Source organism: Paenibacillus filicis, from assembly GCF_038070315.1.
Taxonomy (GTDB): domain Bacteria; phylum Bacillota; class Bacilli; order Paenibacillales; family NBRC-103111; genus Paenibacillus_G; species Paenibacillus_G filicis.
The window spans coordinates 57,672-173,014 of record NZ_JBBPCC010000017.1 but is presented as its reverse complement, the minus strand read 5'-3'; the positions used below and the strand labels follow the sequence as shown (position 1 = coordinate 173,014).

Genomic DNA, 115,343 nt, shown 5'->3' with positions numbered 1-115,343 from the left:
GGGCGTTTTTTCATGAATAGAGCATATAGCTCATCAAGCAGCCGCCCGGAATCGAAGGGTGCAAACGGAGGTTATCATGTCAGTGCAAGTTGGTGTCATTATGGGAAGCCAGTCCGATTGGGACACGATGAAGCATGCGTGCGACATACTGGACGAACTCGGCATCGCCTATGAGAAGCGGGTTGTATCCGCTCACCGTACGCCCGATCTGATGTTTGAATATGCGGAATCCGCCATCGGTCGCGGATTAAAGCTGATTATCGCCGGAGCCGGCGGTGCCGCTCATTTGCCGGGTATGGTTGCGGCGAAGACGGTACTGCCGGTCATTGGCGTGCCTGTAAAGTCTTCTACAATGAGTGGGCTTGATTCACTCTATTCCATTGTACAGATGCCGGGCGGCGTGCCGGTGGGCACGATGTCGATCGGTCAGGCCGGAGCGACCAATGCGGGGCTGTACGCCGCTCAGGTGCTGGCAGCCTTCGATCCCGAGCTGCAGCAGAAGCTCGTGAAGCGCCGTGAGAAGCTCGCGCAAACCGTTATAGAGAAGAGCGTGCTGGAATGAGACCGGATACGCAGCGGGAAGCAAGGGCTTACGATCCCTCCAAAGTGATCGCGCCCGGCGGAACGATCGGTGTGCTGGGCGGCGGCCAGCTCGGCCGGATGCTGGCCTTGGCCGGACGGGCTATGGGCTACCGCTTTGCCACACTCGATCCGACGCCGGACTCGCCCTGCGGTCAGGTAGCCGACCGCCAGGTGACAGCGCCTTATCACGATGCGGCGGCGGCACGGGAGCTGGCAGAGCTGTCGGATGTCATTACGTATGAGTTCGAGAACGTCGATGCGGACGTGACGGAGCTTCTAATGAAGGAATCGTATGTGCCGCAGGGCAGCAAGCTGCTCTACACGACCCAGCACCGGCTGCGGGAGAAGCGGGCCATCGAGGCCGCAGGCGTCAAGGTAGCGCCTTACGCGGAGATCGGCAGCGTAGAGGAGCTGCGCGAGGCGGTAGGTCGCTTCGGCCTGCCATGCGTACTGAAGACGGCGATGGGCGGCTATGACGGCAAGGGACAATGGGTGATCCGTCATGAGGACGAGATCGCAGAAGCGTACGAGACGCTGGCCCGTGCCGGAACGGAACTCGTGCTGGAGCAGTTCATCCGCTTCGAGAAGGAGCTGTCCGTCATCGCAGCGCGCAGCCCGCGCGGTGAAGTCAAGACGTTCCCAGCAGCCGAAAACGAGCATGTGAACAACATTCTGCACTTGTCCATCGTACCGGCACGTGTGCCTGCGGATGTCGTCGAGCGCGCCGAGAAGATGGCGGCGGCTATCGCCGAGGGGCTGGATGTGGTCGGCCTGATCGCTGTCGAGCTGTTCCTGACAGCGGACGGTGAGCTATTCGTCAACGAGCTCGCGCCGCGGCCGCATAACTCGGGACATTATACGATGGAAGCGTGTAGGACCTCGCAGTTCGAGCAGCATGTGCGGGCGATCTGTAACCTGCCGCTCGGGGACCCTAGCCTGATGCAGCCGGTCGTCATGGTCAACGTGCTCGGCGAGCATGTGCAGCCGCTGCTCGACTGGGTCGTGAAGCCCGAATCGGAAAGCCTGGAGCCGGGCGTAACCGCTAAGATTCATCTGTATGGCAAGGCAGAGGCGAAGAACGGACGGAAGATGGGCCATGTGAATGTGCTGGCGGACACGCCGGAAGCGGCATTCCGCTGGATAGAGGCTTCCCGGATATGGGAGCCTAACAATAAATAGCAAGCTTGCAAGCGAAGAGACAAGCAAACGGAGGCAGACAAACAAATGATCGATCGTTATACAAGACCCGAGATGGGCGCTATCTGGACCGAAGAGAATAAATTCAAGGCTTGGTTGGAGGTCGAAATTTTATCCTGTGAAGCTTGGGCAGAGCTCGGCGTTATCCCGAAGGAAGATGTGGCAGAGCTGCGGAAGAACGCAGCGTTCGATATCGACCGTATCTATGAAATCGAGCAGGAGACACGCCATGACGTGATCGCCTTCACCCGTGCCGTATCGGAGAAGGTCGGACCGGAGCGGAAATGGGTGCATTACGGTCTGACCTCGACGGATGTCGTCGATACGGCACTCGGCTACTTGATCAAGCAGGCCAATGAAATTCTGGAGCGCGACATTGTGAACTTCGTCGAGATCGTCCGCAATCAGGCGATCGCTTACAAGGATACGCCGATGATGGGACGTACGCATGGCGTTCATGCCGAGCCGACCACCTTTGGCTTGAAGATGGCTCTGTGGTACGAGGAAATGAAGCGCAACCTGGAGCGCTTCCGCTTCGCAGCGGACGGCGTGCAGTACGGTAAAATCTCGGGCGCGGTCGGCACGTATGCCAACATCGATCCGTTTGTAGAAGAATATGTTTGTGGCAAGCTTGGTACGAAGCCTGCGCCAATCTCCACCCAAACGCTGCAGCGCGACCGTCATGCGGAATATATGGCGACGCTGGCACTGATCGCGACGTCGCTTGATAAGTTTGCCACGGAAATCCGCGGCCTGCAGAAGAGTGAATTCCGCGAGGTGGAGGAGCCGTTCGCCAAGGGGCAGAAGGGCTCGTCGGCGATGCCACACAAGCGCAACCCGATCGGCTGCGAAAGCATCTCCGGTCTGGCGCGCGTCATCCGCGGCCATATGGTGTCCGCTTATGAGAACGTGACACTGTGGCATGAGCGCGATATCTCGCACTCCTCGGTGGAGCGGATCATTCTGCCGGACGCGACGATTCTGCTCAACTACATGCTGAACCGTCTGGGCAATATCGTGAAGAACCTGACGGTGTTCCCAGAGAATATGAAGCGCAACATGCAGAGCACGTACGGCGTACCGTTCTCCGGCCGCGTAATGACGAAGCTGATCGACAAGGGCTTCAGCCGCGAGCAGGCGTACGATACGGTGCAGCCGCGCGCGATGCAGGCGTGGGAGGAGCAGCGTTCGTTCCGCGAGATCGTGCTGGCTACACCGGCTATCACGGAAGCGCTGAGCACGGATGAGATCGAGGATGCATTCAATCCGAGCTGGCATCTGAAGCATGTCGATACCATTTTCAAACGTCTGGGCTTGAGCTAAGCCCAGGCTCCAAGGGGAGGCCGACTCGGTCATGGGAGAGAAGCAAGCGAAGGCGATATCTAGCGCGCAGGAGTATGTCAAGGCGCCGCTGCTGTATAAAGGCAAGGTCCGGGAGCTGTACGATCTCGGCGAGCATTACCTGATTGCGGTTACCGACCGCATCTCGGCGTTCGACTGGGTGCTTAGCCCGGCGGTTCCTTACAAGGGCGATGTGCTGAACTCGCTCAGCAAGTTCTGGTTCGAGCAGACGGCAGCGATTCAGCCAAACCATGTGGTTCACGCCGATGTGGAGCGGATTGCAGATCTGATCACCGATGCAGATGTGATGAAGGACCGCTTCATGGTCACCAAGAAGGCGGAGCGGATCGACATTGAGTGTGTCGTACGCGGCTACATCACCGGCGGCGGCTGGCGCCAGTACCAGGCGACAGGCGAAGTGAACGGACATAAGCTGCCCGCAGGTCTGCGCAAGAACGAGCGCTTCCCTGAGCCGATCTTCACGCCTGCGGCGAAGAACGACGTCGGCCATGATGAGGACATCTCCATCGAGCGGATGAAGGAGCTGGTCGGCGCCGAGCTGACCGAGCAACTGCAGGAGAAGAGCATCAGGCTGTACGAGTTCGCCCGCGCCCTGTGCGAGGAGCGGGGGATCATCCTGGCCGATACGAAGTTCGAATTCGGTCTGATCGACGGCGAGATCATCCTGATCGACGAGATTTTCACGCCGGATTCGTCCCGCTTCTGGGATAAGAACAAGTACGAGCTCGATATCGAGATCGACGGCATGGACAAGGAGCCGGTACGTACGTACCTCGCTTCGACGGATTGGGACAAGAACAGCGAGCCGGCCCCTCTGCCTGCACAGGTCGTAGAGGAAACAAGCCGCCGCTATCGCGATATTTATAACCGTTTGACATCCAACTAACCATTTCCCGGGAGGAATCATTCCTAATGTTCAAAGCAACCGTGTATGTAACGATTAAGCAAAGCGTACTTGACGTACAAGGAACGGCCGTGCAAGGCGCGCTCCATTCGATGGGCTTCGACGAGGTCGGACAAGTGCGGATCGGCAAATATCTGGAAGTTGACTTGAATACGGCAGACCGCGCAGCGGCGGAAGAGCGTGTGAAGGCGATGTGTGAGAAGCTGCTGGCGAACACTGTGATTGAAGACTACCGGTTTGAATTGGTGCAGGCTTAAGCCAAAGGAGGAGCGAGAGCGATGAATTTCGCGGTATTGGTATTTCCCGGCTCCAACTGTGATATCGACTGCTTCAAAGCCGTCGAGGACACGATCGGACAGCCTGTAGAATATGTATGGCATACGGAAAGCGACTTGTCCAAATACGATGCAATCCTGGTCCCTGGAGGCTTCTCGTACGGCGACTACCTCCGCTGTGGAGCGATTGCACGCTTCGCGCCGGTGATGAATGCGCTGGTGGAAGCGGCTGCTCAAGGCAAATACGTGCTGGGCATCTGTAACGGCTTCCAGATCCTGACCGAAGCCGGCCTGCTCCCGGGCGCGCTGCTTCGCAACAATTCCCTGAAATTCCGCTGTCACCAGTCGGTGCTGTCGGTTGAGAGCACTGACAACCCGTTCACGCGCGAATACGCGCAAGGTGAGCTGATCAACATCCCGATCGCGCACGGCGAAGGCAACTACTACTGTGATGACGCGACGCTGGCTGAGCTTAAGGCGAACAACCAGATCGTGTTCCGCTATCAGGAAGGCAATAATCCGAACGGCTCCGTGGACAATATCGCGGGTATCAGCAACAAAGCGGGCAACGTGGTCGGCATGATGCCGCACCCGGAGCGCGCGATCGACGAAATTCTCGGCTCGGCGGACGGCCGCCGGATGTTTACATCGATTTTGAGCACCTGGAGGGAAAAGCATGGCGCAGCAGTTATCGGCTAAGGAACCAACAGCCCAGCAAATCGAAGAACAGAAGATCTACAAGCAATTCGGCGTGTCCGATTCCGAATATGAGAAAATTTGCGGGTTCCTCGGCCGCAAGCCGAACTACGTCGAGATCGGCGTATTCAGCGTCATGTGGTCCGAGCACTGCTCCTATAAAAACTCCAAGGTCGTGCTGAAGAAGTTCCCGGTGACGGGACCGCGCGTTCTGATGGGTCCGGGCGAAGGCGCGGGTATCGTTGACATCGGCGATAACCAAGCGGTCGTCTTCAAGATCGAAAGCCATAACCACCCGTCGGCAGTTGAGCCTTACCAAGGCGCAGCAACAGGCGTAGGCGGTATTATCCGCGATATTTTCTCCATGGGCGCACGTCCGGTAGCGGTGCTGAACTCACTGCGTTTCGGACGTCTGACCAACGACCGCGTCAAATATTTGTTCGAGCATGTCGTCTCCGGGATTGCGGGCTACGGCAACTGCATCGGCATCCCGACAGTCGGCGGCGAGATCATGTTCGATGAGAGCTATGAAGGCAACCCGCTCGTCAACGCGATGTGCGTGGGGATCATCGACCACGACAAGATTCAGAAGGGTGTCGCCAAGGGCGTCGGCAACCCGGTGTTCTACGTTGGTCCGGCTACCGGCCGCGACGGTATCCACGGTGCGACATTCGCATCCGAGGACTTGACGGCTGAATCCGAGTCCAAGCGCTCCGCGGTTCAAGTTGGGGACCCGTTCATGGAGAAGCTGGTACTGGAGGCTTGTCTCGAGCTGATCAACTCCGGCATCGTCGTCGGCATCCAGGATATGGGCGCAGCGGGCTTAACCTGCTCCAGCTCCGAGATGGCGAGCAAGGCCGGCAATGGTATGGAGCTGTACCTCGACGCGGTCCCGCAGCGTGAAGCGGGCATGACACCTTACGAGATGATGCTGTCCGAGTCCCAGGAGCGCATGCTGTTCGTCGTGAAGCCTGAGCATGAGGAGCAAGCCCGCGCGATCTTCGCGCGCTGGGGTCTGGATTGCCCGAAGGTCGGCAAAGTAACCGACGACGGCAACCTGAAGCTGTTCCACAACGGCGAGCTGGTCGCTGACATGCCGGTTACGGCGCTTGTCGACGAGTGCCCGATGTACCACAAGCCATCGGCGGTTCCGGCGTACTACGAAGCGAATGCTTCTGTGGACACGGCCGCTTACCCGGAAATCACGGATTTGAATGATGCTCTCCTGAAAGTGCTGGCATCCCCAACGGTTGCGAGCAAGGAGTGGGTATATAACCAATACGATTACATGGTCCGTACGAGCACAGCTGTTCAACCGGGCTCTGACGCGGCGGTCGTTACGATCCGCGGCTCCCGCAAGGCGCTGTCGATGTCGACGGATTGCAACGGACGCTTCGTTTACCTGGACCCTGAAGTGGGCGGACGCATCGCGGTAGCGGAAGCGGCGCGCAATAACGTTTGTACGGGCGCTGAGCCGCTCGCGATCACGGACAACCTGAACTTCGGCAGCCCGGAGAAGCCGGAAATCTTCTGGCAGCTGGAGAAGGCCACCGACGGTATGGCGGAAGCCTGCCGCAAGCTGAACGCGCCGGTTATCGGCGGTAACGTCAGCTTGTACAACGAGAATGCTAAGGGCGCGATCTACCCGACGCCGGTCGTCGGCATGGTCGGTCTGGTGCATGACCTGGATCACATCACGACGCAAGGCTTCAAGTCCGAGGGCGATGTCGTGCTGCTGCTCGGCGATACGAAGGCGGAGCTGGGCGGAAGCGAGTTCCAATACGTGATCCATGGCGTCACCGAAGGCCGTCCTCCGGCTATCGACCTCGATGTGGAGAAGGTTCTGCTTGATTCCGTGCTGGCTGCGATCCAGAACGGTCTGGTCGCTTCGGCGCATGACTTGTCTGACGGCGGTCTGGCGGTAGCGCTGGCCGAGAGCTGCATCAGCGGCGGCATCGGCGCCAAGGTCAACTTCGATTCCGCCTTGCGTGCGGATTTGGCCTTGTTCAGCGAGAGCCAATCCCGTATCCTGCTCAGCGCGTCGCCGGAGAAGGCAGCGGAGCTGGAGCAATTCCTGTCCTCCCGCGGTGTGCCGGTGCAAGCGCTCGGTACGGTCGGCGGTGAGAAGCTGCAAGTTTCGGTTAACGCGGTCTCTGCGATTGATGCATCTGTTACTCAACTAGAAAAGGTTTGGAAGGATGCGATTCCATGTCTGATGAACTGATCGTCGGCGGACAAGGACTTGAATTACAGCCAGAGCTTGGGCAAGCGCTGAAAGTACAGTTGGATCAACAAGGGCAAGCGGGAGCAAGAAGCGCGGCGGGCTTGAAGTTTGTACCTGAACATCGTCTCGAGACGGAAGGCGCGGCTTCGCCGCGCCTCTGGACGGGCGAGTTTTACAATGAAGGTGTACAGGGGCACGGAGAATATTTCGACAAGCTGCGCGAGGAGTGCGGAGTGTTCGGCGTATTCGGTCATGCCGAGGCGGCTTCGCTGTCGTATTACGGACTTCATGCGCTGCAGCACCGGGGCCAGGAAAGCGCAGGCATCTGTGTGGCAGGCGGCGATAGCTTTAATTACCACCGCGGCATGGGGCTTGTGAAGGAGGTATTCGACAACGATACGCTGGGCACGCTGGTCGGCAATTGCTCGATTTCGCATGTGCGGTATTCGACCTCGGGCGAGAGCAAGCTGGCGAATGCCCAGCCGCTCGTGTTCAAGTACCGGGAAGGGGATCTCGCGATCGCCACGAACGGCAACCTGACCAATGCCCCGGAGATCAAGAAGCGTCTGGAGCGCGAGGGCTCGATCTTCCAGACGACGAGCGACACGGAGGTTGTGGCGCATCTGATCGCCCGCTCCAAGCATGATGATATCGTGCTGGCGGTGAAGGAAGCGCTGCTGCAGGTCGAAGGCGCCTTCGCCTTCATGTTCCTGACGCGCGACAAACTGATCATAGCGCGTGACCCTCATGGGCTTCGTCCGCTGGTGGCAGGACGGCTAGGGACAGCGAGACTGTTCTCCTCCGAGTCCTGTGCGTTCGACGCGGTCGGCGCCAAGTACGAGCGGGATGTCGAGCCGGGTGAGCTGCTCGTGCTCGATCAGCGGACAGGCGGGGTCACGCATGATCGCTTCTCGCCAATCAAGCAGCGCGCGATCTGCGCGATGGAGTATATTTACTTCGCACGTCCGGACAGCGACATCGACTCGACCAATATCCACTCCGCACGCAAGCGGATGGGACGTCAGCTGGCGATGGAATCGTTTGTGGATGCCGACATCGTCACAGGCGTACCGGATTCGTCCATCTCCGCTGCGATCGGTTACGCGGAGCAGACGGGCATTCCATATGAGCTCGGTCTGATCAAGAACCGGTACACGGGCCGGACATTCATCCAGCCGAGCCAGGAGCTGCGCGAGCAGGGCGTGAAGATGAAGCTGTCCGCGGTGCGCAGCATCGTGGAGGGCAAGCGCGTCGTCATGATCGACGACTCGATCGTGCGCGGCACGACGAGCCTGCGGATCGTGAACCTGCTTCGCGAAGCGGGAGCGGCCGAGGTGCATGTGCGCATCAGCTCGCCGCCGTTCGCGAATCCGTGCTTCTATGGCATCGATACGCCGAGCCGGGAAGAGCTGATCGCTGCGGTGAAATCCGTCGAGGAAATCCGCCAAGCGATCAATGCCGATTCGCTGCACTTCCTGACCAAGGACGGCCTGCTGACGGCAATTGGCCGTCCTGCCGGCGAGTACAACCGCGGGCATTGCACCGCATGCTTCGATAACAAATACCCGACGCCGGTGCCGGACGAGGCCGCTCTAGGCTGCGGCTGCGACTAAGCCGGAATTTCATATACGCTGTACCTGATGGGAGCAGTCCAGTATCTGTGCAGTCTTAGACTTAAGAGACGGGCTGTCAGCCTGCGTTTGTCAGGCAGATCTATTATTTCACCGGGGGATCTGCGGAGTTGCGGAGTCCAGCGGCAGGCTGCGGCTTCCTGTTCCCAGCACCCCCAATTCTAGAGGAGGAAATCTCAAGTGTCCGATGCATATAAACAAGCCGGGGTCGACATTGCCGCCGGTAATGAAGCGGTAGAGCGCATGAAGAAGCACGTCAAGACGACGTTCCGTCCGGAAGTATTGACAGAGCTCGGAGGCTTTGGCGGTTTGTTCGGCTTGAACAAGGACAAATACGATGAGCCAGTGCTCGTATCCGGAACCGACGGTGTCGGTACGAAGCTGAAGATTGCGTTCGCCATGGATAAGCACGACACGATCGGCATCGACGCTGTCGCCATGTGCGTGAACGATATTATCGTACAGGGCGCGGAGCCGTTGTTCTTCCTCGACTATCTGGCTTGCGACAAGGTCATCCCGGAGAAGATCGAAGCGATCGTCAAGGGGATCAGCGATGGATGTGTGCAATCGGGCGCAGCGCTGATCGGCGGCGAGACGGCCGAGATGCCGGGCATGTACAGCGAAGGCGAATACGATATCGCCGGGTTCACTGTAGGCATCGTGGATAAGAAGAAAATCATCGACGGCAGCACGATCCAGCCAGGCGATGTGGTGCTGGGTCTGGCGTCCAGCGGCGTGCACAGCAATGGCTTCTCGCTCGTGCGCAAGCTGCTGCTGGAGCAGAAGGGCTACTCGCTGCACGATACGATCGACGAGCTCGGCGGCAAGCTGGGCGATACGCTGCTCGCACCGACGAAGATCTATGTGAAGCCGGTGCTGGCTGCGTTGCAGGAAGTGCCGATCAAGGGCATGGCCCATATTACGGGCGGCGGCTTCCTGGAGAACATTCCGCGCGTGCTGCCAGAAGGCGTCAATGTAGAGATCGACTACGGCTCCTGGCCGATTCTGCCGATCTTCCAGCTGATGCAGCGCGAGGGCGGCATCAGCAACAACGATATGTTCCGTACCTTCAACATGGGTATCGGTATGGTCGTGATCGTCGCTGAGGAATACGCGGCCCGTGCAGCGGAGCTGTTCGCGCAGAACGGCGAGACGGCTTACACGCTCGGACGTGTAACGGCAGGCGAGAAGATCGTGACTTTCCAAGGTGCTGAAGTATGAGTAAGGCCCCATTCCGCATCGCCGTATTCGCATCGGGGAGCGGGAGCAATTTTCAAGCGATAGCGGATGCGGTGAAGGCAGGCCGGCTCGATGCGACCATCGAGCTTTTGGTCTGCGACCGGCCGAAGGCCAAGGTCGTGGAGCGGGCGACGAAGGCGGGTATTCCCGTCTACACGTTCACGCCCAAGGAATATGCCTCGCGTCAGGCCTACGAGCAGGATATTCTGGCTGAGCTGCGGGACAGGAAGGTTGACCTCGTCATTCTCGCTGGCTATATGCGTATTCTGACGGAGGTGCTCGTCGAGGCCTATTGGGGACGGATGCTCAATATCCATCCTTCTCTGCTGCCGTCGTTTCCGGGGCTTCACGCGGTTCGTCAAGCGCTGGCGCACGGCGTGAAGGTGACCGGCGTGACGGTGCATCTGGTGGACGGAGGACTGGACAGCGGTCCGATCCTGGCGCAGTGCGCGCTGGCGATTGAGGACGGAGATACGGAGGAATCCCTGGAGAGGCGCATACATCCGATCGAGCATGCGTTGTACCCGCAAGTGATTCAGGACATCGTGCAAGGCGCCATCGATCTGGACCGGGTCGTTCAGGCGAACAATTCTATAACAGATGGGATGAATAACCAATGAGCCAGACTGTCAATACGAGCAATACGCTCGAACTGCGTTACGGCATGAACCCGCATCAGAAGCAAGCCAAGCTGTTCACAGACGGTGCTCTCCCGATCCGTATCCTGAGCGGAGATCCGGGCTTCATCAATCTGCTGGATGCGCTCAACGGCTTCCAGCTCGCCCGCGAGCTGCGCAGCGCTACAGGACTGCCGGCAGCCGCTTCGTTCAAGCACGTCAGCCCGGCAGGAGCTGCCGTAGCCGCTCCGCTGACGCCTGAGCTAGCGAAAGCGTACTTCGTCGAAGGCCTGGAGCTGTCTCCGCTGGCGACGGCTTATGCGCGTGCCCGCGGCGCGGACCGCATGTCGTCCTTCGGCGATGCGGCAGCGCTCAGCGACGTGGTGGACGCATCCACCGCTCAGCTGCTGAAGCGCGAGGTGTCCGATCTGGTCGTGGCACCGGGCTATACGGAGGAAGCGCTGGAGATTCTTAAGGCGAAGAAGGGCGGCAAGTACCTGATCATCGAGATCGATCCGGATTACGTGCCGGATCCGGTCGAGCTGCGTACGCTGTTTGGACTCAAGCTGCAGCAGGAGCGCAACAACGCGGCGATCGAAGCGAGTGCGCTGGAGCATATCGTGACCGAGAACAAAGACTTGCCGGATAACGCGAAGCGGGATCTGCTGATCGCGCTCGTGACGCTCAAGTACACGCAGTCCAACTCCATCTGCTACACCCTGGACGGGCAGACGATCGGTATCGGTGCCGGTCAGCAATCCCGGATTCACTGTACCCGTCTGGCTGGAGATAAGGCTGACCGCTGGTTCCTGCGTCAGCATCCGACGGCGCTGAACATGAAGTTCCGTCAAGGGCTGTCCCGCGCGGAGCAGAACAATGCGATCGATCTGTGGCTGGAGGAAGAGTTGACGCCTGTCGAGCAAGCGGCTTGGGAAGCGGCATTTGACGAAATTCCTGCCCGTCTGTCGCGCGAAGAGAAGCGCGAATGGTTGGGCAAGCTGCAGGGCGTATCGTACGGCTCGGATGCCTTCCTGCCGTTCCGGGACAACCTGGACCGTGCCAGCCGCAGCGGCGTGAAGTATGTCGTACAGGCCGGCAGCTCCATGCGCGATGAGGAAGTTGTCCAGGCTGCCAATGATTACGGCATGGTCATGTCCTATTCGGGCGTGCGTTTGTTCCACCACTAATCGAACTCATTTCCGGGAGGCATGGAAAAGCCGTGACAAGTACAAGAGCCGCACAAGCGGAAGCCTACGCAGCAGGACTACAAGAGAATGTTTATCCGGGACGGGGGATCGTCATTGGTCTGACACCGGACGGTACCCGCCTGGTACAAGTATATTGGATCATGGGACGGAGCGAGAACAGCCGCAACCGCGTCTTTATCGAGGAAGCGAACGGCTTCCTGCGCACTGAAGCGAAGGACCCGGCCAAGCTGACTGATCCTTCGCTGATTATTTACTACCCGGTGAAGCATACGAACGGCGCGCATATCGTGACCAACGGCGATCAGACCGACACGATCTACGACGCGCTGCAAGCCGGAGGCTCCTTCGAGTCGGCGCTGGCTACCCGGACCTATGAGCCGGATGCGCCTAACTTCACCCCGCGGATCAGCGGGATCGTCGACCTGAACGACAAGCAATTTGCTTATAAGCTGTCGATCCTGAAGTCGGCAGGCAATACCGAGGACCAGACGCTGCGCCATACGTATGCGTACGAGAAGGCTTTGCCGGGCTTCGGACACTGCATTCATACGTATGCAGGCGACGGCAATCCGCTGCCTTCGTTCCAGGGTGAGCCTGCGCTCGTGCCGCTGGCGGGCGATGCACAAGAGATTGCAGATCTGTACTGGAATGCCTTGAACGAAGAGAACAAAATCTCGCTGCTCGTCAAAACGATCCGGATCGAAGACGGAGCGAGTGAACTGCTGGTGCGCAACAAGGAATAGCCCGGCTGGGGGAATATGCCGGTCGTAAAGGCTGCTTATCAGAAGCATGCATGAATGAGGCCCGTGATGACTGGACTCCTTCGGTTGGAGAGAGCCGGAGGAGACGGAGCATGGGCCTCTTGTGTCAGGACGGTTAGGCAGCGTGAACAATTCGAATGGGGGCGTGTGACAGGTGCGAGTATTGGTAGTAGGCGGCGGAGGCCGTGAGCATGCGATATGCTGGGCGCTGAAGAAAAGCCCGAAGATCGGGGAGCTGTACTGTGCTCCGGGCAATGGCGGGATCGCCGCTGTAGCGGAATGTGTACCCATTGCTGTGGACAAGTTCGAAGAGATCGCCCAGTTTGCACGGGATCAATCCATTGATCTGGTCGTCATCGGTCCGGATGATCCGCTGGCTGCAGGCATTGTCGATTACTTGGAAGGCAAGGGCCTGACGGTCTATGGACCGCGGCAGAATGCGGCCATTATCGAGGGCAGCAAAGTATTTACGAAGCAGCTGCTCAAAAAATATAATATTCCGACGGCCGCTTACGAGTCGTTCGATGCCTATGAACCGGCCCGTGCTTATCTGGACCAGCTTCGCGCGCCTTATGTCATCAAGGCGGATGGCCTGGCTGCAGGTAAGGGCGTCATCATCGCTCATTCCTTGGAGGAAGCGGACAAGGCGCTGCAGGAAATTATGGTCGCCAAAGTATTCGGGGAATCCGGCAATCAGGTCGTGATTGAGGAGTTCCTGACCGGTCAAGAGATGTCGATACTCGCGTTCGTGGACGGCGAAGTGGTTCGTCCGATGTCTCCGGCACAGGATCACAAGGCTGTGTATGACGGCGATCAAGGGCCGAATACAGGCGGCATGGGTACGTATTCTCCGCTGCCGCATATCCCGCAGGAGGTCATCGACGAGGCGATCCGGACGATCGTAAAGCCAACGGCCCAAGCGATGGTCGCCGAAGGACGCCCGTTCCGCGGCGTCTTGTTCGCCGGGCTAATGCTGACGCCGGACGGTCCTAAGACGATCGAGTTCAACGCGCGCTTCGGCGATCCAGAGACGCAGGTTGTGCTGCCTCGTCTGAAGACGGACCTGCTTGATATTTTCCTGGCGAGCATCAACGGACGTCTGGATCAGATGGAGATCGAGTGGAGCGACGAGGCTGCGGTCTGCGTGATTCTGGCTTCGCCGGGTTATCCGGCTTCTTATCCGAAGGGTCTGGCCATCGAAGGCCTCGACCGGGTAGAAGACGCCCTGGTATTCCACGCCGGGACGGCGATCGGTCAGGACGGCCAACTGGTGACCAGCGGGGGCCGAGTCATTGGAGTAACCGGACTTGGTGCGAATATCGCCGAGGCGCGTCAGAAGGCATACGCGGCCGCTGACCACATTCACTTTGAAGGCAAGCATATGCGAACGGATATCGCGAATCGGGCGCTCGTGTAGGTAGGCGGTCAGTACGCTTGTGACCACGGAAGAAAGAGAAGTTGTACCTGGAGTGTCGCTTATCCAGGTACGGCTTCTTTGCTTTGCGCGGGTATCCTAATTTATGTATGACTTTGAGAATCATTATCAGATTTTCGTTGACTTTGGGCCGGACAGCGAGTACGATATATAGGCGTTAGTGATAATGGTTATCACTAAGAGTGCTAAGTTACATACAGGGGGAACATGTACATCATGATGTTTATGCGCAATATGAAATCAACAGCTGCCCTTGCGATCATTCTGGCGACCGGTCTTGTGATGACGGCTTGCGGAACCAAGGATACAGCTCCTGCAGGCTCTGCGTCATCCGCTGGAGGCAAGTCTGAGACGACTGCAGCAGCCGCACCTCATAAAGTGAAGCATGCGATGGGAGAGACGGATGTCCCTGCTGCGCCTAAGCGCGTCGTCATTCTCACGAACGAAGGAACTGAAGCCTTGCTGGCGATGGGCGTCAAGCCGGTAGGCGCCGTCAAATCCTTCACAGGAAATCCGTGGTATGATCATATCAAGTCGGATATGGAAGGCGTCGTGGTCGTCGGCGAAGAAGGCCAGCCGAATCTGGAGCAGATCGCAGCGCTCAAGCCGGACCTGATCCTGGGCAACAAGATGCGCCAGGAGAAGATCTATGAGCAGCTCAAGGCGATTGCCCCGACCGTGTTCTCGGAGACGCTGCGCGGCGAATGGAAGAATAACTTCAACTTGTATGCGGAAGCGCTCGGCAAGACAGAGGAAGGAAACAAGGTGATTGCGGCGTTCGATAAGCGTGTTGAGGATTTCAAAGGCAAAGCGGGCGACAAGCTGAACCAGAAGGTATCCGTAGTCCGGTTTATGGCTGGCAAGACTAGAATTTACTTGTCCGAGACCTTCACCGGTATCATCTTCAAGCAGATTGGGATTGCCCGTCCGACCGTGAAGTCTAAGGATAACTTCGCTGAGGAAATTACGAAGGAACGTCTGCCTGAGGCAGATGGCGATATGATCATCTATTTCACTTATGAAACCGGTGACGGTAAAGCCAATCAGCAAGAGCAGGAGTGGACGAAAGATCCGCTGTGGAAAAACCTGAACGCCGTGAAGAACAATAAGACGTACCGGGTAAACGATGTGATCTGGAACCTGGCCGGCGGTGTCAAAGCAGCGAACCTGATGATGGATGAGCTTTACAAAATTTATGACGTCAAACCTTAATCCCCTTAATGCTAGAAGGCAATCAGCAAAGGCCGCTTCTCCCCTTCGGAGATTGCGGTCTTTGTTTCATCTTCTAGCGAATAAGGTTTGCCGCATATCACATGCAGTATCTGCATCAAGTGTAGTTTCCGGTCGTGGTGCTGCCGTTTATTCGGACTATGCTGATTCGTTCGGAGGGGTTAAACTGGATATTGAAGCAAGGAGCGCTAGGGAAGCAGTTGAAGCGTGAGGCAGCACTCCGAGTTCAAGAAGTTGACGATAATGAAGAAAAGGGTGACGTTCGAATGAGATTACCGATTGAGGAAGAACTGTGGTACTCTTACCCCGGCATGGTCGCGGTCGTAACCGCACGTTACAAGGGGAAGCAGAATATTATGGCATCCGGCTGGCATACGTACATCGGCTCATCGCCTGGCATTTACGGGATATCCCTCCGCAAAGAAACCTATACCTATTCGCTGATCGAACAAAGCGGCGAATTTGGCGTTCATTTTCTCCCTGCCAGATGCTCGGAGATGATTCAAGCGGTCGGAACCTTTAGCGGCAGAGATATGGACAAGTTCGAGAAGCTCGGCATTCCTTACGAAGAGGGCCTTCGGACGGATATTCCGGTGCTGACCGATGCATATTTCGCTTATGAATGCAAAACAATGAACATAACGACGTATGGCGATCATGAATGGATCGCAGGTGAAATTGTGCAGCGTTATCAGGACCGTGATTATTTCCTAGAGGATGGCCTGCCTGACTTCAGCCGGCTGGAAATCCCGCTCTATGTGGGCCGCTCCACCTACCGGACGCTGAATCAGCAGTCTACGGAGAAGAAACATCCGTTGTATCTTAATCGCTAAGCAGTGGGGACGATAAGGTTGTTGATAGAGGATATCGGATTGACAACCTTATCTGTAACATTTATAATAACAGTAAGACATCGTCAGGAAAGGATGATTCGTGTGAACAGTGAATTCACCATAGCGGTTCATAGTTTGGTGCTGCTTGCCTATCGTCCGGACCGAACGGCTACGAGCGAGATGATCGCGGCCAATGTCTGTACGCACCCTGCACGCGTACGCAAGGTATTGAGCTGTCTGAAGAAGACTGGTTATGTGGCAACCCGAGAAGGAAGCGGAGGGGGCTATACGCTCGCCTGTGACCCTCAAGAGGTGACACTGGCCGAGGTGTACCGGGTTACTTCAATCGGGTCCATCAAGCCTTCCTGGTGCTCGGGCGATGAGGATGAGGATTGTCTCGTAGCCTGCAATATGGCGGAGGTCATGGATGGTATTTTCTCTGAGGCGGAGAACCGGATGCTGACTTTTCTTGAGCAGGTCAAGGTCACGGACGTGCTGGATAGGTTAAGGTTGGTGCATGCCGCGAAGCCGTAGGTTGTGGCTGAATGGCATGAGATTCGTTTTTCATATGTTTCATCTGTTACTGAAATGGTGACAGTTAATATAAGAATTATATTTTATCCCCGAAGGAGAGATCGATCATGGCTATTGTGAATGTAAAAGACAGTGAGTTTGGACAAACGGTCAAAGAAGGCGTTGTACTGGTAGATTTTTGGGCTCCGTGGTGCGGACCGTGCAAAATGATCGCGCCTGTGCTGGAAGAGCTGAACGGCAAAGTAGGAGACGCGATCACGATCGCGAAAGTCAACGTGGATGACAATCCGGAAACAGCCGGCCAGTATGGCGTCATGAGTATCCCTACGCTGAAGCTGTTCAAAGACGGCGTAGAGGTAGGCACTCAAGTAGGCTTCAAGCCGCTGCCCGAGCTGGAAGCTTGGGTTCAAGCGCAGCTGTAAGCCGGGTTGGCTTGCAGGGGAAACCGTGCAGGTAAACAGGCGGATTACGCCGACGATATAAGGGTTAGAGGAGAGGCCGGAAGCGCTGGAATAGCGCTCTCCGGTCTCTTTGTTTTCTTTAATTAACAGTTGTTAGTGGAGTGTGATCTTCCAGATGATGTATAATGGCACAAAAGGAGTACAGTCTAGACGTACAAATGCGGTGACTGGAGCATTGCCATGCTGCCTGACCAGATGTCTCTTCACTTCAATAGTGCGGGAGAAGCGGATGGCTGGGGAGGCAAGGCGGTGCTGGGAATGCTTCCGGGTATCGGAGCTGCGGCTTGGGCAGACCTGACACTGTTGGAGAACATTCCGCATACGTTTACTTACATAGGCTTAACGGAAGAGAAAGCCCATCGTCAATACCGGAATGTCCATCCGCCGAGATTGAAGGGACTCCCTACAGCGGATTTCAGAAAAGGAGCTGTTGTCGTATACTTCCTTCGCTGTTTGTCGCACACGGCTTGCCCACACTTGCTACGGAGCCGCACAGGTACGGCCGGTTCCTGGGAGTACTCGCCTCCAGGCTGCCGAAGCCGCGGGCTATCGTTGTATTCAGCTCACATTGGGAGGCAGCGCCGCAGCGTATCGGCTCGGCCGTCTTCTATGAGACGATTCACGATTTCTTCGGCTATCAGGACGAGCTCTATGAGGTACGCTATCCGGCTCAGGGAGATATTGCTCTGGCGCTGCAGATTCGGCGTCAGCTGGAGGAGCAGGGAATCGCCTGCGAGCTGGACGACCGCCGTGGACTTGATCATGGAGCTTGGATCGTCCTGAAGCTGATGTATGCGCACGCTGATATTCCCGTCGTCTCGATGTCTGTCAATCCCGGGCTGGTACCGGAGGAGCAATACCGGATCGGCCGCGCGCTGGCTGGACTGCGTGATCAGCGGGTGCTGATCGTAGGAAGCGGCGGCACTGTGCATAATCTGGGCAAGCTGGCCTGGCAGGAGAATGAAGCGGATGATTGGGCGATAGCCTTCGACGAGTGGCTGTCCGAGTGTCTGGAGACGTGGGATATGGACCGGCTATTCCGGTATGATCTTGAAGCTCCATTTGCCAGGGAAGCCGTACCCCGGGGGGAGCATCTGGCTCCCCTGCTCATCGCGATGGGGGCTGCCCACCAGGGGAAGAAGGCGAAGCTCCTGCATCGTCAATATCAGTATGGATCGTTGTCGTTAAGCTGCTGGATGTTTGGTTAATCCATATTCTCGAAAGAGGTGATCGGTATGAACCTGAACAGACGCGGAATAAGACGTTCTGCCTGGGCCTTGCTTGCCTGTCTTATGGCATGGCCGGTAACGGGCTGCTCTCCCGACAAAGCTCCGGTATTCGCTCCTGTCACTCCAGAGTCCGGAGAACCTGTGGTAGCGCCCGAGAAGCCGCCTGTACCTGTGCAGCCTCTCTATGTGTCTCCGCTGACCGGGATGCCGGCCGCGGAAAAGCAGGAAGCCAGACCCGTTATGGTCGTCATCAATAATGCTCCGCAGGCAAGACCCCAGAGCGGCTTGTCTCAGGCGGATCTGCTGTTCGAGGTGCTGGCGGAAGGAGAGATTACGAGGCTGATCGCTTTCTTCCAGAGCAAGTCTTCCCCAGACCCTGTAGGTCCGGTGCGCAGTATCCGCCCTTATTTTATCAGCTTGGGTAAAGGCTACGGCGCCATTCAGGTGCACGCGGGCGGAAGTCCGGACGGCTACGAGACCATCAAGAAGCAAAGCATCGAGAACCTGGATGAAATTACGAACGCCGGTCCTTACTTCTGGAGGGAAAAGACCCGGAAGGCGCCTCATAACCTGTACACAAGTCTGGAGCAGGTCAGACAGGGCGCAGCTCAGCGGAGGCTGGGTGAGAAGGGGCCGGAGGCGCCCGTGTATACATTCGCAGCGTCCAAGCCGGGAGATCCGGCAAAGGAGACGGTCGCCCCGGGCAGTCGCGAAGCGCTGAAGCTGGAGGTTACCTTTCTGCTGCAATCATACCGGGTAGCCTATGCATATGATCAGACCACCGGTGTATACGAGAGGTCGATCAACGGGAGTCCGCATATCGATCTGAACAATGAGGAACCGCTAAAGGCCGTCAATGTCGTGGTGATGGGGGCGCCGCACAAGGTGCTGGATCAGGAGGGGCGCCGGGAGGTCAAGCTGACCGGCAGTGGCCATGCGCTGTTGTTCCAGCAGGGAGCTGTTCGGCCGGTCGAATGGCGCCGGGAACGCGAAGAAAGCCCCATTCGCTGGTACGAGCAGGGCCGGGAGGTGCAATTGCAGCCGGGTCAGACGCATGTGATGATCGTGCCGGATGGGCCGGACTTCGAAGAGCATGTCGTTTATTGAGCCAGTAGGGTTGAAACCTTCTTCTTCCATGGATCGATATACGGATCAATCGCCCAGTGAGCCATGATGACGGATTCCTGGGGCTGCAGCTCGACGGTCAGCAGCGGACTCGAAAGCAAAGCCCCCTGGTAAGGATATACGATCAGATGACGGTCAGTCACGACCAGCACGACATCCTGATTTGGCGACGAATAGGCATCTACGGCAGCAGGCTGCACGCGCTTGATGTCCGCCCAGTCGGTGACGAGCTGGTCATGCGAGACGACTTCAACAGGCAGGTCTAAGGGGAAATTCTTTAACTTATAGCGAGCCCCCTCGTCGGCAGCGACAGTCTCATAGGAGGCGACCTGCGCTACCCAGCGTCCCTGCTGCCGGACGACCGTCCAGCTCTCCCCGGCTGTATCCAGGGTGGCCTTCGGGTTCGTCCGATCAGCAGCGGGCAGGACGGGCGTGATGGACCGGAGAGCCGGCTCCACGCCTGTTTTGTACAGATCCTGCAGCTTGACATGCGGCTGCTGCAGCGGAGAGCTTGCCACCGCGGAGGCAGGCGTCGTGGCCTTAGCACTCAATTGGGGCACATCCTTGACCCAGACATAATTCGAATTCCGCAGTCCCCCCTTCACATCCTTGGCCAGAACACTCTGCTCCATAGCCACATAGCGGTTGCCGACGAACACCAGCTTCTCGCTCTGCAAGGCTATAAGGAGATCGGATTTCGTGACAGCGTTGCGGGACGGCACAGGAAGCTGCCGGGCGGGCTCTGCGAGCTTAGCGGTCACACGGGCCACCGAACCGCCCTCTGCCGTCGGGATGTACTCTTCGCCCAAGCGCCAGAAATCCATCTTATACGGCATCAGGATGCCGCTGCCTTCGGCTGTCACCTGAAGCCGGCTGGCCTCGGGAGCGATCAGCAGCGTGCGGTATTCGCTTTTGTATCCGGGTGAGCCGGCTATCGTCACATCGGTCCGGAGTCCGACCAGGACGGCGGAGCGTACGCCCGCTTCATAGTCGTTGACCACCGCGGAGGCGGAATGCGGCACTTTCTTCTGATCCATGACGGCCAGCTTGTCAGGAGCGAGGAGGCGTTCGCCGGCAAAGCCCAGTACGAACAGACCCAGGAACAAGGCCGCACCGGCTGCCGCTATCCAAGGGCGTTTCCATACCGAAGTGGAAGGTGAAGGCGTATGTTGCTCCAACCGGGTTTCGATGCGCTGGCGCAAGGCATCCGTGAAGCCATCCTGATCGAACGGGCCGTTTATCAATTGTTGTTTCCACTTACTGTCGATCGGGTCCATGGTCAAGACTCTCCTTCAACCTCGAAATTTTGCTGCGCGCATGAAACAGTCTCGATTTGACCGTTCCCTCGCTCACACCCAGTACATCGGCGATCTCTTTCATGGATAGCTGATGGTGGGCGAACAGAATCAGCACCTCGCGATACTTGACAGGCAGCTTCAGGACCAGGTCCCACATCTCATTCAGGGTCATCCGGGCCATGACCTCATGCTCGGCAGAAGTGGCGGCAGCCTGCTCCTCCCTGGCGGCAAAAGCATCCACCAGCGTGACCTTGCGAAGAAAGGCCGACTTGCGGTAATCGAGTGTCATATTCCTCGTAATCGCGAGGAGCCACGTTTTTACCGAGGATTCGCAGCGAAATGTATACAGGTTGCGGTACACCTTGATAAATACTTCTTGCGTAATATCGTCAGCCTGATCCCACTTGCGTGTGATGCTGTAGGCATAATTCCAAACATCCTTGCCGTAAGCGGTCATCAACTCGTGCAAGATGGCTTTTTTGTCCGTACTGTCGGACAAGTATTTTAAATAATCGAAATTTACTTCCGAATCCAAAACGGACACCTCTAATCTTTGGACGATCAGTCCCTGGCAAAAGTTCAGTCTCTTTACCAGTGTACTTGGATCGCCGTTATTAATCAAAGAGGTTTTATGCAGAGTCCCGGAATCGGGGTTCACGGCCCGGCAAGCTCAGGAACCGTCACGAGTGAATAGCCCTGTGCCTTCAAATATTCAATCGCTTGAGGCAGCGCAGTGACCGTATTGCTGAGATCGCCCTTCTTCCCTCCGAAGCTGTGCATCAGAATGATGCCGCCGGGTTTGATCTGCTTGCGGATGATCCCCATCATGTCCGCGGGTGACAGTCCACTCCAGTCCCGGGTGTCCACGGTCCAGCCGATCAGAGGCCGGTCCAGAGCCTTCAGATGCTTCTTCAAGATATCCGGGGCTGCACCGTACGGGGCACGGAATAGCGGAGTCGTTGTCCCGGTAGCCTGACGGATCAGCTTATCCGTTTCCTCAATCTCCCGGTCGATGCGCTCGGTGGAGAGCTTGGTGAAGTTGGCATGAGTCATAGAATGATTGCCGATGGCATGACCTTCATCCAAGATGCGCTTCAACATATCGGGATGCTTGCTGACTTGCGTACCGACTACGAAGAAGGTAGCTTTTACCTGATATTTCTTCAAGATATCGAGAATCTCAGGCGTAAACTTGGTGTCAGGTCCGTCATCGAAGGTCAAAGCGACTTGCTTGGCGGCGTGGGGGACATCTGCAGCATGACCCGAACTAGCTGTCGTTGTCTCGGCATGACCGGGACGTGAGACGGCATGGGCAGCTTCGCCGGAGGGCGGCTTGACGTTCATAGACAGCTGCTGAGGTACCGGAGGGCCTTCCACCGGACCCAGATCTGCGGCGGACTCCTGGGCGCTCTCCCACATGGAGGGAACCGAACCGGGAGCCGGAAGCTTAATGAATTGCGTCCAAATCAGCGTGGAGATCAGGATGGTGGTGGCCCCCAGCACGGTGGCGCCCGTCCAGATCCATTTCCGTTCTACTTCTGCTCGTATTGCCATATCCGTTTCCTCTTTCGTAGGCTACATCAGTTGCGTTTTCGGACAGGCGCGAAGCGCATCGGATGATTACCTATTTTGACGAAACGTAGCGAATTTTAGTTCACGCTTTGGACAGCTTTTGCATAAAAAAAATATAGCCGGGAGGGAATAAAAAATCCAAAAAAGTAATCGCTTTCAAATGAATTCGGTTTCATCCTTCGAGGGAGTCTCGTTAGGCCTCGGAGCAGCAGTAAAAAGCCGGCGCATTCCTGGCTGAGCCAGGTGCGTCGGCTGGATTGGACGGCCTCAGTAAGCCGCAGAATCCGATTAATAAATACCGCCTACAGGGGGAACGAGTACCTCCTCGCGCCGGTCGCGGCGCAGCCGGGCTTCCTCCTCATCGCGTAGATGGTTATTGTCGTCATGCCAGACCAAGACGAGCACCCGGCCCTTATCCAGCTCCGCTTCGAGTCTGCCGGCTTCTGCCTCCGAGATTCCGAGCGACTCCATCTTGGCCCTTAGCTGATCGCCTCGTGACCGGAACAGGTTGGCGAATGCCGTCGCTACGCCTTCCTCCATCATACCGATCGTATTCGTATCGGTCAGCTTGCTCAGTTCCTCTGTTCGGTTGCTTTCATGAGCCAATACGTAAATTTCACTTAGCGGATGCCCTTGCTCGCGAAACTCCCGAATGGCGCGAATGGCTTGATCCGTATGGTCGACCAGCTTGATTTTCGTATTCATGAAATGTCCCTCCCGAGAATGTATTGCCGCTTAACACACCTCTGCCGCCAGGGTAGGTAGGGCGGAGATGCAGTCTGCGGCGCGGTCATGTTGTTGACCGGCTTGTCCCTTACTTACCCGTGTTCTCCCGCGCCGAATCAGGCTTTACCTGTTTCAAACAGCCCTCTGCGCGGTTACATAATGGTAGAAAGTCCGCTATAATATTTAAATATGGGAGATTGCGGAGGTGCGCGGGACGTGCCGGCTGCCGCTGCAAGATAGATTCGGCATTGAATCAAGTTAGGAGCGACGCGGAATGAACATCGCGATTGTGGACGACAATCCGGTCAATATTATCGTCATCGAGAAGATTTTGAAGAGTGCCGGGTATGGATCTTTCTGGAAAGAATCGTCGGCGATCGATTTGCTTGCACGGCTGAATACACACGCGGAGGAAGGCAAGATTCCGGTAGATCTGATTCTGATGGATATGATGATGCCGGAGATGGACGGCATTGAAGCATGCCGTCTGATTCAGGGCGACGAGCGGATGAAGGATATTCCCGTTATTATCGTCACGGCGCTGGGAGATTCCAATAAGCTGGCGGAGGCGCTTGGGGCAGGGGCCATCGATTACGTGATGAAGCCGGTCAACAAGGTCGAGCTAATCGCCCGGATCCGGGTGGCTCTCCGGTTGAAGTTCGAGAAGGACTGGCACAAGGAGAATGAGGCGCGCATCCGCAGCGAGCTGGAATTGGCTCGCCAGGTACAGGGCAGCGTGCTCAGTCTGCCGCTCGTGAAGGAGAAGCTCGCCATCGGCGCGGCCTATTATCCCTCATCGGAGCTGGCTGGGGACTTCTACGCCTGGTACCGTATCGATGAGCACCGGTATGGCGTCATTATTCTGGACATCATGGGGCACGGCATTTCGTCCTCCCTGGTGTGCATGTTTATATCCTCCGTGATGCAGGACACGATTACGCGGTTTGTTTCTCCTGAGTTCGTCGTGTCGGAGCTGAACCGCTATATGAATCAATTGAATCAGAAAAGCGCCAGCGTCAGCTACTATTTCACGGCTATCTATCTGCTAATCGATACGAATCGGCAGATGATCGAGTATGTCAATGCCGGCCATCCGCCCGGTTTTTTGTTCGAGGACGGGAAAGCGCCGGTTGCGCTGGATCAGGGGAGCTGTGCGGTCGGTTTTTTCGACCAGATGGATATCGTCAAATGCACCTATGCCTATGAGCAGCCGATCCGTATCGCGCTGTACACCGACGGGCTGCTTGAGGCGCTGCCTCTGCCACCCGATTACCCGCCGGAAGAACCGGAATCCGATGTGCTGCGCGACCGTCTCCACGACCACATCCGGGAAGGCCAATGCCCCGAGCATCTCGTGCAGCAGGTGCTGCCTGCGGAGATCCTGGAAGCGCGCAAGGATGACATTTGCCTGGTGCTGATTAACGCGTTTTAGCATAAGCCGGCTTTGTATCCGGGGGGAGTCCGTAGAAGCCGAGATTTAGTGATGGGGATGGGTACCGGGGAATGAAAATGAAATCGAAGCTGATGCTGGGATTTGGGATTGTGCTTGTCATCTTATTTACATTGGCGGGCATAAGCATTAATCGCTTGAGCAGCACGGATAGCAGCATCCGGGAAATCTACGAGAACCGCTATGCCAAAGTAAAATTGAGCACGCAGATGCGCAAGGATACGTATGAGCTGTCCCAGGCGCTCGGCAACTTGCTGCTGGTGGACGAGGAAACCTCCAACCGGTTCACGATGGAACGGATGCGCGTGCTGGGCAGTACGATGAAAAAGAAATTAAAAGAAATAGATGCGCTGCCGCTAGATGCCGCCGAGAGATCGCTAGTCGATAACCTGCAGGCCAGGTCGGATGCGTATCTCGTCTATATCGATCAGCTTATCCGGTTATACCAGGAAGGCAAGAAGGAGCAGGCACTGGAGCTGCGTAACGGCAACGGCAGCAAGCTGCGCGATGAGCTGACCCAGGCGATGGGCGATATGAACCAGCTTGAGGAACAGTACATGGATAACGAAGTCACCACGGCTCTTGCCGATAATAAAAAAACCTATACGCTGACGGGTATTCTGACCTTGCTGGGACTGATCATCGGAGCAGGTATCCTGTATTGGAACCTGCATAGCGTAAGCAAGGGAATCTCCATCTTATCGGCGATGATCTCCAATTTCTCAGGCGGCAAGCGGGGAGACCGGTCCTACCGCGTCCAGGTCGAGTCGAGCGACGAGTTCGGCCAGGTAGCTCTGATGTTCAACCGGCTGGCGGACGATCTGGAGGAGGCGGCAACCAAGGAGCGGGAGCTAGCCCGCATCAATGGGGAGATGCTGTGGCTTCGGACAGAAGCGGGCCTGCTGTACAGCGAGCTGCAGGAAAGCGATAAGGTGGAGAAGCTGGCGGAAGGCTTCATCAAGCGGATCGCCCGAGTTCTGGATGCTTACAGTGGAGCCTTCTACATCGTGCAGACGGGCCTTATGAAAGACAATAAGCTCGAACTGGCCGGCGCATATGCGACAGGCAAGGATGAGGCACTCCGCGAGCTTTCCGTCGGAGAGGGTCTTATCGGGCAAGCGGCCAAGGATGGTCAGGCCGTCCGGATCACCGGGCATGCGGGTGAATACGGGTCGATCCGTTCCTCCTACGGCGGAATGGAGCCGATGAACGTCACCATCCAGCCGGTGAAATACGAGGACGAAGTGATAGCGGTCTTCGAGCTGGTAGGGTTCAGGGAACATACGGAGATCGAGCTGAAGCTGCTTGAGGAAACGGCGGACCGGGTAGGGGTGCTGCTCAATATGCTGCAGGGCCGTCTGAAGATCGAGGAGCTGCTGCGTATCCATCAGGCGCTGACCGATGAGCTGCAAACCCAGTCGGAGGAGCTGCTCTCCCAGCAGGATGAGCTTAAGGCCTCTAACGAGAGGCTGGAGGAGCAGACGAAGGCGCTTCAGGCGTCTGAGGAGCTGCTGCAGCGTCAGCAGGAGGAGCTGGAACAGAGCAATGAGGCGCTCGTGCGCAAGTCGGCCGAGCTCGAGGAGCAGGTGACGGCGACGGAGGAGGTCAATCGGCAGGTCGAGCTGGCGAACCATTCACTGGAAGAGCAGGCGCTGGAGCTGGCTCTCGCTTCGCGCTACAAGACCGAATTTCTGGCCAATATGTCGCATGAGCTGCGCACACCGCTGAACAGCCTGCTTATTCTCTCTCAGCTGCTCAAGGAGAACAAGGAGCGCAATCTGAGCGATAAGCAGGTGGAATATGCGGAGACGATCTATTCGTCCGGCTGTGATCTGCTCAAGCTGATCGACGATGTGCTCGATCTGGCCAAGGTGGAGTCCGGTCGGATGGACGTTCACACGGAGTCTATCCTGATCCGGGATATTGTGGAATCCATCGATAAGGCTTTCAAGCCGCTCGCCCGCACGAAGGGCTTGGAATTCGAAATTCATGTGAAGAAGGACGTCCCGGAGAGGATCGACACCGACTATGGCAGGCTGCAGCAAATTCTCAAGAATTTGCTGTCCAACGCCTTGAAGTTCACCCAGAAGGGCGGCGTGACCGTCACGATCCATCGCCAGACGGAGCAAGCGAGCGGCAGGGGACCGATGCTGGCCTTCGAGGTGGAGGATACGGGGATCGGCATCTCCAAGGATAAGCAGGACCTGATCTTTGAGGCCTTCCAGCAGGCCGATGGCACGACCAGCCGCAAGTACGGCGGCACGGGACTGGGGCTGTCGATCAGCAGGCAGCTCGCCGGTCTGCTCTCGGGCGGTATTGAGCTCGTCAGCGAGGAAGGCAAGGGCAGTTGCTTTACGCTATATCTTCCTGTGGAACCAGCACAGGCGACTGCCGTTGCGGAAGCGGCGCCGGCATCGGATATGCGGATCCTGCCGCCTGGTTATTCCGCTTCCTCGCAGAAGGAGGACGCCGGGCAGCTGCTTTACCCGGGTGCCCACAAGCTGCTCGACAGCCCGCTGCTGGGCTCGCTGACGGACGACCGGGACCGGATCGAGACCGGGGATCGGGTACTGCTGATTATCGAGGACGATGTGCAATTCGCCACGATATTGCTGGATATGGCCCGCAGCCGCGGGTTCAAGACGATCGTGGCGCTGCAGGGGGACACCGGACTGAATCTGGCCAGAAAGTATAAGCCGGATGCGATTCTGCTGGACATTCAGCTGCCGGTCATCGACGGCTGGTCGGTGCTGGTGCAATTGAAGGGAGATTCGGCCACCCGGCATATTCCCGTCCATGTGATCTCGGTCGTAGACGAGATTCAACAGGGGCTGGCGATGGGAGCCATCGCCTGGCTGCGCAAGCCGTCCGGCCGGGAGCAGCTGGAGGCGGCGTTCGCCCATATCCAGTCCTTCCTGAACCGTGACCTGCGCAAGCTGCTGATCCTCCAGTCCGAGGAGATGAAGAGCAACGGGGTCATCGAGCTGATCTCGCATGACGATGTGAGCATCACAGCTACATCGGAGGAGAGTGAAGCACTCCGCGAGCTGAAGTCCCAGCCTTACGACTGCATGGTGATTGACTATGGACATACGGATCTGGCACTGTACGAACTGCTCGACCGGATCAAGGCCGATGAGGCACTGCGCCGGATTCCGATCATCCTGTATACAGGCAAGACCTTGGATAAGCGCGACCAGATGCGGCTCAAGAAATATGCCGAATCAATCATCATTAAGGACGTCAAGTCCCCCGAGCGGCTGCTGGACGAAACCTCGCTCTTCCTGCACCGGATCGAGACGCGGCTTCCGGAGGAGAAGCAGCGGGTGCTGCAAAAGCTGCATAACATCGAAGCGCTTTTCTCCGGCAAAAAGGTGCTGCTGGTCGACGACGATATCCGCAACGTGTTCGCGCTTTCCAATCTGCTCGAAGGACTCGATATGGAAGTGGCTTTCGCCGAAACCGGGAAGCAGGCACTCGCCCAATTGGAGCGCGAGCCGGATTTTGACCTGGTCCTGATGGACATCATGATGCCCGAGATGGACGGCTATGAAGCCATGCGGACGATTCGTGCCGACGAGCGGTTCGACCGGCTTCCGATCATTGCTTTGACCGCTAAGGCGATGAAGGACGACCGTGAGAAGTGCATCCAGGCCGGAGCCTCCGATTATATTACGAAGCCGATTCATACAGAGCAGCTTCTGTCCCTAATGAGAGTGTGGTTATGTAAATGAAAGACACGGAGAAACGCAAACGCATAAGCGAGCTGGCTTCTCTGCAGCGTCTGGGCGATGTGTACATCCGCGGCGGTGACAAGAGCCTGAGCAAGGAAGCCGACGAGCGGGAGAAGATCGAGATCTACCTGCTGCTGGAAGGCCTGTACCGTATGTACGGCTACGACTTCCGCAATTATGCCTTTGCTTCCGTCCGCAGGCGGATCTGGCACCGGATCTACGCCGAGAAGCTGCCGACGGTATCGGCTCTTCAGGAGCGGGTGCTGCATGACCGGGCCTGTATGGAGCGGCTGCTCGGCGACCTCGTCATTCATGTGACGGAAATGTTCCGGGACCCGACGCTGTTCGCGGCATTCCGGGAACGGGTGGTTCCGCTGCTGAGGCAGCTTCCGTCCATCCGCATCTGGCATGCCGGATGCTCGACAGGCGAGGAGGTATACTCTACCGCCATTCTGATGATTGAGGAAGGCTTATATGATAAGGTCCGTGTCTATGCGACCGACATCAATGAAGAAGTGCTGCAGGTGGCTGAGCGAGGCGCTTATCCGCTGAAGAAGATGCAGGATTATACGAAAAACTACATGCTTGCCGGAGGGAAGGATGCGTTCTCCCGGTATTATTCGGCCGAGGGGGAGCTGGCTACCTTTCACCCGCTCTTGCGGGAGAAAATCGTATTTGCCCAGCATAACCTGGTCACGGACCGGTCGTTCAATGAGTTTCACGTTATTTTCTGCCGGAATGTACTAATTTATTTCGATAATACGCTGCAAAATCAGGTACATGATCTGTTCTACGAAAGTCTGAGCGATTCGGGTATTCTGGTGCTGGGGCATAAGGAATCCATCGCCTTCACCGGTCGTGCCGACGGGTATGAAGCGGTTGACCTTCAGGAAAAAATTTATCGGAAGCATAAATGAGGTGGATTCACATGGACGAGGCGATCCGCATATTGCTCGTAGACGATCAGCCTGAGAACCTGCTCGCGCTTGAAGCCGTTCTGGAGGACCATCATTATGATTTGGTGAAGGCGACTTCCGGGGAAGAGGCGCTCCGGTGTCTGCTGAGGCATGAGTTTGCCGTCATCGTACTCGATGTTCAGATGCCGGGCATGGATGGATTTGAGACGGCGCAGTGGATTAAGTCGCGGGAGAGGACCAAGACGGTCCCGATTATCTTCATTACGGCTGCGCCCGACGAGCAGGATCTGGCGTTCACCGCTTACTCGGTAGGAGCTATCGATTATATCGTGAAGCCGTTCGTCCCGCGGACGCTGAAGTCCAAGATCGAAGGCTTCGTCAGTATGTATCTGGCGCAGAAGAAGCTGCAGCAGCAGACGGAGCTGCTCAACGAGCGGACGCGCGAGCTGGAGCGGGCCAAGGAAGAGGCCGAACAGGCCGCGCAGGCCAAGTCGAGCTTTCTGGCTATGATGAGCCACGAGATCCGCACGCCGCTCAATGGGGTCATCGCAATGGCCGACCTGCTAGGTGAGACGGATCTCACCGCCGAGCAGCGCGAGTACACGGATACGATCTGCCGCAGCGGCGCTGCGCTGCTCCATATCATCAATGATATTCTGGACTTGACGAAGATCGAGTCAGGTAAGATGGAGCTGAAGGAAAACTCGGTACATCTGCGCAATTGCCTGATGGAGACCTTCGAGATGTTCCATGCGGACTGCAAGAGCAAGTCGCTGGAGCTGTCGTATGACATCGACGGGAGCATTCCGGAGGTGCTGCTAGCCGATGAATCAAGACTGAGGCAGGTGCTGATCAATCTGATCGGCAATGCGGTGAAGTTTACGGACCGTGGAGGCGTCCATGTATCCGTCAGCAGCGCGGGGCGCCGCGGCGAGCTGTTGGAGCTGGAGTTTCGCGTAGCGGATACCGGCATCGGCATTCCCCCGGAGAAGCAGGCCCTGCTGTTCCAGCCGTTCACTCAGGTGGATTCCTCCCTGACACGCAAATACGGCGGTACCGGTCTGGGCCTCGCGATCTGCAAAAATCTGGTACAGCTCATGGGCGGCACGATTGCGCTAGCTCCCTCCGAGCGGCAGGGGGCGGAATTTGTCTTCACGATCCAGACCAAGGAGCTGGAGGAGCATGATTACTTCGCTGTAGCGAAATAATATAGAGGCATACCGGGAGTCCCGCCAGGAGGCGGGGCTTTTTGTATATAGCGGAGAAAAGGGACGCTTGAGGCTTGCTCCATTTCGTATTCCTTGATTCATTTGAGGGGGTTACGGTTAAAAATAACTATCGAACAAGATGATGAACATGAACCTCATTTATAAATAGAAAGGCGAAGGTGATCCTATGCAATCCCCATGCATTGCCATGCTGTTGGCCGGTGGAGAGGGCCGCAGGCTGGGTGTCCTGACCCGGAGTAAAGCGAAGCCTGCGGTTCACTTTGGCGGAGAATACCGAATCATAGATTTCGCATTAAGCAACTGCGCAAATTCCGGAATCCCGGCAGTCGGGGTCGTAACGCAGTATCAAGCGGCCTCTCTGCACAGGCATATCGGAGGGGGCAGAAGCTGGACAAGCCGGATCACGCTGCTGCCTCCCCGGAGCGGCGAATATGAGGGAACCGCGGATGCCGTGTACAAGAACTTCACCTATCTCCGTGAGCAGAACCCTGAGGACGTACTCGTGCTCTCCGGTGATCATATTTACCAGATGGACTACCGGGAGCTGCTGAAGCGTCACCGCGACTCGGGAGCCGATGCGACGATCGCCGTTACTCCGGTTGCTTGGGAGGAAGCCCACCGCTTCGGCATTATGAGGACGGATGCCGATGGGCAGGTGGTGGAGTTCACGGAGAAGCCGTCCACACCGGCCAGCAACCTGGCTTCCATGGGCATCTACGTATTCAAGTGGTCGTACTTGAAGCGGATGCTGGAGCAGGATGCTGCCTCGATCCAATCCAGCCACGACTTTGGCAAAGACGTGATTCCAGCCATGCTGGCCGCGGGAGACCGGCTTCAGACCTATGCGTATAAGGGCTATTGGCGTGATGTCGGAACCGTGGAGAGCTTATGGGAGGCTCATATGGATCTGGTCGGCGAGCAGCCGAAATTCCGCTGCCATACGCAGACCTGGCCAATGCCTGGTCATACGTCAAGCCCTGTGCCGGTCATGGGGAAACGGATTCCAGGTGAAGCCCGGCTGCATCAGGCGCTTGTAGCGAGTGAAGCAGCGGTCTTCGGTCAAGTCGAACGTTCCGTCGTATCCCAGGGCGCTTTCGTGGGACATGGCAGCGTACTGCGCAATTGCGTGGTGATGCCGACGGCGCGCATCGGCTCCAATGTCTTCATCCGCAATGCCATCATCGGCGAAGGGGCAGTCATCGAAGACGGAGCAACCGTAGGCAGCTTATCCGGCAGCGCGATTGAAGTCGTCGGGGACGGGGAGAGGGTAGCACGGAAAGCGGATAAAATGTCAAAAATCTATCTGCCGGTGGGACAATTCCAGCTGGAGCATATCCGATAAGCCGATAGCCGCGGCGGTGCGAGTACCGGCCCGGCCTATACCGAGGAGGCGATTCCGATGTTTCATTCCATTATTGTAGCCAAGGGCGAGCAGGAAGTGAACAAGGCTGTGCACGACTTGCGTCAGGCCGGCCGAGAGGTCGATGAGATTCAAATTCTGGCTCATGAGCAGATCAGCGACACGGACTTGAACCGGCCTCAATACTGCAGCCGGATCGGCTTTGTCGGGGAAACGATGGCGCATACTGCTACTCCGCTGTACAGATGCAAAGGGATGGAGCTTCGGGAGAAGCTGACCGGGCTTGGCCTGTCTGCGTCTGCTGTGGATTATTATGCGGAGGAGATGGAGCGGGGCCATATTGTCATCGCGGTGGACGAGCAGGCTCTGCTGCACCGGAATCTGCCGAGGAGCAGCTCTCGGATTACGGCAATACGCTAACGCATCCTGGAGGGAGAGGGAAGGCATGAGCATGCGAACCATGGGATGGATCTCAGGCACGCTGGCAATCGGCATATCCGGTGCCTGCTGGGGATTAGGCGGAGCAGTCCCAAGGCTGCCTGCTATCGGGCCGCCCGCCGTGGCTCAAGCGGCTGACAGCGAAGCAGGCGTGGCAGGGTTTTCCCGCTTGGACGCTGCAGCTGCCGGGACGCATATCGTGACGGCTGCAGAGCTTCCCCCTCAAGCATCAGAGCAGGCCGGATCGGGTGCCGCAGATAGTCAACGGCAAGACAAGAATCCCGGCTGGACGAAGGAAGAGACGCTCCCACTGGAGCGGATCAACGGGCTTGCTGTCACGGACGATCTGAAGACGATCTACGAGCTGAAGGGAGAGCCGCTTGCTGAGGAACGGGACCCGTTGTTTCCGGATGAACGGACATTGGTGTATGAGGATTGCAGGGTAGCGTTGTACAAGCTGTCTGTTCAGTCTGTGATGGTGACGGCGGATGCCGGAACGATCACCATCGATGGGAAGACGATACCTCTCAATGCTGACCGGCTGAAGGCCGAGCTCGGCAAGCCGGATCTGGTGGCCGAAGACGGCATCGTCTATAAGCGGCAGTGGCAGGCACTGAAGCTTTATATCGATCCCGAGCAAGGTCGGTTACTCTCAGTTCATTTGTTCCCCTCCTATACCGGATAGCTTTGGGAAGACGCGGCAGCCGTTCTGACAGCGGCAGCGGCGTCTTTTTTGGACCCGTGAAAGTTAATGAAATATCTGGTATTCTAGGATGTATATGAGGCAGCATCTGAGAAAGAAGAAGAATATCGAACGGAGGAGGCTATCGACATGGAAGCAAAGAAATTTAAGGTGAACGTTCGCACGGCACCTGGCTGTCATCTCGTAGCCTTGTCGGGAGAGCTGGATTTGAGCACAGCCGACATGCTGCGCCGTCAGACCGAACCGCTGGCTGCAGACACAGGAGCATCGCTGACGCTGGATCTGCAAGAGCTGGTCTACATCGACAGCACCGGGATAGGCGTCATCGTGGGGCTGCTCAAGATCCGCCAGGCGGCAGGTCTGGGCATACAGGTTCAGCATGTGCCGGCCAAGATCCGGCGCCTGTTCGATATGACAGGCCTGACTCGCTTCCTGACCTTCCTAGCCGGAGAATCCGGCGGCGGCGGTACTGTAGAAGCAGCGCGAGAGGGAGTGCCCCCTGCGGATCGTAAGGAGGACGGGCGATGAGCAATCCTGCGAAGACGACGGAGCGGGAGGTCGTGCTGACCGTCCCCTTCGATATGGAGGAGCTCGATACGATCCGTCTGACGCTGTATGGCGTTGCGGTGCGCATGGGATTTTCTTATGAAGCGATTGAGGACATGAAGGTTGCCTTGACGGAAGCCTGCAACTACGCGCTGCTGCAGTCTGGGCAGATCGTGAAAGATGCACCTCTGCGCTTTACCTTCTTCGTGCGGCCACAGGAGCTGCTCGTACGGATGGAAGCTCCAGGCTGCGGGCTGAGCTTGAACGAAGCGAAGTCTAGTAAGGACAAGCTGCTGACGGAGGCGGAGGAAGGCGAGAGGCCGCTGTTCGAAAGCGGGCGGCTCGGCTTGTATATGATGCAGGCGCTGGTGGATGAGGTAAGGGTCGTCACGGCCGGAGACGGACCGCAGGCGGAGGAAGGCATTGAGCTTCTGAAGCGGCTGGGCTGACGTTTGACCTTGAATTTGCGACCATAGGCGAATATTCGGTCGAAGTCAGAGCGATTAGCCAGCCGCGTTAACCCTATCTAACAAAAAGCCCGGTCCAGCCGGCCGCCCCGTAAGGGGCTGCCGGACAGACCGGGCTTTTTGTCATGGTTTTGTTTGAGTAAAAGCTCTAAGCCTCCAGGTAGGCATCAAGCATCCATACATGCTTTTGCAGATTGGTCCGCATGGTATTCAGCATATCATGCGTTCCTTCGTCCTCTTGCTCCTCTGCTACCTTCATCGTTTGCTTGAACTCGTCCAGAATTTGCACGTAGTCGTTCCGAAGGTCCTTCACCATCTCCTTGGCGGACCCGAGGGGAGCATGCTCCTTCAGCGTAGCTCCTGCGGCGATCTCCTTGGAGGTCGAGACAGGCTGGCCTTTCAAAGAAAGCACGCGCTCCGCCAGCTCGTCCATCGTCAGGCTGGCTTCGTCGTAGAGCTCCTCGAATTTCTTGTGAAGATCGAAGAAGCCGGAGCCCTTCACGAACCAGTGATGCTGGTGGAGCTTGATATGGAGCACGGCCCAGTTGGCAACCTGCTGGTTGAGCAGATCGATCAGCTTCTTGTCAGCCGCTGCCGACGAAGTTCCCTGAGTTTCTTTGTCCAATACTTTCGCCATGATCATTACCTCCCGGAATTTTAAAATAAGCAGCCGTCGGTTTATGTTGCGTTGCGCAGTCTCCATCTCAACTCATCGAGACTAGACAATCGGACAGTCGGGCGCCCGATTTCGCACCCGGTCTGTCCGAGGCTAGAAGCAGGGCAGGCAAGGTTCGCCAGCCTGCTTGTTCTTTCCTTACCCTTAGGATGACCGGGCGAAACAAGTTCCATTCTTCCAGATCCCTTCGTTTCACGGAGCAGGTCCCCGGGTAAACAGTACTCAAACCGAAACAGGCATTTATCTCATACTGGAGGGATACGCGATGATTATTGAACTGAGTGTGGCTGTAGTCGCGATTGCGTTTGCGGCGCTTGTTGTTTATTTGATCAAGACGCTCCGATCTGTAACGGATCTGCTCTCGCAGACGAATGTTACGATCCGGGAGATTCAGGGGCAGATCAGCGGGATCAGCGTGGAAGCGACCGAGCTGCTGCGGCACACGAATGAGGTGACGCTGGATGTCCGCAATAAGCTTCACTCCATCGATCCGGTGGTGGATTCGGTGAAAAATATCGGGGATGCCGTGCAGGAGGTGACGGATACGGTGAAGGAAGCAACTGCAGCCGTAGCCGGGTCCATCCGCAAGAATGTACCGAAGGAAGCTCCGAAAACCGGCGAAGCGATCGGCCGCGTCATTCAGGCTATGCCGATGGTGCTGGAGATTTGGCACACCTGGCGTGCCCCTAGAAAAGCCGCTTCTGCACGATCTAATTAACTGCTAAGGAGCGGCGGGCGCATCCGGTGGAGGTAACAGACAAAGACTATGTTTGAAGATAGGACGGGCAACCTGTTTCAAATCCGGTGTAAGCGGGGTAATAAGCGGGGAATGAGCAGAAGGCGGGCTTGAGCAGTCTCAGACAAGCCAACATGCAGGGAGGAAGGATTCGGTTATGATGGAAAAGTCCACGATGTTTCATGTACGTACGACCAAAACAGAGCAGGCTGTAATCGTTCACCTTCAAGGCGAGCTCGACCTGTCTAAAGTATCGGAGCTTCGATCGGCGCTCGATCCTTTTATCGCGGATACGACCCGCAGCTTGATCTTGAATCTCAAAGACTTGCAGTATATTGACAGCACCGGAATCGGTGTGATTGTATCGGTATTAAAGGCAAGGGATGTGCTGAAGGCTTCCTTCACCGTTCAGGATATTCCTCCGAAAATTAAGCGGATTTTCGACTTGACGGGCATCACGCCGTTCCTGCAGCAGGGCCCGGCCGCCAACGCAACCGGGAAGCGAATCATAAACGGATAAGAAAGGATCGAAGCCTACGTATGAATGTGGAATCTCGTGTGGTTTGTCTCTCTGTCCCTGCCGAGCCGGAGTATATCGATCTGGTTCGGCTTACCTTATACGGCATCAGCTCCAAGCTGGGCTTTTCTTATGAAGAGATTGAAGATATGAAGGTTGCGGTAGCGGAAGCCTGCAATAATGCCGTCGTGCATGCCTACGAGCCCGGTAGCCCCGGGACGATGGAGGTGCGCTTCGAGCAGCTCGAGGATGGGCTGCGAATCACGGTCAAGGATGAAGGCCCGAGCTTCGATTACGAGGCTAAGGCGGAGAGCGCCGAATCGCTGCATGACAAAACGCTGAACGAAATCAACGTAGGAGGTCTGGGCATCTACTTGATGCAGGCACTGATGGACGATGTTGAGGTGAGAACCGGCATCGGAACAGAAGTGACTTTGACCAAACGCGTCATTCGAAGCGAGGAAATGGTATGAGAATCAATTCGGAACGATCGAGTCCAGGGATAAATACGGATGAGCTGATTATTAAATACCAGGAAACGGGCTGTAACGATACAGCTACGATTCTGCTAAAGCAGTATGAGCCCATGGTGAAGATGGCGGCCGGTAAGATGTCGCGCAACCGCCCCGATCTGTTCGAAGATTTGTACCAAGTCGGCCAAATGTCCGTGCTGAAGCTATTGAAGCAATTTGACTTGTCGGTCGGCGTCCAGTTCGAAGCCTATATGATGAAAAGCGTCATTGGTCATATGAAGAACTATCTGCGTGACAAGTCCTGGTACGTGCAGGTACCGAGACGGATCAAGGAAAAAGGAAATCAGATCCAGCATGTAGTCGATATGCTGACCGTACGGCTTGAGCGTTCTCCGAATGTCGATGAAATCGCCGCGGAGATGGAGCTGTCCGTGGAGGAAACGATCGAAATTCTGGCAGGGCGCGATTATTACCATTATGTGTCGCTGGATACTCCCTTGTCTTCGGACGACAACGGGTCCACGATCGGAGATGTGATCGGCAGTCCCAGTGATGCATATCAATCCGTGGATAATAAGCTGGCGCTGCAGGATGCGCTGGTACACCTCAAGCCGGAGGAGCAGAAGGTGCTTCAGCTCGCCTATGAGGAAGGGCAGTCCCAACGCACGATTGCACAGGCACTCGGTGTGTCGCAGATGAGTGTTTCGCGGATTCAGAAGCGGGCGCTGGACAAATTAAAGGATTACTTCCAAGGGCCGAATGGGCAGCATGATGTCGGATCCTAGCACGCGTTCCTTTAGGGGGACGCGTTTTTTGTCGGGATATTGCCATGCCGTCCAGGACGGTTAGCGACAGGACATCCCGCTTACCGCTTGAATTCGTTTCAGCCTAGGCGGTGGAGGGTAATGATAGACAAGCACTTGCAAGCCAATCCTATGAATAAGAAGGCGGTGGATCGTATGACAGTCAAACATCTGATTAAATGTCACGGAAGCGAAGTGTTGGTCCGGGAGGAGGATGGGTCCTATATTCTGTCTATTCAAGCTACAACCAATCCGCTGGGATTCGGCAGCCCTTTGGAAACGTTCTCGGAGAAAGAAGCTGCGATTGCAGCGGCGGAAAAATTTTGTGGCCTGCTGACGGCAGCCAAGGAACGCGGATATTACCTGGAAAGCGGGTATTTCGTGAAGCCTGACAAGGAGAAGCTTTCCGTTAAGCTCTGTTTGCAGCAAGAATTGGATGAGAACGGCTGGATTTCCGAATGGATTTCGGAAAGGGAGCAGGTGTAACAGGGACGTATATACGGCAGTAAAACGGATGACGGAGCCCCCGCGAGGGCTCCGTTTTTGCGTATAGCGGACAGGAGCAGAGGAGAAGCGATCTCAGCTCGGCTATCCATAAAAGCTCTGCTATCCATAAAGAGGAATGGTGAGATTAAAAGCCGCCTTTCCGTTCGGTGATCAGCTCCCCCTGTGCATTGTACAGCTGGACCGGGGTCAAGCGCGGCCGGCCGGCCTCTATCATCGCGGTCCAAGTCAGCATACCGTCGCGGATTGTGGCGTCGGGGCCGGCAGCAACGGCCAAAGAAGCCCCAGCCTCCAGTTCTGTACCTGAAGAAATCTCGAGCGTAAGCCCGTCGCTGACGAGCTTCCAGCCTCCAACATGGGCTGTCAGGGAGTTATCGCTCACTAAGGTTATCGTATCGCTCTGCTCATCGACCTGGAGGGAGACGAACCGCGTCAGGTCGTCGCCTGCCGGTCTTGGCTCAGCTGGATGAACCGAGTCAGGCTCGATACCGTCCAGGCTGGTTTCCCGGATCTGACCGTTCGGGAATATCCGGTATTCCTTCAGATGCCCGTCCTCCATCGAATAGAGGGAGAACGTAGCGACTTGTCTGCTTTCGTTCCAGATCACGAAAACCTGCATCTGCATGTGTCCTTCCCGGATGCCACCCAGATCGACCTCATCATCGAGGATCGAGTCGTCCTGGTACGTATACCCAAGCAGGCCTGGCACATCGTAGCGAGATCCGGCGTGCCCCAGATGGTCCTTGAACGTATTGGCCGGCTGGCCGAGCAGCCCGGCGACTTGGGACTCGCTCAGTCCCAGACGAAGCCCTTCAAGAACTTGCTTCCGGTCCAGCTTAGGGACACCGACGGCGTCGATCAGAATCGTCTGGTTTTGGGGGTTATAGCCGACCTTGGCCCCCATCTGCTCCCCGATGAAGCGAACCGGCACGTAGGCATGCCCCTTGTAGTTGAGCACGGCGTAATCGCCGCCCAAGGTTTTCTGTTCACCATTGATCAGCAGGCGGGCTTGGAACAGCAGCGCTTGCACGGAATCTGCCGCCAGGGCAGCCGTGGTCAAGGTGAGCATCACGCCGAGCGCGAAACCGAATACAAGTTTTTTCATAACGAAGCAGAACCCCTTCCTATCTTCAAACAAGCTATACAAGCCATATGTATATGTACTTTGCCGATCGGTTAAAGGTTTCAACAAAATGAGCCCAACGGCTCTCTTGGGACAAGCAAAAAGCTCAATAGACATGAAAAGGCCACAAAATTGAAAAAAACCAAAAAGCGCCTCCTCAGGGGAAGCACTTTTTGGGGGTTCTCATGCCATGAGTCCGGCAGGTGCATCAGGAACGGGAGGCTTGCTGGGCGACGCGATCCACGGTGTTAGAGGCACGTGAGGCCGCTTCCTTGGCGGCGGATTCCGCCTTATCTGCGGCGGCATGCGCTTTATCCGAAGCTTGGTCCGTCAGCTCATGCGCTTTGTCGGCAGCGCGGTCGGTCAAGTCGCGGGCTTTATCTGCCGCTTGATGCGCTTGATCGGCGATACGTTCCGTGACGTCATGGGCCTTGTCAGCCAGTGCCTCGCTGTGCTCCTTGACGATCTGGGCCGTTTCGGCGGCCTTCGTCTTGCAGGAGTCGACCAGCTCAGCGCCCTTGACCTGCAGCGTCTGGAGCTTGTCCATCAGATCGCTTCTAAGCTCTCGTCCGCTCTTGGGCGCAGTCAGCAGGGCGATGGCAGCTCCAGCAAGTCCGGCTACGACAGTACTCATCAGCACGCTTCCGCGTTTGTCAGGTAATGTATTTGTCTCTGTATTCATATCTCCTCAGCTCCTCTTCTATCATGAATAGTCTGGTACAGGCTCGACAGGGGGGGGCAGGCGACCTGGCTACATCGCGCTGCGGCCGAGGCCGCGGGCGACCAATCCTAGCAACAAGACGAAGAGTGCAGCACCAATAATGGCAGGAATGACGGCAAAGCCGCCGATAACAAGGCCCAGGTTGCCGAGTCCGAGCTGGCCGAACAGCCAAGCTCCGATCCAGGCGCCTACAAATCCCGCGATCATGGACCCCAGAATGCCTCCGGGCATGACGCCTGGTGCGATCGCAGAGCCGATAGCGCCGATCACGACCGCCATGATGAGGGTGATAAGTACGCTGATCATATGCTTCACGCTCCTTACTTATGGGATTGACTTGCTTGTCTACTTTTACCCGACCCCCTTCGGGGTGAAACAAAGCCCGGAGGCGCCAACCATTCCCTTTTTATTTCCAGGTGGAAATCATTCGCAAAAAGGGAACCTTTACGCCGATGTCTCGTCCAATCGTATAAGAGGTGAAATCGGTGGCTTTCGAGTATTTAAAATCGCTGGCAAGCGGTATGGATAAAAATGAAATCTTGTCCGAGCTGATGCTCGCCTATGGCAGCGATGTCTGGAACTATGCCTTTTTCCTGACGCGCTCGTCCTCGATGGCTGACGATATCTCTCAGGATGTGTTCGTTAAGGTGTATGAGCGTATTTTCTCCTTCCGCGGCGAAGCCTCCGTCAGGACGTGGCTGCTGACGATCACCCGCAACACCGTGCGCGACCATTGGCGCTCCGCCTGGTTCCGGCGGGTCGTGCCGTTTGCAGCTCCGCGGCGGGAGGGGCGAGTGGCCTCTGCGGAGACCCAGGCCATCGAGTTTCTGGAGGAGCAGGAGGTCTGGCAGACGGTGCTGGCTCTGCCGCCCAAGCTGCGCGAGGTGCTGCTGCTGCATGTGCATCACCGTCTGTCCTATGCGGAGATTGCCGCCTTGCTCGGGATCACCGAGGGCACTGTGAAGTCGAGGCTTTCGCGGGCCAGGGCCAAAGTATCGCAGCAGCTCGCTGCGGAGGGGAGGGAATAGCGATGAAACGAACGGAATCGAAGCAAGCCTCCGGCGACACGAATCGACCCGGAAGCGCCGAGACGGCGCCGGATTGGGAACGGAAGCTGTCACGCCTCCCGCTGAAGGGCGGGGGCTTCTCCGGTGAGACGATCGCCAGAATCGAGGCGCGCGTCCGGCGGCCCCCCGTCCCGGTCCGCCGCCGCAAGCTGCTGTGGGCTCCTGTCGCTGTGCTGCTGTTAGGAGTGGCGGTATACGCGGCCATGCATGGGAGAAGCGTCACGCCCGACGTGAACGCAGGATTGTCGCAGCTGCCGGAGACGGACTTCTCGCTGCCGGCGCTAGATCCCTCGCTCACCTATAAGCTGCAGGTAGCCGTAACGGACCCTAGCTCCTTTATGGTGGAGTACGGCCGGGCCTTCCAGCAGAAATACCCGAACATTCGGCTGGAGCTGATTCCAGCCGGGGAGGAAGCTGCCGCAAGCAGCGCGGTGCGGCAGGAGTCCAGCCTGCAGCCCCTAGGGGAAGGGAAGCCGGATGTGATGGCTCTCAGGCCTGCTGAATTTGCCAGGCTGGCCGGGCAGGGGCAGCTGTACGCCCTGGACGGGGTGATCCGGCAGGATGCATTTCCGATTGAAACGGCGCATCCCGGCTTGATCCAGGCTTTGCGCGCCCAAGGCCAGGGAAAGCTGTACGGGCTCGCGTCCAGGTTCAGCCAGTCGGCGATTTATTACAATCCGGAGCTGTTCGACCGCTATGGCATCGCTCACCCCAAGGACGGTATGACCTGGGAGGAGCTGCTGAAGATCGCGGAGAGTATCGGAGAGAGAGGCAGGAAACAGGGAATCTACGGTTTCTCGGCTGCTTCCATGACGAACGTATCCGATCTGATCGTGCAGATGGCCACGGACATGAAGCTGCAGCTGACCCATTCGGTCAAGGGTAAATTCATGTTGGATGCTTCCCGCTGGCGTGGGGCATGGGACAAGGTGCTCGCAGACGCCCGCAAAGGCTATCTGTACTTGCCCGGACAGAAGCTCGCGGCCGGTGCCTCCGCTGCAGATGTGAAGGGAGAGGACCCGTTCTCGACGGGAAAAGCCGCTATGACGCTGCAAAGCTACGGCTACGCTTCACGCCTGGCTATCCAGAGCAACCGGCTGGACTGGGATATCGTGCGGGAGCCGATTCGCGCGGATCGGCCGGGAGAATCCATGTCGTTGTCCATCGACCAGGTTTACGCGGTCAGCGCGGAGTCCCCTAATCTGCGTGCTGCCTGGGAGCTTGTCCGCTTTATTCAGGAAGAGGGAGGAGCTAAGCCTCCGAAGAACGAACAACCCGACCATTGGCCGGCTATGCCTGTTGTCCAGCTTCCCGGCAAACGGATGGAAGCTTTCTACAGCTTGGAACCCCGGGCTTCGCTGTTTGAGGAAAACGTGGCGGCGGAGGAGTATGATGGTGTGCTGCGGACTATGCTTTCCAAGCTGATCTGGCAGAAGTCTGAGGATATTCTGGCTGGACGTCTGACAGTGAATAAGGCGCTGCAAGATATGGAGTTAGAGATGCAGAAGGCGCTTAATCAGCAAGCGCATGGAAAGTAGGGGGAGCCGCCCGCCAGCGGTGCCGGTCACACGTGGGAGGCATAGAGGATAGAGGAAGAAGGCTGGCCCCCTAGGGGCTCAAACAGCCGGCCGAGTTCGTCTCGGCCGGCTGTTTGGCGTGCCTTCTTTTTATGGGACCCGCGTCCGCGCCGATTGGCGAAAGGCATAGGGCGTCAGGCCGACCTGCTTCTTGAACAGCTGGCAAAAGTAAGAGAAGTTGCCGAGGCCGACCTGCCGGCCGATCTCCTGAACGCTTCGGTCTGTCGTTTGCAGCAGCCAGCAGGCCTGCCGAATCCGGCGGGCCGTGATATATTCCGTGATCGTGCTTCCTACATTGTGACGGAAGAGCGCAGAGACATGGTTCGGAGACAAGTGGAGGTCCCGGGCCAAGTGATCCAGCTCGAAGGGCTCCATGTAATGCGATTCGACCCACGCCATAATGCTCTCGGCGGCCGACTGTCCCTTGTGTCCGGGAGCGCTGGAGGGGAGCGCGATCCCGCCTGCCCCTGTCTCCGCTTCCGTCTCCGACTTCAGCCGGTGGAGCAGCGCGGTCAGGAAGAGCAGCTGCTCCTCCAGCAGATGCTCGGCCCCGCGATCAGACACGGTGCGGATGCGCTGGGCGTAGCTGCGGAAGAGCTCCTCCCAATCCGCCAGCGTGTTGAGCTGAAAGGCATGACGGGCGAGCGGTTCCTTCCACAAGCCGCGGAAAAAATCGCGTAGGCCCACGAACGGACCCAGCGCCCGTTCCACCTCGACCGGCTCGAACACGAACATGGAGCGCATATAGCGCTCCTGCGGCAGCCCGTTGATGCGGATACGGTGGAGCTGGAACGGACGGAAGAAGAGGAGCGTGCCGGGCGACACCTGAATAAGTTGTTGCTCCATTACGACTGTGCCGTGGCCCTCATGCACGAACAGCAGCTCCATGCCCTGATGAGCATGATAAATTTCCTGAAATTCGAAGGTACGGTCCCTGAAAAAAGAAAGCTGCACCGGGTGCACGTTCAGATTCATGTAATTCATCAGCTTCATGCGCGTCCGCCTCCATCGTAATATAACAACATTTTATCATAAGGTGGCTAAACTATGAGAGCGTTTTTTTTGTTACGATGGGAGCAGAAGGTTCAGCAGGAGAAGGAGGAGCAGATCGCATGACACAGCAAAGATTGAACACAGGTTGGGAGCATTACCGCGGGAGCCTCGGAGGCGTATGGGAGGTTTGGCGTGCCGATAAATTGCAAAATCATTACAATGTGCCCTGGGAGCCGGTGACGCTTCCACATACGTACAACGGCCTCGATGTGATGGACCCGGACGGCAAATATTATCAGGGACAGGGCTGGTACCGGACACGCCTGGACGTCAATAATCCGTACCCGCAGGGACGGACGCTGCTTCATTTCGAAGGTGCGGGTCAGCGTACGGATGTGTATGTATACACGGAGAAGGTCGGCTCGCATCTTGGCGGGTATGATGAGTTCACGGTAGACATCACGGAAGCGGCGGAACGGGCCAAGCAGATCGAGCGCTATGCCGGGCAAGTGCCGGTCGCGGCCTGCTGCGATAACAGCCGCGAGCTGGAGACGATCCCTTCTGACGCAAGCGATTTCAATCTCTACGGAGGGATTTACCGGTATCTGAACCTGCGCTATGTGCCGCAAGTATCGCTCGCTCAGGTGCATGTGGAAACGGATGTGCAGGGCTTATCCGAAGCGGGAGCGGAAGGCGGGCGCTGCCTCGTCAAGGTGAAGGCGAATCTGTATAATCCGGATGCGGTACAGGGTCAGGTGAAGCTGAGCATCGTGCTGAAGGACCGTGACGGACGCCGTGTCGCTACGGCGGAGACGGCGACGGAGGCTTGGGACGGACCGCGCGAGATAGCGGCGCTTATGCTGGAGAAGCCGGAGCTCTGGTCCACGGACAATCCATACCTGTATACCTGCTCGGTCACGCTGCAGGCGGGGGAAAGTTCGATGGAGACGGTGGAGCGCTTCGGTGTTCGCACGTTCGAATTCGTCAAGCAGGGGCCGTTCAAGCTGAATGGTGAGCGGCTGCTGCTGAGAGGTACGCACCGTCATGAGGATCATGCCGAGGTGGGCGCGGCCATGACCGAGGAGCAGATTCGCGAGGAGATGGTGCTGATCAAGGAGATGGGCGCCAACTTCATTCGCCTCGGGCATTATCAGCAATCGCGAATCGTCCTTGAGCTATGCGATGAGCTGGGTATTCTGGTGTGGGAAGAAATCCCATGGTGCCGCGGAGGACTTGGCGGAGTCGACTACCGCCAGCAGTGCATCGACATGCTGACGGCGATGATTCACCAGCATTATAACCATCCGTCCGTCATCCTGTGGGGACTGGGCAACGAGAATGACTGGGAGTGCGACTTCGACTATTTCGATCAGGAAGAGATCCGCGCGTTCATGAAGCAGCTGCATGACCTGTCGCATCAGCTCGATCCGAGCCGTCTGACGGCGATCCGCCGCTGCGAGTTCTGCAAGGACATCATCGATGTGTATTCGCCGTCCATCTGGGCGGGCTGGTACCGCGGCATTTATACGGACTATGAGTCCAGCAGCCGCGCAGCGTTCGAGAATGTCCACTCGTTCTTCCATATGGAGTGGGGCGCGGACAATCTGGCGACGCGTCATGTGGAGAAGACGTTCACCGGCTTCGAATTCATCCAGAGCAGCGGAGCCGATACGGATGAGCGCGACGGCGACTACCTGCTGACTGGCGGCGAAGCGCGCGTATCTCGTGACGGCGACTGGTCGGAGACATATTTCTGCGAGATGATCGACTGGTACCTGAAGTCCCAGGAGCAGATGGGCTGGCTGACGGGTGCGGCTCAGTGGGCGTTCAAGGACTTCGCGACACCGGTTCGTCCGGATTCACCGATTCCTTACCTGAACATGAAGGGAATCGTGGAGCGCGATCTGACGCCGAAGGATGCTTTCTATGTGTTCCAATCGTACTGGGCGACGAAGCCGATGGTGCGCATCTACGGGCATTCGATGCCAGTACGCTGGGGCGGAGCGGACGAGGTAAAACAATTCAAGGTTTACTCCAATGCCGAGCGGGTTGAGCTATTCCTGGACGGTCAAAGCTTGGGCGTCCGCAAGCGGGATTCGCAGAACTTCCCGGCTGCCGGGCTGCGCTGGGAGACGACGCTGACGGCAGGCGAACACCAGGTTCGCGCCGTAGCCGTGAAGGATGGCGTCACGGTCACCGACGAGCTGAGCTTCGTGTATCAGACACAAGCGTGGGGCGAGCCGGTGGCGCTGCAGGTGACCACCGAGCCGCAGCCGGACGGCCGGGTGTATGTCGAGGCGCGTGCGGTGGACGCCCAGGGCGTCTTCTGCCCGGACGCGGCGAGGTTCGTGCGCTTCGGACTGGCCGGCGACGGCCGCCTGCTGGATAACCTGGGCACGATCCGCGGCTCGCGGCTCGTACAGCTGGCGGCGGGACGCGCAGGTATCTATGTGGACCCGCGCGGCGGCTTGCCTGCTGGAATTACAGTCACGGACTTCGTGACGGCTGGCGGACCGGCGGCTTCGCTGGGCTCCGGCGCAGCCGGTGGCTTGGCAGGCGCTCGTACGTCCATCGTGAGCATTGCCTGCGAGGGTATGGGGACTGCATTTGTAACCGTAACATCCAATTAAACCGACTACGGGAGGCACGGATGACATGACAACAATCACGTATGCCGAGAAGTGGAAACACGCTGAGAAGCTGGAAGACATTTTGCCGGAGGTATGGGCGGCGTTGGAGGAGAAGGTCGAGCGGATGATCGTCCAGCTCGGCGATAAGTCCCCGCATGTCGCCAAGGAGGATGGCCTGTACGACGATATGAGGCTGGACTTCTGGACCTCCGGGTTCTGGCCTGGCATCCTGTGGATCATGCACGAGATGACCGGCAAAGAGGGCTTCAAGGAAGCCGCCTGGGGCTGGGACGAGCGACTGGAGCGCAAGATGGGCCAGGACAACAACTTCCATCATGATGTTGGCTTCCAATTCCTGCCTACCGCGGTTATCAAGTACAAGCTGACGCAGGATGAGGTGGGCAGACGTCGGGGGCTGCATGCGGCTAATTTCCTGGCGGGACGCTTCAACCTGAAGGGCTCCTTCATCCGGGCGTGGAATCAAGATAAGACCGGCTGGTCGATCGTCGATACATCCATGAACCTGTCGCTGCTATTCTGGGCGGCTGAAGAAATCAGCGATCCCCGCTTCGATCATATCGCCCGCGCACATGCGGACACGGTTGTCGACAAGTTCATCCGTGCGGACGGTTCGGTGAATCATATCGTGAGCTTCGACCCACAGACCGGCGAGCTGATCGAGTCGCTGGGCGGGCAGGGCGCAGGCCCGCACTCGGCCTGGAGCCGGGGCGCGGCCTGGGCGCTGCATGGGATGGCCAACACGTACCGCTACACGGGCGATAAGCGGTACCTGCACGCTGCTCAGCGCGTGGCGCATTACTTCCTGGCGAGCTTGCCGGAAGATTCCGTTCCGCATTGGGACTTCCGCGCAGCGGACAGCCTGGACGGCGAGCCGCGTGATACGTCGGCCGGCGCATGCGCCGCCTCAGGACTGCTGGAGCTGGCGGAGGCACTGCCTGGCGCAGACGGCGAGCTGTACGCACAGGCGGCCCGGCGCATTCTGCTGTCGCTGACGCGCAGCTACGGGACCTGGGATCGGCCAGAGCATGAGGCGATCCTGCTGGAGGGCACCGGCCACAAGCCGGCCGGTCAGAATGTGAACGTGTCGCTGATCTACGGCGACTACTACTATGTCGAGGCGCTGGCGAAGCTGCAAGGCTGGAAGACGCGTATTTTCTAGCAGAGGCATCGATATCGGTGCATGGCGATAAGGCTATAGAAACAGGCATAAGCAAACACCGCTCATCCCCCAAGGGACGAGCGGTTTTTGCTTGTGTAGAGAGGTATGAACGAGCCGCGTGGCGTTTCTCTCTAAACGGCAGGCTATCTCGGAGAGGTAGCCCCGGCATGCAAGGCTTGGCTGCCCTGCATGCGCTGCCTGAATACCTTGGGCGAGCAGTCGTTATGGCGCTTGAACAGCTTGTAGAACTGGGCCATGTTCGGGATGCCGACGCTTTCGCCGACCTCGGCGATACTGATGCTTTGCGTGAGCAGCAGACGCTCAGCAGCCTTGACCCGCTTGAAGTTGACATAATCGATGAATGACAGGCCGATCAGCCTACGAAACAGCTTGATAAAGTAATGATAGCTCAGATGAAGCAGGCTGCATACATCCTCAACGGTGATCTTCTCGGCCAGATGACGGTCGACATAATCGAGCGCCGGCCGCAGGCGGGTTAGGTCTGCATCCTCCACACCGTCCAGCAGCCCCCTCGTATCGGAGCGGAGCAAGAGCAGCAGCAGCTGCTTGATCCCTGCGCTGACGGCCAATTCGTAGCCGCGCTGACGCTCCTGGGCTTCCCGGTAGATCATCTTCACGAGGGAGGCTGCCGTTTCCCTCACCTGAGGCTGCTCCTCGAATATATAGTTGAGCTGGCTGAGCGGCTGGGTTAGCTCGGAGAAGGAGCTGAGGTAAGGCAGCGTGCTCTGGTCAAAATGCCGGGTCAGGTCGACCTGGAAGACGATATATTGATGTTCGTCCTGGGATAGGCTGCGGGTACGGTGCAGCTGCGAGGCACCCAGCACCATCACATCGCCAGGTCCGAGTACGGTGTAGTCATGCTTCGTCTGTACGCCGAGCCGCCCGGTGAGGATGACGAGAAATTCTACTTCCTTGTGGAAGTGCCACAGGTAGGGTTCCGCTTCCGGTGTGGACTTGACGGCTTCGCAGACGTCGGCTTCGTCTGTCGGGAGAGCCGGAGCGCCGGCCGGCGCTTCATGCGGCTGTTCAGTCTGGGGATCATAGCCGATTTCCCATATTTTCAGAAACAACAGCGGATTCTGGTACACCACATCTTCAATCATAACATCCGGTTGTCCGGGGAGTATTGTTTTCACGACGACGGCTACCTCGCTTTACTAGCTTGATGGACAAGTGACGAGGCCGCAGGCTTGCGGTTTCATCCCACCCAGTATAGCACGGCCTGCCGGGGATAGCAGTATCGGATAAAGAACGGGCACAATTTAGCATATCTTTTCTCCATTTGAATCAATATACTGAAAGTAACAAGAACGAGTTATGGAGGGATATGGAAGATGAGCCAGCAAGTACGCGTTACCGTATGGAACGAATTCCGTCATGAGAAGGAGAGCGAGCATATTCGCTCCGTCTATCCGAATGGCATACATACTGCAATCGGCGAGGGCTTGGGCGCTGAGGTGCAGGTCACTTATGCTACGCTTGATGATCCAGAGCATGGCTTGCAGGAAGAAGTGCTGAATAACACCGATGTACTGATCTGGTGGGGACATAAAGCGCACGGTGATGTACAGGATGAGATCGTAGAACGCGTCCATCAGCGGGTGCTGCAGGGCATGGGTCTGATCGTGCTTCACTCCGGCCACTTCTCCAAAATTTTCAAGAAGCTGATGGGAACCGGCTGTGACCTCAAATGGCGCGAAGCCGACGAGAAGGAGCGCATCTGGGTTGTCGCTCCTAACCATCCGATCGCCGAAGGCCTGGGAGAATACATCGACCTGCCGGAAGAGGAAATGTACGGTGAGCACTTCGATATCCCGGCTCCGGACGAGCTGATCATGGTCAGCTGGTTCGAAGGCGGCGAAGTATTCCGCAGCGGCTGCACGTTCAGCCGGGGACAAGGCAAGATCTTCTATTTCCGTCCCGGACACGAAGCTTATCCGACTTATTATAATGAAGAAATCCGCCGCGTCATCCGCAATGCGGTGTTCTGGGCGAAGCCTACGACCCGCGAATATCCGAAGTACGGCAATCATAAGCCGCTCGAGACGATCAAGGGCAGAGGTTAAGGGTATTCATACGACGCAAGGCAATCCAAAATCCGGTATTGCGCTCCTGACGGGCGCAAGCCGGATTTTATTTTGTTCGTGATGTTAGTTTTTCACCGGATAAATGATTAAGCGCGTGAATGCAGAAGCGCAGCCAGGTCTTATCCTTTGATGGCACCGATCAGGGCGCCTTTAACAAAATACTTCTGGAGAAACGGATAGACGAGCAGCACGGGTACGGTGGCAATGACTATCGTCGCATACTTGATCGTTTCCCCGACCTTGCGGACATCTCCTGCGCTGACGCCTGCGGAGATGTTATCCGTGTAGTTTTGGATCAGAATCTCGCGCAGGACGAGCTGAAGCGGGTACAGCGCTTTGTCCTGAATGAAGACCGACGGATAAAACCACATGTTCCATTTGTCAACGGACGTGTATAGTACGATCACAGCCAGCACCGGCATCGACAAAGGGAGGACGATACGCAGCAGCATCGTCAGGTGACCGGCGCCGTCGATCTGGGCAGACTCCTCGAGAGAAGCAGGCAGCGACAGAAAAGCCGTCCGCATGATGATCAAATGGAAGGTTTTCACGGCAAAGGGCAGCAGCAGCGCCCATAGTGTATTCAGGACGCCCGTTCCCTTCACAACCAGATAGAACGGAATGATCCCCCCGTGGAAAAACATCGTCAGTACGACGAAAATCGTCAAAGGCTTGTTCCACAGCACGTGGCGGCGCGACAAGACATAAGCGCCGAGAATAGTCATGGTCAGGTTCACCGCGATGCCCCCGGCCACGAGCTGCACCGTATTCCAGTATCCGCTCCATACTGCAGGATTGGCCAGTGCCCGTTCATAAGCGAGCGTGCTGAAGCCAAGAGGCTTCCACAGCAGCCCCCGGTGAGCGAGCAGGAGGTCGCCGTCGCTAAGCGAAGCCAAGATCACGTAAAGCAGAGGGTATACGGTCACCGCGACGAGTAAGAACAGCACCGTATAGACGATAACATCCAGCACTGTGTCCGCCGCGTTTATATTTCTTTTCACCATAAGCCGCCCCCCGCCCGTCTTCGAATCACGTAATTGGCCAGTACGAGCAAGAGCAGATTGATCAGCGAATTGAACAGCCCGATCGCAGAGCTGAAGCTCCAGTCCGTTCCCAGCAGCCCCTTGCGGTATACATAGGTAGAAATGACATCCGCCGTCTCGTAAGTGACCGGTTGATACAGTAATATAATTTTCTCATAGCCCACTTCCATCATGTAGCCCATCCTTAGAATGAATAGGACCGCTATGGTCGGAGCAAGTCCAGGAAGCGTAATATGCCACATCTGCCGCAGCCGGCTGGCTCCATCGATTCGTGCGGCCTCATATTGGCCGGGATCAATGGCCAGCATCGCCGCCATGTAGATGATCGATTCCCAGCCGACCCGCTGCCAAATCTCCGAAGCGACATAAATGCCGCGGAAAAGCCCAGGGTCCTGGAGCATGTCCTGGCCCCCCGAGCCGGTCAGCAGGGTATAGACGATATTCACCAGACCTCCGCTTTTCGTCAGCTCCTTCACCAGGCCGCATACGACAATCAGCGAGATGAAATACGGCATATAGGAAATCGTCTGAACGGCGGTTTTCCAGTAGCGGCTGCGTACCTCCTGGATCAGCAGAGCCAAGAGAAGGGGAGCGGTGAAGTCGAACATCAGCGAATAGAGGCTAAGCAGCACCGTATTGCGAAGCAGTCTCCAGAAGTAATGGCTGCCGATAAAGCTGCGGAAATGCTCGAGCCCTACCCATTCGCTGCCCCAGAAGCCTTTCATCGGACTGTAGTTCTGGAAGGCGATCAGCGCTCCGTACATCGGCGCATAGTGATAGACGACATAGTAGACGATCACAGGGAGAGCCATGGCGTAGAGAAGCCGGTTGCGCTTGAAATCCTCCGCGATCCGCCGGCGCAGCGGCTTACGGACCGATTGCCGCCGCAGAGCGCGGGCAGTGGCCTTCGTACTCATCGCATCCTCCCTTATCTGCATACTCATGGATCAGCGCTGCCGGAAACGGTCATAGGCCGCTTGCTGGATCTCAATGGCCCGCTTGATATTCAACGCGTTCAGCTTCTGCAAGAAGCCGTCGTAGCCGCCTGGGGATTCCTTGCCAAGCACCAGCTTAAGCGAGGTTTCGTCAACCAGGGTATGGATATCTGCCATGATGCGGGCAAATTCTTGGGATTCCTCCGTCGGGACTGTCACCGGAGGCAGCAGATGCTTGAGATTATCGGTTTTCCAGACCTTATAGTTGTGGTCTTCATTCTGTACCGCGACGGCACCAATCACATCCTTGGCTACGACGAAGGGTCCGGGATTGACGGTATGGGTGTGCAGGGCGAGCGCTTCCACATAGGAGAGCTTGTCCGGGTTGTTCTTGATGAAATCGGTCAGCACCGGCTTGCCGTTCTCCAGCGTATACGTCTTCCCTTCTGTCCCGTAGTTGAACAGCAGGTAGCCTTCGTCGCTGTAAGCATAATCGAGCGCCTGGACGGCAAGCTCAGGGTGTTTGGACTTGGCAGAGACGGCTGCGGCGGCACTCGCTCCGTACATCCAATCCTCCTGACCGAACATCGGGGTATCCCCCTTCTTCAACACCGGATAGGGGGCGAATACGAGCTTTGCTGCAGGGTCCTTGGCTTTCAGCGCCAGCTCCCACTTGTCAATGGTCGCCCCGGTATAGACGCTCGCCCCCGATGCGCCTGATGTCATGTTCGCATCCAGTGCCTTGCGGTCGGTCTGTGTAAAATTCGCATCGAGCAATCCTTCTTGATACCACTGGTTCATCGTGGTCAGGAACTGCTTGTAGCCGGGCTGGAGAGGGCCGTACTGGACCCGGCCGCCGCTATCGACATAGAAATCGCGGATGACGCCGAAGGCGCCGATGAATGCACCGTCCAGAAAGCCTTGCAGGGCATTGGGCTGATTGATGATGGTGAGCGGAGCTTTGGCTCCTTTCTTCTCCTTAAAAGCCGTTAATACGGTGTGCCATTCCTCGATCGTTTGCGGCACTTCCAGCTTCAGCTCGTCCAGCCAGTCCTTGCGCAATACGGGCCCCGCCCACTGGGTGGTTAGACCGCCTTCTCTCAGAAACGGAAAGGCATAGTAGTCTCCTTTGTCAGTTTTCACGAGCCGGTCCAGATCGGGATGCTCCTTCAGGTATTTCTTCAAATTCGGAGCGTGAGAGTCGATGAGATCGTTGAGCCTCAGGATGTAGCCATCCTTCAACGCTTTCTCCGGTCCTCCGGGCACATCCTTCAGCCAGTTGTACTCGATGATATCCGGCAGATTGCCGGAGGAGAGCAGGACGCTGAAGGACTCCTTGGCCTGTGCGCTGGATACTTCGGAGAATTTGACCGGCACGCCGACCCTTCGCTGCCATTCCTGATAGAAGGGCACCTCTTGGATGCTCGCCTTCAAGGTGGTCGGCGATTGCAGCCAATAGGTCAAAGTCGCATTCGAGCGGATCGGGTAGGTGGCTCCTTCGCTCCCCTGTGAACTGACGGGCGGTTTCTCGGCAGGGGGCTGGGCTTGTGAGCAGGCCCCGAGGGCCAGCAGTGGTGACATCCATAGCGGAAGCATCAAGGCGGTTCGCTTATTCATGGTGGTATCGGACTCCTTATGTAGATATGGGGGATGGAGAGATCTGTTAAAGTCGATAAACTTACTTTTCCTAGTTGTAAAGTGGGTTAAAGGGTAGGGAGAATCCGTCCGATCGACCTGTCTCATGAGGGGCCCCTCATAAGCGGCGTAAGGAAAGCCTGCCCCCTCTTGCCGAACGTTTAGCGTCCGTATTTGATCATAAAAGGTTAGTCGCTGTTTGACCAGTACGCACATTTTTGTCTGCACGGAACACTTCTGTGCCTATGGATCACTCTTGGTACCATCGAACAAAAAAGTGCGTACTATCGGTTCCGATTCAGGCTTGCTATGATGGACGAAATCCAACGAGGAGGTGCCGACATGGCGGAATATCGGCTGAAAGGGGAACAGGGTGAGATCAGGTGGGGGGAGCTAATCGAGTTCGAGACGGTCGAAGCGGAGCTTCGGAAACGGCGGCCTCTGCATGCAGGGGAGAATCCATCCGGTGTCTGGGAATGGACGCTGGAGGAGGGGGTGTACCGTGCGCAGGATATCGTCCGCGAAGTAGGGACGCTGCTGGCTGCCGTTATCGCTCAGCTTGGAGGCGCGGGAGATTCGGCGGAGCTGCTGCTGGATAACGTTCAGGCCAGCCTAGCGCTCTCGGGCAGGGAAGCCGTGCTGCCACTGGGTACGCTGGCGTTCGGAGACGCTGCAAGGCTGGAGCTTTCCAGGCAAGCGCAGACTATAGGGGAAGGGGTGACGCGTTGGGCCAGAGAATTCTCATCGGGGCGACGGGCGCTCATACGTTATGGCGAGGAAGCTCTTCAGAGACTGGTTCAGCGAAGCCGGTGCGATTCGCACTTATGGACGCCTCAGGTTGTTGACCTGCTAACGGGACCCGCTGGGGGTCCGGTCGTGATGCAGCTGTTCAACGAATATCTGCATCAGCTTATCCTGCTTCGGGATGCGCTGCTGCCCTTCGAGAACTGGGAAGAGGTGGCGATCGAGATCAAGCACAGCGGACCGGGCAAGGGGCTTCGCTTCCTGGAGCAGGCCCGGGAGCAATTCCTGTCTATACTGCTGGTGAAGAAGGTGCCTCATCGGGATATCGTCCGCTTGGCCCAAAGCCTGCTGAATCCGGAGCTGACGGCTGTAGGCTACGGCTTCCAATATCGGCTGGGCACGGTACTACCAGCGGGGTTAGGCCGTTCACCGGTCCAAGCGCCGAAATATTTGCTTCGCTGGCATCCCGTTCTGACGGTCGGCTCGCCCTCGCCGGAATCGGGTGGCGCTCCTTCGGTTGCCTTTGTCTACGAGGAGGAAGATTATTACGCAGCGGAGCGTTCTCCGATCGGCGAGGGAGAGCCGTTCGAGCCTGGAGCGACGGGGACGGAGCTGGCAGGCATTCAAGAGGCCGTAATCACCAGCCACCCGGCAGACTCCGCAGGACAGGCTACACTCCAGTACCGGCTGCACGCCGAATCCGGGGAGTTCGCGGTGGACTTGGGCCAGATCGCCAGAGGGCACCGCTATCTATATGTCCCGCAGCCTCTGCCGAGCACAGCTGGCTCTGAGGATGATGCGGACCTTCGCTCGCACGGCGCCCTAGATGTTCTGGCTCTGCCGGGACTTGTGACCGGCGAATCCGGCATCCACGGGATCTCGGCGGGCGGCAATCCTCTGCTCGTGTGGGCGCTGCTAGGAAAGCTCTACCCGGAGAATGTCATCCTCTTAGCACAGAGTCATCCGCATGATCTGGAGGCGGCCAAGAGATCGGGCAAAAGCTTCGGGGCGAAATTTTTGCTGATCGAAGCTTAAAGAAGGCTTAAGCGGCCAATGGATCTGAAAGATCACGCTTGCGGCTCCGGAGCCGTTGAGCCATGAGCTTCTACGTAATCGGCACCAAACCGGCAAAGCATGCTCAGCATCGGCACCAGCCGCTGGCCAAACTCGGTTAGTGTGTATTCTACCTTCGGAGGGGAGACGGCGTATACGGTGCGTGCGATCAGACCGTCCTTCTCCAAGGTTCTCAGCTGCAAGGTCAGCATCCGCTGGGTCGCATCCGGTACCAGCTTCTGAAGCTCGTTGAAGCGCAGCGTGCCTTTGGCCAGGAAGCTGAGGATCAAGATTTTCCACTTGCCGCTGATCAAGCTCAAGGTAACTTCGGATGTGCAGCTGTATTCGGTATCTCGAAAGGTTAGCATGTTCGTGAACCTCCGTTCGCTGTTTTGTCTCTGATTATATCAAACCCCCGTTTTCTGTACAGCTAACCAAGGCAGAAAATCCGATCCGGTTACTTTTCCCGGCCCTCCTGTCTTAGTAGGCGAAATATTCGTGCCTTAAGCCATCTGCATATTTAATTATTGATTCCCTTATTGGTTCAGGAGATTAAAGATAAGGGAGGTTTATGGTTTAGCGGGTGAAAGTTGAGGCGATCCTGAGGAGCTGGGGAAGGTGAGGCAGTGGAACTTGAGGCTGCGAGTGAGACTGTGAGACGAAGGGGATTAGCGAGGGGCAATTTTCCTCTATGCAAGCAAGCCTGGCACTCTCCAAAGGGAGCTTGCCAGGCTTGTGTCTGTTTTAACCAGATCGCGCGTTCTAGCCAATATCCATGGCTGTCTTGGACTCGCCGGAGGCCGAGGCTGAAGCGGCCTGCATGCGCTTGTGCGCCTCCAGGTCGAAGCGGGAACGGCCCATGAACAGCGACACCACGATGCCTGTGAGGGCAGCGGCGACAAGCAGCCAGAAGCCCGTGTGAACGGCATCGCCGAGTGCATTCTTCAGCATGGTCAGAACAGGAGCCGGTACCTGATGGCCTGCATGCAGCAGCACCTGGGGACTGGTGAACGCTTCGAGCTTGTCGGCCGGGATGCCCAGCTTGGGCGCTTCCGCTGAGATCGAGGAGGCCATATGCCGATTCACGATGACGGCCATGACGGCAGAGCCGAACACCCCGCCCACCGAGCGGAAGAAGGAGACGGTAGAAGCGGCCACGCCCTGGAAGCGCGCCGGGGCATTCGTCATGATCGCCATCTGCGAGATCGGCATCAGGATACCGATGCCGATGCCCAGCAGCAGCATGTCGGCGCGCAGCGTCCATGGATTCACATCGAGCGGCAGCAGGGTGACGATAAATGCTCCGGCTCCGGCGAGCAGCATCGACAGCAGCGTGCTCATCCGCCAGCTCAGGAAGCGCATCGTGGCGCTGCTGAACAGCATGCCGATCATGACGGAGAACATCATCGGCGTGAGCGCGCTTCCCGCATCTCCGGCATCGCCGCCGAGTCCGCCCTGGATGAAGATCGGGATATAGAGCAGCGATCCGAACATGATCATGCCCTGCAGGAAGGTCGCAGCGCTGGAGCCGGCGATCGTGCGGTTTTTGAACAGCTCGAGGGGAAGAATGGGTTCCTCGGCCCTCTTCTCGGTGTACAGGAACATTAGCAGTCCGGCGAGCCCGCCGGCAAATAGCGTGAGGATCGGCCAGGAACCCCAAGGGTAGCTGACGCCGCCCAGCTTGAGCGCAAGCAGGGTGAGGACAGTCGTCGTGATCAGCCAGAACGCCCCCGCATAGTCGATTTTGCGTTTCTTAGCCGTGTCCTTCGTCTCGACGAGGGCCCAGGCGAGAACGCCAAAGGCGATCAGACCGAGCGGGAGGTTGATGTAGAAGTTCCAGCGCCAGCTCATATACGTGGTGATGAAGGCCCCGAGGCTGGGGCCAACGATGGAGGAGAGAGCGAATACGCCCATAAACAGCGCCTGGAACTTGCCGGCCCGCTCCTGCGGCATCAGGGTGAAGATGAGGGTGAAGGTAATCGGCATCAGCCCGCCTGCCCCGAGCCCCTGGATGCCGCGGAAAATAATAAGCTGCGTCATATCCTGCGCAACTCCGCATAGCGCCGAGCCGAGAATGAAGGTGAATAGACCGGCGATATAGAACCGCTTGCGCCCGTACATGTCGGACAGCTTGCCGACGATGGGCATGATCGCGGTCGAGCTCAGCATATAGACCGTGAACACCCATGAGATCTGCTCAAAGCCGCCGAGCTTCTCGACGATCGTCGGCAGTGCCGTAGACACAATCGTCTGGTCGAGCGAGGACAGAAACAGACTGAGCAGCAGGGCGCCCATCACAGCATTCAAACGTTTGGGACTCAAGCGCGTTCATCTCCTTTGGAATTGGGCATGGTAATGCCGTCCAAAATCATGGTCACCATGTTTTCGATCAGTTCATCGGTTTCATCCTGCGACGGAAGCTTATGCTTCAGGAATACGTCCATTCCCCCGTCTAATCCTCCCCAGAACACAGATGACATCACCTTGGGGTCCAAGGCCTTGAGTCGTCCTGCTGCGATCCCCTGCTCGAACAGCTGGATGAGCGGTCCGTTTGTATTCTCGTGATGATTGGCCAGAATTTCAGGCGCTTCGTCCCCGAAAATAACAGGGATATCCTGCCACATATTCCGGTAGACCAGCACCATATGGGGCCTCATCTTGGCCGACACGAGGAAGAAGCCTGCATAGGCTCGCAGCTTGGCGAGCAGATCGACTTCGGCGTTCAGGGTGAACAGGCTGTAATCCTTGGCCTGACGGATGAACTGCTCATACATGGCGCGAAAAATCTCATTCTTGTCCTTGTAGTAGTAGTACACGAGCCCGCGGGCCAATCCGGCTTTCTTGGCGATATCTGTGATATCTGAAGCATGCAGGCCCTTCTCGAGATATACCTGCACGGCGGCCTTCAAGATTTGCTGGAGTCGTTCCTCCCGGATTTTCTCATTCTGCTCGGGCGAGCGAGGGGACATGATGGTGAACCTCCAAAGTATTGGAATTAGTTTAATTGACGGTTGTGTCAGTTAAAAATATAGCATTGGTTGACGGTTGTGTCAATATAGAAAGTGGAAGATACCAGAAGGTGCATGGCCGATCGGAAGAGCGTGGCAGGGAAGGCTTGTCCCAGACACAAGCAGAACGACCAGGCAAGAAAAAAGGCTGCCTCCGGCAAAATGACCGGGAGCAGCCAAAGCTTATAGCTTATATGGAGCTTCAGGCAGCAAGGCTGATAAGGCTTGGCCTTGCTGCCGGTCTCTCCCCGCGCTTCAGCTGAAGCCTTACAGAATGGAGGGGAGAGCGTGGCTTCCCTCTCGAGCTGCCATCCGGCTTCGGCCGTTAGCGGCGTGATCTCCGCTTGCGGCCGCGTGCTCCGGCAGTCTTGCGCTTGCGGCGCCGTCTGCGGCGGGAAGCTTCTTCGGCTTCCTCTTCTGCCGCGGCTTTCTTCCCTTTGCCGAAGGAGCCCATCAGCAGCTTGATCATCGGCGCCATCTGCTGGACGCTCTGGACCATTTTTTGCATTTTGCCGAAGGTGTCGACGATCCCGTCAATGCCGCCCATCCGGTCGACAACTTGCTTAATCTGCTGAATGTTAAAGCTGCTGCCGCTTCCTCCGGCGCTGCTCCCCCCGCCTCCGAATATCGAGGCCAGACCGGAGAGCGCACCGCCGCCTCCCTGGGCCGGGGCGACAGATTGCGGCACGAGGGCCGCTGCTTGCTGAACCGGCAGCTCCGCGCCTCCGAGGCCCGGGTAATTGCCGAAGAGGCTGGAATCGGCATAGCTTCCCTGCGTCAAGCTCCGCGTCTGCACCGGCGGTCGTGAGCCGTAGCCATAAGGCGCTCTTCCACGGCCTCCCGGCAGGGCTGAGGCTCGCGGAACGATGCCGCGGTTGCCGATCGTTTGTTTCGTCCATGTCATGGCTGTTCATTCCTTTATCCAAAATCTCGCAGTCCTGCTGCGGCGGACTTTCATCCATCATCGGTTTTCTTGTATAATGTATGTGCTAGGCAAATGGATGGTATGGACTCCTGTCACGGGTTTGTAGATTTTGGCCTATTGGGGATTTAGCACTTTATCGCTTAAAAGTGATGTTATACTTACGAAAAGGAAGGATTTTAGATAGGCGCGTCGAATACTAGAGTGTTTGGTGTGTGATTCCATTGTAAACCGAACCCATTTCAGAGTAAGATAGGGTTTGATCGATCATCGAGGGGTTGAACGTTAATGCAATTGAAGAAGTTGAACGATAAAGCGATAGACCAACTGTTCGAAGCGATTTTGACGCTCAAGGATATAGAGGAATGCTACGTATTCTTTGACGATTTGTGTACGGTGAACGAAATTCAGTCGCTGTCCCAGCGTCTGGAGGTAGCGCGTATGCTGCGCAAGGGCAATACGTACAATCAGATCGAAGCGGAGACAGGCGCCAGCACGGCGACGATCTCCAGGGTCAAGCGCTGCTTGAACTATGGCAATGACGGCTATAAAATGACGCTGGAGCGGCTCGGACGCTAGAGCTGTTAGTGCCCAAGGCTGGCGGCTGCACCGTCGTTCGGGGCCATGCTGCGGAGGACAATGGGGCAGCCTGTCAGCGTTTGTCAGGCGTGAGGTTGAGGATAGCCCTGGACAAGCGGCGGAGGCTGTAACGGCGCGCAGGCAACGGAAGGCCGGATCAGTTCTTTGCTTTGCCGGAAGGAGCTCGGCTGTCTGGATGATCAGCAGTCTCTCCGGGGGCCGGGCAGATGTGCAGCGTCAACAGAGGCTTTCTTAGCTCTGAGTCCTGGGTGATCTCAGCAGCAGCGAAGAACACCGGCTTCACCCGGCCTCTCAGGCGGGGGCAACATAGCAAGAAGCGAATCCTACTCGGTCGCGTTGATCGCCGCTGAGCGGGATTTTTCGTGTTCATGTGCGAAAAACTCGGCTCGTTTTTGGAGAGGGGGCGTGCAGTGTGGTAAAATACGGGATATTAGTCATAAGTCACGGCTCCCGGAGCGAGGAATGGGTAAGGCTTGTGGACGAGGCCGTCCATGCGGTGCAGCTGCCGCCCGGAATTCTGATCGTATCCGCTTATCTGGAGATCGTCGAGGGACGGCTCATCCAGGACGGCATCGACATGCTGGAGGCGCAGGGCGTGACGGACATCATCGTCATCCCGCTGTTCGTCTCCTCCGGCAGCACACATATCGATGAGATCAGCTATGCACTCGGCATGAAGCTGTCGCCGCTGCTTCCTACCGACATGGAGCCCTTCCGGATCAAGGCCGCGATTCACCTCGCCCAGCCGATCGACGATGATCCCTTGATCGCCGAGATCGTGCATGAGAAGCTGAGTCCGCTGTCCGAGTGTCCTGAGCAGGAGCTTGTGCTCCTCGTCGGACACGGCAGTGTAGAGAAAGGCTTCCATACTGCCTGGCGGCAGGGATTGGAGAAGCTGGCTGCTCGCATCCAGACGCTCGGCGGCTATGCCGGAGCGGACGGCGTGATGCTGCTGCCCGATCAGGTCGGGTGGAAGCTGCGGACTTGGAGCCGCCGTCTGCCGGGCTGCACGGTGCTGGTCGCTCCGCTATTCCTCAGCGAGGGGTATTTTACCGGGCAGGTGATCCCGGAACGCTTCGAGGGATGCGAATATCGCTACAACGGGCAGTCGCTGCTGCCGCATCCGGGTGTGTCCCTGTGGATGGAGCGTCAGATCGCCGGGATGCTGGAACAGTGCGGGTATGCGGGATAGCACGGCTCTGAGCTTTGCCGATGCTTGCAGAGGCTGCTGACGGGTAATGGATCGCAGTTAGTCTGGACGCAGATTAAGGCATTGCGGCTTGAAAGGGCTACCAGTCCGTGCGTGCGTGGCAAGTGACGCAGGAACGGTTAAATAAGTAGGATGACGTCCGCCGGGTGGGAACAGGATTTTTGACGGCAGGGCCGAATCCATAAGTAAAGGTTAACATGGGGTCAAGGGTCAGGGCGCCGCACGGCGTTATTACTTGGGGTGAACGGGTGAGCAGATATGGCAGAACGGGCCAAACGGGCAAGGTTGATCTATAATCCGTCTTCGGGACGCGAAGAGATGAAGAAGCGTCTTCCGGAGATCTTACAGCGGCTGGAGCGCGGCGGACTCGAGACGAGCACGCATGCGACCATCGGGGAGGGCGATGCTACACTGGCCGCCGCCGATGCGGTGGCGCGGGGCTTCGATATCGTCATCGCGGCGGGCGGGGACGGTACGCTCTATGAAGTTATCAACGGGATGGCCGAAAAAGAGAACAGGCCGCCGCTGGGCATTTTGCCGCTGGGAACGACCAATGACTTCGCCCGGGCGCTGAACATCCCCCGCAACTGGGAAGGCGCCGTCGATGTCATCCTGCGTCAGCACGCGCGCCCGATCGACGTGGGCAAGGTGAATCAGCGCTACTTCATCAACATCGCCGGGGGCGGCTCGATGACCGAGCTGACCTATGAGGTGCCCAGCAAGCTGAAAACGATGATCGGCCAGATGGCCTACTATATGAAGGGCCTCGAGAAGCTGCCACGGCTGCGTCCGATCGAGGTCTACATCCGAACGCCAGAGGTCGAGCTGCACGAGGAGGTCATGCTGTTCCTGATCTCGAACAGCAACTCCGTCGGCGGCTTCGAGCGCCTGGCGCCGGATGCGTCGCTCAGCGACGGTCTGTTCGACGTGCTGATCCTGCGCAAGTGCAACCTCGCGGAGTTCATCCGCGTCGTCTCGCTGGCGCTGCGCGGCGAGCATCTGAATGACTCGCATGTGATCTACCTGCAAACCAAGCATATCCAGGTCACCTCGCCGGACTATGTCCAGCTCAACCTGGACGGCGAATTCGGCGGCACGCTGCCGTGCATCTTCACCAACCTGCCTCAGCATCTGAACATCTTCGTCGATGAGACGGGGCAGACGACCTACAAGAACAATAATCCGCTGAATCTGATGAATCTGTGGAAACCGAAGACCGGAGACGATAACGAGCATGAAAACGAATAAATCCAAACGCCGCGGCGGCGCAAGCCGACAGTCGCCCGGAGCGGCACAAGGTGCAGAGCTGCGCGATCTTCCCGTGGCGAAGAATGAAGAGTATCTGGCTGACATCGTCGGCCTCGGACATGACGGGGAAGGGGTAGGCCGTGTGAACGGCTTTACCCTTTTTGTGCAAGGCGCGCTGCCGGGCGAGAAGGTCCGCGTCAAGGTACTGAAGCTGAAGAAGCAGTACGGCTACGCCAAGCTGCTCGGCATCGTCGAGGCGAGCCCCGACCGGGTCGACGCACCCTGTCCGATCTACAGCCAGTGCGGCGGCTGCCAGCTCCAGCACCTGAGCTATGACGCCCAGCTCCGCTGGAAGCGCCAGCTCGTGGTGGACAACCTGGAGCGGATCGGCAAGCTGCAGGTGGCGGGTGAGGGCGAGGGTGAGTCGACGGGTATCGTCGTTCACCCAACGCTCGGCATGAGCGAGCCTTGGCGCTACCGCAACAAGGCCCAGGTGCCAATCGGCTACAACCCTGCGGGACCGGGCAGTGAAGAAGGCGGCCTGGTCGCGGGCTTCTATGCACAGGGCAGCCACCGGATCATCGACATGGACGCCTGTCTGATCCAGCACGAGCAGAATGACGACGTCGTCCGCGTCGTCAAGCAAGCGGCCGATTCGCTCGGCATCCGCGCGTACAACGAAGAGACGGGCCGCGGCCTGCTGCGGCATGTCGTCGCCCGCTATGGCTTCCATACCGGCGAGATCATGGTCGTGCTGGTCACCAACGGCGAGTCCATCCCGCACCGGGACGAGCTGGTCGGTCTGATCCGTGAGGCCGTGCCCGGCGTGACGAGCATCTGTCAGAATATCAACACGCGGACCACGAACGTCATCTTCGGCGACCGCACGGTCGTGCTGTGGGGCCGTGACGTAATCTACGATACGATCGGCGACATTCGCTTTGCGATCTCGGCGCGATCGTTCTACCAAGTGAACCCGGTACAGACCGAGGTCCTGTACCGCAAGGCCCTCGACTTTGCCGCGCTGACCGGCGAAGAGACCGTGATCGATGCCTACTGCGGCATCGGCACGATCTCCCTGTTCCTCGCCCAGCAGGCGAGGAAGGTCTACGGCGTCGAGATCGTCGCCGAGGCGATCGACGACGCCCGCGCCAATGCGCAGCTGAACGGCATGCGCAACGTCCAGTTCGAGACCGGCCCCGCCGAGGTCGTCATCCCGGCCTGGCGCCAGCAGGGCATCGCCCCCGACGTCATCGTCGTCGACCCGCCGCGCAAGGGCTGCGACGCCGCGCTGCTGGAGACGATCCTGGCTATGCAGCCGGAGCGGGTGGTGTATGTGTCTTGTAATCCGTCGACGCTGGCACGGGATCTGAGAGTGCTGGAGGATGGCGGGTATAGGACGGTGGAGGTGCAGCCGGTGGATATGTTTCCGCATACCGTTCACGTAGAATCTGTGGCTTTGTTGGTGAGGAATGGTACAGAGGGCTGAGATTACAGTGGTGGAGCGGGTTTGGGGAGTAGTACAGATGGGATGGAAGTGTGAAACAGAGGCTTAAAAAAAGTAGAGTTGACTGATTGTTGACGAAATTAATAGATTAATTGGGGGATGCCTAAATCTTTTTCGGGTGTTTCAATTCGACTCCCTTCGCCTCCACCATGTAAATCCACAACCCCATCAGGTTGTGGATTTTTGCTGTTTTGCTTGCTAAAATCGTTATAGTAGGAGCAAGCGAATAAGCGTACATATTGAACGGGGAAGGCGGCTGAAATGATGTCCGTTAAACATACCTGGTTCCGGAGTTGAATGTGGATGAATATCAGGTTTGAGTATCCTTGTCCGCTTTTGCAGTCGTTTATCGAATGTTGTTGGTCTTGGGAAAGTGATAATTCTGAGTATGAACTGCATCATCTCCCAAGAATCATTCCAAGTACGAATATGGAAATGATACTTTTTTATAAGGAGCCGTTTTCCATTTCGGATCGTAAGGGAGACGGTCATCGGCTTGTTGACAGGAGAGGGGCGACTCAGCGCTATGAAAGCACAGAAAATAACGGAGGAACTGGATGAGCGGTTCGAAGAAATGTCCATGCTTTTCGATATCGAGCTGGAATCGTGGTTTAATGCGGACACCTTTTATTGCGAGGGTTGCGCAGAGGAGTTTATTCGAACATGGCCCGGGATAAATAACCGGGATTAAGATTTTCAACGAAATACGATTACGTTGGATTCCTTTTATCATGGGACTCGATTATGTGATGCCTTCACGGAATCGGAGTTCTATTATCTCGTTCAACAGATGACATGCCCACATTGCGGGGGGCCCGTTACCGAGTTCTTCAGTCCCTATGAGCTAAAGTTTGATGTGCCCACTCGTTTTGAAACAGATGTAGAGGAAATCGCTACTCTTGCTGAACAGACCCCCTTTTTATTATTGAGTCATCCGTTTGCTCAGACTGTGTTCGATGAAATCCATCGACTATCTAAGCATACCCCAGTAATCAGCCTTCCAGCTCCAATGTTCAGAGCGCGAAAGTGTGACTCCAAGCATAGCTTCTCCAGTATCGACTTTATGGCACCCAAAAGAGGGATCATTGCCGAAGGAAGGTACAATCATGCTGGCAACCAAGTATATTACTTGGCTGAGGATCTCGTGACGTGCTTCTATGAAATGCGGATGCCAAACGAGGGTATTATGCTAGGGAGAATCGAGGTATCCGAGCCACTGAAGGTTCTCGATTTGATGGATGAACAGCTTGAGGAGAATAGCATTATTCAAGCCATCCAGTGGTCTTCGTTGCTTAGTTCTCCGGCTGAGGGGGAGGGTTGGCATAAATCACATTACGTTTTCACTCGGTTCGTTGCGGATGTGGCCCGATCAGCAGGCTTCGATGCTATCCGATACCCCAGTGTCCGGTTCCATGAAGGATACAATTACGTCCTTTTGGACTATGAAAAAGTGAAACCCTGGATTTTCGTCTTGGATTTCCAACAAGTCTCTAAGGAGGAAATCTTGGCGGAGCGGGATAAGAACCGAAGGTTCTCAAGGACATCCAGTAGTCATTGAACAAGCACCGCGCAGCCGACAAGCTCATTCCTATGTGTATCCATCGGCGGCAGATTATTATCGCTATTTGCAGGGGGTCAAAATGAGTAATAGATTGAAAGAACTTAAGCAGCGATGTATGGACGTAATGAACCAGAATGAGTGGATCAACCCACTATTTGACAAAGCGGCTTCGATTTGTATAGAAACAAGGGATGAGTTTTTAGAACAGGAGAATACATGCTATACAGACGAAGCAATGGAGAGAGCAAGATTCCAACATTCCTATCATGGTTTTCTATTTTCCCTTCTTGAGGATATCCACAGGTATACTTATTTAGCTGCATGTGAAATTTCTCTGTATGAAGAACGACTAAGTCAAAAAGATGATAGAAGCTTTTTTAGTTCGCGATATTTTCTTGCTAATGCATCACATCACATAATAGGTGTATGGGAAAGAACACTTCGTTTATCCGGATTGGTTTATGGATACGATTTTAACAACCGCTCTTGGAAATATAGCCAGATCTATAAGTAATAAAGAAGGATGAAGTATTTGCAAAAAGTAAAGTGTTACGATTACTCAAAGATTTAGTGGAGAAAAATCATTTATCTGCGATTGAAGCTATTCGAATAGGCAATGATCATGAGCTCTCTGTCCATGTAGAGTATGAAAAGGATGATGATCTGAAGCAATTAGCAGAATCATGTTTCTTAAACGTAAAAGCATTATATGAGGTTATACATTTCTTTATTGAGCGTTTCCAAAAGGAATGTTTCATTCGCATTCAACCAATTGACTTGGCTCGATTTAGATGGAGTATCCCCATAAATAGTGTAAAAATTAATAAGCTAATTCCTACAGAAATGGCTGGGGAGTTGTACAATCGGTTAGAAAATTCGTTTAAATCTCTTTCCAACCTGATCTTTGATATCACCGGGTTATTGCCGGTCGCTGCACCATATCTTAGAAAATTGGATGAGAAATCGAAGTATATTCTCCGACATACTGATCCTATTTTTAGATTACATGAGGCCACAAATTCTCTGCGTTATGCGTGTTATTTAATTGGAAGAGCGAAAGAGACAGACCAAGAGCTACATGATGTTACAGTATATTTTAAGAATATGGACTATACGTATTTTATCGAGTCTGCCATAATTCGAATTTATTCTGTATTTGATAAATTGGCAGTTATTTTACATCAGTATACTGGCTTGGGCAAAATCAGTACCTTCGAGCAATTTATACGGCACTACTCTGATCAGCCTGGTAAAAATCCTGAATTGTTATCTCATGCGTTATCCATATATGAAACGGAGGAATACAAAGAGTTACATCAACTACGACAGGATAATTTTCATCATATTGTGAAAGAAAATTATATTCATCGTGTCGATAGTGAATGGAGTCACTTTAATAACATGGTTAATGCGAGCAAGAATATTCAAATGTTGTATCCGTTGTTGGCGGAGATGTTGGATATCCTAAAAGCGAAACTGTTATCGAAAGAGGGGCTCTAAGAAACTGACTCGGAACAGAAGATGATAAGTTCGTCAATTAAGTTAAGCGGGTAGCTAAAGAAGTGGGTTGGTAGGACTCTAGGCTACTATCCCAAATAATTTAAGCATCACGCGGCGGTGAATTGTGGATTTGCCAACCCACGATTCGGAAAATCAAACCCTTGTCCATACAAAACAACTTGTTGGACAGGGATTCGCCACGCTTCAATTTGTGTAGAACCGTCAGCTACGTCTTAGAGACGATTTTGACGGTACTTATGCATCTTTTTGGGGTTGTAAGCAAGCAATTCGCTAAATTGAATGTTATGTAGTGAAAAACCATAACTATTAATGCTGGGCTAGGATTAATAGTGGTTTCAATCAGCGAGCGATATAATATTTCTGACTAGCATTGCATAATACGAAAGGTAATCCATAATCTGTCATATGGATTATTATGGTATAGTGAATTTATTAGCTATACGCATTTAACAATGTTAAGTCTGAGGGGTTGTTATTACAATGGAAGTTACTATATTAGGTAATAATAGTGGACCTGAGTATGAGGCGGCAGAGCAATTAGCCAAGGTTTTTAAGGAAGATCTCTTAATTGGCGAAAGTGGAAAGATTATTATTGCTGTTGGTGTAACATGTTTTGGACAAAAAGTAAAAGATATTGATCTTGTTGTTGTTGGTCAATTTGATAAAGGATTTAGAAGAAAAGTTAGCTCTAGAGCTATGAAAGATAGAACAGAAGAGAAACATGCAGAAAGGTCTGTATATTTTAATAATTTTTGCTTCTGCATTGAAGTCAAGGATCATCCGTCTGACAGGGTAATGTTTCAAGGAGGTCAGGCATTTGTTCGGTACAAAAATAATAATTTTCATAATGCAACAGTCCAATCTAATGAGCAGAAATATTCATTGTTAAGATATTTGCAAGATAAAATCAAACTAAAACGCGATCCACGTATTTGTAATTTTATATGGTTTCGTAATATGGAAAAGCCGAATAGTGTTTCATTACCACACAATTATTTATGGGCTAAACCTTCTTTAAGTGAAGTGCTGCAGCTAGCTTGCTTGCAAAATTTTCCTTCATACTTCAAAGGGTATTATTCATTCACGGCATTTGACAGATTTGACCCATTAATGGGTGACTTTAATAATGTCATTTCGTTTCTTTCCGATATACAAAAAGATGTTGGTCAGCTTACAAGAAGTCGATTAGAACGTATAACTAAAAAACTACTAAAAGATCAGCAATATGCTCAAGCAATAGGAAACAAACTAGTAGTAGTTCGAGGAAGAGCTGGTACAGGAAAAACGATCAAATTATTACATATGGCTTATGACCTTTGTGAACAAGATCATAGATGTTTGATTTTAACATACAATAAAGCACTAGTTTCAGATATTAAACGACTAATTGCTCTAGCTGGGATTAAGAACGATATTGCCGAAGCAACAATTGAAGTAAGAACTGTCCATTCCTTTTTATTTGATTTATTATTAGGCTTTGGGGTATTTAATACATCATTAGAAAAAGCTAAGCAAGAGTTTAAGCATAAATTGTTGAAAGACCCTGATATCACGAAAGTTAGCGAAGATGAAATAGCTAGAGAATTACTTAAGTTTGAAGAACGATTCTTTCTTAGTGAATATGAATCCCTAAAGAATGAACTAATTGATTATATAAAGCAAGGCATATTAACAGAGACAGATGTTCAAAGTTTGATGAAGAAGGAACATGAGCATTTGGACTGGGACTATATATTTATTGACGAATCCCAGGACTGGCCGGAGAATGAACGTGAAATCTTATTTTCCGTTTTTAAATCTAATCAGTTCATAATAGCTGACGGTGTGGATCAGTTAGTTCGTGGAATTCGCAGATCACAATGGACACGCGGAATTGAAAGTCACATAGATACAAAAGGACAACGGAAATCACTAAGGCAAAAGGCTAACCTATGTAGATTCAACAAGGCGTATTCTGATTATTTTGGGTTAAACTGGGATGTGGATCCGTCGACAGATCTTCCAGGAGGCAAAGTCATAATAACCACTAGGCCATATGATAAATTATTAAATGAAAGGCTAGTCCACCAATGTGAAGAAGATGGAAATAAGCCATATGAAATGATGTTTTTGGTACCACCGAGATTGGTGCAAAAGAAAGAAGTGAAATATCAAAAACGAGGGGTACAGTTAACAAAAACGATAAGTTGTTTTAGTCTGACAGAAGAATGGAAAGCACAAGGAACTGAAATTTGGGATGGTACAACCTCAGATTTAAGGACAGAATATCCAACAGATGTAAAACAACATCGGGTTTTGCAATACGACTCCTCTCGTGGTTTAGAAGGATGGATTGTTGTTTGTATGGAGATGGATGATTTTTTTGAGTATAAAGTAAAGACTTTTAAAGATGATGGAGAAGGACAGCAAACTTTAGCTTTAATCAGTAAAGATGAAGAAATATTAAACTGGGCACATCAATGGGTTATGATTCCTGCAACGAGAGCGATAGATACTTTAGTAATTCATTTAAGGCAAAAGAATTCAAGATTTGCTAACCTATTGAAGGAAGTTACAAAACAGTTTTCAGATTTTGTTGAGTGGCTTGATTAGCTATGGAGGATTATTACGCCACCTCACCAAACAATCTCAGCATCACGCGGCGGCAAATTGTGGATTTACCGAACCGCGGTTCGGAAAATCGAACCCTTTTCCATACAAAACGATAACATTTAATGCGGAACAGAGGTTCAGTTCGTTCTCAGATTAAACTTGTCCACTAAAATCTTAACAGTACCGTTGCTACCGTCTTGTTGACGCTATCGATGGTACTTTCGCTTTTATGGGGGCAGTCATAAAATCGGTATAGTTTTTGTCTCGTGAGATTCCCAAATTTATCTGCTAATTATTGAATATTACTGGTATAGTTAGTTTTATTGAACTGTAATAAGTGTATGGAGTTGGGCGAAGCGAAGTTCGGTGAGGAGAGAAAAAGAATGAGTAGTTTATTTCTAATAGGTACCGGCTTCGATCTTGCGCATGGAATGAAAATATCGTATGAGGACTTTCATCAATATCTTATTGATACTTATCCTGATGCACCTTTCGATGAATTTGTGATGCCAGAATCCAGCATATCGCCTGATGGGGATATAATTTACAACGATGATATTGTTATAAGTTTTCTCAGTGCAATTATTACCAATGCTGAGCCAAAAGGTGAGAAATGGAGTGATCTCGAAACATCAATTGATATTTTAGATTTAGACGATTATTTTGATGGTTGGAGCGCGGGTGAGGACGATAATCCTTATCACGAAGTTTATAGGAATCAGGACTTAGCTGCTAACCTTGTTGGAGCGATTTTAAAAATAACGGAATATTTCTCAGATTGGATCGACACAATTGAGATTACTGATATACTTTCAAAACCTGATTTTGAGAAATTAATAGTTAAAGAAAGTGATCTTTTCCTAACATTTAACTACACAATGACATTAGAAGAATTGTACGGGGCAATGAACGTTTGTCATATTCATGGGGAACAAGGCGCAGAACTACTGTTTGGGCACGGGAACGATAAAGACTATTACGATGAGAATATGAGTCGCAATGTTGGCTCTGAGGATTCGCTACAAGACATGCAACGCAGTCTTCGTAAGAACACGGCAGATGCAATTAAAGTAAATCAAGACTTTTTTAAAAACATTTCAAAATCAGTGAAAAATATTTACTCTTATGGGTTTTCATTTTCAAAAGTTGACAAAATATATATACAAAAAATATGTCGTAACCTACCTACCGCAAATGTTACATGGTATCTGAATGACTATGATAGTATCGCACAACGTAAGGAGTATGAAGAGGTAATAAAATCCTGCGGATTTAAAGGGGAATTTAATACTTATCATATTTCGTAAAATCGACGTACTGTTACCCATGAGAATCTAAGCTGCCTCCCCAAACATCCTGATCATCACGCGGCAGCGAATTGTGGATTGCCAAGAGTGGTTTCTTTCCATCTGGGGCAAACGCCACGCTTAATACCGAGTAAGTGGATTCATTGACACCCAGAGATGGCTTTTATATGGTAAGAGTAAGATGGTTTGAATGCATTCTGTGAAAGGAGACCGAACCTTGTACAAATCGGTAGTCAGAGACGGTAAGTTTCTTGTTCTTGTAGCTGACGGCGTTTTCGATAAGCAGTTAATGGAGTTACCGACAGAAGAACTTGCGGATAAAGTAGCATATGAACTCCAAAGTGCTTGGGAACATGGTATTGCTTGGGGAGTTCATCAAAAGCGGAAAGAGCCTAATGGTAGTGAGGAAGATGAAGATATCAGCGAAGTAATTCAAAAGCTAAGGACCATGAGTCCCGCGGAGCAAGAAGCTTATCATCAAAGGGTCAGTCGGCGCAATGAAAGAATTCAAAGGATCGAGGAAGCCAGAAGATGGAGGAATGTTTTAAGCTGGAAAAGTAAGTGAGGAGTTGGAATCAAACCACTATATTTATGTATTAGATCTACACAGTGGTATTAGGTTTTCCGTAATTCGGGTAAAGTATCGGGGTTGAAAGGACGTGAGTGATGAGGAAAAGGAATTAATTTAGTATCTCATTGAGTATTTGAAAGCTATTGCTCGCCAGTAGAATGTATGATTCTCCACGGAGTAGAATGTATGATTCTTTGCGGAGTAGAATGTATGGAACTACGATATGTAAAATTATTGATAGTAATGTGCCTGGAATTGATTCAGGTTCATCACTTCTTAATATAACTTTCAATATATTCGGATGCATCGAGAAAGTCCTCAAATTTCATACCATTAACTATTAGCGTTGTGACAAACGAATTACTAAAAAATCGATAATGATTGCGGTCGACTATACAGTATTCTTGTGATTCCATCGAACCGTATCCGTCATCTATGTAAACGTTTCCGCCACATATAGGACAAATAGCATCCTCGAGAAATATGCTTTTATTAACCCGCTTATTTTCATTCTGAGGGCCCATGTTATCATCTTCCTTTCAAAATTCAACTTTTATCCATTGCAATACCTTCTTTATTTATCCAGCAATACCCCTACTGCCATTCTGCTAATTCTTCGAACCAAGTGGATGGATCACCTGAAGATGGAGCTGCATATGAGTATATCCCTTTCGATTAATAAATCAAACCATTTCACCTTCTAATCTCAAATATTCCTCTCGAAGCTCGAGCAGATCAAAAAGACTTAACTTTTCAATTTCATGTAGTTCCATTGGAGAATAAATTTCACTAACGATGCCTTTTGCATGCAGCTCACGGGAAACCAGATGTCTCCATTTTTCAAACATTGAAGCAAGAATCTCTTGATCCTTACGGTCTGGACCGCCAATGATCATTCGATCTAGTGCATATCTCCCCAGAATGTCATCCAAAATGGTTCTCACTATTTTAAAAGCCAGATCGCCGGATGGCTTACTGTTTTCCATCATTTTGATCAACTCCTTTAATCAGAATACAAAATTAATAATTCCATATTAAAGCACTGCCCAATCATAAAGCATTAACGAGTTTATTACGAAATATATTAAAATTCACATCATCGAAGCAGACAAAATAAATTTGCTCGATTGTTGCTTGCTCGACACTCATAGGGTTTAAATAATCAAACAAAGCCTCAAGTGCAGTTTCAGCTGCGAGCTGTTTGGGGAAACGGTAAATCCCCGTGCTGATATTTGGAAAAGCAATGCTTTTGGCTTTATATTCCGAGGCAAGGCTAAGGGATTTTCTGTAGCAGCTCTTGAGTTTTTCAATTTCGTTGTTGTTACCGCCGTTCCATACAGGACCTACCGTATGGATGACATGGGATGCGGGAAGGTTGCCTGCCGTAGTAATGACTGCCTCACCGACAGCGCAGCCTCCTTGTCGTTCTCTTATCTTTACGCATTCCTCAAGAATGCTTTTACCACCAGCCTTATGAATTGCACCATCCACGCCACCGCCACCAAGTAAGCTTGTGTTCGCGGCATTAACAATTACGTCGGCTGTTACTTTCGTAATGTCTCCTTGAATCAACGTAATGATTGTTTGATTGACCTTTATGTAGTCCTCCATATTTCTCCTCCAACAGCAAAATTCATTACCAACTACGAAGAAAGTTCCTCATCGGCCGTAATGACCCCGTAGCGCTCCAAAGCTTTCGTTGATGATTCCAACATACGTCTTTTCAAATATTCGCCTTCAACCACCCGAACCCGCTTCCCCAGAAAACGGATCTTGGAAAGTAAATACTCCATTTCGTCCCCAAGCAAAGAAACATGGACTAAATAGGTATCGTTCTCCATATCGTACTCCACATTTTTTTCGAAGCTGGAGAAGGCATACAGGATACGGGACAATTCAGAGTTATAAATTCGGACAATTTCAATGACAACTTTACTTTTACGCGATTCAAGAGTTTTTCCGATCCTTTTAATAATGCTTTCCGTTGTCGACGGATCAATAAGTTCTGGTGTGACAGAATGGATCTTCTTCAGCCTAGTGCTCATGATGGCGTGATGGCGGATGTGATACCAGAGCAAGTACCATTCTCTTTTGACCATGGAGTATTCCAGTTTGTAGGGAAAGCCCGAATGCTCTGTATTTATACGCCCACCTTTGATCTCGTACGTTATACGTATGCCCGTCTTATTCATGATGTGACGACGCAAAGGCCGCAGGAGCGGGGGGTAGACCTGCTTTTCCATTGTACGGGCTTTTTCAATCAAGTGGTGGGAAATATCCATCATCTGATCAGATTCGAGGGCTGAACGCAGCATGTCCAAAGTGTCCGCAGTGAAAGCATCTGTCGCCGCGGGATGCTCCAGCATGGTCTTCAGCCACGCCCGTTCGTGCGAGGTGACCATAAAGGTACCGGAGTCCTCCAGCCGGGAGATGATCTGGTGATTGAATATTTTCTCAAACAGATTCATAGTAAGACTGAATCTCCTTCCATTCGGCAATCATTTCACGGCGGAGTCGAACAGGCTCCAGAATCTCGCAGCTGGAACCGAAACTCCGCAGCCACGGCTTGATCTCGGTAGTTCCGTTTACGGTTATCTCGTAAATAAATGAATGTTCATCTTCAAACACAATCTGTCCCCACTGTCCCTGCAGCATAACCCGCTCTTTGACGAAGTTAGGTTCAGAACTTTCCGGATTGTAAAATCTGGCGCGCACCGTCACCGGACGTCCGGTATCGATCAGCCAACTGTAGCGTATTTTCTCGGCAAGCTCGCTTTTCTTTTCCTCATACCAGGTCTCGTCCACGGTTTCATCTTCTTCGATTTGTGTGATTCCTTCCATTCGGTATTTCCGAATCCCCTCCCTACCGTGGGAAAGGAGATACCATCTTCCATATTGATGATCATAGACAATCTTAAGGGGCAACGTCTTTTCAGCTTTGCCCTCCGTATCCCGTTCAAACAGGGGATTGGTGTTTTTGGAGGCGTAGCTTTTTTCAGACTTCGGTGAGAAGTATAAAAAACGGACTTTGCGGCGGTGACGGATGGCATGGAAGAGCGTGAACAGATGTGCCTCATCTAGGATCCGCGAGTAATAGTGATATTTATATAAAAATGGTTCTACAGCATATTGCTCGACTTGATTGCGCAAAAGATGCTTCTTGAGCCCATCACGCAAAAGGTAACCTTGAACAGAAGGGACCTGTGTGTTCGCCATCACATCTACAAAATCATATAAATCGAGAAGCTCTTCATCCGATAAGTTGCGAATCAAGTCGTCTTGAATGCGATACCGGAAGGGGCGAGGACCACGCTCCCTCTTGATGACTCCGACTTCCTCTCCAAGTACTTGAGGTCCGACCGAATGGTCTTCTCGTCTGGCAGAGGTAGATCGGAAGGCAGACTGCTGAAGCATATGTCCAAGAGCTTCATCGCAGTCAAAACCTGCTCATTCATCGCGGCTAAAAGCAGTGAGATTCTTTGGCTTTCGGATTCCTTGACGGATTTAGCGCGAAACAGAAACAAGAGCAGCGGGTCAGTGGAGTCATAATAGCTGAACCGAAGGGTTTCAGAAAATTCTTTGCTCTGTTCCTGTGATAAGTTCTGGTGCACGGAGCTGACGACCTCTTTGAGCCGCCTGATCGTTTTATCAAAAGTGTGGACGGAAATGCCCAATCTTTCTGCGAATTGTTGCCTGCTGAACGCACCACTTGTCAGCACCAACATACGCAGGAATTGAACTTCTTTATCAAAGCTTTCCTTGGCCAAAGGTATCCCCCGTTCAAATGAAACATCTTCTTCCATTGTAGCAGGGGAGGGAACTGGATGAAATGGAAAACTTTATGCCCAGTCGTAATACTTTCGCCATGTTCGTTACTCCAAAAATAAGCGAATATAGATACAGAAGCCGATACGACTATGCGGCGGCTAAAAAGATCATCGAGGCGCATGGAAGGGTTACTTCGACTTCTAATCGGCTTGTCGTTGGTTCGAGTCCAACTTTCTCCAATGGAGGAATAGCTCAGTTGGTAGAGCAGCATGTACCTTTCCGACCAACTTCCTCGATGATCATTAAAAAAGGAATAGCGAAGCGAGGCGCCAGAAAGGGTTCCTTCGACTTATATGGGATAAGTATTGATGGTGTCTGTCTTGGCACTAACGGCCTTTTCAATCATTTCCTCGCTTCGTTAAGATATAACTTAAGCAGCTGGTGAGGCGCTGGGATGGGTTACTTCGAGCTTAATCGACCAATGTTTAACCCGGGCAATACGGCAGGTTCGACTCCTGCAGCAAACCTATCCCGCTTTTTCCTCACCATTGCTACAAAGCGTATGCTTACGATGCCAGTTTTCTTCGAAAACTTTGAGGAGGTCAATCCAGTATGAGTATGGCAAAAAAACTGTTCGGTTCGCTTAGACCGAATACATTTAATAAAGATCACTATCCAGCATTCGCAAGATCTCTGGAGGAGCAGTATTTACAGACGCTGCTGACCAATACCATGAGTAATACCTTTTACGCGGATCAAAATGAACTGCTATCCGATGCAGAACAGCTTCATCAAGAGATGGCGAACAGTAACCCGAATTTTATGGCTAAGGCAATTATATTTGCTCGGAACGAGGGCTTTATGAGACTGCAGCCGTTGTTTGGCTTGGCGGTTCTCTCGATTTATCGACCGGATTTGTTTGCGAAGATCTTCCTGCTCGTAGTTCGGATTCCTTCCGATTTATCCGACTTCCTAATGATATTGAAAGGTATGGGGCGTGGAGAGGGCGGCCGTGCTGTCAAGCGGCGGGTAAACCGTTTCTTGGCCGGAGTGTCCGAATATTGGGCTATTAAATATAACGGCCGTGGACGCGGCTACAGTCTGGGTGATGCCATTGCAACCGCACATCCGAAGCCGGAAGACTTGAAGCAGCAAGCATTGTTCCGATATTTGCGTGGACTGGAGGCAAACCTTGCCTTGCTGCCTCAAGTCGAGGCTCTGGAAAATCTGAAGCTCGCCTCAACCGAGGAAGAGCTGATCGCGTGGATTGAACGTGGCAAGCTTCCTTATGAAACGGTTACGGGTGCAATCAAGCCGTCCAAAGCCGTTTGGGAAGCGCTGCTTTACCAGATGCCGACATTTGCGCTGCTCCGGCATATGAATGCTTTGCAGCGAGCCGGGGTTTTGGAAGAAAAACGTAACCTGGACTATGTCGTGAACCGCATAACCGATGAACAGGCACTGAAGAAGGCTAAAATCCTGCCATTCCGGTTAGCGACGGCTTTCCGCCAGGTGGATCATCCGGAGTTACGGGATGCTTTGCGAGAAGCTGCCGAGCTTACATTCAACAACCTACCTGAATTCGGAGAAAAGACGGCAATTTTCCTTGATATCTCCGGCTCGATGAACGGCCAGTACTTAGAGATCGGTTCGGTGTTTGCATTGGCATTATATAAAAAGACGCAGGGCAGTTCGTTGTTCTGGCTGTTTGATACGGAGGTTGTGGATGCTCGGCCTTCCCGCAAAGACAGTATCTTAACCCAGGCGGCGCAAATCCATGCTCGTGGAGGAACCGATACAGGTGCGCCTGTTCGGAAGCTGATCCAAGAGCGGCAGAAGGTAGATCAAATCATCATCATCACGGATGAGCAGCAAAATAGCGGCAGTCCGTTTTATGAGCAGCTGAAACTATACCGTTCGAAAGTAAACCGGGACGTGAAGGCATTTATTGTGGATATTGCTCCGTACCGGCATGCAATGGTACCGGATCAAGATCCTCAGACCTTTTACATTTATGGTTGGAGTGATACTGTGCTTTCCTATATCGCGCAGTCAGTTAAGGGCTATTCTTCGCTGGTGGAGCGGGTAGAAGCGATTGAAGTAGGGTAGTTAAACGATGCGCTCTTTTTATTAGGTAAAAAATCAATTAAGGAGTAAAAACATGACGAGTATTATTATGGATAAATATAATTATTACGCTTATATTGGGGTCTTTGACAAGAAAGATTACGAACATCTTTCGCTTATTATGGATACAAATACTGCCATAAATTTGGAGAAGTATTATTATAAACCCAAATCCTTAAATAACAATAGTTTAGAAGCCACTAGGGATTTTTTGTTGACTAATTTTACCTCAGACACCATATTTGGATTTGCTTTACAAGAAGCATGTTGGGATTACAATCTTGCTAGTATCAATGACGTACAGTTTCAGAAGATGTCGTTAGCGTTAGAGAATCAATATTCCTGGAATAAAGAGAAAATAATTTCTCATGCACAATCGCCAGGCATAGCGTTTAATGGCTCACCGTACAGAGAGAAGGTAACTACTTTTACTTCAATTTTGGATCATCTGCACAGTAATCCATTATTGGCCGGAAGTTATGCCAGTGTATTAAAGATAATGTTACTCCAAAAAAGGGCTAAATCTAACAAACTGAAGTTAATCGATGAGTATGTTCATTTTGTTAACTACGAACTAATGGCTGATTTAGCATTGGAAACACAAGTAGCGTTCTATTACCTTCTTGGTAACCCTAATATGCAAGAAATCGGTGATAGGATATTCAAATTTGACTCTAAAAAAGTTCCTGTACTTCTTAATGCATGGAACACAGCGTGGGATTTTTTTTATTTGCGGTTATTACAGCGTAGTTTTTTTGAGAATAGCTTCTTAAATTCTATATCTCCAAAATTAGTAACTGCTGATAAAGGGATAATAGGTCTAGCAAGTTTATGTTCACTCGAAGGTGTGATAAGTACTATAGATGCTCCACTCCCTCTCATTAGTTTTAATTATGAGAACATAAGACCTGAATATATGACGGAGGCAGAGCGAATAAATAAAGATTTATACTTTGGAAGTATACAGAGGGAATTAAGAAGAAGAGAAATTCCTAATTTAGATCTTCATGTAAAAACATTAATTCATAAGCTAGAGCAGGAATTGTTAAGTGTTTCGGAATTGTAAGATTTGCCTAAAAGATTATGAGCATGCTCCGCAGGTGTTGTTTGCTTACGTGAGGCTAACCCGGGAGATAGGGAGAGCCGCCAAGCATTTGTCAGCCATATTTAGCATTTACGACTTCTTGGCTCAGGATGAGGAGAAGTGGGCCGTTCGAATGTCGGCGGGGTGGAGCGAGCAGTTAAGAACCGATATTAGCGATGCTTGCCAATCGATTATGGCCGACACCAAGTGGGTGAGCATCGTTATGGATGCTGTTAGCGGCGGTGATTCGTCGGGCCGTTACTATGGCGTCGCTTGTGCCGAAAAGCTTGGCATAGATATTTGGAACACTCTCTTTGATCAGCTTGCCGAAAACCCGTTGCAGGATTTTCATTTTATACAGCTCATGAAATCGAATGATCCAAACCGAATTCGGAAGTTTGTTCAATTCGCCACCGAGCATCTCCCTCTGCAGCAAATCGCTACGGGTCCCAGGAATGAGATGGGATTTGGCAAAGAATATGCAGCACATAGGAATTTGGGCGCTATTTTGCAGAGCTTGGATCTGTTCGAGGGGATTGGTACGGAATTGATCTTCACTGGCCTGAACAGTCCAGTGATCTCAAATCGAAACATGGCGATCAAGGCATTAGAGGGCTGGGACGTTGCTTCTTGGGGTGAGCGGCTTGTTGAAGCGGTCATTCACTTATCAGAGGTGGAGCCTGAAGACTCGGTAAAAGAACGACTTCACAGACTCCGAGAGGCAAAAAGTTTGTAAGTATGGGGAAAACAGTCATTATGTAGGAGTTGAATGTGGTATGGGCTTATCAAAACATAGACGGCGTGCGTGTTTGGGGTAATCCCGACAGCGGGGCGCTTGCCCAAGCAAAAACTTGCACGGAAACCGGCAATGTGGTGCAAACCCTGCTCATGGCAGATCATCATAAAGGCTTCAGTCAGCCGATCGGTGGGGTTGTTGTATACGATGGGCAAATCTCTCCCTCGGGCGTTGGTTATGATATTGCGTGCGGAAATAAAGCGGTGCGAACTAGCTTGTTTACCCATGATATAAAACCCGGATTGAAGAAGATTATGGATGAGATCGCTCGCAAAATCTCCTTCGGAGTAGGACGTGTCAATAATGAGAAGGTTGATAATGACCTTTTCGACGATCCGGATTGGGCCGTTTACAGGGCGGTTGGCAAACAGGAGCACGACAAGCTGAAAGCATTGGCACAGAGTCAGCTCGGCACAGTCGGCAGCGGCAACCATTTCGTAGACTTGTTTGAAGAGGCGGAAACTGGCCGTTTGTGGATTGCTAATCATTTCGGGAGCCGAGGCTTTGGGCATAAAACGGCGAGCGGTTTTATCAACCTAGCTGCAGGCAGAGAGTTTCTCGCAAACGCCCCCGGTGAAAAGATGGATCAGCCACCAATACTGCTGAATTTGAACAGCGAACTGGGCGATATGTATTACAGAGCAATGAAACTGGCTGGACGTTATGCCTATGCCGGTAGGGATTATGTGATTCGGCAAGTATTATCCATACTGGGGACGGAAGCGGACATTGAAGTGCATAACCATCATAACTATGCTTGGAAAGAGACGCACAACGGTAAAGAAGTGGTCGTCGTTCGCAAAGGGGCAACCCCTTCTGCACCCGGTCAGATTGGTTTTATCGGCGGCAGTATGGGAGATATATCTGTAATCGTAATAGGGAAGGACAGTATAGAGAACAGAGAGTCTTACTACAGCACCGTTCATGGAGCGGGACGAATCATGAGCCGGACCCAAGCTGCAGGGAAAATGAATTGGAAAACCCGCACCCGAAGCGGCGGTCAAATAACTACGGAGCAAATGATGGAGGCTGTTCGGGATTTTGGTGTTGAGCTGCGCGGCGCAGGTACTGACGAAAGTCCGTTTGTTTACCGGAAACTTCAAGAAGTACTGGATGCACATGCCGAAACAATCGGGATCATGCATGTGCTGAAACCGATTGGTGTTTGCATGGCTGGAGCGGATGAGTTTGATCCGTATAAGGATTGATGCATTTCCAATAGCTCATCGATTTGAGGTGATTATATATGTTTATTCAAGTTAGTAGTTTCATCACGCCCGGCCTGTAAGGGATGACTAAATCCCTTTGGCTCCTTTGCAGGCTGGGCCTTTTCCCAAGGGGCGTGATGGAATGAAAAACAAATCTAGTAATCGGAATCGAGCGTATTATCGGCACCATCGAAAAAGGGTGATCCAGCGAAAGAGCAAGATCGCTAAGCAGCTTGGATGGCACTTAAAGTTTGCCGGGAAGCTTGCTAAGGGTAAGATTCATTGTTCCTGTTCCTATTGCAGGAGTAAGACGAGGGAACTAGGATTGCCTAAGTCTGATCTCGTAAGGCTAGATCATATGGTTGAAATTTATGATTTGGATGAATAGTATATTATCTTTTCGAAACGGGATACGGCCGTAGATGTAATGTCTACGTCCGTTTATATTTACGGAATAAGAATAAGGGTCCCTGACTTTCAATAATGAATACGTATAGGGTCAAGGGACTAGTAGGTTTTACGGATTCTATTCAATGTAACAAAAGATACAACATTGGAAACGATCATAATTAGAGCGACCAGTAGTTTATACATCTGAAATGAATATTGTATAAAAATATCGGACATGATCAGGAGGCTAATAAGCATGCATACGATTGAAAACGAAAGTCTTGCTGAGGACCCCCTTATCTTCTCGCCCCGCTCATCCATTCCTTCCTCTTTCGAAAATTTCCATTCATAATAAAGATTGTATGCGACGACAACCAAAGCAATGGACCAAACGGCTACTTCTAACCACTTCATTCTAATTCCTCCTCCTCATATTCCTCATACTGAAATACTTCTGTGATTTCAATGCCAAATAATTTAGCAATTTTAAAGGCAAGGACTAAGGATGGGTTGTATTTATTTGCTTCGATTGAAGCGATGGTTTGTCTGCTGACACCTAAACGATCAGCAAGTTCTTGTTGTGACCATTTTTTGGTGGCCCTTAAGAGGTATACGTTATTTTGAAGCTCTCCATTGATCTCCATATTTCCCCTCCTCATCTCCTATTGTAATAAATATTTACCAATATGTAAATTATTTTTGTCAGTTTATAATTTATTTTATTCATTTTTATGGATGTTCTTAGTTGTGTAGTTAAGTCTTTTCTGATCTGCAGAGATGCCTAAAAGTTAGGTACAGTGGTATTGGACTCTTCTAAAAATATAAAAAGAGCCCGCACTGTATAATCAGTGCAGGCTTTAACTAACCATTCTTCCTTTCTTTCTTAGGTGGAACCAGCGGATCAAGTTTATTCGCAGCGTCCTTGTCTGCTGATTGCAGCGCATGGCCGTAGATGTTCATCGTGGTCGAGATATTCGAATGGCCCAGGCGCTCTGATATAAGTTTCGCATGTACGCCTTTGTTGATTAATAGGGTAGCACTCGTATGGCGAAGATCGTGGAATCTAATGTATTTTAACCCATGCTTCTTAAGAAATGCACGAAACCATAGATAAGGTGTCTCAGGGTAATAGGCGTTTCCTTCATCGTTACTGAACACAAAAAAATGATCTCCACCTTTCCAGGCGTCACCTAATGCAAGGCGCTTTTTCCGCGACTCCAAATAATACTCCTTAAGATGCTCAATCACATTATCAGATAGACTTACCTTGCGTTTAGACTTATCCGTTTTAGGTTCGGAGATAATTCTCTGACCGTTAATGGAATGAGAAATGCTCTGTTTAACCACAAGAATCCCTTTATTGAGGTCAACGTGTCCCCACTCTAAACCAACTAGCTCGCCACGGCGAAGTGCTGTTGTTATTGCGAGCATGATCAGGATACGCCATTTCATTGGTTCATTTTCTAATAGTTCAAACAACAATGCTACCTCATCTTCATCGTATACTTCGATCTCTTTTCGTTTTACCTTGTGCTTTTTGATATCTGCAGCAGGATTGCTTTTGATCAGTTTCCACTCCACTGCGCGGGAGAATATATTTTTTATGATTCTATGAGTATATTGTACGGTGCCTGAGGATAATTGGCCCTTTTTGCCGTCCTGCCGGCTGCCTTCTTTGCTGAGATCGGAGATAAAGTTGACTATATGAAAAGGCTGAATCTTGTCTAATCGCATATGACCAAACACCGGAAGGATACGGTTTTTTAAAAAGCGTGAATAGATATCTAACGTCTTAATTCCAAGTTCATGCTGAGCATATTTTTCTTTCCACTCTTCTACAAATGCTGAAAAAGTCATTTTTTCGGGCGCAATATAGTGCCCTGATTCGACCTCGACCTCAAATTCTGCAAGCAGCTTTCTGGCTTCGCGAACGCCTTTTGCACTAACTGTCTTAGTTCGCCTAATTCTCTTTCCGTCAGGCCCTATACCGGCCTCCACGACTAGTAGCCAAGAATCATTACCGCGTTTTTGTACACTTGCCATGAAAATACCTCCTATTATGCATGTGATTCAATGTTTGCTGAATAGTTCTTTGTTTCTTGTTCATGGAACCAAGCGAGCAACGAATCCCTCCGGAAGAGAATTTTTGAACCTACCTTCGTATGGGGCAGTCTCCCGGCACGGCATTCTGCATAAAGCTTGTCTTTTGAGATCTGGCATTCGAATACCTCTTCCCAAGCCTCCTTGAGGGTTAAGGTATTGCGTTTTGCTGCCGGAGTATAATCAATGGATTGTTTATAAGAATCACGCATGTAAAATACCTCCTTAATTTGAGAGTAAAGCTTATCGAGACCGCCAGCAATTTTCGGACAACCTAAATTTATACTCATCGTATGGGGACTAATATTGTTTTTTTCTTGTAACCGACCTCCATAATTCAATTGTTGGTGTTCCCTGTTTATAAGCCGCCATTTAGATGATGGGGGAACCCGGCTGATTGAGATTAGTTATAGAAAAAAGCACAAAAAAGCCCTTTTCAGTAGGAGAAATGCATACTACCTGAAAAGGGCTTTGTAATATCGACGAAAAAAACGTCTATTTAAATTTAAGCGCAGAATTAATGAATAGAATGATTCCCAGACCGTCTGGAGGGAATAAAAGTAAAGGGTGAAGACTAAATGGTATAATCTAATAATAGATACTTCAATAAATCTTGTCAAGATAATGGAGGGATCAAAATCCATGTCTGATTTAAGCAGGGATGAGTTAATGCAGGTTTTCAAAAAGGTGAAAATGTCCGTTCGTCAAAAGGCAAAAGAAGCAGGAGCCCCGTTATTCTACGTACAAGACGGTCAGTATATTCGTGAAGAGCCAAATGGCGAAAAAATAGTACTAGATAAGGGGGAAAGGAAAATAGATCCTTACTACAAAAAGTAACATCCTTATATAAATAGTATGCATTACAAAACTAAATTACAGACCAATATAAACCCTTTTCGGCCATGAATCCTAATGCCAGAGAAGGGTTTAAAACTAAAGTATGTAAATCTAGGCATGTTTATTGGTAGGCAAGAGCTTTAGTATATCCTCAGTAATTTTATGTATCGTTTTTATCTCTTGTACGGACCGTGGTTTTAATAAGTAATTATGCAGGGTTAGAATATAGCCTTTGCTTGTTTCCTCTTCAGAGATTAAATTGTTGTTCATGCTTGTTAGATTTAGAAATTGATCAATATCTACATCCAATGCCGAGATAATCCGTTCTAAAGAGTCCAAGGAAATATTTCGGGTCCCCCGTTCAACCGCACCGACATATTGGTACACCAGCTCTGCCTTTTCGGCTAATTCGACTTGTGTTAATCCCTTTTCCTTTCGGACAGCTCTTATTTTTTTACCTATAAGTTTTCTGACAGTATCCATTTTCGACATCCTCCTGAATTTATGCAGATATAAATCTCATAAGGTTTATTTGCAGTAGTTAAGCCTTATACGAGGCTTGTGAGAGATAGGAGATGTATATATTTTTATTATATGAAGTATTTTTGATAGTTTCGAATTTTGATAGGGGGATTTTTAATGAAGGCAGGACAGATACATACGTTGATTCTTGTGAATGAAGAAGGCGTAAAAAAATGTTTTCGGTATAAAAATATAGATCGCAACGAAGATCAAGTAATCTTAGAGCTTAAAGATGGGGAAGAGGTACATAGGATGGCTGTTGCTCAAACGGAAGATGGGATATCTAATTTGAAGGGGGACGATGGAAAGCTCCACAGGGTTTTAGGTATATCCTATCGTCCTAATCATGTTGATGGAGAGATTTATAAGTTTAATATTGCTGACTCATACCAGAACGCGCTTGACTTAAATAAATATATTTAAGCAAGCTTCTACCTATACTAATTAACGAGGGGATGCTTATGGTAAATCAATCAAATAAGATGACCGATGTCCTTCGGGAATGTATAGCTGAGCTGTATTGCAGGAAAGTTTCATTAAGCCAACCGAATAATCAGCAAATGTTAATAAAGGTTCAGAAATTCCGGTCTCATATGGATAACGATATAATGCCAGTGAAGGATTTGTCGGATCTTGAATTACTGAGATTTGCAGCAATGGTGTTGGACCAAATAGATAACCCTGAGTAGCTGCTTATTAATCTTAATAATCTGATCATTCGCCAAATAAACCATTAGAAATATAGTTAACCCTGAAACAGGTTGATGGGAGTAATAGTCGTTGAGGAATGGTGGAGAACGGTATTTCATTTTGGAGGGGTGGCGAGTTAAAAGGGTATAACCGGATGTTCAGTTATACCCTGAGGATCTATTTAACAGCGGGTTTATCCACCCGTATATACCTTGAGAACATTGGTGCGATTATGGCCAATTTCCTTAGTTATCTTCTGTGCAGCCTCCGTTTCATTTACTCCTTCTTTAGATAGTTCAGTTTCAAAACGCTCTTGTACATAATTGTAACGTAGACCATGCATTGTTAGTTCACGAGGGGTACCATATCTATGATCATTCCTTAGTTGCTCTCCTTCTCGTGTTACAATTTTTTCGCGATGGTAATTAATGAATTGCTGGATCCTATTTGTGACAAGATGGACCTTTTCTCCCTCCTTAACAAAAACCTTCCCCCCTCGAGGGGTTATTTGCATAAGCTTTCTCATTACGCGCTCAGCTGTGTGTGTCAGAGGTACATCCCTATGTTTTCCGTTCTTAGCTTCGCCTTTAACTGTATGGATATGTGTGCGCAGTGCTTTTTCAACTTGGGCACGTGACATAGCTACGACCTCAGTTACACGAAGCCCAAGTTCTTTTGCTAAGGTCATAGCATCCATAATATCTTCCCGATTCAAATCAATAGCAAGCTGCAGCATTCGATCAAATTCTTCTCTGGTCCATGATCTGTTTCCATTAACAGCAAACGCCCTATCTAGAACTAGTCCATATTTATCGTGGAGGACTCTATTATCCGATAACTCGTACCGCGGGTTTTGGATAAGATCATGGAGGTACCGGATAGCACATAAATCATTCAAGATGGTTTTCGCTGTCATCCCTCGATTTTGCCTCTCCGTAATGTAAGCTGCTACATGTTTATCATGCAGATTGCGAAGATTTTGAAGTTTAAACACATCATTCAAATAAGCAATAAAGAGCCTGCAACTCCCAATGTATCTTTTTCTGCTAAGATAGCTGTTTCTTTTACTGTGTTTGAAGCAAATTTCCATCTGTACTTCAATTGTGGATTTCCCCATTAGGCGTTCTCCTCAAGTTTTTTTAGAGTACTGATAATTGTTGCTTTAAGTTTATTTTTTGATCCATTACTAAGATTTAAAAGGAGAACCTTGGAGATGGCCTTTTGAACCTTCGCAATTTCCTTTTCTTCAATATCATCAATTGGAGTTTCAGTCTTAGGTACTGAATCAATATTTTTTTCTAAGTTTCCTACTGTGTTACAAAGAGATTCAATGATTGTTTTGATTTCATTGACTGTAAGTTTCGGGTAATTCGTTTGTTGCATGTAATCATAAAATAGATTTTGCATATCCATTGAAAGGCCTGATAATGCCACACCGCCCATTAATGAGATATTTCCCTCAGATACCAAACTTTGAATGTTTGGGTTTAATTTCAATAGCTGCAAATGCCGTCCAACTTGAGCTTCGCTCATCCCAAACACAGCAGCAACATCCTTACGCTTTTTTTGTCCATTATCCCGCGCATCATGCGCGCTTTTTCGGCCAGCTGAAATATTCCAAGCCTCGTGAAGGGAGTCCATCTGTTTTGCTAGCTTGATGTAATCGTCTTCCGCTCCACGGCGTGCCTTGTTTTCGGTAATTAATAATTCAATTGCTTCTTCTTCGTAGGAGTAGTCTACCAACTTCGCATCAATAAACTCATAACCCAGTTCCTTGCAAATTCTCCATCGGCAATTTCCGCTAAGTATGACCATTTCTTTACTAATTAATATGGGATGTTGTAATCCATGGTCTTGGATGCTTTGGCGCAAAAGCTCATATTCAGATGGTGTTAATGCTGAAAATAATTCTCGGTTTAAGGGATGTTCTGTTAGCTGGTTGATGGATACCGATTGAATTTGGTCATTAATTTTCTGCATACTGAACTCAAACTCCTTATCATTTTGTTTTATTAAAAAAGACATAGCTCAACTAAGGGCTAAGCTCATCTTCTGTTTTTCTTCATAGATCATGAATGGGAAAGCCTTGGTATAAGTGAGATGAGCATGCCAATTTATAAATTTCTCTCTGAGTCTCTGAGAGAAGGATTAAGTTTTCAATGAACATTTTTTTGAGTAAAGATAAGCTTTCCCAGGACGGGTGAGCATAAAGCTCTGCTTACAACAACCCGCATTAAAGCAAGCAATAGCTCGGTAAAAGAACCAGGTCGTTTTCTTGCCCGATTGTTAGTAACCATAGCTCGGCGGGACGATCCCGGCTATGTAAGGTGCACCTATCTGCCGTGCCAGCGGTTGTCGCTCATAATGAGCTTTGTATTGTTTGGTGAACTTATGGGCTTCACCGAACCCCAATTTAGCGTATATACGCTATAGACCTGAAAAATCAGTAAGGAGAGAATCTATATAAAAAGCCAAGAAATTTTGTCCATGTAGACATCATTTCTTGGCTTGGAAGCGCACGAATAAAATATAAAAAGCCCTTGAGCTGGTTAGTCCTTTGACTTCACAAGGAATAACTTGCCCAAGGGCTTATGGTTCATAGAGAACATTTAAATAATCAATCCAAAATAGGAATTTAAAGCACAGTCTTCCCTAAGGAAGAATTTAAGAGTTAGAATGACTGCTAGCGCCTGCCGGCAGTAAGGGAAAGAGTTAAGGAAGTTATAGGGTGAATATATATCATTATGAAATGGAATGCAAGCAAGAATTTCAAGAGCACTTCAGCTTAATATAAGGTGACTTTAAGTCACCCAGTGGTTACTCTAAGTCACCCAGAGGTGACCTTATCTTGGAGGGGGTTACCTTTGGGTCACCTCATCTTTTCAATAAACAGATTTTTCCGATCAAAATATACCACATAATTACATTTTTTGTTCGAAATTCATATCCACCTATCGTTTCTATATCCTTCTTAGGGTGACTTTAAGTCACCTTTGGGTCGCTTTAAGTCACCCTAAGGTGATCTAAAGGCCGCCATCTTATCTTTCGATTTAAAATCTGAAATTAAAAATCAGCCATGAGAAGGAATAATGTAGAAATGACTCGAATTATGAAGTAAATGGAAAGTTCTTAGATGGGGGATAGATTCTGATGGCAGTTAATATAAAGAATGAAATCGCTCATTTAACTGCAATATGTAAAGAAAAGAATTCTGATACTATTCTATTTAGTTTTGAACACAATCGAATAAGAGGTAGTGTAATATTTTTTTTGAATAGCTTAACATTTTTATTTGGAATAAAAGACTTCAATGTTGGTTGGCTAGCTCCTGTTACAGACGGCGTCCTTTCGGGAAGGCTTCCAACAGATGTGTTTAAAAGAATTAAAGATATGCTAGACGTTGTGGAATTTGTAAAAACTGATAGAGGAGAATACGCCAAACACTCAACGGCAGGCCTATTCCAAACTATCAGTACAAGGATGAGAATTATCCAAACGGATGAAGTTATGGTCCCATCCGACGAAGAAATGATAGAATCCATAAGAAATACTAGAACTAATGATAAAGAATATGATAAAGAAGGAGAGCTCCCTTTTTTTAAGACTTGGTCAAGAAATACTAATAGAGGGCGGGTTAAAGTCCATAATCTAGAGAAAACAAAAAGAGTATTCGGAAAAGAGATCGAAAATCATTGCAGAAAACACAACATCAGTTCAGTTTGGTCCGCAACGCCGACCGAAAGAAGTTTGCTTTTTAGAAAGAAGGTTAAGGAAATCACTAACGAAATATAAATAAGCATAATAAGTAAAAATGCGCAGGAGGGGAACGCACGTTTCTTTTTTTAGTTGTCCTTTTCTAGCATTTTGATGTATAATTACTCCTGGAGGGAAGTCTCCAGGAGTAATTTTGTGTTTCGTGAAGGGAAGATCCACATATATGGCCTATGCTAGACATCAAAGTTTCTATATAAGAGATAAATGGTTCAGTAAGGGATTAAAGGCAGTAAAGCAAAATAAGAGATTCTTTTTTGATGAATATGCATTTGAGACCGTTGGCTTGGGCAAAAACATGCTTGAGTCCTTAAAGTATTGGCTTCTAGCTTTTGACGTTCTTGAGGAAAGAACAGAAGAAGGTCAGCGGGTACATGTATTATCCGAACTTGGTGACATCTTGCTTGATAGTGATCGACTTCTTCAAAGGAACGAATCGTTATCCATCCTTCACTACCATTTGGTGAGGAACAGGAAGGATCTTTCGACTGTTTTCGATTGGTATTTTAATAAGTACAAAGAAACGATGGTTAGTAAGCGTGATTTGTTTAATTCTTTTATCACTTGGGTAAGCCAAAATGAAGTGAAAGAAGTGTCACAGAATTCTCTCAAGCGAGACATTGATTGTTTGATCCAATTTTACACGAAGGTACCTGACGAGAATGATCCGGAAGACGTTTTGTTTTGCCCATTCTCAAAATTATCTTTAATCAAAAGCGAACATTCGGGAGAAAGGGATGACATAATTAGGAAAGTCACACCTGAACTTACTACAGTCGGAATCCCATCGCTTTATTACGTTCTCCTTGATTATCATGAGATCTCAGAGGATCGACTTATTAGTGTTGAAGAGATTGTGAATGCTGATAACCTTTGGGGAAGGATATTCAATTTATCTCGAAATAAGGTTGTTGAAGCTCTAAATATTCTAACTACACATGACAAATTTCCAATAGAATACATTAGAACAAATAATTTGGATTATATTAGAGTGCCGATGATTTCATCTATTGATTACATTAAAGGCGAGTTTTTGAAAGGATGACCTACTAGAAATGGCATTTAAGTCTAGTGTTAACATTAAATTCGATATTGGAAATGTAGAGTTAATAAAACGATATATTCCGACGCCTTCTCACGCGGAGGCAATGAAAGGGATAATTGATGGGTTTGCTGAAGAGGCTAACCGATCTCATATTATTATTGGGCCGTATGGTACTGGAAAATCGCTGTTAGCCAACGTAATCGGAAGTATTGTGTCAAAAATGACGAATTCTTCCGAAGTTGACGCGTTGGTCGAAAAGTTTGAACAAGTCGACGACCATATTGCATCAAAAATTAAAATTGCTAGTAAATTAACGATACCTTACCTGCCAGTTTTATTGAGTGGTAACGAAGGGAGATTTAGACATTCGATTTTATCTAGTGTTATTAAGAAACTCAAAGATAAAGGCATCGATATTGTATTACCCGGGCTGGCAGCGAAAATTATAAAGTGTATTGAATTGTGGAAGAATGACTTCCCTGATACGTATGACAAATTTTGTTTTCAGTTGGAGCAAAGTGGTAGGCAAATAGCTCAATGGCTAGAAGAAATAAAAAAGCAGAATGAAACTGAGATTAAATATTTCTCAGAAATGTACCCACTTCTAACTGCTGGTGCTTCGTTTGATATCGATTATGATCATAACTTTTTGTCTCAGATGGAGTATCTGGCAGCCGTGTTACGAGAAAATAACTTGGGCATTTTTATCGTATATGATGAATTTGCCCGGTTCCTGCAGGGCCTGAGTGCTACTAAATTTAATGAGGCTATGCAAGATATTCAAGATCTCGCTGAATTGGCAAACAGAACGAGCTCGATACATTTTTTACTAATTGCACATAGAAGTTTGCGTTCATATTTCAATGCTTCAAATGAAGATGCGGCAAGGGAGTTTCAACGCATTGAGAAACGATTCAATCAATACTTAGTGAAAAGTGACCAAGCCACCTTTCTGAGAATCTCAGAATTAATACTTACGGAGAATATTAACCAGAAGCCAAGTATTAGCGATGAAGCTTTCACTAAAACACGTGAAATGCTGAGAAAGTACCCCCTCTTTCCGAGTATTAATCAGACGGAACGAGATGAGTTGGTTGTTCGTGGCATGTTCCCGCTTCACCCGGTTTCAATTTTCCTTTTGCCACACCTAACCCGGGTGTTTGGACAAAATGAAAGAACGTTGTTTACTTTTCTAGAAAGTCAAGAGACGGGCGGGTTACTAAATCATATTGGCAAAAGCAATGAGTATTACTTAGGCCATCAATTGTTTGATTTCTTCTTTCCCGACTCTAGTGATTTTGGGAATGATGATGTATCGGAACACATCCTTCTTTATAAAAAAGCAATGGCTCGCCTTCCTGAGGAGCTCTTAAATAAACCGTCAGCAACGAACTTAGTGAAGTTTATAACTCTTTGGAACTTGTGCGCGGTACAAAGTGAACAGAAGCTCAGTACCGAATTCTTACAATTTGCGACACAACTGAACGAAGATGAACTCTCGGATATTTTACCTGTACTAAGCAAACATAAAGTGATTAGGTTTAATAGAGTGAATGATTACTGGGAGTTATTTGCAGGAAGCTCGGTTGATTTGCACGAACGGTTGGAACATGAGAAACAGTTACTAAAAACAGATCAATCTAAGGAAATTGAGGTTCTACACAATAATCTCGTAAAGAAATTTTATTTTCCAGAACGGTACAATGATGACAAGGGAATGACAAGATTCTCTGCAGTAAAAATTGTATATGGAAAAGAGATTATTGAACGAAAGTTGATTCAAGAGAATCAATTGTCCGATCTTTCAGTCTACTATGTTTTAGCAGATGATTTAGAGACATACGAATCACTAGATCTTGTCTTACGAGGATTGAGTAAGGAAAACGATAGGGCGCTCTTCTTCTTGCACTCCAAACCTGTACTGGAAATAATACCCGAGGTTTACAATTATTTAGGTTTGGACTCATTGAGAAGGAATAAGACTTTACTCGCGGAAGATAAAGGTATTAGGGAAGAATTAGAGATCTTATTCAATGAAACCAAGTATAGAATCTCTCAGTATTTATGCGAAATAGTTTCGTACGAGGATGAGGGAGCCTGGTATATTGGTGGCAACAAAGTGACAATAAATTCAGAACTTGAAGTTACGGAGATATTGTCAGATAAATGCTATGATCTGTTTAAATGTACACCAGTGATCTTGAATGACTCCTTTAATAGGAATTCGGTTTCGGGTGTGCAAAGAAATGCAGCAATTAAGCTGATTAATAAAATGATCGAGAATCCACGTAAACAGCAGTTTGGAATTGAAGGAAACGGGCCTGATTATGCCTTGTTTGCTGCCATCTTTAAAAACAATGATAGCCTTGATGAAAACGTCAATAATTTGGACTACTCAAACATAATAAATGAATCTTTCTCTACGCTTAGATCAAGACTGATCGAGGTATTGGAAAGTAACCCGACAGGCAACTTCAAAGATATAGTAGAGCTGTTTTCGGCTCCACCGTTTGGAATTAGGAAGCCATTGATCCCTATTCTTTTTGTTGCTTTGCTTAGGGATCGCTGGAACGAATTTATGTTGTATCGCAACGGCATGTTTGTTCCAGGTATTGATGGTGCCACGCTTTTTGAAATCATAGTGGAGACAGGAGCAGAGTACTACCAGTACGTTTATGAGCACATTAATGATAGTTATGTCGAATTATTTAACAATGTTGAGAAGTGCTTTGTTGATTCGCTTGAAACGCGGTTAAACAACCAATCTAGACTAATATTTATTTGCGGTACTTTATTGAAATGGCTGCGGTCACTTCCTAGAATTGCTCAAACATCAGTTAGCGTGGACAAGGAGTTTGGAGAATTTAGGGATCTCATAAAGAGGTCTGAGGTAGATCCTCAACAATCGGTCACACAGTTATTAAGGCTCTACCAAAACAACATAAATAAGTTGTTAGCTAATAAACAATACGCAGAGAATTTCACTGGACTGCTAAAGAAAGATCTAGTTAAGAAGTTGTTGCAGGTTATAGGAGTCAGCAGCCCCAAAGGCTTAGAGAATTGGGTTGAAGAACAGCGGGTCAACGGATCTTATTCGATTAATAAGTTGCCAGAAAGAATCCATAACTCTCTTTCCATTGAAAATGAAGATATGTGGATAGAACATTTTTCCGAAAAATACGTCGGCGTTAAAGTGGAAGATTGGTCAGATACCACTTATGATCTATTCTTTACACAACTAAGTCACGATTTAGAGGAACTAAGACTTACTGAGCAGGAAATTGAACAAAGCAACTTAAATGTGGTCTCAATTCAACTTAACAATAGTAGGAAATTGATTAATAAGGTAGATCTGTCTGTTAAGTCGGCGACTGTCTATTCAAATTTAGAAAGAATGATTAATGCGGCAGGGAAAAATGTGCCGCGGCAAGAACTTGAGTACCTTATCTATCAGTTGTTTGAAAATTACGTGGTAAAAGCGGAGTGATACGATGGACACCAAAGAAAAAAAAGTTATACATGTGGCAATGTTTAGCGGCGGAGCCGGGAGTGCATATGTCGCTTATCATATGGTGCAAACCTACGGTAAAGAGAACTGCATTTTGTTTTTCACAAACACTTTATGGGAAGATAAAGACAATTACCGGTTTATGGAGGAAGTTTCGAACCATATTGGTTTGGAAATTACGGAGAGACTCGATGGAAGAACTCCAGAAGAAGTATTTTACGATGAGCGTTTTCTTGGAAATGCGCGTTTGGCCAAGTGCTCAGAAGAACTAAAAGTAAGGCAAACCATTATTTTCTTGGAAGATGAATTAAGGAATGAAAGGAACCTAGAACCCATTTTGTATTTTGGAATTGGTCCTCACGAGAAGCATCGGGCTGAGAACTTGAAAGATTTTTATGCTCATTTCCCATTAGAACCTATTGAGACTCGGTTTCCATTGATTGAATTGTTTAGGGAAGATCTCGACGCCAAAGGAATCATACGTGACGAATGGGGCATTGAGTTACCTCGAATGTACAATATTGCAGAGCAGCTAGCGTTGAACGAAGGAAATGAAAATGCCAGAATTGTTTTAAGAAATGGCATCAAAGGATTTTCTCACGCAAACTGTGCTGGAAGGTGTGTGCGTGGAGGTTATCAGCATTATGCTCTATTATATGCAATTTGGCCAGAGCGTTATCAAGAACAAGAAGAGATGGAAGAGCGATTTAGGGCTACTCTTCAAAAGGATGTATCTATTCTGAAGAAGAACGGCGGGTCTTATACGATGAAGCAGTTCCGCGAAGTCATGGAAGCGGAAGGTTTCGAAAAATTTTTGTTTAAAGCAGATGCAGATATTCCATGTGTATGTTCATTTTCATAAGATATACCAAACCGTCGATTAATCGGCGGTTTTTTACGGTTTTATAGGACCTGAAGGGATTGTGAATATTTGTAATACTAACAGGAAATTAGTTGGAAGGTGTCGAATGAATCATAGGAACCATTTTCTGATAAGGTGGTAGTACAAAATGACTATAGTTCAATCGGAATGGATTGGTTTTCTCCGACAATATGGACCAATTCCGCGTAACGATAATATGTATGATGAAGCGATTCATAGAATAATTAAGCGGAAAAATATCCATCCAATAATCGTAGAATCTGTTTATTTAAATGAACTTATTGAAAACTATAAATCCTCTAGTCCTAAGTCTGTAATACTGACTGGAACGGCTGGGGATGGGAAGACATATAACTGCAGAGAAGTTTGGTTAGCTTTAGGCGGTTCGCTACAAGTTTGGCAGAATGACGATAAGGTGAAAGAATTAGATTTGCCAAATTCTAAGAAACTTTATGTTATTAAGGATTTAAGCGAGCTGAAGGATGAGGAAAGAGGTATCTTAAATCAGTTCGTTAACTCGGTCCTTAATCCAAACGATGGTAATGTGTTTTTAGTTGCTGCAAACGATGGGCAGCTTATTGAAGCCTGGAAGCATCTTGGCACCGACCCACTAACTGTACAAGTAAAACAGTGCGTGGAAGATTTGTTGGTTACTGAAATTAAAGAAAAAAGCGGGTTCAACCTAAGACTATACAATTTAAGCCAAATAAGCGCGGCGAGACTCTTTCCTCAAATTGTGGATGTTGTACTGCAACATCCCGGGTGGAATGATTGTAACCAGTGCTCTTTGAGAGAAAATGCTCAAACGGGCAAGACGTGTCCTATATGGGAGAACCGTAATCGTCTCGAAGGGAATAAAGACGAACAGCTGATTAGATCGCGAGTCACCGATCTTTTGGAGTTATGCGAGTTAAACGGTGTGCACCTTCCTATAAGACAACTACTCCTCTTAGTGTCAAACATGCTTCTTGGTCATCCGGAGGCCAAGGATCGACTTATGTCGTGTTCTGATGCTGCTAAAATAGTTGAGGAAAATAAAACATCGCTTGCAAGTGTTTACCGAAATATTTTGGGTGAGAATCTCACAGAAAGACGTCGCGAATCTACTGATGTATTTGCTGCACTCGGAAAGTTTGGTATTGGTTACGAGACAAGTAATACGATCGATAACATCTTAATCTTTGGTGAGGACGACCCTGAACTTCTACCTTACTACGAAGATCTTGTGCTAAACGATACATACTACGGTGCCGACCAGACTTTCCGTGCTAATCAAAAAGAATACCTAGAAGGCGTATTAGATAGCGGTGAAAACTTTTTAGAATCTCTCCGATCCCAAAGGCAAAGGTTATTTTTTGTAATCTCTAGAGAAAAAGAGAATGACCTTAAACTTTGGCATCTTACAACCTTCCAATACGCTGGGGAATTTTTGTCTGATGTTTACAGAGTGGCTAAAGACGGCAAGGTAGCTACGCAAATAACTTCGAGGATTTCCCAGGGGTTAAATCGAATTTTTACAGGTCTGTTAGCAAAGAACAATGATGAATTGATTTTGGCTACGTCTGGAAGCCATTCCCAAGCGAAGGTAAGTAGAATTTTTGAAGAGAGTATTTCGGTACCGAAAAAACGCGGGGAAAGCATGCAGATCCGAATGAATGCAAATGGCAAGCTCGTGATAGAAGTGAAGTTATCATCTTCTGTTGCTACAGTTGAACTACCGCTCCAGTTGGTTCGCTATGAGTTTCTTTCGCGGGTTGCCGAGGGTGCATTGCCGGGGAGTTTTTCCAGGGAGTGTTATGAAGATATCCTGGGTTTTAAAAGCAAGCTTCTTAAAAGACTAGAGGAGCGCCGTAGAATAGATGAAGAAGATTCGGATGATGAAAGTGATTTATCATTTAGAATCATTCGACTAAATCAAGACGGCTTGATTGACGACAGAATCGTGGAGGTTAACTACGATGAATAATGAAAGACTTCCGCGCCCGACAAAGATTGACGCAGATATGTGGGTAGATGAGGCGATCTGGGGCCACAGATTATATGATGAGCAAACCCCATGGCTTTGTTTCATGGAATTTTTAAATGTTCTTCAATCTGAACTTGAGTCTGGCCGAGCATTTGTTGAATCCGAACCAAACAAATTGGCGTATTCACCCAAATCAAGACTCTACTTACGGAACATCTTGTTTAATAACCCTCAATTAACCCTAATATCAAGTAAGTATAGATACGATGATAAAGAAGCCTGGTTACAGTGGTACGAAGTTATGGGAAAGGGACAAGCCGGCATCGTTAACGCCGATTTCAAATACCTAGAAAAAAGGTTCTCAAACTTTGGGGATTTCGCATCGGTGATTCAGTTTCTTCGAGAAACAACAATTGAGGGTGAGAACAACAAACGGTGGAGCTCACAATTTATTTTTCCATACGGTCCGGACTGTTTGTATGAAGACCTTAATGTAAAAGATAATGGCTTCACTAATGATCGAAGATTTTTTGGTAGAACTGGTGAGCTGTTGTATTTAATGTTGACGAGAAGCGACAAAGGGGTTCAAATACTCGCAAACCTACAGAAAAGCGTCTTAAACCCATTAAATAAGTTTAATCGATTAGTTGCAGCGCTAGAACCGAAAGACGTGGTAAGTTCATCTCCTCTTCGAACCGGAGTTTATTTGCCTTATCCAGAATTGGCTGACTATGAATTACTCGCAGATGATTGGTTAAGTTTGTTAGAAAGCAATATTCCGAATTACGATGCGATTCCGCACCTTGTAAACATAACCGGACTTCATTTGATAATGTACAGTTTAAACAGGGCGAAGGCCGTCTTAGGTGATACTAACAAACTAACATTTATCTTAGAGATTGTTTCTCCGAAGAAAACAATCATCAGAGAACTATCTTCTGATTCTTTCATTGAGCATAACAATATGTCTCGGAGAGCTGTAGAGGCATATATCAGACAGGTTGTCGAAACGGAGTCTTGGAATCAAGTTACGGACATACATGAGGCAATCACTGTACTGAAAAATGAATTTGCTTGGCCGAAAGATAACAAAGAGAGTGAGGTTGAGTCAGCGAATTCACCCGATGATTTAATTAATATGTTTGTTTCTGCAGCAATTAATAGACACAAGCAACACGTCGATAAATTTCACGGTGTCTGGGGAAAAGAAATAGGACTCTCGTCAAGAAGAGGCGCACGAAGACTACGTTATGCTCCCCAAGATATGCTTTTGAAATCTTTGGTACTGTGCGTTGTTCCGAAGAGAATGGAATTCCAAGACTTCTTAGATAAATTGTATGAAAAATATGGTTTTATCATTGGCGATAAGCAGGCTCTTGAATTGACGGAGGCTGGGAGAGCAGATTTAGAAGCGTTCTCTGACAATGCAAGACGACTTGAGCAACGATTGGCAAGTATGGGGTTACTACGCAGATTATCTGATGCATGCGCATATGTAGAAAATCCCTTTGGGATTCAGGAGGAAGTATTACCATGAACCAACTAGAGTTAATTGGAAAGGTAGCGACTGAATATCTTCGCCGGCAATTACAAAATAGCCAATCTGAAGAGGGAATTGCACGTTTCTTATTGGATCGCCTTACCGGAGATCAGGTCACCAATATATGTAAAACGATAAGCCAAGATATGCAGCTAGTCTCGACTATGGCCATAAAAGTCCCTCGGAAATTAGTTGAGGGCGGCAGTTTGCCTTCTGAAATGGTTACTGACGAGAAGACAACTTATTGGAGAAATGCTTCTTGTGATAAGCCAGCTATCTTATTAGCGAACACGAACGATGATCAAGGGCAATCGCTAAGAGATATAACAAGGGTTGGGGCAGGGGATCTCAAGAGTAACCCAGATATATGGGTTCAAGTGGCAAGTAACGACCTCCCTCTAAGCGATGAGCAAAAAAAGCATTGGCAACAAGCGTTGAAAGGTTTGCAAGAGGCAAATGAATGCAGCCTTGAGGAATTTAGTGAGTTTACTGTAAAAGTACGTGAAAGAATTGCGGAGAATGGCATTCCTGTTGTTAGGGCGCTTGGTTGGGCGTTACCTGCACTTCGCATTCCACGTGATTCTTATTACTTTGATGCAATCCCAGAGAATGCTTTGGGCCATGCTAGTAGGTGGAAGAAGCTCTTTACAGATGCATATAACAAAAGGGCTTGTTATCTATATAAGCAACATTCGAATCGTCAAATCATCGAGAACAGTGAGATTCAGGCTTCTTACGAAAAGGTAAAAAGCCAAATCGATCCGTCTGTTCAACCAATTATGGAATTGTTCATTGAATCCAATGTGAGCTGGTCTACCGCGGCGGAGAACCTTTCGGAGTTAGAATGGGAGACGGATAAAGTCAACCTTCTATTTTTTGAATTAAAGCCAATGAAGGTAAATCTGGCAGATAAAACTCAGCAATTATATGATGATGAGTTTCCAGATACTTTAACGGATGCGGAGATTCTTTATCTTGATAATTTAAACGAACTTTTTCAAAAGAAAAAAGCGAAGGAAGCTACAGAGGAAGACAAGGAATTTTACGATAAGCACCGTCATAACTTGGAGACAGACAAGGCACTAAAAGCAGAATGGGATCGTTTCGTTTATGGAAAGGCGATTGAATGTACTGATTTTTTAGTTGGTTTATTAGAGGTAACTGAGCGCCTCTTTACTCAATGCGATAACTTTATTGGGGAGAAGACTCTAAGAATCCGGACACAGAAGACAACGAGTAAAAAAGCTTGGTTGGACCTTAATGAAGATATAGGTATGGCGTTTTGCACTGCTTACAGGGGGCTTGAGAAGTTAACCAACTGGCAAGTAAATTGGGAAACGTATCATTTGTTTAAATACGATGAGTTAGTATCAGAGGCCAAACAGAAGAAAGGCTACAAAAAGAACACCTCAACTGCAAAAGCAGCTATTCAAATCGTATTCTACATAGAGCTTAGTTACCTTGACTTGCAGGGATCAAAGCAAAAAAATGAAGTGAAACTGGTGTGGCAAGGTAACCCTCAAGAGATTGGGCTTGAGCTTCACGATGATTTAAGGAGACTTGCTGAGCACCCTTTCTCTTATTCTAGTGTATCACAAAATCCTGTTAGCAAAAAAGGTAAGTTACAGGGGTTATCTTTGAGCGATGTCGGTACAATTCAAGCGGTATTCGGACAAGATAGGGGTTCCCTAGTTGGAGTATATGCAAAAACAACTGACTTGCAAAAACTAATCTTAAATAACCTGAAGAAGTTGCTTGAAGAGGCCAGACTTTCTCAGAGCGATTATGATGCTCTAAAAGAAACATGGGCTAACTTTTCAACTAAGTACAAGCAGTCTATAAATGATTGGCTATTTGATGGTATTAGTTCTGATTCAATGATTGAACAAAGCGAGCTGTACGATAAGTTCTTACGATCCTTACAAGAGCATGCTTTGGGTGATATGAATCGAATTCATATCGTGCAGCCTGTAATGGATATCGGAAATATCAGAGTGGATGGAGATAAGAATAAGCCGATGACCATTGTGGCTCCATGGCACCCGATGCGAATGGCAGCAAAGGCAGTTAAGGCGCGGCAAGTCATTGGTTTACTAAACTATGTTCTAACATCGGACCAAGTTGACTTTGGCGATCAACGCTTGTTCTTTACGGATCTCAAAGAAGAAATAGTAAGTCCTTATTATCCAGAAGTTGCAATAGGGTATAAGGGCCATGAACCGGTGCTCCTTTCGATTACAGATGTTAAGAATGATTACACCTTAATGGAAAGCCCAGTGCGTACCGAAGAAGAAATGCAGACGAATGAAGATCCAAAAGAAGCAAGCAATAAACTTCTTAGCCTAGTTGAACGGTACTTGGATCTTCAACCGCACGAAAAGACGAATCTAAGCTTAGTCTTGTACAACTGTGATTCCACAAGACTTCCGGAGACAATCGTAAATTCGCTAGCCGCAATGCACGAAGTTGAAGATGAAGTGCGCTGCCAGGTGATCTTGAGGCATCGGGATACAAATAAATTAAATGAATTATATATGAAAATGATAGAGAGTACGGATAGTGATGCCGATTCCTTTGTTGCGAGTGAGGTAACCCGTGATTTTATGGCACGCCTCCGTGTAGGAGTCATGGCACATGAGGCTACTGCATTAGACCCCAAAGAGGGAAAGCTTGCTGATATCGTATTCTTGCAAGATGTTATCTCGCGGCAAGCCAATCTTGAATGGGATGAAGTCCAGGTGAGGCAGATGCCAGAATTACTTAATCACTATCCTCCACGGTGGGCAAAAAGAAGATCTACAGCGAAGGATGAACTTAAATCTACGGTGTACTTGGCATGTCCAAGTCAACCTTCAGTTGGATGGTCTTACTTATCATCGGTTTATTCAGTTGTTAAGGGAAAAGACGTTAACCCAGGAACATTCCTTTTACCGGCAAGGCAAATTTCGTTCCAGAATGATAAGGTGAAGGCCATCTTCGATGAAGCTCACAAGCTAGGCGAATGGGTAGTCAATTATGATCAATTATTAGAACGAAGACAGCTTAGGAATCTTGGGGTGAAAGTAATAAAGTACCAGCACAATAAATCCCATGGTTCAAATGTTGTTGTTTCTTCAAAATCTCAATTAAACCTGTTAAATGTACTTGTAAAAAGAAGATTGAATGCTTTAGGCCTAGGGTTAACTGAAGTGGAATTAGTGCAGCTCACGGAGCGGTTTATTGAGGATGCCAATGCAATATCTGGCGACATCGTACTTCGTGCTGCAAAACGAGGTGTGTTTGCGGGTGAATTAATTGGTGTCGTACTAAGTAAGATGATCCTTCAATCCGAGATGGGAACAGAACAGGCTGTAGGTTGGTTTTTCCTTGATGATTATGCAAGTTGGCTTGGACAAAAAGAAGAGCAGATTGCAGATATTTTAGCGCTTGCACCTAAAATGGTTGAAGCTAAGCCGCATCTTCAAGTATTTGTTTCTGAAGCAAAGTATGTCGATGCCAAAGGAGTATCTGAAGCGAGAAAAAATTCTTCAAAACAGTTGCGCGATACCGTCTCAAGAGTGGATAACGCACTTTTTGGTGATCCAGGACGACTTGACCGTGACTTATGGCTTTCTAGATTAAGTGATCTGTTAAATGACGGTATCGAATTAGCTCCGAATTCTCCGTTTACTGTTGAAGAGTTGCGTGAGGGTATTCGGGCAGGGGAAATTCCCATTGAAATCAAAGGTTATTCCCATGTATTTATGTCTACGTTACCCGACACAGTTTTAGATAGTGAAAGAAATCCCATTACGAATGCTAAGAACTCCTATCAAGAAGTGTTTACTAGAGATCTTGTAAGAGAATTAGTCTTGGCTTATCATCACGGGAACTCGATCATCGAAGTCAGGGAGAAGCTTGACGAAAGCAAGCCTTGGGAGTTAAGCAATGCTAAATTACCCGCTCCAAGAATCAACTTTGTTGCTGCGAGTAATAATGGACTTGCCGCGGGACAAAGTAATGCCCCTAATAATTCCGACGACGATCAAATTGAGTTCGACTTTGAGACAGATGAAGCTCAAGGAGATACAGAGGAAAACGATCCCGTGAACGAGGGGGAAGGAACAAAACCGGTGGACCCAGAGGGAATGAAACCTATCGCAGAAATGAGCAGCGAAGTTCCTTGGGCGAATGCTCAGTTAGCAACGTGGATATTACAGAATGCCCAAAGCACGGAAGAAACTAGTGAGGACCAATCGTGGGTTACTGAAACAGTAAATAAACTTAGAATGGCTTTGATTAGCTATAACTTACAAGCTAAAGTAATTGGCCATCGATTGACGCCAAATGCTGTTGTAATAAGGCTAAAGGGATCAGACCAGTTGAAGGTGGACGATATCGAGAAAAGGAGATCTATTCTTCTTACGACACATGCCCTTGATGTCATAAACATCATGGCCCAACCTGGAGAGATTGTTGTCTCCCTGGCCCGCCCGCATAGGCAAAGCATATCATTAGCGGATGTATGGAAGGTAAGGAAGGTCCAAACCAATGCATCCGGGTTAAACATGAGCTTTGTGATAGGTGTCAAAGAAATCGATGGGGAACTTCTCTACCTAAATTTAGGTGGCGAGTTTGAAGGCGGAGCTCAGCATGCTCCACACACACTCATCGCGGGTGCAACCGGAAGCGGTAAATCTGTCTTGCTGCAAAATCTAATCCTTGATATCTGCGTAACCAATAGCAAGGATTTGGCACACATTTATTTAATTGATCCTAAATACGGTGTCGATTATATGCATCTAGCTGAACTTCCACACCTTGTTGAAGGGATTGTCGATGACCAGAACAAAGCAACAAAGATACTAGAGGACCTCGTCGTTGAGATGAATGACAGGTACCAAAAGTTTAAGGGAATCAAAGTAAATAACCTAAAAGATTATAATGCCAAGGTATCCGATGAAAAGCTGCCACTTATATTCTTAATCCACGACGAGTTTGCCGAATGGATGCTTGTGGATGAATATAAGAATGCGGTTTCCTCCATTGTTCAGCGCCTCGGAGTAAAAGCACGCGCCGCGGGGATACATTTAATTTTTGCAGCTCAGCGACCAGACGCAAATGTCTTGCCGGTTCAGTTAAGGGATAATTTGGGGAATCGATTAATTCTGAGGGTTGAAAGCGTTGGGACTTCGGAGATTTCCTTAGGGGAAAAAGGGGCGGAGAAGTTGCTCGGAAAGGGACATTTGTCTGCTAGGTTGCAGGGGGAATCCGGTTTAATTTTTGGGCAAGTCCCTTATTTATCAAGTGAAAGTTTAAATGAAGTTACTGGATTGCTTACTAAAATATAAGGTATGACATTACTTTACCTAGAAGAAAAATAGATTTTAGATGCGCCAACAGGTTGCCCTAGGGGCAACCTAATTTATACTAATGTGGAAGTTTCATTCTTGGTTGATACCCACATAAAGTTGCATAACCTCTTAATATTTGGCAGTTCATTTTTTTGTTAGATAATCTGGCGTTTATTCAACATTAATAACGAAGACCCTAGCAATTATAAGGCAGCATACGTATCAATCTTTCCTAATAAAAAAAGACGTTAATTGGTTGGGATCCGGTTCATACAACAAAAGTTTAACCTAATAGAACATGATAGAAGAGGAAAAAAAAGTATTGAGTAGAAATAGTAAAATTAAACAGGAAGAATAACAAAAAGATAAGGGGGATGTGAATGACCAAATTTTCAGCAATGGCACGCATTTTATCCCACTTGGGTGATCAATTAATTAGTAGCTCTACAGTGGCTCTACTTGAGCTCATCAAAAATGCATATGACGCTGGATCACCTACAGTCAAGATAATTATAAATCAAGCTGATCGGACTTTGATTGTCGAAGACGAAGGATCGGGTATGTCACGTAAGGGGATACTAAGTAAGTACCTTGTAATAGGTACTACTGATAGACTTGATAAAAAAGAACGTATAAGAAGGAAAATGTCTGAGGGCGAGACTAAAGAAGAAGTAATTGATGATTTGGAAGAGGAGTTTGAAGAGCAAGAAGAAAAAAATGAAGTAATCGATATGGAGAATTTTACGGAAGATGACCTAAAGGAGGAAGACGAGGAAGACGAGGAAGACGAGGATAATGAGGAAGAGGACAATAAGGTTCCTCTTGGTGAAAAAGGTCTCGGCCGTTTTGCAACGATGAAGCTTGGAGAAAAATTGGTGTTATTCACAAGGTCTAAAAAGAGTCAGTTTGGAAGTTTATTAATGATCAATTGGAATAAGTTTAATTATTCTAGTAAGGCAAAACTTGATGAAATTAATGTCCACTTGTTTAAGGTAACGCCAGGGGATATTTCTTCCCGATATGGAGAGTCATTTGTTAAGCTAAAAATATACGATATCAAAGATTTTTATAATCCTGAGGAATGGACTAAGAAGAGATTTGAAAGTTTCTACAAGAAAAATTTTATGAAATATATAAATCCTTTCCAACCAAATAAAGGGTTTCAAATAACTTTAGAAATACATACAGCAGATAAAGGCTTTCTTCGTCTTACCCCTGAGATTATCGATCGGAATTTTCTAGAACAAGCACCCTATAAAATAATTGGTTCTGTTAAAGGGGAGTTGTTGGATGCTAGTTATTTCATTCGGGGGGAAGATGATAAAGAGTATTCCGGCAGAATGCCAGGCATCATCCAGGAAATTGAGGGTCGCCTTCAGAGAGAAGAAGATGTGATTGGACCATTTACCTTTGAATTTTATTTTTACAATCGAAATAAAGCTCGACTTGACAAAATTAAAGGTTATGAGGATTTCGCTGAGAAAAAAAGAATCCTTGATCAGTATAATGGTGGAATTATGATCTACCGGGATAATTTTAGAGTACTGCCTTATGCTGAACCCGGAAATGACTGGCTTGAACTTGACAGTAAAGGGTTTAGGGCAAGTGGAATTAGGTTCAATACTTTACAAACAGTGGGTACAATACATATTTCCTCAATGGAAAATAGTAATTTGAAAGATCAAACAAATAGGGAGGGTCTGGTTCATAACAAGGCTTATGAAAACCTTAAAATAATCCTCTCCTCAATACTTAAGAGTTTTAAAAATAAGATTGAAGATTATTATCCACAAAAGACAGTTAAAAAGGGACCCGTCGAGACAGAAGATATTCATTTAGCTATTAAGCCAATCCCTACGAGAATAAATAGCTTAAAAACAGATATGCATAGTTTGTTCACATTGACTAAAACCTCTGATACAAATGTTCAAGATATAATAAAAAGATTAATTCTCAATGTGGAAAACATCTCTAGGGAATATTCTGAACTACAAGAATCGGTTGATGAACTTGATGAAAAAATAAAAGAAGTAGAAAATCAGCAAAAAAGAATATTTGATTTGGCTGGCATTGGTATGACAGCAGAAACAGTGGCACATGAGATGAGAAGTTATTTGGGGCGTATTAATAGTTATTTGATGGACTTAAGAAAAAGAGTTCCTGGGGAAAAAGACGCACTTACTATTTTACTTCATAACACTAAGGCTCTTGATTTAGTAGTGTCAAGACTAGATCAGCAATCGATAACTAGAAGAAGGACAAGGTCAAAAATAAGCCTAGTTAGTGTTTTAAACGAGGTATGTAAAAGTAAATCAATAACTTGGAAACTTGATGACGAAAATCATGCTGAAATAGAAATTCTGTCTGATGGTGAATGTTTTGTGAAGGCTAATCAGGGGATGATTGTCCAAGTATTTGATAATCTTCTTAATAATTCTCATTACTGGTTGCAGATTCATAAAAAGAAATATCCTAATAAAAAGATGCGGATATCAATACTTGTTAATAATAAGGGGATTGTGGAGTTTTCTGATAATGGAACGGGGATATCCCATGGAGATGCTAGATATATATTTGAACCCTTCTTTACACGTAAAGTAGATGGTGAGGGCAGAGGGCTTGGATTATACATTGTATCTCAAATATTAAATTTCCATCATTCTGAAATCAAATTATCAACAGAACAAAATGATTATGGTAATTATCATAAGTTTATTATTGATTTTTCAGAGATAGTTGAAGAATAGGGGATACACGATGGTTACAGTAGATATGCTTAAAAGTACATTAGAAAACATGCAAATAAATCGTGCTGTTATAATAGATGATCAAGTACATTTTGATCCTGGAAAGATCAGTGATATTCTAAACGGACATTATGATGAAGCCGATTTTGACATTCGAGAGTTTGTGTCGACGTTAGGCTTGTCTATTGATGAACTTAAAACTACGGAAGAATACCCATCTTTGTTTATAACGAAAATCAAGGAACAGTTTCCCAACATGCTTCATTCCCAGATAAGAGAACTTATAATATTGGTGTCAGAGGTCTTGGGTGAGGGCAATTTGGAATTACATGATAGGGTTCCGGAAGATTTGGATATTGATAGTAACACGATACTTTTTCTCGACTATAAACTTGCCGGTAGTTTGATAACATCAGAACAACTGGCAAATTTACTTGCGCAAAAGTCAACAACGGATAAAAATCCAAGAAGTATAGTCTTCATTAGTAACGATGATTATTTCATTCTTGATGGTGTCAGATATCGAATGTTGGATTATAAACTGCGAACAGATTATTTTAGAAAACTTAGGGAGAAACATGAGTCAAAGAATTATAAAAATACTGTTTATGACTATATTTCAAAAAAAAGTTTAGCAACCGCTGCAGCATCAAATGCTGAGTTATATAAAGTTTTGCAAAACTTATACGGAAGTAAAAAGTTCTTTCAACTGTTAAATTGTATAGAAGATATATTATTTAGTAGTAGCGTAGCGGTATTAGGACAATTTCATTTATTGAATGCAAGATCTATACAAGAAATGATCAAAGAGAAGGTGACAGAAGAGGGAATCTCCGCTCCAGCATTTTTAACACAATGGATATCACGTCACATTGCTAAAAAGGTTGAAAAGAATGAAGCTTTCGGGCGGGAGATTGATAGGATTATAAGTGAAATTAATAAATGGACTCACTCGTACTACGAAATACATGAGGATGTAGCATTACGTGATATTTTACTCTCAGAAATGTGGGATACTACAGTTAATGAAAGGCATCTTCCTGTTGATTTCGGTGATATATTTGAGATTGACTATAACAATGATAGGAGACGAGCTATTCTCCTTACCCAAACATGTACGCTAGCTGTGAGGAATAACGGGAAACGATCAGGAAGAGTAGCAATGCTAGCTCTTGAGAATGAAGAAAAGAAGGGCCGCGACTCAGGTATTACAATTGAGGATTGGAACGGGGAAGAAATAACATTCGATTTAGATGAGACAGTTAGTATGCCCATATCATTCCTTGATATAACAACTCTCAATTCAGATGGAAGTGCTATTCTTTCCTGGGATACCGGTGCAACACCATTTAATACTCCGTCCAATGCAATTTGGAGTGATGGTTATATAAAGATGATGAGAGAACTTGTTAATGACATGGGATTAAAGTTAATTAGAACAAATAAATCCATGTATCAAATAGATGAAACGTTTATGCCCTTCACTAATGATAACAGTCATCAAAGTTATAAGTATATATTTACGCTTAAACGATGGCATCGTTTGGATCAACAGTATGCTCTTTTCATATTTCAAACAGCACAAGCTTGGTGGGGGAGAATAGGACTACCGGTCAACATCAACTTTATGGATGATTATCAAGAGATAGAAGGCAGAATTAACGCACACGGATCCGAATATTTGGTAAAGGCATATATAAAGAGACGTGTAAATGACATAGTTGATGTAGGAATATCTATTGATGAGCTCACCCGCGTTATAAAAACAATATATGAGGATGATGCAGCTTATATTGAAGAATTACAACCTTTAATGACTCGCCCTGAACTTGCACATTTACATCTAGCATCAGGTAATAAAATATTATCACTAAAGTTAAATAAAAATGGTATAAATGTCCTAGCAACCAATAACATATATGTAAAGCTTACGAACGAATATCCATGTAATATTGATATCCGAGTTGGGAAAATTACTAGGTTCCTGCTTGAAGGTGATGAAATAACTTCTAGTATTGTTGAGTATGGTACAGACTTGATAGGTAATGTTAGGATAAAAGTATTGGAGTCGCTCTTGGAGGAAAAAGATTTATTAAAACATGTTGAGCGCATTGAATATAAAGTTGCGGATCATCAACTAGGTAAAGTAGTTAGCCTTAATTCAAGACAAGATAAGATTTTCGAATATGTTATTGAAAAAAATATAATGATGCTTAAAATCTCTGATCAATTTTTGCATCAAGAGACAGCAGTTGCAGAGGAATCCTGATTCTTTCTCTTATACAGCTATAGTTGGATGGAATATATGTTTATTTAGAGAAGAGGGTACGATAATCTAGTTAGCCTCAGAGAAGTTTTTATTGAGGCCTGGCTTTCATGATTAACAGTACCATAACTGAGTTCCTCTGAAGATATTTGCGTGAAAAATAGCTAGGGGTGTGGCTTTTGGATTATTTCACTATAAATGAACATGCTTATCGTATAATGAGAGTTTTACATGCTATGGAGGTTGAAGAAATCTCCAACTTTGATCTTGAAAATATCACTGATTGGCTTAATATGGCGGCTGGAGTAGAGCAGGTACGCATTATTACAGAAAGGTACGATTCATCAATCTATTTTTGTGGATCAGCATTAGCTTATTCAGATGAAAAAAGTAAACTTTGGTCGGAACTATGCGCAGAGCTTGTGACTTTTAATTTTATTTGGGGAAGCTTAGAGTCGTTAATATTAAAACTTGTTGCTAGAAAAAACAAAACTTCAACGACTTACTTAGGAAGAGAGTTTTTAACTGCCAACTATAAAGAACCTTCTATTGAGGGTTATCTTGAAACGTACTCGATCTTATATAAAACACTTGGAAAAGAATTATCTGGAAAAGTATTAAAAAATATAGAAAATGAGCATTATGCTGCTAAAGGATTATATTTAGTTTCAAAATTACGTAATCAATTTGCGCATGGGTCAAGGCTGCTTCCCATTCCAGATGATTGGTCCGATGGATTAATAAAAGAAGTAGATATGATTCGAATGAGTTCACGAATAGTATTATTAACAATCCAAATGTTGTTAATTTCCCAATACGGATCGAATCGTTATATTATTGAAGATCCAGTATTATTTGATTTTGATGAATTGGAAGAACCTGTCTCCTTAGATGCATTGATAAAAAATCTACACTTACAGGATTATGATGTGAGAATCTCTATGAAGTAATGTTACTTACTCTAATTTTGCCTAAAATGAATTAACATCAAAACAGTTAGTAACCGAAGCCCACGTGACGTAGTGCTTCTTGGCACTTTTTTTATTTAACACTTCAAAGTTTAGGTACGAGATTTAATCTCCCGGCAACATATACAATCTAGTGGTTTTTTGTTGACGACTTGTTGACGAACATCGTCAACAAGCAATCAAACACAAACCAAACGAACAATACGTGTTGGCTAAAACCCTTATATATCAAGGGTTTTAACCAACTAATACAGAATCAAAACAACTCCCACATGTTCCCGCATACGGTACATGTGCGGAATTTCTTGAAAGCTTAAAATAAGATTTCAAAACCTTCGAAATAAATGAAGTTGAGCAGAATCAAATATCGCAGAATTATTTCTAAATAAGCTGCATTGTGAGTCAACTTATGAAATAGGAATAATCCAGTGCAAGAATTTTGGACATCATTGTAGCAATATGCTCAAACAAAAAGCCATGCCGAACTAAATTGGCATGGCTTACTGGCGTGCATGTTTCAGCACCTCAGTCAATATATTTTTTGCCATTTCAACTGCCGATGCATCGTACTGGGCAAGCATAGAGACGATTTCTCGGATTACCTCTCCATTAGCAGTTAGTTGTGGATAGGAATCATTTGCTCATCCAGCTTAGAAAGTTCAATCATATGGATTTCTATATCGTTACTGAGTGGAATTCCGCTTTGATTTGTTTAGCAATTGGGGATACATGAAACGAGTATCGTTTAATCAAGGACTTGAGGCTCATTCCCTTTTTATTTGTTAAAATCGATAGGAAGTCCAACCTTCTCTCAAGTGTGTGTTAGCGGTACTAAACACTTCGAATTTTGGGGAGGTACTCCTTTTTTCTTGCCTTAATGATTTAAGCCCAGCAGGGGTTTGGAATTATGAAATGGATTCAAATTTAAATAATTTTACTTTTTTCCACTGTGCATAAAAGATAGAATCTGATAGAATATAAAGAAATACAATGGATTTAGTAAGGATTAAAAGGAGGCACCTTTCCATGCAAAAACTGATGCTTGATTCCATATACGAAATGACGCATCTGGATCAACTCGAGGCTGAAGCGATTTATATTATACGAGAAGTAGCGGCGGAGTGTGAAAATCCCGTGATGCTGTATTCGATCGGGAAGGATAGTTCCGTGATGCTGCATTTGGCTCTGAAAGCTTTTTATCCCGAGAAGCCGCCATTTTCTTTCATGCATATTGATACGACGTGGAAGTTTAAAGAAATGATCGAATTCCGTGATCGCAAAGCGAAAGAATTCGGAATCAACATGATTGTTCACACGAATCAGGAAGGTATCAAACAAGGGATCAACCCAATGGATCATGGTTCCGCGTATACCGATATTATGAAAACCCAAGCATTAAAAGAGGGATTGGACAAATACGGATTTACGGCTGCTTTCGGCGGTGGAAGACGTGATGAGGAAAAGTCGCGTGCGAAAGAGCGGATTTTTTCATTCCGCAATAAGAATCATGCGTGGGATCCGAAAAACCAGCGACCGGAAATGTGGAAGCTTTTCAACACAAGAATTAATAAAGGGGAAAGCATTCGCGTCTTCCCAATATCCAATTGGACAGAAAAAGATATCTGGCAATACATTCGAAGAGAAAACATTGATATTGTGCCTCTTTATTTTGCAAAAGAAAGACCCGTCGTCAATCGCGATGGACATATGGTCATGGTAGATGATGATCGGTTGAAACTCGAGCCTAATGAGAAGGTTGAAATGAAGAAGATGCGGTTCCGCACATTAGGCTGCTATCCGCTTACTGGCGGTGCCGAGTCGGAGGCGGATACGCTAGATGCCATTATCGAAGAAACGCTTGGTGCGGTTTCATCCGAACGGACAACTCGGGTTATTGACCAAGAGGCGGCTGGAAGCATGGAAAGACGTAAACGGGAGGGCTATTTTTAATATGAAAAGTTTGCTTAAATTTATTACATGCGGAAGTGTAGACGACGGAAAATCTACCCTGATTGGACATATGCTTTATGAGGCAAAGCTTTTGTTCGCCGACCAAGAAAAAGCATTAGAGCTGGATAGCAGACTCGGCAGTCGCGGCGGAAAAATTGACTATTCTTTGCTTCTTGATGGATTGATGGCCGAGCGTGAACAAGGGATCACGATTGATGTGGCTTATCGGTATTTTACGACGGATCACCGTTCATTCATTGTGGCGGACACACCGGGACATGAAGAATATACACGTAACATGGCAGTAGGCGCATCCTTTGCGGAACTGGCCGTCATTCTTGTGGACGCTACCAAAGGGGTCATTACCCAAACCAAACGCCATACCCGGATTTGCGCACTCATGGGGATTAAACATCTTGTATTAGCTGTAAACAAAATGGATTTAGTTCATTTTGATAAAAAGATATTTGATGATATCAAAGAAGATTTCTCCCGAACGGCCGCTGAATTTCATTTTCAAAGCATACAGGTTATCCCTGTTTCTGCCACAGAAGGGGATAACATTACCAAAAAGTCACAACATACTCCTTGGTATGTGGGCCTTTCTTTGTTGTCATATTTAGAAAACGTGGATGTTCTTGATGCCAGCGATAAGAAGCATTTTATGATGCCGATTCAGCGTGTATGTCGACCAGACCATACGTTTCGCGGTTTCCAAGGCCAGATTGAGGCTGGGAGCATCGCAGTTGGCGATGAGTTGACGACTCTACCTAGTCGTGAGAAAGCGAAAGTCAAACGTATTTTAGTGACAGATCAAGATAGGAACTTAGCCTATGCTGGGCAACCCGTAACCATTCAATTGGACCGTGAAGTCGACGTTTCGCGGGGCTGTGTATTTACGAAAGACAATCAAATCCAGGAGGCTGATAGCTTCGCCTCCACGATTCTTTGGATGGATGACTCTGTACTGACTCCCGGTAAAAATTATTTGGTCAAAGTAGGTACGAAAATCCTGCCCGGTACCGTGACGGCCATTAAGCATAAAATCGATATTAATACTGGAAATACGGTTCCAACCGATCATATTGTCAAAAATGAAGTGGCACGATGTGAATTTGCATTATCGGACAACATTGTATTTGATTCCTTTGAACAAAATAAAAGCATTGGCGGATTTATTCTGATCGATCGTGTAACCAATATGACATCCGCTTGCGGAGTCATTGACGAAGCCCTTCAAGGATCCGACAGTTTGGTAGGGCTAGATACGGAAATCACCAGAGATGTTCGTGCTCAGCAAAAAGGTCAAAATCCATTAACCCTCTGGTTCACCGGTACGGTTCCGGATAACTCAACGCTTGCGAAGGAAGTCGAAAAACGGTTGATATCGACAGGCCACCATACCATGTTACTGGGGAATGGCCAGGGAGAATCGTTGCAGCGATTAGCAGAAGTGGCAAAATTGATGAATGATGCTGGACTTATTACATTGGTATCGAATGATTCCCTGAGCGAAAACGACCGAGAAACCGCGCGATACATCATCGGCAAAGAATATATTGAAGTTTATGTAAATGGACCGCTTGCAGGCAGTTCGAGCACAAATGATACACCTGGGAACCCGGAAATCGAAATCGATACAAGCAAGTTTTCAATCGAAGAAGCTGCAAATTATGTAGTGAAACGAATTATCAGATATTTAATCAATGAGAGTAGTCGTGGGCAATTCCTTAATTTCTAATGCGAACATAACCCGTTTTTGATAGCGCAATCGAGCAAGAAGTGAAAGTCTCCCGTACACATGCTTGGAAAAATAGATTCAACGAAATAGTCCTTGAAACATAGTATCCCTACATCATCGTGAATAGTGATGTAGGGATATTTTTCTTGTGTCCGCGGCAGGGGGTGGGGTGTGTACTATGCTTGCTCAGAAGCTTAATATGAGCATCTGAGGGTGGCATGACATATCCTCCATATCCTCGTTTGTTGTTGGGCCGCAAACATAGCCTTTACGGCATTGAACGTAGGGCGCTGCTGTTCCGAGCGGTAATGCCGATGGTGGCGAAGAACGTCGAGATAGATGTACTCGCTGTTTCCAGTCTTAACCCCCATGCAATCCTCCCAAAAATCTTAACGCAATATTCGCTAAGTTACGTTTTAACACTTCCCTCACAATCTTTTAAATTTCGATAACAAAATTTAAACAACGAACACAATCATTTTCAAATGATCATAATGTTTAACACTTAGGAAACAGACAAACCGTACTTTCATTTCGTAACATAAAAGCAGAAAGTAGAAAGCACAGCTAACAGCAAACTATCGAAGGTGAATATGATGCGCAAGCGGCTCAACTTGTTGTTAAAGATAGGTCTTGTTTTGGCGATTGCAGCCGGTGCGCTTTATTATGGGCTGCGTCCGCTTTTGGTCAGAATCGAAAGCACGACACTGGCTAGCGGCATACATGTAAAGTTTAGGACCCAAGGAACGACTGTAGAAGAATACACGAATGAAGCCTGGCAGCCCTATTTCGCCAAGGGGATCAATATGGGGGCGACAATCCCCGGACATTTTCCCGGTGAACTGGCCGTTTCGGAAGACGAATATGAGAGATGGTTCGGCATGATTCAGGACATGGGGGCGAATGTGATCCGGGTGTATACGATCATGATGCCCGAGTTCTACGAGGCCCTGGTCAAATACAATAGGAATCATCAGAAAAATCCGCTTTTCTTTATGCAGGGCATTTGGAGTCCCGAGGAACAGCTGATTGAAGGGCAGGATGCATTCGATCCCAAGATCAAGCAGAAATTCGAGCAAGAAATTAAAGACGCGGTCGCGGCGGTTTATGGAAAAACGACACTCACGCCCGAACCGCATTCGGGAAAAGCTGGAGGTGCCTATAAATATAACGCTGGACCTTATCTCATGGGCTGGATTGTCGGGACGGAATGGGACCCGAAGATGGTGAAGGGCACCAATGATTTGCACGCGGACATCCCAGACTATGCGGGGGAACATTTTCGCAATAAACCGGGAGCGAACGCTTTTGAAAAGTGGCTGGCCTTGATGGTCGACACGGCGGCGCAAACGGAAATTCAGTATGGCTGGCAGCATCCCATGGCCTTCGCCAATTGGGTGACGACGGACCCGATCGCGCATCCGGGCGAGCCGCTCGTTGAAGAGGATCTAGTTAGCGTCGATCCCACGCATATTGAGGCGGTGGATTGGGAGGCGGGGTATTTTGCCTCATATCATGTGTATCCGTATTATCCGGATTTCTTTACCTTTGATAAGTCGTTTCAGGAAATGACCAACAGCAAAGGGGAAGTCGATAGTTACTACACCTATCTGCATAAATTAAAAGAAGCGCATCCCAATCTGCCGATCATGGTTACGGAATATGGCGTGCCGGCTTCCTTGGGCGTAGCCCACTTGGGCACGCTCGGCCGTAATCAAGGCGGTCATAACGAGAAGCAGCAGGGAGAGATCGATGCAGAATTACTGCAGCAGATTCACGGTTCCGGCTACTCCGGAGCGATCTTGTTCACTTGGCAGGATGAATGGTTCAAGAAGACGTGGAACACTCAACGCTACGATGAAGCGGATCGCCGGGCGTACTGGTATAACACGCTGACGAACGAGTCCTTCTTCGGGGTACTCGGGATGTTCCCGAGCAAGGACGATGTGATTCACATCGATGGGGACGCCTCGGATTGGAACAAGCTGAAGGATAAGAAGAAGCTCGATGTGCAGGCTCCTGGCTTTGAGGAGATCTGGGCCACGCATGACGAAGGCTACCTTTACTTGATGGCCAAGCTATCTGAGCCGTTCGACCCGTCGAAGGAAAGCATCTATTTCGGAGCGGATACGCTGCCTGGTGGCAATCGTCACGGACCGGAGCTTCACGGCATGACATTGGATGAGGGATTGGAAACCTTAATCGAGCTGTCGGATGAACATAAAGGACGCTTGACGATCGCTTCCAATTACGATATTCATGCCCGGATGTATGAGCGTGCCGGACTACCGGAGATCGATCCGAAGGAAAAGCAGGATGACTCGGGGATTTTCAAGCCTTGGAAGCTGATTGTCAATTATCTGCTGGAATATCCCGACTCCCGGGTGAATCACCCCTTCGGGGATGTAGAGGTTGGCCTATTGGAGAGAGGCACCAGCGATCCGTCGAGTCCCGAATACAATTCGAAGGCGATGTGGCAGGTTCAAGGACAGGTACTCGAAATGCGTATACCGTGGATGCTGCTGGGCTTCAGCGATCCGAGCTCTCTGAGCGTCATGAACTACAACGCACCGAGCCATAACCAATTTGAAATGACGCAAGTAGAAGGGGTTCGCATCGTTCCGTGGATTGTGAAGAATGATCAGGTGGTTGGCCGAGATAACTCGGCTGCGGCGCAGCCGGTTCCGGTGTCAGCTATGCCGTTGTATACGTGGCAGCGCTGGGAGGATAAGCAGGTTGAGTACGTGGAACGGCCGAAACAAAGCTACTACATCATGAAAGAGGCGCTGAATAAGATCAGCGGCCCCGTTATCCGTACCGGTCCATCGGGCAACTGAAGCAGAGGAGAGTGCAGGCGTGTACACCAATCTGAATGTAGCCATACAAGCGTTATATATCATTTTGGCTTTTAATCTGGTTTGTATGGTCATCATTTATGCCGTCAAGCTGAGAAGTATAAAACGGAGAAAGCTGAACGACCGGTTTCAAACGAAGTTTAAGGATTACCTGACTTATATTCAAGCCAATCTGGATGGGATGGAGCCATTAAGGGTCCCTCCCTGGACGATGAACCCAGTGGAGAGGGATGCGATGCAGGAGAAGCTGAACGATATGATGGAATGCTTCTCGGGCGAACAGCGGCACAAGCTGGTTCGGCTTTGCCAAGACCTGGGGCTCGTGAAGCACCATCTGGAGCGCTTTAACAGCCGATCTTATCGGGTGAAGCTGGATGCCGCTTATCATCTGGGATGTATGCGGGTGAAGGAGGCGGCGCCGCCTTTACTGGACCTGTTAAAGGAGCATCCGCTCAATTCGTCGCTGTTTGTCATAGCCAGAGCTGCAGCCAAGTGTGCCCGCAGCCAGCAAGAGCTCCAAGCGATGGTTCAGATTCTGCTTCAGCACAATAAGAAATGCTACGAGCTGATTGTGGATATGATAGCCGATTCGGAAGTGGATGCCGGTTCCTTGTACACGGGCTATGTAAGTCATCCCAATCCGGCTTACGTTCGAATCGGGCTGATCGGGTTGAATGGTTACACCAATCCGGCAGCGGGA

The 115,343-nt window shown here is 49.8% G+C and carries 98 protein-coding genes and 2 pseudogenes (1 of these 100 only partly in view); 72 read left to right on the top strand and 28 right to left on the bottom strand.

Features of this window, described 5'->3' with window-relative positions; all coding sequences use genetic code 11:
* Positions 1-76 precede the first annotated feature (76 nt).
* The 20 genes and pseudogenes from purE (at position 77) to WMW72_RS23830 (ending at position 19,525) form a co-directional block, all read left to right on the top strand.
* Positions 77-562 (top strand): 5-(carboxyamino)imidazole ribonucleotide mutase, encoded by a 486-nt coding sequence (gene purE, locus WMW72_RS23925; RefSeq protein WP_341418093.1) that lies wholly within the window; start codon positions 77-79, stop codon positions 560-562.
* Positions 559-1,761: a 5-(carboxyamino)imidazole ribonucleotide synthase gene (gene purK, locus WMW72_RS23920; protein ID WP_341418092.1), complete on the top strand. Its 1,203-nt coding sequence runs from the start codon at positions 559-561 to the stop codon at positions 1,759-1,761. Before purE ends, purK begins: the two co-directional genes overlap by 4 nt.
* A gap of 45 nt (positions 1,762-1,806) precedes the next feature.
* Positions 1,807-3,102: an adenylosuccinate lyase gene (purB, locus tag WMW72_RS23915; RefSeq protein WP_341418091.1), complete on the top strand. Its 1,296-nt coding sequence runs from the start codon at positions 1,807-1,809 to the stop codon at positions 3,100-3,102.
* Between the two features lie 31 nt (positions 3,103-3,133).
* Positions 3,134-4,027, top strand: coding sequence for a phosphoribosylaminoimidazolesuccinocarboxamide synthase (locus WMW72_RS23910; protein ID WP_341418090.1), 894 nt, complete (start codon positions 3,134-3,136; stop codon positions 4,025-4,027).
* Between the two features lie 26 nt (positions 4,028-4,053).
* Positions 4,054-4,302 carry a phosphoribosylformylglycinamidine synthase subunit PurS gene (gene purS, locus WMW72_RS23905; protein ID WP_341418089.1) on the top strand — a complete coding sequence of 83 codons (249 nt, stop codon included), beginning with the start codon at positions 4,054-4,056 and terminating at the stop codon, positions 4,300-4,302.
* A 21-nt stretch (positions 4,303-4,323) separates the two neighbouring features.
* Complete coding sequence (gene purQ / locus WMW72_RS23900; protein WP_341418088.1) at positions 4,324-5,019, top strand: phosphoribosylformylglycinamidine synthase subunit PurQ; 696 nt, start codon at positions 4,324-4,326, stop codon at positions 5,017-5,019.
* On the top strand, positions 4,997-7,240 hold the full coding sequence (purL, locus tag WMW72_RS23895; protein ID WP_341418087.1) for a phosphoribosylformylglycinamidine synthase subunit PurL: 2,244 nt from the start codon (positions 4,997-4,999) through the stop codon (positions 7,238-7,240). The genes purQ and purL overlap by 23 nt, the downstream gene beginning before the upstream one ends.
* The gene (purF, locus tag WMW72_RS23890; protein ID WP_341418086.1) at positions 7,225-8,853 is read left to right on the top strand and encodes an amidophosphoribosyltransferase; all 1,629 of its coding nucleotides are present in this window, start codon (positions 7,225-7,227) and stop codon (positions 8,851-8,853) included. The genes purL and purF overlap by 16 nt, the downstream gene beginning before the upstream one ends.
* A 198-nt stretch (positions 8,854-9,051) precedes the next feature.
* Positions 9,052-10,092 carry a phosphoribosylformylglycinamidine cyclo-ligase gene (gene purM / locus WMW72_RS23885; protein WP_341418085.1) on the top strand — a complete coding sequence of 347 codons (1,041 nt, stop codon included), beginning with the start codon at positions 9,052-9,054 and terminating at the stop codon, positions 10,090-10,092.
* Positions 10,089-10,730, top strand: coding sequence for a phosphoribosylglycinamide formyltransferase (purN, locus tag WMW72_RS23880; protein ID WP_341418084.1), 642 nt, complete (start codon positions 10,089-10,091; stop codon positions 10,728-10,730). Before purM ends, purN begins: the two co-directional genes overlap by 4 nt.
* Complete coding sequence (locus WMW72_RS23875) at positions 10,727-11,914, top strand: phosphoribosylaminoimidazolecarboxamide formyltransferase (protein ID WP_341418083.1); 1,188 nt, start codon at positions 10,727-10,729, stop codon at positions 11,912-11,914. The genes purN and WMW72_RS23875 overlap by 4 nt, the downstream gene beginning before the upstream one ends.
* 32 nt (positions 11,915-11,946) lie before the next feature.
* Positions 11,947-12,678: an IMP cyclohydrolase gene (locus tag WMW72_RS23870; RefSeq protein WP_341418082.1), complete on the top strand. Its 732-nt coding sequence runs from the start codon at positions 11,947-11,949 to the stop codon at positions 12,676-12,678.
* A 172-nt stretch (positions 12,679-12,850) separates the two neighbouring features.
* Positions 12,851-14,113, top strand: a complete 1,263-nt coding sequence (gene purD, locus WMW72_RS23865; RefSeq protein WP_341418081.1) for a phosphoribosylamine--glycine ligase — start codon at positions 12,851-12,853, stop codon at positions 14,111-14,113.
* Positions 14,114-14,356: 243 nt separating this feature from the next.
* A complete protein-coding gene (locus WMW72_RS23860) occupies positions 14,357-15,343 on the top strand; it encodes an ABC transporter substrate-binding protein (RefSeq protein WP_341418106.1) in 987 nt (328 codons plus the stop codon).
* Between the two features lie 284 nt (positions 15,344-15,627).
* Complete coding sequence (locus WMW72_RS23855) at positions 15,628-16,194, top strand: flavin reductase family protein (RefSeq protein ID WP_341418080.1); 567 nt, start codon at positions 15,628-15,630, stop codon at positions 16,192-16,194.
* Between the two features lie 102 nt (positions 16,195-16,296).
* Positions 16,297-16,728, top strand: coding sequence for an RrF2 family transcriptional regulator (locus WMW72_RS23850; protein WP_341418079.1), 432 nt, complete (start codon positions 16,297-16,299; stop codon positions 16,726-16,728).
* 107 nt (positions 16,729-16,835) lie between these two features.
* Positions 16,836-17,150 (top strand): thioredoxin, encoded by a 315-nt coding sequence (gene trxA / locus WMW72_RS23845; protein WP_341418078.1) that lies wholly within the window; start codon positions 16,836-16,838, stop codon positions 17,148-17,150.
* 219 nt (positions 17,151-17,369) lie between these two features.
* Positions 17,370-17,453, top strand: a pseudogene (locus tag WMW72_RS23840) (DUF1648 domain-containing protein); the annotation flags it as partial.
* Between the two features lie 173 nt (positions 17,454-17,626).
* Positions 17,627-18,397: a dioxygenase family protein gene (locus WMW72_RS23835; protein ID WP_341418105.1), complete on the top strand. Its 771-nt coding sequence runs from the start codon at positions 17,627-17,629 to the stop codon at positions 18,395-18,397.
* Positions 18,398-18,481: 84 nt separating this feature from the next.
* Complete coding sequence (locus WMW72_RS23830) at positions 18,482-19,525, top strand: DUF3048 domain-containing protein (protein ID WP_341418077.1); 1,044 nt, start codon at positions 18,482-18,484, stop codon at positions 19,523-19,525.
* Here the strand turns inward: WMW72_RS23830 and WMW72_RS23825 are convergent.
* The 4 genes from WMW72_RS23825 to WMW72_RS23810 all read right to left on the bottom strand — a co-directional run bounded on the left by WMW72_RS23825 (position 19,519) and on the right by WMW72_RS23810 (position 23,118).
* Positions 19,519-20,820, bottom strand: a complete 1,302-nt coding sequence (locus WMW72_RS23825; protein ID WP_341418076.1) for a hypothetical protein — start codon at positions 20,818-20,820, stop codon at positions 19,519-19,521. The genes WMW72_RS23830 and WMW72_RS23825 overlap by 7 nt on opposite strands.
* The gene (locus WMW72_RS23820; RefSeq protein ID WP_341418104.1) at positions 20,801-21,376 is read right to left on the bottom strand and encodes a sigma-70 family RNA polymerase sigma factor; all 576 of its coding nucleotides are present in this window, start codon (positions 21,374-21,376) and stop codon (positions 20,801-20,803) included. Before WMW72_RS23820 ends, WMW72_RS23825 begins: the two co-directional genes overlap by 20 nt.
* Positions 21,377-21,495: 119 nt before the next feature.
* Complete coding sequence (locus WMW72_RS23815) at positions 21,496-22,395, bottom strand: polysaccharide deacetylase family protein (RefSeq protein ID WP_341418075.1); 900 nt, start codon at positions 22,393-22,395, stop codon at positions 21,496-21,498.
* A 306-nt stretch (positions 22,396-22,701) separates the two neighbouring features.
* Complete coding sequence (locus tag WMW72_RS23810; protein ID WP_341418074.1) at positions 22,702-23,118, bottom strand: YflT domain-containing protein; 417 nt, start codon at positions 23,116-23,118, stop codon at positions 22,702-22,704.
* 295 nt (positions 23,119-23,413) lie between these two features.
* Between WMW72_RS23810 and WMW72_RS23805 the strand changes: the two genes are divergently transcribed.
* The 9 genes from WMW72_RS23805 (at position 23,414) to WMW72_RS23765 (ending at position 33,965) form a co-directional block, all read left to right on the top strand.
* Entirely contained in the window at positions 23,414-24,571 is a 1,158-nt protein-coding gene (locus WMW72_RS23805) for a PP2C family protein-serine/threonine phosphatase (protein WP_341418073.1), read from the top strand.
* Positions 24,572-24,642: 71 nt separating this feature from the next.
* Complete coding sequence (locus WMW72_RS23800) at positions 24,643-28,323, top strand: response regulator (RefSeq protein WP_341418072.1); 3,681 nt, start codon at positions 24,643-24,645, stop codon at positions 28,321-28,323.
* Positions 28,320-29,240: a CheR family methyltransferase gene (locus WMW72_RS23795; RefSeq protein WP_341418071.1), complete on the top strand. Its 921-nt coding sequence runs from the start codon at positions 28,320-28,322 to the stop codon at positions 29,238-29,240. Before WMW72_RS23800 ends, WMW72_RS23795 begins: the two co-directional genes overlap by 4 nt.
* Positions 29,241-29,251: 11 nt before the next feature.
* Positions 29,252-30,448, top strand: a complete 1,197-nt coding sequence (locus tag WMW72_RS23790) for an ATP-binding protein (RefSeq protein WP_341418070.1) — start codon at positions 29,252-29,254, stop codon at positions 30,446-30,448.
* A 187-nt stretch (positions 30,449-30,635) separates the two neighbouring features.
* Positions 30,636-31,811, top strand: a complete 1,176-nt coding sequence (locus WMW72_RS23785) for a sugar phosphate nucleotidyltransferase (protein ID WP_341418069.1) — start codon at positions 30,636-30,638, stop codon at positions 31,809-31,811.
* 57 nt (positions 31,812-31,868) lie between these two features.
* Complete coding sequence (locus tag WMW72_RS23780) at positions 31,869-32,249, top strand: general stress protein (protein WP_341418068.1); 381 nt, start codon at positions 31,869-31,871, stop codon at positions 32,247-32,249.
* 25 nt (positions 32,250-32,274) lie between these two features.
* Positions 32,275-32,952, top strand: coding sequence for a hypothetical protein (locus WMW72_RS23775; protein ID WP_341418067.1), 678 nt, complete (start codon positions 32,275-32,277; stop codon positions 32,950-32,952).
* Between the two features lie 147 nt (positions 32,953-33,099).
* Positions 33,100-33,498: an STAS domain-containing protein gene (locus WMW72_RS23770; RefSeq protein WP_341418066.1), complete on the top strand. Its 399-nt coding sequence runs from the start codon at positions 33,100-33,102 to the stop codon at positions 33,496-33,498.
* Positions 33,499-33,551: 53 nt separating this feature from the next.
* On the top strand, positions 33,552-33,965 hold the full coding sequence (locus tag WMW72_RS23765; RefSeq protein ID WP_423227595.1) for an ATP-binding protein: 414 nt from the start codon (positions 33,552-33,554) through the stop codon (positions 33,963-33,965).
* Between the two features lie 166 nt (positions 33,966-34,131).
* Here WMW72_RS23765 and WMW72_RS23760 read toward each other — a convergent pair whose 3' ends face one another.
* Positions 34,132-34,620: a Dps family protein gene (locus WMW72_RS23760; RefSeq protein ID WP_341418064.1), complete on the bottom strand. Its 489-nt coding sequence runs from the start codon at positions 34,618-34,620 to the stop codon at positions 34,132-34,134.
* 304 nt (positions 34,621-34,924) lie between these two features.
* Between WMW72_RS23760 and WMW72_RS23755 the strand changes: the two genes are divergently transcribed.
* The 5 genes from WMW72_RS23755 to WMW72_RS23735 all read left to right on the top strand — a co-directional run bounded on the left by WMW72_RS23755 (position 34,925) and on the right by WMW72_RS23735 (position 37,674).
* Entirely contained in the window at positions 34,925-35,377 is a 453-nt protein-coding gene (locus WMW72_RS23755; protein ID WP_341418063.1) for a DUF948 domain-containing protein, read from the top strand.
* 178 nt (positions 35,378-35,555) lie between these two features.
* Positions 35,556-35,915, top strand: coding sequence for an STAS domain-containing protein (locus WMW72_RS23750; RefSeq protein WP_341418103.1), 360 nt, complete (start codon positions 35,556-35,558; stop codon positions 35,913-35,915).
* Positions 35,916-35,935: 20 nt separating this feature from the next.
* Positions 35,936-36,385 (top strand): anti-sigma B factor RsbW, encoded by a 450-nt coding sequence (rsbW, locus tag WMW72_RS23745; RefSeq protein ID WP_341418062.1) that lies wholly within the window; start codon positions 35,936-35,938, stop codon positions 36,383-36,385.
* Positions 36,382-37,170, top strand: a complete 789-nt coding sequence (locus WMW72_RS23740; protein ID WP_341418061.1) for a sigma-70 family RNA polymerase sigma factor — start codon at positions 36,382-36,384, stop codon at positions 37,168-37,170. The genes rsbW and WMW72_RS23740 overlap by 4 nt, the downstream gene beginning before the upstream one ends.
* Before the next feature lie 174 nt (positions 37,171-37,344).
* A complete protein-coding gene (locus tag WMW72_RS23735; RefSeq protein ID WP_341418060.1) occupies positions 37,345-37,674 on the top strand; it encodes a hypothetical protein in 330 nt (109 codons plus the stop codon).
* Positions 37,675-37,819: 145 nt separating this feature from the next.
* Here the strand turns inward: WMW72_RS23735 and WMW72_RS23730 are convergent, their stop codons facing one another.
* The 3 genes from WMW72_RS23730 to WMW72_RS23720 form a co-directional block, all read right to left on the bottom strand.
* Complete coding sequence (locus WMW72_RS23730; RefSeq protein ID WP_341418059.1) at positions 37,820-38,797, bottom strand: stalk domain-containing protein; 978 nt, start codon at positions 38,795-38,797, stop codon at positions 37,820-37,822.
* 226 nt (positions 38,798-39,023) lie between these two features.
* The gene (locus WMW72_RS23725) at positions 39,024-39,497 is read right to left on the bottom strand and encodes a YtxH domain-containing protein (RefSeq protein WP_341418058.1); all 474 of its coding nucleotides are present in this window, start codon (positions 39,495-39,497) and stop codon (positions 39,024-39,026) included.
* Positions 39,498-39,566: 69 nt separating this feature from the next.
* Positions 39,567-39,842 carry a GlsB/YeaQ/YmgE family stress response membrane protein gene (locus WMW72_RS23720; protein WP_341418057.1) on the bottom strand — a complete coding sequence of 92 codons (276 nt, stop codon included), beginning with the start codon at positions 39,840-39,842 and terminating at the stop codon, positions 39,567-39,569.
* Positions 39,843-40,021: 179 nt separating this feature from the next.
* Between WMW72_RS23720 and WMW72_RS23715 the strand changes: the two genes are divergently transcribed.
* Positions 40,022-40,564 carry an RNA polymerase sigma factor gene (locus tag WMW72_RS23715; RefSeq protein WP_341418056.1) on the top strand — a complete coding sequence of 181 codons (543 nt, stop codon included), beginning with the start codon at positions 40,022-40,024 and terminating at the stop codon, positions 40,562-40,564.
* A gap of 2 nt (positions 40,565-40,566) precedes the next feature.
* Positions 40,567-42,141, top strand: coding sequence for an ABC transporter substrate-binding protein (locus WMW72_RS23710; RefSeq protein WP_341418055.1), 1,575 nt, complete (start codon positions 40,567-40,569; stop codon positions 42,139-42,141).
* Positions 42,142-42,270: 129 nt separating this feature from the next.
* On the opposite strand, the gene WMW72_RS23705 is transcribed toward WMW72_RS23710, so the two are convergent.
* Positions 42,271-43,173: an AraC family transcriptional regulator gene (locus tag WMW72_RS23705; protein WP_341418054.1), complete on the bottom strand. Its 903-nt coding sequence runs from the start codon at positions 43,171-43,173 to the stop codon at positions 42,271-42,273.
* Between the two features lie 119 nt (positions 43,174-43,292).
* On the opposite strand from WMW72_RS23705, the gene WMW72_RS23700 reads away from it, so the two are divergent.
* Positions 43,293-45,803 (top strand): glycoside hydrolase family 2 protein, encoded by a 2,511-nt coding sequence (locus tag WMW72_RS23700; protein ID WP_341418053.1) that lies wholly within the window; start codon positions 43,293-43,295, stop codon positions 45,801-45,803.
* Between the two features lie 25 nt (positions 45,804-45,828).
* Complete coding sequence (locus tag WMW72_RS23695) at positions 45,829-46,983, top strand: glycoside hydrolase family 88 protein (RefSeq protein WP_341418052.1); 1,155 nt, start codon at positions 45,829-45,831, stop codon at positions 46,981-46,983.
* A 143-nt stretch (positions 46,984-47,126) separates the two neighbouring features.
* Here the strand turns inward: WMW72_RS23695 and WMW72_RS23690 are convergent, their stop codons facing one another.
* Entirely contained in the window at positions 47,127-48,107 is a 981-nt protein-coding gene (locus WMW72_RS23690) for a helix-turn-helix domain-containing protein (protein WP_341418102.1), read from the bottom strand.
* 231 nt (positions 48,108-48,338) lie between these two features.
* On the opposite strand from WMW72_RS23690, the gene WMW72_RS23685 reads away from it, so the two are divergent.
* The gene (locus tag WMW72_RS23685; protein ID WP_341418051.1) at positions 48,339-49,070 is read left to right on the top strand and encodes a ThuA domain-containing protein; all 732 of its coding nucleotides are present in this window, start codon (positions 48,339-48,341) and stop codon (positions 49,068-49,070) included.
* A 140-nt stretch (positions 49,071-49,210) separates the two neighbouring features.
* Here WMW72_RS23685 and WMW72_RS23680 read toward each other — a convergent pair whose 3' ends face one another.
* Genes WMW72_RS23680 through WMW72_RS23670 form a run of 3 tightly spaced genes read right to left on the bottom strand, consistent with a single transcriptional unit; the run spans position 49,211 to position 52,686 of the window.
* A complete protein-coding gene (locus WMW72_RS23680; protein ID WP_341418050.1) occupies positions 49,211-50,095 on the bottom strand; it encodes a carbohydrate ABC transporter permease in 885 nt (294 codons plus the stop codon).
* A complete protein-coding gene (locus WMW72_RS23675) occupies positions 50,089-51,051 on the bottom strand; it encodes an ABC transporter permease (RefSeq protein ID WP_341418049.1) in 963 nt (320 codons plus the stop codon). Before WMW72_RS23675 ends, WMW72_RS23680 begins: the two co-directional genes overlap by 7 nt.
* 30 nt (positions 51,052-51,081) lie before the next feature.
* The gene (locus tag WMW72_RS23670) at positions 51,082-52,686 is read right to left on the bottom strand and encodes an extracellular solute-binding protein (protein ID WP_341418048.1); all 1,605 of its coding nucleotides are present in this window, start codon (positions 52,684-52,686) and stop codon (positions 51,082-51,084) included.
* 360 nt (positions 52,687-53,046) lie between these two features.
* On the opposite strand from WMW72_RS23670, the gene WMW72_RS23665 reads away from it, so the two are divergent.
* Positions 53,047-54,483, top strand: a complete 1,437-nt coding sequence (locus tag WMW72_RS23665; RefSeq protein ID WP_341418047.1) for a hypothetical protein — start codon at positions 53,047-53,049, stop codon at positions 54,481-54,483.
* Between the two features lie 32 nt (positions 54,484-54,515).
* Here the strand turns inward: WMW72_RS23665 and WMW72_RS23660 are convergent, their stop codons facing one another.
* The 4 genes from WMW72_RS23660 to WMW72_RS23645 all read right to left on the bottom strand — a co-directional run bounded on the left by WMW72_RS23660 (position 54,516) and on the right by WMW72_RS23645 (position 58,413).
* On the bottom strand, positions 54,516-54,869 hold the full coding sequence (locus tag WMW72_RS23660; RefSeq protein WP_341418046.1) for a winged helix-turn-helix transcriptional regulator: 354 nt from the start codon (positions 54,867-54,869) through the stop codon (positions 54,516-54,518).
* Between the two features lie 394 nt (positions 54,870-55,263).
* Positions 55,264-56,823 (bottom strand): DHA2 family efflux MFS transporter permease subunit, encoded by a 1,560-nt coding sequence (locus WMW72_RS23655; RefSeq protein ID WP_341418045.1) that lies wholly within the window; start codon positions 56,821-56,823, stop codon positions 55,264-55,266.
* Positions 56,820-57,470: a TetR/AcrR family transcriptional regulator gene (locus WMW72_RS23650; protein ID WP_341418044.1), complete on the bottom strand. Its 651-nt coding sequence runs from the start codon at positions 57,468-57,470 to the stop codon at positions 56,820-56,822. The genes WMW72_RS23655 and WMW72_RS23650 overlap by 4 nt, the downstream gene beginning before the upstream one ends.
* A gap of 364 nt (positions 57,471-57,834) precedes the next feature.
* A complete protein-coding gene (locus tag WMW72_RS23645) occupies positions 57,835-58,413 on the bottom strand; it encodes a hypothetical protein (protein ID WP_341418043.1) in 579 nt (192 codons plus the stop codon).
* A 306-nt stretch (positions 58,414-58,719) separates the two neighbouring features.
* On the opposite strand from WMW72_RS23645, the gene WMW72_RS23640 reads away from it, so the two are divergent.
* The 11 genes from WMW72_RS23640 (at position 58,720) to WMW72_RS23595 (ending at position 70,542) form a co-directional block, all read left to right on the top strand.
* On the top strand, positions 58,720-59,010 hold the full coding sequence (locus WMW72_RS23640) for a YerC/YecD family TrpR-related protein (protein ID WP_010494821.1): 291 nt from the start codon (positions 58,720-58,722) through the stop codon (positions 59,008-59,010).
* A 433-nt stretch (positions 59,011-59,443) separates the two neighbouring features.
* The gene (locus tag WMW72_RS23635; protein WP_341418042.1) at positions 59,444-60,223 is read left to right on the top strand and encodes a sirohydrochlorin chelatase; all 780 of its coding nucleotides are present in this window, start codon (positions 59,444-59,446) and stop codon (positions 60,221-60,223) included.
* A gap of 276 nt (positions 60,224-60,499) precedes the next feature.
* The gene (locus WMW72_RS23630; RefSeq protein WP_341418041.1) at positions 60,500-61,489 is read left to right on the top strand and encodes a diacylglycerol kinase; all 990 of its coding nucleotides are present in this window, start codon (positions 60,500-60,502) and stop codon (positions 61,487-61,489) included.
* Positions 61,476-62,978 carry a 23S rRNA (uracil(1939)-C(5))-methyltransferase RlmD gene (gene rlmD, locus WMW72_RS23625; protein ID WP_341418040.1) on the top strand — a complete coding sequence of 501 codons (1,503 nt, stop codon included), beginning with the start codon at positions 61,476-61,478 and terminating at the stop codon, positions 62,976-62,978. The genes WMW72_RS23630 and rlmD overlap by 14 nt, the downstream gene beginning before the upstream one ends.
* 544 nt (positions 62,979-63,522) lie before the next feature.
* Entirely contained in the window at positions 63,523-63,687 is a 165-nt protein-coding gene (locus WMW72_RS23620; protein WP_341418039.1) for a hypothetical protein, read from the top strand.
* A 99-nt stretch (positions 63,688-63,786) separates the two neighbouring features.
* A complete protein-coding gene (locus tag WMW72_RS35665) occupies positions 63,787-64,554 on the top strand; it encodes an RES family NAD+ phosphorylase (protein WP_423227588.1) in 768 nt (255 codons plus the stop codon).
* A gap of 82 nt (positions 64,555-64,636) precedes the next feature.
* Positions 64,637-65,071 carry a hypothetical protein gene (locus tag WMW72_RS23615; RefSeq protein ID WP_341418038.1) on the top strand — a complete coding sequence of 145 codons (435 nt, stop codon included), beginning with the start codon at positions 64,637-64,639 and terminating at the stop codon, positions 65,069-65,071.
* Positions 65,072-65,103: 32 nt separating this feature from the next.
* Positions 65,104-66,057 (top strand): Cthe_2314 family HEPN domain-containing protein, encoded by a 954-nt coding sequence (locus tag WMW72_RS23610; RefSeq protein WP_341418037.1) that lies wholly within the window; start codon positions 65,104-65,106, stop codon positions 66,055-66,057.
* 501 nt (positions 66,058-66,558) lie between these two features.
* Positions 66,559-68,670, top strand: coding sequence for an AAA family ATPase (locus WMW72_RS23605; RefSeq protein ID WP_341418036.1), 2,112 nt, complete (start codon positions 66,559-66,561; stop codon positions 68,668-68,670).
* A gap of 383 nt (positions 68,671-69,053) precedes the next feature.
* Positions 69,054-69,977: a bacteriophage abortive infection AbiH family protein gene (locus tag WMW72_RS23600; protein ID WP_341418035.1), complete on the top strand. Its 924-nt coding sequence runs from the start codon at positions 69,054-69,056 to the stop codon at positions 69,975-69,977.
* Between the two features lie 217 nt (positions 69,978-70,194).
* Positions 70,195-70,542: a hypothetical protein gene (locus tag WMW72_RS23595; RefSeq protein ID WP_341418034.1), complete on the top strand. Its 348-nt coding sequence runs from the start codon at positions 70,195-70,197 to the stop codon at positions 70,540-70,542.
* A gap of 689 nt (positions 70,543-71,231) precedes the next feature.
* Here WMW72_RS23595 and WMW72_RS23590 read toward each other — a convergent pair.
* From WMW72_RS23590 to WMW72_RS23575, 4 genes and pseudogenes are all read right to left on the bottom strand, one after another.
* Positions 71,232-71,537 (bottom strand): hypothetical protein, encoded by a 306-nt coding sequence (locus WMW72_RS23590; protein WP_341418033.1) that lies wholly within the window; start codon positions 71,535-71,537, stop codon positions 71,232-71,234.
* Positions 71,538-71,598: 61 nt separating this feature from the next.
* Entirely contained in the window at positions 71,599-72,159 is a 561-nt protein-coding gene (locus WMW72_RS23585) for an O-acetyl-ADP-ribose deacetylase (protein WP_341418032.1), read from the bottom strand.
* Between the two features lie 32 nt (positions 72,160-72,191).
* Positions 72,192-73,016 carry a WYL domain-containing protein gene (locus WMW72_RS23580; protein ID WP_341418031.1) on the bottom strand — a complete coding sequence of 275 codons (825 nt, stop codon included), beginning with the start codon at positions 73,014-73,016 and terminating at the stop codon, positions 72,192-72,194.
* A pseudogene (locus WMW72_RS23575) lies at positions 73,003-74,315 on the bottom strand (helix-turn-helix transcriptional regulator). The gene WMW72_RS23580 and the pseudogene WMW72_RS23575 overlap by 14 nt, the downstream one beginning before the upstream one ends.
* Before the next feature lie 62 nt (positions 74,316-74,377).
* Here WMW72_RS23575 and WMW72_RS23570 point away from each other — a divergent pair.
* The 5 genes from WMW72_RS23570 (at position 74,378) to WMW72_RS23550 (ending at position 79,531) form a co-directional block, all read left to right on the top strand.
* On the top strand, positions 74,378-74,761 hold the full coding sequence (locus WMW72_RS23570) for a hypothetical protein (RefSeq protein WP_341418030.1): 384 nt from the start codon (positions 74,378-74,380) through the stop codon (positions 74,759-74,761).
* A gap of 167 nt (positions 74,762-74,928) precedes the next feature.
* A complete protein-coding gene (locus tag WMW72_RS23565) occupies positions 74,929-76,425 on the top strand; it encodes a TROVE domain-containing protein (protein ID WP_341418029.1) in 1,497 nt (498 codons plus the stop codon).
* 52 nt (positions 76,426-76,477) lie between these two features.
* Entirely contained in the window at positions 76,478-77,509 is a 1,032-nt protein-coding gene (locus tag WMW72_RS23560) for a hypothetical protein (protein ID WP_341418028.1), read from the top strand.
* A 118-nt stretch (positions 77,510-77,627) separates the two neighbouring features.
* On the top strand, positions 77,628-78,263 hold the full coding sequence (locus WMW72_RS23555; RefSeq protein ID WP_341418027.1) for a hypothetical protein: 636 nt from the start codon (positions 77,628-77,630) through the stop codon (positions 78,261-78,263).
* Between the two features lie 35 nt (positions 78,264-78,298).
* Positions 78,299-79,531, top strand: a complete 1,233-nt coding sequence (locus WMW72_RS23550) for an RtcB family protein (protein ID WP_423227594.1) — start codon at positions 78,299-78,301, stop codon at positions 79,529-79,531.
* Positions 79,532-80,038: 507 nt separating this feature from the next.
* Here WMW72_RS23550 and WMW72_RS23545 read toward each other — a convergent pair.
* From WMW72_RS23545 to WMW72_RS23530, 4 genes are all read right to left on the bottom strand, one after another.
* On the bottom strand, positions 80,039-80,335 hold the full coding sequence (locus WMW72_RS23545; protein WP_341418025.1) for a hypothetical protein: 297 nt from the start codon (positions 80,333-80,335) through the stop codon (positions 80,039-80,041).
* Positions 80,332-80,565, bottom strand: a complete 234-nt coding sequence (locus WMW72_RS23540; RefSeq protein ID WP_341418024.1) for a helix-turn-helix transcriptional regulator — start codon at positions 80,563-80,565, stop codon at positions 80,332-80,334. Before WMW72_RS23540 ends, WMW72_RS23545 begins: the two co-directional genes overlap by 4 nt.
* Before the next feature lie 217 nt (positions 80,566-80,782).
* Complete coding sequence (locus WMW72_RS23535; protein ID WP_341418023.1) at positions 80,783-81,964, bottom strand: tyrosine-type recombinase/integrase; 1,182 nt, start codon at positions 81,962-81,964, stop codon at positions 80,783-80,785.
* A gap of 14 nt (positions 81,965-81,978) precedes the next feature.
* Positions 81,979-82,233 carry a helix-turn-helix domain-containing protein gene (locus WMW72_RS23530; protein ID WP_341418022.1) on the bottom strand — a complete coding sequence of 85 codons (255 nt, stop codon included), beginning with the start codon at positions 82,231-82,233 and terminating at the stop codon, positions 81,979-81,981.
* A 430-nt stretch (positions 82,234-82,663) separates the two neighbouring features.
* Between WMW72_RS23530 and WMW72_RS23525 the strand changes: the two genes are divergently transcribed.
* A complete protein-coding gene (locus WMW72_RS23525) occupies positions 82,664-82,858 on the top strand; it encodes a hypothetical protein (protein ID WP_341418021.1) in 195 nt (64 codons plus the stop codon).
* Between the two features lie 111 nt (positions 82,859-82,969).
* On the opposite strand, the gene WMW72_RS23520 is transcribed toward WMW72_RS23525, so the two are convergent.
* Complete coding sequence (locus WMW72_RS23520) at positions 82,970-83,341, bottom strand: helix-turn-helix domain-containing protein (protein WP_341418020.1); 372 nt, start codon at positions 83,339-83,341, stop codon at positions 82,970-82,972.
* A gap of 156 nt (positions 83,342-83,497) precedes the next feature.
* On the opposite strand from WMW72_RS23520, the gene WMW72_RS23515 reads away from it, so the two are divergent.
* Entirely contained in the window at positions 83,498-83,803 is a 306-nt protein-coding gene (locus WMW72_RS23515; protein WP_341418019.1) for a hypothetical protein, read from the top strand.
* 460 nt (positions 83,804-84,263) lie between these two features.
* Here WMW72_RS23515 and WMW72_RS23510 read toward each other — a convergent pair whose 3' ends face one another.
* Both WMW72_RS23510 and WMW72_RS23505 read right to left on the bottom strand, forming a co-directional pair.
* On the bottom strand, positions 84,264-85,187 hold the full coding sequence (locus WMW72_RS23510) for a tyrosine-type recombinase/integrase (RefSeq protein ID WP_341418018.1): 924 nt from the start codon (positions 85,185-85,187) through the stop codon (positions 84,264-84,266).
* Complete coding sequence (locus WMW72_RS23505; protein WP_341418017.1) at positions 85,187-86,050, bottom strand: ParB/RepB/Spo0J family partition protein; 864 nt, start codon at positions 86,048-86,050, stop codon at positions 85,187-85,189. The genes WMW72_RS23510 and WMW72_RS23505 overlap by 1 nt, the downstream gene beginning before the upstream one ends.
* A 1,170-nt stretch (positions 86,051-87,220) precedes the next feature.
* Here WMW72_RS23505 and WMW72_RS23500 point away from each other — a divergent pair.
* The 14 genes from WMW72_RS23500 to WMW72_RS23435 form a co-directional block, all read left to right on the top strand.
* Positions 87,221-87,862 carry a DUF6037 family protein gene (locus WMW72_RS23500; protein WP_341418016.1) on the top strand — a complete coding sequence of 214 codons (642 nt, stop codon included), beginning with the start codon at positions 87,221-87,223 and terminating at the stop codon, positions 87,860-87,862.
* A gap of 145 nt (positions 87,863-88,007) precedes the next feature.
* Complete coding sequence (locus tag WMW72_RS23495) at positions 88,008-88,886, top strand: DUF4007 family protein (RefSeq protein WP_341418015.1); 879 nt, start codon at positions 88,008-88,010, stop codon at positions 88,884-88,886.
* Positions 88,887-88,896: 10 nt separating this feature from the next.
* The gene (locus WMW72_RS23490; RefSeq protein WP_341418014.1) at positions 88,897-92,373 is read left to right on the top strand and encodes a hypothetical protein; all 3,477 of its coding nucleotides are present in this window, start codon (positions 88,897-88,899) and stop codon (positions 92,371-92,373) included.
* Between the two features lie 4 nt (positions 92,374-92,377).
* A complete protein-coding gene (locus WMW72_RS23485; protein ID WP_341418013.1) occupies positions 92,378-93,256 on the top strand; it encodes a hypothetical protein in 879 nt (292 codons plus the stop codon).
* A gap of 148 nt (positions 93,257-93,404) precedes the next feature.
* Positions 93,405-95,243 (top strand): hypothetical protein, encoded by a 1,839-nt coding sequence (locus WMW72_RS23480; protein WP_341418012.1) that lies wholly within the window; start codon positions 93,405-93,407, stop codon positions 95,241-95,243.
* Positions 95,236-96,780 (top strand): methylation-associated defense system protein MAD7 family protein, encoded by a 1,545-nt coding sequence (locus tag WMW72_RS23475; RefSeq protein ID WP_341418011.1) that lies wholly within the window; start codon positions 95,236-95,238, stop codon positions 96,778-96,780. Before WMW72_RS23480 ends, WMW72_RS23475 begins: the two co-directional genes overlap by 8 nt.
* A complete protein-coding gene (locus WMW72_RS23470; RefSeq protein WP_341418010.1) occupies positions 96,777-102,113 on the top strand; it encodes an FtsK/SpoIIIE domain-containing protein in 5,337 nt (1,778 codons plus the stop codon). The genes WMW72_RS23475 and WMW72_RS23470 overlap by 4 nt, the downstream gene beginning before the upstream one ends.
* Positions 102,114-102,496: 383 nt before the next feature.
* Entirely contained in the window at positions 102,497-104,863 is a 2,367-nt protein-coding gene (locus WMW72_RS23465; protein ID WP_341418009.1) for a sensor histidine kinase, read from the top strand.
* A gap of 10 nt (positions 104,864-104,873) precedes the next feature.
* The gene (locus WMW72_RS23460) at positions 104,874-107,132 is read left to right on the top strand and encodes a hypothetical protein (protein ID WP_341418008.1); all 2,259 of its coding nucleotides are present in this window, start codon (positions 104,874-104,876) and stop codon (positions 107,130-107,132) included.
* Positions 107,133-107,365: 233 nt separating this feature from the next.
* Complete coding sequence (locus WMW72_RS23455; RefSeq protein WP_341418007.1) at positions 107,366-108,079, top strand: hypothetical protein; 714 nt, start codon at positions 107,366-107,368, stop codon at positions 108,077-108,079.
* A gap of 1,044 nt (positions 108,080-109,123) precedes the next feature.
* Positions 109,124-110,047, top strand: a complete 924-nt coding sequence (cysD, locus tag WMW72_RS23450; RefSeq protein WP_341418006.1) for a sulfate adenylyltransferase subunit CysD — start codon at positions 109,124-109,126, stop codon at positions 110,045-110,047.
* A gap of 1 nt (position 110,048) precedes the next feature.
* Complete coding sequence (locus tag WMW72_RS23445; RefSeq protein WP_341418005.1) at positions 110,049-111,788, top strand: GTP-binding protein; 1,740 nt, start codon at positions 110,049-110,051, stop codon at positions 111,786-111,788.
* Between the two features lie 593 nt (positions 111,789-112,381).
* A complete protein-coding gene (locus tag WMW72_RS23440) occupies positions 112,382-114,625 on the top strand; it encodes a hypothetical protein (RefSeq protein WP_423227592.1) in 2,244 nt (747 codons plus the stop codon).
* 19 nt (positions 114,626-114,644) lie between these two features.
* Positions 114,645-115,343: the 5' portion of a HEAT repeat domain-containing protein gene (locus WMW72_RS23435; RefSeq protein WP_341418003.1), read on the top strand. Its footprint extends 471 nt past the window's final position; only the first 699 of its 1,170 coding nucleotides appear in the window; its start codon is at positions 114,645-114,647; its stop codon lies off the right edge, out of view.

What these genes read in the sequence shown, in the direction of transcription:
- purE (WP_341418093.1), top strand. Translation starts at nt 77, where the DNA reads ATGTCAGTGCAAGTTGGTGTCATTATGGGAAGCCAGTCCGATTGGGAC.
- purK (WP_341418092.1), top strand. Translation starts at nt 559, where the DNA reads ATGAGACCGGATACGCAGCGGGAAGCAAGGGCTTACGATCCCTCCAAA.
- purB (WP_341418091.1), top strand. Translation starts at nt 1,807, where the DNA reads ATGATCGATCGTTATACAAGACCCGAGATGGGCGCTATCTGGACCGAA.
- WMW72_RS23910 (WP_341418090.1), top strand. Translation starts at nt 3,134, where the DNA reads ATGGGAGAGAAGCAAGCGAAGGCGATATCTAGCGCGCAGGAGTATGTC.
- purS (WP_341418089.1), top strand. Translation starts at nt 4,054, where the DNA reads ATGTTCAAAGCAACCGTGTATGTAACGATTAAGCAAAGCGTACTTGAC.
- purQ (WP_341418088.1), top strand. Translation starts at nt 4,324, where the DNA reads ATGAATTTCGCGGTATTGGTATTTCCCGGCTCCAACTGTGATATCGAC.
- purL (WP_341418087.1), top strand. Translation starts at nt 4,997, where the DNA reads ATGGCGCAGCAGTTATCGGCTAAGGAACCAACAGCCCAGCAAATCGAA.
- purF (WP_341418086.1), top strand. Translation starts at nt 7,225, where the DNA reads ATGTCTGATGAACTGATCGTCGGCGGACAAGGACTTGAATTACAGCCA.
- purN (WP_341418084.1), top strand. Translation starts at nt 10,089, where the DNA reads ATGAGTAAGGCCCCATTCCGCATCGCCGTATTCGCATCGGGGAGCGGG.
- WMW72_RS23875 (WP_341418083.1), top strand. Translation starts at nt 10,727, where the DNA reads ATGAGCCAGACTGTCAATACGAGCAATACGCTCGAACTGCGTTACGGC.
- WMW72_RS23860 (WP_341418106.1), top strand. Translation starts at nt 14,357, where the DNA reads ATGCGCAATATGAAATCAACAGCTGCCCTTGCGATCATTCTGGCGACC.
- WMW72_RS23855 (WP_341418080.1), top strand. Translation starts at nt 15,628, where the DNA reads ATGAGATTACCGATTGAGGAAGAACTGTGGTACTCTTACCCCGGCATG.
- trxA (WP_341418078.1), top strand. Translation starts at nt 16,836, where the DNA reads ATGGCTATTGTGAATGTAAAAGACAGTGAGTTTGGACAAACGGTCAAA.
- WMW72_RS23830 (WP_341418077.1), top strand. Translation starts at nt 18,482, where the DNA reads ATGGCATGGCCGGTAACGGGCTGCTCTCCCGACAAAGCTCCGGTATTC.
- WMW72_RS23825 (WP_341418076.1), bottom strand. Translation starts at nt 20,820, where the DNA reads ATGGACCCGATCGACAGTAAGTGGAAACAACAATTGATAAACGGCCCG.
- WMW72_RS23815 (WP_341418075.1), bottom strand. Translation starts at nt 22,395, where the DNA reads ATGGCAATACGAGCAGAAGTAGAACGGAAATGGATCTGGACGGGCGCC.
- WMW72_RS23810 (WP_341418074.1), bottom strand. Translation starts at nt 23,118, where the DNA reads ATGAATACGAAAATCAAGCTGGTCGACCATACGGATCAAGCCATTCGC.
- WMW72_RS23805 (WP_341418073.1), top strand. Translation starts at nt 23,414, where the DNA reads ATGAACATCGCGATTGTGGACGACAATCCGGTCAATATTATCGTCATC.
- WMW72_RS23800 (WP_341418072.1), top strand. Translation starts at nt 24,643, where the DNA reads ATGAAAATGAAATCGAAGCTGATGCTGGGATTTGGGATTGTGCTTGTC.
- WMW72_RS23795 (WP_341418071.1), top strand. Translation starts at nt 28,320, where the DNA reads ATGAAAGACACGGAGAAACGCAAACGCATAAGCGAGCTGGCTTCTCTG.
- WMW72_RS23790 (WP_341418070.1), top strand. Translation starts at nt 29,252, where the DNA reads ATGGACGAGGCGATCCGCATATTGCTCGTAGACGATCAGCCTGAGAAC.
- WMW72_RS23785 (WP_341418069.1), top strand. Translation starts at nt 30,636, where the DNA reads ATGCAATCCCCATGCATTGCCATGCTGTTGGCCGGTGGAGAGGGCCGC.
- WMW72_RS23780 (WP_341418068.1), top strand. Translation starts at nt 31,869, where the DNA reads ATGTTTCATTCCATTATTGTAGCCAAGGGCGAGCAGGAAGTGAACAAG.
- WMW72_RS23775 (WP_341418067.1), top strand. Translation starts at nt 32,275, where the DNA reads ATGAGCATGCGAACCATGGGATGGATCTCAGGCACGCTGGCAATCGGC.
- WMW72_RS23770 (WP_341418066.1), top strand. Translation starts at nt 33,100, where the DNA reads ATGGAAGCAAAGAAATTTAAGGTGAACGTTCGCACGGCACCTGGCTGT.
- WMW72_RS23765 (WP_423227595.1), top strand. Translation starts at nt 33,552, where the DNA reads ATGGAGGAGCTCGATACGATCCGTCTGACGCTGTATGGCGTTGCGGTG.
- WMW72_RS23760 (WP_341418064.1), bottom strand. Translation starts at nt 34,620, where the DNA reads ATGGCGAAAGTATTGGACAAAGAAACTCAGGGAACTTCGTCGGCAGCG.
- WMW72_RS23755 (WP_341418063.1), top strand. Translation starts at nt 34,925, where the DNA reads ATGATTATTGAACTGAGTGTGGCTGTAGTCGCGATTGCGTTTGCGGCG.
- WMW72_RS23750 (WP_341418103.1), top strand. Translation starts at nt 35,556, where the DNA reads ATGGAAAAGTCCACGATGTTTCATGTACGTACGACCAAAACAGAGCAG.
- rsbW (WP_341418062.1), top strand. Translation starts at nt 35,936, where the DNA reads ATGAATGTGGAATCTCGTGTGGTTTGTCTCTCTGTCCCTGCCGAGCCG.
- WMW72_RS23740 (WP_341418061.1), top strand. Translation starts at nt 36,382, where the DNA reads ATGAGAATCAATTCGGAACGATCGAGTCCAGGGATAAATACGGATGAG.
- WMW72_RS23735 (WP_341418060.1), top strand. Translation starts at nt 37,345, where the DNA reads ATGACAGTCAAACATCTGATTAAATGTCACGGAAGCGAAGTGTTGGTC.
- WMW72_RS23730 (WP_341418059.1), bottom strand. Translation starts at nt 38,797, where the DNA reads ATGAAAAAACTTGTATTCGGTTTCGCGCTCGGCGTGATGCTCACCTTG.
- WMW72_RS23725 (WP_341418058.1), bottom strand. Translation starts at nt 39,497, where the DNA reads ATGAATACAGAGACAAATACATTACCTGACAAACGCGGAAGCGTGCTG.
- WMW72_RS23720 (WP_341418057.1), bottom strand. Translation starts at nt 39,842, where the DNA reads ATGATCAGCGTACTTATCACCCTCATCATGGCGGTCGTGATCGGCGCT.
- WMW72_RS23710 (WP_341418055.1), top strand. Translation starts at nt 40,567, where the DNA reads ATGAAACGAACGGAATCGAAGCAAGCCTCCGGCGACACGAATCGACCC.
- WMW72_RS23705 (WP_341418054.1), bottom strand. Translation starts at nt 43,173, where the DNA reads ATGAAGCTGATGAATTACATGAATCTGAACGTGCACCCGGTGCAGCTT.
- WMW72_RS23700 (WP_341418053.1), top strand. Translation starts at nt 43,293, where the DNA reads ATGACACAGCAAAGATTGAACACAGGTTGGGAGCATTACCGCGGGAGC.
- WMW72_RS23695 (WP_341418052.1), top strand. Translation starts at nt 45,829, where the DNA reads ATGACAACAATCACGTATGCCGAGAAGTGGAAACACGCTGAGAAGCTG.
- WMW72_RS23690 (WP_341418102.1), bottom strand. Translation starts at nt 48,107, where the DNA reads ATGATTGAAGATGTGGTGTACCAGAATCCGCTGTTGTTTCTGAAAATA.
- WMW72_RS23685 (WP_341418051.1), top strand. Translation starts at nt 48,339, where the DNA reads ATGAGCCAGCAAGTACGCGTTACCGTATGGAACGAATTCCGTCATGAG.
- WMW72_RS23680 (WP_341418050.1), bottom strand. Translation starts at nt 50,095, where the DNA reads ATGGTGAAAAGAAATATAAACGCGGCGGACACAGTGCTGGATGTTATC.
- WMW72_RS23675 (WP_341418049.1), bottom strand. Translation starts at nt 51,051, where the DNA reads ATGAGTACGAAGGCCACTGCCCGCGCTCTGCGGCGGCAATCGGTCCGT.
- WMW72_RS23670 (WP_341418048.1), bottom strand. Translation starts at nt 52,686, where the DNA reads ATGAATAAGCGAACCGCCTTGATGCTTCCGCTATGGATGTCACCACTG.
- WMW72_RS23665 (WP_341418047.1), top strand. Translation starts at nt 53,047, where the DNA reads ATGGCGGAATATCGGCTGAAAGGGGAACAGGGTGAGATCAGGTGGGGG.
- WMW72_RS23660 (WP_341418046.1), bottom strand. Translation starts at nt 54,869, where the DNA reads ATGCTAACCTTTCGAGATACCGAATACAGCTGCACATCCGAAGTTACC.
- WMW72_RS23650 (WP_341418044.1), bottom strand. Translation starts at nt 57,470, where the DNA reads ATGTCCCCTCGCTCGCCCGAGCAGAATGAGAAAATCCGGGAGGAACGA.
- WMW72_RS23645 (WP_341418043.1), bottom strand. Translation starts at nt 58,413, where the DNA reads ATGACATGGACGAAACAAACGATCGGCAACCGCGGCATCGTTCCGCGA.
- WMW72_RS23640 (WP_010494821.1), top strand. Translation starts at nt 58,720, where the DNA reads ATGCAATTGAAGAAGTTGAACGATAAAGCGATAGACCAACTGTTCGAA.
- WMW72_RS23630 (WP_341418041.1), top strand. Translation starts at nt 60,500, where the DNA reads ATGGCAGAACGGGCCAAACGGGCAAGGTTGATCTATAATCCGTCTTCG.
- rlmD (WP_341418040.1), top strand. Translation starts at nt 61,476, where the DNA reads ATGAAAACGAATAAATCCAAACGCCGCGGCGGCGCAAGCCGACAGTCG.
- WMW72_RS23620 (WP_341418039.1), top strand. Translation starts at nt 63,523, where the DNA reads ATGAAAGCACAGAAAATAACGGAGGAACTGGATGAGCGGTTCGAAGAA.
- WMW72_RS35665 (WP_423227588.1), top strand. Translation starts at nt 63,787, where the DNA reads ATGACATGCCCACATTGCGGGGGGCCCGTTACCGAGTTCTTCAGTCCC.
- WMW72_RS23615 (WP_341418038.1), top strand. Translation starts at nt 64,637, where the DNA reads ATGAGTAATAGATTGAAAGAACTTAAGCAGCGATGTATGGACGTAATG.
- WMW72_RS23605 (WP_341418036.1), top strand. Translation starts at nt 66,559, where the DNA reads ATGGAAGTTACTATATTAGGTAATAATAGTGGACCTGAGTATGAGGCG.
- WMW72_RS23600 (WP_341418035.1), top strand. Translation starts at nt 69,054, where the DNA reads ATGAGTAGTTTATTTCTAATAGGTACCGGCTTCGATCTTGCGCATGGA.
- WMW72_RS23590 (WP_341418033.1), bottom strand. Translation starts at nt 71,537, where the DNA reads ATGATGGAAAACAGTAAGCCATCCGGCGATCTGGCTTTTAAAATAGTG.
- WMW72_RS23585 (WP_341418032.1), bottom strand. Translation starts at nt 72,159, where the DNA reads ATGGAGGACTACATAAAGGTCAATCAAACAATCATTACGTTGATTCAA.
- WMW72_RS23580 (WP_341418031.1), bottom strand. Translation starts at nt 73,016, where the DNA reads ATGAATCTGTTTGAGAAAATATTCAATCACCAGATCATCTCCCGGCTG.
- WMW72_RS23570 (WP_341418030.1), top strand. Translation starts at nt 74,378, where the DNA reads ATGGAAAACTTTATGCCCAGTCGTAATACTTTCGCCATGTTCGTTACT.
- WMW72_RS23565 (WP_341418029.1), top strand. Translation starts at nt 74,929, where the DNA reads ATGAGTATGGCAAAAAAACTGTTCGGTTCGCTTAGACCGAATACATTT.
- WMW72_RS23560 (WP_341418028.1), top strand. Translation starts at nt 76,478, where the DNA reads ATGACGAGTATTATTATGGATAAATATAATTATTACGCTTATATTGGG.
- WMW72_RS23545 (WP_341418025.1), bottom strand. Translation starts at nt 80,335, where the DNA reads ATGAAGTGGTTAGAAGTAGCCGTTTGGTCCATTGCTTTGGTTGTCGTC.
- WMW72_RS23540 (WP_341418024.1), bottom strand. Translation starts at nt 80,565, where the DNA reads ATGGAGATCAATGGAGAGCTTCAAAATAACGTATACCTCTTAAGGGCC.
- WMW72_RS23535 (WP_341418023.1), bottom strand. Translation starts at nt 81,964, where the DNA reads ATGGCAAGTGTACAAAAACGCGGTAATGATTCTTGGCTACTAGTCGTG.
- WMW72_RS23530 (WP_341418022.1), bottom strand. Translation starts at nt 82,233, where the DNA reads ATGCGTGATTCTTATAAACAATCCATTGATTATACTCCGGCAGCAAAA.
- WMW72_RS23525 (WP_341418021.1), top strand. Translation starts at nt 82,664, where the DNA reads ATGTCTGATTTAAGCAGGGATGAGTTAATGCAGGTTTTCAAAAAGGTG.
- WMW72_RS23520 (WP_341418020.1), bottom strand. Translation starts at nt 83,341, where the DNA reads ATGGATACTGTCAGAAAACTTATAGGTAAAAAAATAAGAGCTGTCCGA.
- WMW72_RS23515 (WP_341418019.1), top strand. Translation starts at nt 83,498, where the DNA reads ATGAAGGCAGGACAGATACATACGTTGATTCTTGTGAATGAAGAAGGC.
- WMW72_RS23510 (WP_341418018.1), bottom strand. Translation starts at nt 85,187, where the DNA reads ATGGGGAAATCCACAATTGAAGTACAGATGGAAATTTGCTTCAAACAC.
- WMW72_RS23505 (WP_341418017.1), bottom strand. Translation starts at nt 86,050, where the DNA reads ATGCAGAAAATTAATGACCAAATTCAATCGGTATCCATCAACCAGCTA.
- WMW72_RS23500 (WP_341418016.1), top strand. Translation starts at nt 87,221, where the DNA reads ATGGCAGTTAATATAAAGAATGAAATCGCTCATTTAACTGCAATATGT.
- WMW72_RS23495 (WP_341418015.1), top strand. Translation starts at nt 88,008, where the DNA reads ATGGCCTATGCTAGACATCAAAGTTTCTATATAAGAGATAAATGGTTC.
- WMW72_RS23490 (WP_341418014.1), top strand. Translation starts at nt 88,897, where the DNA reads ATGGCATTTAAGTCTAGTGTTAACATTAAATTCGATATTGGAAATGTA.
- WMW72_RS23485 (WP_341418013.1), top strand. Translation starts at nt 92,378, where the DNA reads ATGGACACCAAAGAAAAAAAAGTTATACATGTGGCAATGTTTAGCGGC.
- WMW72_RS23480 (WP_341418012.1), top strand. Translation starts at nt 93,405, where the DNA reads ATGACTATAGTTCAATCGGAATGGATTGGTTTTCTCCGACAATATGGA.
- WMW72_RS23475 (WP_341418011.1), top strand. Translation starts at nt 95,236, where the DNA reads ATGAATAATGAAAGACTTCCGCGCCCGACAAAGATTGACGCAGATATG.
- WMW72_RS23470 (WP_341418010.1), top strand. Translation starts at nt 96,777, where the DNA reads ATGAACCAACTAGAGTTAATTGGAAAGGTAGCGACTGAATATCTTCGC.
- WMW72_RS23465 (WP_341418009.1), top strand. Translation starts at nt 102,497, where the DNA reads ATGACCAAATTTTCAGCAATGGCACGCATTTTATCCCACTTGGGTGAT.
- WMW72_RS23460 (WP_341418008.1), top strand. Translation starts at nt 104,874, where the DNA reads ATGGTTACAGTAGATATGCTTAAAAGTACATTAGAAAACATGCAAATA.
- WMW72_RS23455 (WP_341418007.1), top strand. Translation starts at nt 107,366, where the DNA reads ATGGAGGTTGAAGAAATCTCCAACTTTGATCTTGAAAATATCACTGAT.
- cysD (WP_341418006.1), top strand. Translation starts at nt 109,124, where the DNA reads ATGCAAAAACTGATGCTTGATTCCATATACGAAATGACGCATCTGGAT.
- WMW72_RS23445 (WP_341418005.1), top strand. Translation starts at nt 110,049, where the DNA reads ATGAAAAGTTTGCTTAAATTTATTACATGCGGAAGTGTAGACGACGGA.
- WMW72_RS23440 (WP_423227592.1), top strand. Translation starts at nt 112,382, where the DNA reads ATGATGCGCAAGCGGCTCAACTTGTTGTTAAAGATAGGTCTTGTTTTG.